We start from the raw sequence: 115,343 nt of genomic DNA, 5'->3' as shown, positions 1-115,343 counted from the left end.
GAACTTTATAAAATATGGGTGTAAAACATTCATATTAACCAAAAATACTCACGCTGGATTATGCTTTTTAATATTTCAGTTTTCAATTATAACTAACAACAATCAATATTAACTTAAACTTAAATTATTTATGAAGAGTACATTGCTAAAGGGGTTTTTGCTTGCTGGAGCATTTTTATGTTTCGGATTGGTAAAGGCCCAAACAGTAACCGGAACAGTTTCTGACGCAACAGGACCGCTTCCTGGGGCATCAGTTCTTGTTAAAGGGACTACGAATGGAACCCAAACGGATTTTGACGGAAATTATGCAATTAACGTTGCAGATAATAATTCGGTGTTAGTATTTAGTTACATTGGATTCAAAACCGTAGAAGTGCCTGTTAACGGGCAAACAACCATTAATTTGACAATGGAAGAAGATGCAGCTGCCTTAGATGAGGTTGTTGTAACTGGTTATGGAGCTCAAAGTAAGCGAGACGTAACCGGATCTGTTTCCACTGTAGATGTAGATGAATTAACCGCAGTACCTGCAACAACTTTTGCCCAACAATTACAAGGTAGGGCAGCAGGTATTGGTATTGTCAACGATGCAACACCAGGGGGTGAGGCAACGGTACGAATTCGGGGTTTTGGTACTATTGGTAACAATGACCCATTATATATTATAGATGGGGTGCCTTCAAGATCACAAGCTAACTTGAATCCTGGTGATATAGAATCTTTACAAGTGTTGAAAGATGCTTCTGCAGCCTCTATATACGGTTCACGTGCTGCAAATGGTGTTATAATTATAACTACCAAAAAAGGTAAGTTAGGCAAGCCAGTGATTAGTTATGAGACTTATTATGGTATGCAGAATGCGGCAAATGATGTAGAAGCCCTTAATGCTGCAGAATTAGGCGAGTACTTGTATTTGGCCGATTTATATGCTGGTAAAACACCAAGTCACGGTCAATATACCTTTGGACCAAATGGAGAAGTGACAATACCTGATTATGTTTTTCCTAGTGGAGCAAATGAAGGGGATGCTGGAACAGATCCTAGTCTATATGCTTTGGAGCCGGGTAATATTTACGCTATTACCCGTTCTGCTGATACGAACTGGTGGAAAGAATCTATTAGGTCTGCACCTATTCTTAATCATCAAGTATCTGCTTCTGGAGCAACAGAAAATGCACGATATGCTTTTATTTTAAGTTATTTTGACCAAAAGGCGATTACTAGGGATGTAAGCTATAATAGAACATCCATACGTGCAAATACTGAGTTTAAGGCGTTAAATAACAAATTGACCATTGGAGAAAACTTAACGGTAAGTTTTGATAACCGTAAAGGAGGATTTGTGAATGATGAAGAACAAAATACAGTCTCTGGGGCATACAAGCATCACCCATTGTTACCTATTTACGATATTGCTGGTAATTTTGCTGGTAGTAGGGGTGCGAATCTTGGAAACAATTTTAACCCGGTAGCCGTGTTAATTAGAGATGCAGATGACAGAACGTACAGAACTAGGGTCTTTGGAAATGTTTTTGCAGGTTTGGATCTCACGGACAATCTAGAACTTAAATCCAGTTTTGGTGTAGATGCAACTAACAATAGGGGAATTAACCTAAGAAGGCCTCAGCCAGAATATGTAGAAGGTAATTTTATTAACGGATCAACTTCTTCTAATGCTTATGAGTACCAATGGCAGTGGAATACTGTACTAACGTATAATAAGACGTTTAATGAAGTTCACAACGTAAATGCCTTTGTTGGTATAGAAGGAATACAGGCCTTTGGTGAATTTTTTGAAGCAGGTAGAAACCAATTTGCATTTGAAACAACTGATATTCTTAGGTATTTAAGGTTGGGTGATGCCACAACATCTTTTAACGATGGTGCCGCGTTTATAGATTATAGCTTATTCTCTCAGTTTGGTAAATTTAATTATGATTATGATGGTAAATATTTAGCTCAAGTTATCTTAAGAAATGACTCCTCTTCAAGATTTCAGTCGGCCTCTAGAAGTGCATTCTTTCCAGCTTTTAGTTTAGGTTGGAGGGTTTCAGATGAATCTTTTATGGATAATATAGATTGGATTGATGAGATGAAATTGAGATATGGTTGGGGTAAAACAGGAAATCAAGAAATTGGTGACTATAATGCTTTTACTACCTACAGATCAAATATCTTCAATGCAGGATATCCCATAGATGGATCTACAAGTGCACCAACTATTGGTTTTGATGCTGCAGGTTTTGGAAATCCAGATGCAAAATGGGAAACTACAACCTCCAATAACTTTGGTTTGGATTTATCTATGTTAGGTAGCAGGTTAAATGTTAACTTGGATGTTTGGGATAGGGTAACCTCAGATATGTTATTTAGATCTCCAATTACGTATAGTGCTGGGGATGCAAGTGCGCCTTTTTTCAATGTAGGGGAAATGACCAATAAAGGGGTTGATTTTGCCATAAATTGGGATGAGAAAAAAGGAGACTGGGGCTATGGCATTGGTTTTAATTTCTCCCAATACAAAAATGAAGTTAAAAGGTTAAGTGAAAGTGCTGATACAAGATTATTTGGTGATGCATCGAGGGTTCCTTCACTTACTGTTACACAAGCAGGATCTCCAATATCATCATTCTTTGGATTTAAAACCGAAGGCATATTCCAATCCCAGGCAGAAGCTGATGCATGGCCAACCTATGGTGATTATAATGCACCTGGTAAGTTAAAAGTTTCTGATATTAATGGTGATGGTGAAATTAATGATGATGACCGGACTATAATTGGAAGTCCGCATCCAGATTTCACATATGGTATTAATTTGGACTTTAGTTATAAAAACTTAGCCTTGAACATTTTTGGTAATGGTTCCCAAGGAAATGACATTTACAACTATGTACGATACTTTGCTGACTTCAATACCTTCCAAGGAAATAGGTCTCAAAGAGCTTTGTATGATGCTTGGCAACCTTCTAACCCAACTGCACCACGCAGTCAATGGGTAGCGGCGAATCCAAATGCATCAGTACCTATTATGGATGCAAATGATCAGGTAAGTAGCCGTCCTTCATCATACTTTATAGAAGATGGTAGCTATTTTAGGTTAAAGAATGTTCAATTAACCTATAGTTTCCCTCAAGAATTAATGGATGATATTGGTTTGTCAAATGCTCAAATTTATGTTCAGGGACAAAATTTGGCTACTTGGACAAAGTATACAGGATTAAACCCAGAGATACAAGCAGCCAATAGAGATGACGCTACCTTAGGTTTTGATGGTGGTTTTATGCCAGTCGCTAAAACCTACACTCTAGGATTAAGAGTTAGTTTTGATTAAATAAAAAGATTGTATTGTGAAAACATTCAAAACAAATAAATTTTAAAAAATGAAAAAGATTAATCTAATTATTACAGCCTTGCTAGGATTCATGGGTTTGATTACTGGCTGTAGCGATGAATTTTTAACCCGAGAGCCAGAGGGGCAATTTGGACAACCAAGTTTACTCACGCCAGATGGTGTTGAGGGGATTTTGTATGGGGCATATGCAATGATAGACGGTGCAGGCTTGGACGGTACGGCAGATTGGAACGTTACCGTTGAGAATTGGGCTTTTAATTTGGCGTCAGATGATGCTCTTAAAGGAACAGATGCTGGTGACCAACCTGAGCAATCCTTTATAGAGGCATACGATTTTCAAGCTTTCAATGGCCATATTACCAATCGTTGGAGATCGTTATACAAGGGTATAGCAAGAACTAATGATGCCATAGTTTCAGCTAAGGCAGTGGAGGAAATTGATGAGGCTAGAAGGGCTCAGATTATTGCAGAAGCCACCTTTTTGAGGGCGGTTTTTCATATGGAAGCAAGGAAAATGTGGAGAATGCCACCTTATATAGGAGATGATGTTTTTGATATTAATGATGTAAACAGTACGTTGGTACCAAATGATCGGGAGATTTGGCCTTTGATAGAGGCAGATTTTGAGGCAGCTGTAGCGGTATTGCCTGTTTCACAATCTCAGGTTGGTAGACCTACAAAATGGGCTGCCAAAGCATTTTTGGCAAAAGCCAAGGTATATCAAGGTTTTAATACTGACGGTTCAGCCAATATCGCTAAATTGCAAGAGGCTAAGCCTATTTTGGAGGATATCCTTAATAATGGCCCATTTAGTTTGGTAGATAATTTTGAGGACAACTTCTTGGTATCGACCCGTAATAATTCTGAATCTATTTTTGAAATACAATATGCGGTTAGTAGTGCAGCTGATCAAGCTTCGTCAAGAGGTATGGGTTTAGCACATCCATATACTGATCCATGGGGCTGTTGTGGGTTTTATCAAGTTTCCCAGAACTTGGTCAATGCTTATCAAACCGAGGGTGGTCTTCCGTTGTTGGATGCTTTTGATGCCACAGATGTATCTTCAGATACTAATGATGATGGTTCTTCTGTTGTTACAACCACTCTAGATCCAAGGCTAGACCATACTGTAGGTAGACCAGGAATTTTATATAAAGGATTTAAGATCTATCAAACGGATTTTGTCCGTGACTTATCCTATGCAGGACCATTTTTCTCCAAGAAACATGTAGCCGAACCTGAAGGTTTTGGTATTGGAGGATGGGGTAACCTTACTGCGAATAATTATCGATATATGAGATTGGACATGATCATTCTTTGGTTGGCAGAGGTAGAGGTAGAACTTGGAAACCTAGAAGCCGCTAGAGGATTGGTAAACCAAATAAGGACCAGGGCGGCTAATCCAGCTGGGTTTGTGCCTAATGCTGTACAAGGAGAAAGCAGAAATGATTTTACAGTTGAAGAAGGAGTACCAGCTGCAAACTACAATATTGCAACTTATGATAGTCCATGGACTGATCCAATTGAAGCTCGGAAAGCAGTTCGTTTTGAGACCAGATTGGAGTTTGCAATGGAAGGCCATCGTTTTTGGGATTTGGTAAGATGGGGAATAGCGGCAGAAACACTAAACGCTTATATTGCCAGTGAATCTAATCATAGGACCTATTTAAGTGGAAGGTCATTTACTGCTAATAAAAATGAATACTTCCCAATACCTTCACAAGCGATAGATAGATCATTTAAAGAAGGAACTGCTACATTAACACAAGACCCAGCCTATTAAATTGAACAAGTATTAATAATACTATCGTAAAACAAAAAAGGCCATGAAGAAATTTACTTTTCATGGTCTTTTTGTATTTTGTAAATAAACAGATTTACGATTTAGTCAAAAATAAAAAAATGATAACACTTAAAAACAGGTAAGAATGGGTAAAGGATTCTGGATAGTTTTTCTAAGCATTCTTTTAATAGCATGTGATGTAAAGGACGAAACTCTTTTCACAAAAATGTTAGTAACTGATACGGGTATAGCATTTAATAACAAGATTGTGGAAACAGATAGTTTTAATATTCTAACAGAAGAATATATTTTCAATGGAGGCGGGGTTGCTGTAGCCGACTTTGATAACGATGGGCGGCAAGACTTATTTTTCACAGGTAATCAAGTTGCAAATAAATTATATTTAAATAAGGGTGGATTTAAATTTATGGACGTGTCTTCCGAAGCTAAAATAAGTGCACGTGATAGGTGGTGCACGGGAGTGGCCATAGTGGATATAAACAATGATGGTTTGTCCGATGTTTATGTAGCTTCTGCCATGTCCGATTCTGATAGTCTAAGGGCTAATATGTTGTTTGTTAATCAAGGAAAAAATGTGAATAACATTCCCTATTTTAAGGAAATGGCTTCTGAATATGGAATAGCGGAAACAGGTAATAGTATGGGGGCTGCTTTTTTTGACTATGACAAAGACGGTCACTTGGATCTATATGTATTGAATAATGAGCAGATTCACGCACTACCTACTAATTACAGGCCAAAGGTAGTAGATGGTAGTGCAGTTAGTAATGATCGGTTATATCACAATGATGGCAATGGAACATTTACCGATGTGACCAAGGAAGCTGGAATCCTGATAGAAGGTTTTGGACTTGGTGTTGCAGTAGCTGATATCAATAGTGATGGTTGGCCAGATATTCATATTTCCAATGATTATATTACAAATGATATTTTATATATAAATAATGGGAACGGGACTTTTTCAAATAAAATAGGGAGTTATATACGTCATCAAAGCAAGTTTTCCATGGGTTGTGATATTTCAGATTATGATAATGATGGTAATCTGGATATAATAACCTTGGATATGTTGGGAGAGACTAATTACAGGATGAAAACCACTATTGGCCATAACAATTATATCAACTATGTTTTAGATAAGAGATATGATTACGAGCGTCAGTATAGTAGAAATATGCTTCATAAAGGAAATGGGGCAGATGTACCTTTTAGCGAGGTTGGTCAAATGGCTGGAATAGCAAAAACTGATTGGAGTTGGTCTCCATTGTTTATGGACGTTGATAATGACGGATATAAGGATTTACTTATTACCAATGGTTTTCCAAGAGATATTACGGATAAGGATTTTGGAGATTTTCGTATAGGAATGGCTCCTTTTTTAGCTCCAAAAAAGATTTTGGATTCTATGCCAATAGTTAAGATTCCCAATTACGCTTTTAAAAACAAAGGCAATGGCGAATTTGAAAATGTAGGACACCTTTGGGGCTTGAATATTCCTTCTTTTTCCAATGGATCTGTATTTGTTGATCTAGATCAAGACGGTGATTTAGATTATGTCGTCAATAATATTAATGATAATGCATTTGTATTTAAGAACAATCAAATAGGAGAAAAAAATAACAATAGATATCTTAAAATAAGGTTAGAAGGGCCAAAAAGCAATAATAAGGGGATAGGAGCAAAAATAACCTTAAGATTTCCAAACGAAGAGCTTCAGTATTATGAACATTACCTAACTAGGGGATATATGTCGTCAGTTGATGAAATTGCGCATTTTGGGTTAGGATCAAATGGAAGATTAAAATCAATTGAAGTGGTTTGGCCTGATGGTAATTATCAAAAAATCAACAACGTTACAAGTAATAAAATAGTCTATTTAAAACATGAGGAGGCAAAACCAATAGAAGATTCAGCCCTTGCTTTTCCTTTTACCGATAGGAGTATCACCCAACCTTTCTTTGTTGAGGTTTCTAAACAAATAGGAATAGAAACAATTCATAAAGAAAAAGATATTGTGGATTATAATGTGCAAAGGGTTTTACCACATAAGCTTTCTCAAAATGGTCCCTGCCTGGCTGTTGGTGATTTAAATGGTGATCAATTGGAAGATTTTATTTTGGGTAGCTCATCAACATATTCACCTATGTTATATTTACAGGATATCAATGGAAAATTTTCAAAAATACCACTTTTTAGTGACAAGGAAAATATGAAATATGAGGAGGAAAGTATGGTGTTGTTTGATTTAGATAATGATGGGGATCTTGATTTGTATTTAGTATCCGGTAGTAATGAGTTTTCTAAAGGTCAAAAGTACTACGAAGACCGTCTTATGTTAAATGATGGGTTAGGAAATTTTACCTTTGGAAACAATAGAATGCCCAATGTTTATGCCAGTGGTTCCGTGGTAAAAACAGCAGATTTTAATAACGATGGATATTTGGATTTATTTGTAGGGGGTAGAACACCGATAGGTGAATATCCGATGCCGGACAAGAGTTACCTACTTAAAAATAATAATGGCTATTTGGAAGATGTTACCGATGAAATTGCTCCAGGACTAAGAACAATAGGGATGGTAACGGATGCTACATGGACAGACATAAATAATGATGGCAGCCAAGATTTAATTATAGTAGGCGAACTTATGCCGATGACAATATTTATAAATTATGGCCAAAATTTTGAGCACCTGCATAGCCCTGAATTAAATTCTCATAGAGGTTGGTGGGAAAGTATTGTGTCAGAAGATTTCGATAATGACGGAGATAAGGATTTTGTAATCGGTAATATTGGAGCTAATAATTTCTTTCAGGTTTCAAAAGAGAAACCTTTAACAATTATCGCAAAAGATTTTGATAATAATGGTAGTATAGACCCGATAAGCTTTGCATATTTTAAAAATTCAAATGACGAATTTGATTCGTTCCCAGTCAATTTTTGGGGTGATCTATTTGGTCAAAGCCCTATTTTTAGGTCTAAATTCAGATATTATAAGGAATATGCCTTAACGACTCAAGATATGCTATTTACCAATGAGGAGTTAAAGGGTACGACAAAAATCATAGGGAATTATGATAAGACCAGTTTTATAGAAAATTTGGGGGATAACAATTTTAAAGTTCATGCTTTGCCATCAAATGCACAAATAGCGCCAGTTAATGGAATACAAGTTATTGATTATAACAATGATAATAGAAAGGACTTATTACTCATTGGGAATGATTTTGGAAATGAGACCTTTATTGGTCAATACGACGCATTTAATGGATTATTGATGGAAGGAGAAGGCAATGGCAAGTTTAAACCAGTTTCAATTAAAAAAAGTGGTTTCTTGGTCCCAGGTGATGCCAAATCAATAATGGGTATAAAAGGTAAATACGACAGTTTATATATTGTGACGCAAAATAGAGGTAAATTATTGGTTTTTAAGAAAAGCCAAATCTAGTTTAAATTCACTTATTCTGAGTTAAGTGCATTATGCATATCAAAAAAAGAATACAGATTTTTATTTGTGGATTGTTAATAATATTTGTTTCAAATCTTTTACGGTATTAAAATTCATGAATTTAAGTCATGTATTCCTTTTTGATAAGGTAAATGCTTGATTATTAGTGTAAATTGTTCTTGTGTAGAGAGTGGCTACAGACAATCTTTAGAGTTAGTTTGTTTAATTTCATGAAAAGGTAGCACTGTTGAGAGCGCTACCTTTTTTAGTTGTTTCAATCGCTATTGATGTTAGATTATTTCATAGTTATAAATCAACAATCTTCGTTTAACTGTTTTATAAAATAGGAAGGTAATATCCCTTGTCGTTTCTTAAAAGCAGCATTAAATGTATTCAAATTGTTGTAACCAACAGAAGCGGCGATATAACTTAATTTGCTATCTCTAAATTCCTTGTCTTTTATCAGTTTTGTCAATAGGTAGTCAATACGAAGGTCGTTGATATAATTATTGAAATTGGATTCTTTTTCAATATTAATCACATGGGACAGGTATTTGGGGTTGGTCTTAAGTTTATCTGATAACTGGTGTAGATTACAGTTGGGATCTATAAAAAATTTTTCTTGTTCTAGTTTTTCCAACTTGTTCAAAATAATGTCTATAACATTATCATCCATTTTAAGAAGTGTCTTTTCCCGGTTTTCTGTTGACGTTTGTTTTTTAGTAATTTCTTTTTCCTCTGTCTTAAGCTGGGTCCGCAGATTTTCAATTGTTTTTCTATATAATAATTTATTTTTTTCCTTGATTTCAATGTAAGAATAGAATACAAACAAACTTATAATTATTACAAAACAGAAGATTGCGATAATTCCTTTGTATTTATTTTTTTGAGCTAGGTTCTCTAATTCAAGTTTTTGTTGTTTTTGGGTTACCTCTTTTATTTTTCTTCTAGTTTCTAGAATAATAATTCGTTGCTCTTTCTCATTATTAAACAATGAATCCCTAATTGCCTCATGTAGGGATTTATACTCAAAGACCTTTTTTGTATTATTAGCCCTTTTATAAAGATCCATTAAGATTAGGCTATTAGACTTTATTACATCAAATGCATTGATATTTTCAGCAGCTTCAATACTTTTTTCGTATGCAGAAATAGCACTAATAGTATCTTGAGTTTTTAGATAAAGTTCTGCTTGGATCATCAATGCCCTTGGAATTCTAAACCTATAGTTATTTTCATTATTAAGGCTCATTGCAAGTTCTATATAGTCCTTTGCATTTGTATACTCGCCCGAATTCATGTAAATATCAGCCATATTCATATAAACTATACTTTGAATATAGCTTCCCGGGGAGTATAACCTTTTTTCTAGTTTTAAATAGTAATTGTACGCATTTAATGCTCCCTTGACATCGCCCAGTTTTGCGGACATTCTAGCTATTTCATCTACTTTCTGAAATAGGAGATGGGTTTCCTTTAGAGCAATGATATAATCTAAGCCATTTAAACAGTGTTCTAGAGCCTTTTGATAATTTTCTAATCGCAAATAATAATGGGACAAAGCAGCATGGGCTTTCATTATAAGATATGAATTAGCAGTGTTTTCAGCTAAATCTAATAGTTGCAACCCAGTTTCCAAGGCTAAATCATATTCACCTTTTTCTGTATGAATATCCGACTTTAGTGTTTGCAGGTCTGCATATATATGAGGGTAATTCCTATAGCTAATTTCTCTTAATATTTCTTGGATGGATTTCATGGATGAATTGAAATCCCCTTGAATGAATAAGATGTACGCTTGGTTTTGTCTAGATTTATATATTCCGTGTTTATAATTTAGGTTGTATGATAGTTGAAGTGCCTCTTGATTATATTCATTAGCAACTTGAACATTTTTGTATATATTAAACAGGAATAGTTTATGCAGAATATTTACTTTCTTAATTCCGTATGATGTTTCCTTTTCAGATAGTAAAGTATTAATTTGATTAGACCTGTCTCTAGGTTTAGTTTCTGAAATTAGTTGATCTATTCCTTTAAAATAAATGTTTAAACTATCAATATCATTGTTTTGTGAAAATATGGAATGATTTATAAAAAATAGTATAAGACAAAACAGTATGTTATGTTGTAGGTTCAAATCTTTATGTTGGTTTTATTGCCTTTAAAAGTAACAAAATTTACTGGTATTAGCAGGTGTAATTTATTATCAAATATCTTGTTAGTGCTGCATTTTATTATGACTCAAATAATACCTAGTATGATAGTGATAATCGATTGTTAAAAAATCAATCCTTGATTGTAATGCGTATAATAGTTTGGAACATTTTAAAACGAAGGGTGTGTCCGTATCTCTGCCAATTTAAATTATACCGTACTGAGGAAATAAAGGGCTATTATTTGCGGACTATTAAAAGTTTTTGGCTTTATAGGTAAGTGAAATTTACGATATTATAGATTTTAAAATGAAAATGAATATTAGAAAAATCAAAACCACCCCTCATCTGAAGGGTGGTCTGTGTAGTTTTTTGATCTATAAGCTTTGGGTTTTAAAGTAATTTATAGTATTCCAATTAAGGAGAGTATGCTTCCAACCACAACAATTGCTAAAAATGCGTTCATTGCGATAATAAGTACCGATAGATATGTATCTACCCCAGATTTAAATGATAATTTGTTCATAATATGACCTACTTTATGTTTATTCACAATAAGTTATGAACATAAATGGTAGCATACTATTTAATGTTGTAAAGTCCGGAGTCAGTGTGGTGAGTATATCGTTGTTTGTGGTTTTAGCATCTAAAAAGCGCACTTTATCGGCAAAAAAGACAATTACATCGATGTTCGGCTATATGTTGGTATATGGGGTATAAAAAAGCAGGTTTGTATTAAACCTGCATAGTTATTTTTTATCTTGTTTTGTTATTCTAAATTTAGAAAACCCCCAACCAATCTAAGATAAGTGCCACCGGTATGGCTATTAAAATACCTACTAGACAAGTAATCATTAGCTTTAAAAATCCATTAAGAAGTTTAACGCCAGGTGTAAGTTCCTGTTCCATAATCATATAGTGTTGTTTCCTCTAATATATGAATTATGAAATAAAGTTTTAACAAATAAGTATTTGAATCGATTAAAAGGCTAAAACAATCTTTTAATAGTATAAAAAAGTTAGGTATTCAATTTTTGCGAAATCGTAGCTTTAATTTATTTTTTCAATTATAATGCTGCAATTTTTGGTTTTAATGTGTCAAGACCTTTTGTTTTTGGAACTTGTTTTTTAGGAGGCAAATTTCTTAAATCGGTACTATCTATATACTCAGGTGTTTTTGTTTTGTCAATTTTCGGTGAAGAAGAATCTTTTGTATTTAAGGAAGTGTCCTTACAGGATAAAACACTCACCAATAAAAAAACCGTACAAGCGATTTGGGACAATTTCATAGATAATACCTTTCATGCTATACTATACTATTGTACGTATATCTTTTAGTATTTGGACGCTGGCACCTTTGTTATTTAAGATATATTTAGAATTTATACTGCCAATATGTTTTGCTTCCGATGTATTGGAAATAAGTTTTAAAAGCACATTTTCTAGTTGGTCTTTATTGGCTACCGAAATAATTCCACCTTGGCGAACCAAGTTTTCTGCTTCTAAAAAACCTTGATATAATGGGCCAATAATCACCGGTATCCCAAAAACAGCAGGTTCCATGGTGTTGTGAAGACCAGTGGCAAATGCTCCCCCCACATAAGCTATATCCGCATAACTGTATATTTTTGTAAGCAATCCAATAGTGTCTACAATAAGTACATCGTATTTTTTGTTAGTACCTTTTATAATTTCAGAATACAGACAAGTTGGTTTGTTAATGGAATTTTTCAATTCTTCAAGATGCACTTCATTTATATTATGGGGGGCAATCACAACTTGTATATCGCATGTTTTGTTGATAAACGCTACTAGTAATTTTTCATCTTCTGGCCATGTGCTTCCAGCTACTATGCAACTATTCCCATTGATAAAATGCTCCATGAAATCTAAGGAGTTGTCTTGTTCCAAAATTTCAGAAACCCTGTCTAATCGGGTATCACCAGTTACAGTAACATTTGTTTGTCCAATCGAATCCAATAACTTTTTTGATTGGTCATTCTGCACATAAATATGTTTGAAGGAGGACAATGCATTTCGCATAAAATTACCATAGCCTTTAAAATAAATTTGGTTTTTTTTAAATAATGCTGAGATTAAAAGAGTTGGGATGTTTCTTCGGTGTAACTCGTTCAGATAGTTTGGCCATATTTCATATTTAATGAATATCACTAGGCCTGGGTTTGCTGCATTCAAAAAAGCCTTTACCTTTTTTTTTGTGTCAATAGGAAGGTAGGTTACAACATCAGCGACTGCTGTATTCTTTTTAATCTCATATCCAGATGGGGAGAAAAAAGTAAGTACTAGTTTATACGAAGGGTATTCTTTTCTAACCCCCTCCATTATTGGGAGCCCCTGTTCATATTCTCCCAAAGATGCTGCATGAAACCATATGACCTTATCGTTTTCTGTGAGATTTTGGGTAAGCAACGGTACGGTTTCTTTTCTTCCTTTGGTAAAAAGAGCAAGTTTTGTATTGAATAAAGCTGCAATTTTTAGGAATTGCCAGGCTGTAGCTACTATGAAATTGTATAAGGCGTGCAAACTTTTAATTTAAGGCTAATTTACATTTCTTTCCATAATATCATTGATAGGGGTTTTGTATTTTTGCTATGCTTCAAGAAAACCCAAGAGATGAAAAAAATCCAAATGGTAGACCTAGGTGGTCAATACCAAGAAATTAAAGAGCAGGTTAACAATTCTATTGAAAAGATTTTAGAATCGTCGGCATTTATAAATGGTCCAGAAGTACATGGGTTTCAAAAGGAGCTTGAAGAATATTTAGATATAAAGTATGTTATTCCCTGTGCCAATGGAACTGATGCCCTGCAAATTGCAATGATGGGGTTGGGCCTTAAACCGGGTGATGAAGTGATTACTGCAGATTTCACTTTCGCAGCAACAGTTGAGGTAATTGCACTGCTGCAATTAACACCAGTTTTGGTCGATGTTGATAGAGAAACGTTCAATATTGATATTGAAGCGGTCAAAAAAGCCATAACGCCCAAAACAAAGGCGATTGTTCCGGTACATCTATTTGGTCAGTGTGCAGATATGGATGCAATCATGGACTTGGCTAAGGAACATAACCTTTACGTAATTGAAGATAATGCGCAGGCCATTGGTGCCAAATATTTGTCCAAGTCAGGGAAAAAACAAATGGCCGGAACAATAGGTCATATAGGGGCAACGTCTTTCTTTCCTTCAAAAAATTTAGGATGTTATGGCGATGGAGGTGCAATATTTACTAATGATGATAAGCTTGCGCATACCATTAGAGGTATTGTAAACCATGGTATGTATGAGCGTTACCATCATGATGTTGTTGGGGTGAATTCGCGGTTAGACTCTATACAGGCGGCAGTCCTAAGGGCAAAACTTCCCAAATTAGATGGGTATTGTGAAGCTAGGAGAACGGCTGCTAGAAAGTATTCCAATGCGTTTGCTGGTCAGCAACATATCATAGTCCCTAAAACTGTAAATAATTGTGATGGAATTTGTGATACTTGTGATTGCCATGTATTCCATCAATATACATTACGCATCACTAATGGAAAAAGAGATGATCTGGTTACGTTTTTAAATGATGCCGGTATTCCCTGTGGTGTTTATTATCCAATACCGTTACACAAGCAAAAAGCGTATTTGGATGAAAGGTATGATGATAATGATTTTCCAGTAACTAATTTGTTGGTAAAGGAAGTTGTCTCGCTTCCAATGCACACAGAGCTAGATGATGAACAGATAGACTATATTACCAAGAAAGTTATCGAATTTGTAAACGCTAAATAGGTTTCTTAGTGTAGGTTTGGGTTTTAAATAAAGTAAACTATGAAAATATTAGTAACAGGAGGTCTTGGTTTTATAGGTTCGCACACGGTTGTAGAGCTACAAAACAAAGGATTTGATGTTGTCATTATAGATGATTGTTCTAATTCCGATGAAAAAGTTCTTGAGGGTATTGAACGAATTACAGGTATAAAACCAATTTTTGAGAAACTGGACTTAAAGGAAAAGGATAAGGTTGAGGACTTTTTTCATAGATATAAAGATATAGAGGGCGTTATACATTTTGCGGCATCCAAAGCAGTTGGTGAAAGTGTAGAAAACCCTTTATTATATTATGAAAACAATATTGGAACTTTGGTGTACATACTAAAAGAACTTTGTAAAAAGAATAAGGCAAGTTTTATATTTAGTTCTTCCTGTACTGTCTATGGACAGGCGGATAAAATGCCCATTACAGAAAATGCGCCCGTTAAGCAAGCGGAATCTCCCTATGGGAATACAAAACAAATGGGTGAGGAGATTATAAGGGATACATGTAAGGTTACGCCAAATTTAAATGCAATCGCATTACGATATTTTAATCCTATGGGGGCTCATCCTAGTGCGGAAATTGGTGAATTGCCAATTGGTGTTCCTCAGAATTTAGTACCATTTATTACTCAGACGGGTGCTGGGTTAAGAGAACAATTATCCGTTTTTGGCGATGATTATCCAACTCCAGATGGTACCTGTATTCGGGATTATATTTATGTCGTTGATTTGGCAAAGGCCCACGTAGTTGCCTTAGAACGCTTATTGGGAAATAAAAATAAAGACAATTATGAAGTTTTCAACGTTGGTACTGGAACAGGGAGTTCTGTTTTAGAGGCGATACAAAGTTTTGAAAAGGTTTCCGGAAAGAAACTGAACTATAAAATTGTAGAGCGAAGGCCTGGGGATATTACTACGGCTTATGCAGATACCACTAAAGCTAATGAGGTTTTAGGTTGGAAAGCTGAATATACATTAGATGAGGCAATGGAATCTGCTTGGGTTTGGGAACAGAAAATAAGAAGTTGTTAATCGTATTTTGCTTAAACTAAGAAAAAAAGAGGCCAAAATTAGCCTCTTTTTTTGTGGTATATTACAGTATACTATTGCTTGGCAAACTAAAATAGGTTTTATTTCGTAAATAGGATATGGAGATTGAATTTGGAAATAGTGACGAACTTCTTAATCGCATAGGGCAACTAAAATTGACAGATTCCTTTTTATTTCAGATTGAAAAAGATTTTGCTTTGGCAAATGTGGCATTTCAATTGCCAAAAGATATTGGGGATAATGACTTATTGACTATGATAAAGGAAAAAGTATATTATTTGATTATGGAGTGGTTTGATCAATATTTAAACCTTCTATATATTGTAGACGTTCCTGAAAACGAATTTAGAAAAATAGAAGCTAACGATGCTGTTGATGTAGCTGAGCAAGTTACTTTTTTGATAATAAAAAGAGAATTTCAAAAGGTATGGTTCAAAAAGAAATACAATTAGGATTTTTAAAATTATCACACGTAATCAATCTGACTTTATGCTTTGTGAATTTCTTAATAAATACCTTACTAATATCTTTTTTTAGTCTGTTTTGCACAATTTTGTTTTAAACATTTATTTTTTTCAATAATACGGTTCATCTTTCTCTTAGATATAGTAAATGTTGTATTTTTGTTCAAATTTATTCTTAAGATACAGAAAGTAATTCATGGATAAATATTCCTTTTTGAATACCGCTCATACGTCGTTTTTTTCGGAGTTGTATGATAAGTATTTAGTGAATCCAGATAGTGTAGAGCCAAGTTGGCGTGCCTTTTTTCAAGGTTTTGATTTTGGTGTAGAAAGTTCAGATGGTGCTTATATAGCAGAAGATGAACTTAGGACTACGGCAATAGTCAATGGCAGTAAAATAGAAATGCCGGAATCTTTGCAAAAAGAATTTCAGGTAATTCGTTTGATTGATGGTTATCGTAGCAGAGGTCACCTCTTTACCCAAACCAATCCGGTTAGGGAAAGAAGACAGTATGAGCCTACATTGGAAATTGAAAATTTCGGATTGGAACAGTCCGATTTGGAGACGGTTTTTAATGCCGGTGATATCATTGGTATCGGGCCTAGTACATTGAAGGAGATTATTCGGCACCTAACTAGCATTTATTGTGATGCTATAGGTGTGGAATACATGTATATTCGAAAGCCAGAACTTATAAAATGGATACAGAACTGGATAAATAAAAACGATAACCACCCCAATTTTAATGAGGATCGTAAAAAACATATCCTTAAAAAATTAAACCAAGCAATTTCCTTTGAGAGTTTCTTGCATACTAAATATGTGGGTCAAAAAAGATTCTCTTTGGAGGGCAATGAGTCATTGATTCCTGCTCTGGATGTTATTGTAGAGCATGCCGCTGAGATGGGTGTAAAGCAGTTTGTTATGGGTATGGCCCATAGGGGAAGGCTAAATGTGCTAACTAACATATTCGGAAAATCCGCCAAAGATATTTTTAGTGAATTTGATGGCAAGGATTATGAACAGGAGATATTTGATGGCGATGTTAAATACCATTTAGGTTGGACATCGGATAGAATGTCAGATAATGGTAATAAGATAAAAATGAACATTGCTCCAAATCCATCTCACTTAGAGACGGTTGGTGCAGTTGTTGAAGGTATCGCTAGGGCGAAACAGGATGCGCATTATGCTGATGATTTTTCCAAGGTATTGCCTATAGTTGTACATGGAGATGCGGCAATAGCTGGCCAAGGCTTGGTGTACGAAGTTGTTCAAATGGCTGGATTGGACGGTTATAGAACCGGTGGGACTATTCATATTGTAGTAAATAACCAAATTGGTTTTACCACCAATTATTTAGACGCAAGAACATCTACCTATTGTACAGATGTAGGTAAGGTAACCCTTAGTCCTGTCTTACATGTAAATGCTGATGATGTTGAGGCGGTTGTACACGCTTCTTTATTTGCACTGGAGTATCGTATGAAATTTTCAAGGGATGTTTTTATAGATCTTTTGGGATATAGGAAATATGGGCATAATGAAGGAGATGAGCCAAGATTTACCCAACCTAAATTGTACAAGGCAATTGCCAAGCATAAGAACCCAAGGGATATTTATGCTGAAAGATTAATCAGTGAAGGTATTATTGACGAGGGCTATGTTGCGGAATTAGAAAAGCAATACAAAGACTCGTTAGAGGTTAATTTGGAGGATTCCAGAAAAGAGGACAAAACGGAAATTACCCCTTTCATGGCAGATGAATGGAAAGGTTTCGTTAATGTTAGGGAGTGGGAAATGATGGATCCTATAGACACTACCTATGATGAAAAGAAACTTACCGCTATCGCCAAGGTGATAACAGAATTGCCGAAAGGGAAGAAGTTTTTGCGTAAAGTAGAAAAACTTATCGGGGACCGTAAAAAAATGTACTTTGAAACAGATACTCTGGATTGGGCAATGGGAGAGTTATTGGCCTACGGCTCTCTGCTTCAGGAAGGTTTTGGGGTTAGGATGTCTGGACAAGATGTAGAAAGAGGTACTTTTTCTCACAGACATGCGGTAATGAAGGTTGAAGAGAGCGAGGAAGAGGTATTGTTGTTAAACAATTTATCGGATAATCAAGGTAAATTCCAAATCTATAATTCGCTCTTGTCAGAATATGGTGTCGTAGGATTTGATTATGGGTATGCCATGGCTAGTCCAAATACATTAACAATTTGGGAAGCACAATTTGGGGATTTTAGTAATGGTGCCCAAATAATGATCGATCAGTACATATCTGCTGCAGAGGATAAATGGAAATTGCAGAATGGTCTGGTGATGTTGTTGCCCCATGGTTATGAAGGGCAGGGAGCGGAACACTCATCGGCAAGAATGGAGCGTTATTTACAGCTTTGTGCAAGGGACAATATGTATATCGCAGATGTCACTACTCCGGCGCAAATGTTTCATATTCTTCGTCGTCAAATGAAGGCCAATTTTAGAAAACCTTTAATAATATTTACCCCAAAAAGTTTACTAAGGCATCCAAAAGCGGTTTCCTCTGTAGCAGATTTGGCAAATGGTTCTTTCCAAGAAGTATTGGACGATACTTCTGCAGATGTTAAAAATGTAAAAAGTTTGGTTTTCTGTACGGGTAAGTTTTATTATGATCTTTTAGCGGTCAAAGAAGAATTAAATCGTGAAGATGTTGCCTTGGTTCGTGTAGAACAATTGTTTCCGGTTCCGGAGAAGACCATGAAGGAAATCATTGCGAAGTATAAAAATGTGGATGATATTGTTTGGGCTCAAGAAGAACCAAGGAATATGGGGGCTTGGAGTCATATGATGATGCATTTTAGTGAGGCTCATAAATTTAGGGTAGCTTCAAGAAGGTTTTATGCCGCACCTGCTGCTGGTAGTGCCGTTAGGTCTAAGGCAAGGCATCAACAAGTAATAGATTTTGTCTTTGACAAGACAAAGGATAATATGACAAGACCAAAAAGTTAAAAAATAATATATCAAATTATAGAAAGGATGATTCTAGAAATGAAAGTTCCCTCTCCTGGGGAGTCCATTACAGAAGTTGAAATTGCAGAATGGTTGGTGCAAGATGGTGATTATGTTGAAAAGGACCAAGCAATTGCAGAAGTTGATTCAGATAAGGCAACGTTGGAACTTCCGGCGGAAATGAGCGGCGTAATTACGTTAAAGGCCGAAGTTGGAGATGCAGTTGAGGTGGGGTCTGTTGTATGTTTGATTGATACAAGTGCGGTCAAACCAGATGGGGCTAGCAAAGCTGAGAAGGATTTATCTGCCCAGAAAGAGGATGCAAGCAAAAAGGTGGATAGTGAAAAAGTACCAGAGTCCTCTCAGGCTAAGGAAACCTATGCATCTGGAGTTGCATCACCAGCTGCAAAGAAAATTTTAAGTGAAAAGGGAATTGATACTGCTGTAATTTCCGGAACGGGAAAAGATGGTAGAATAACTAAAGAGGATGCTATTAAGGCCAAGCCATCCTTGGGGTCGCCTGTAACCGGTGGCAATAGGGGTGAAAGCCGTTCTAAACTGTCCATGTTGCGCAGAAAAGTGGCGGAACGTTTGGTCGCTGCAAAAAATGAAACCGCAATGTTGACCACTTTTAATGAAGTGGATATGAGCCCTATTTTCAAATTAAGGAATCAATATAAAGAGGAATTTAAGAATAAGCACGGTGTTGGTCTTGGATTTATGTCTTTTTTCACCAAAGCGGTTGTACGTGCCTTAGAAATGTATCCGGCCGTGAATTCAATGATCGATGGTAAAGAAATGGTATCCTATGACTTTTGCGATATAAGTATCGCTGTATCGGGTCCTAAAGGGCTTATGGTGCCAGTAATCAGGAATGCGGAAAATTTATCATTTAGAGGGGTTGAGGCAGAAGTGAAAAGATTGGCGATCAGGGCTAGAGAAGGTGAAATTACTGTTGATGAAATGACTGGTGGTACTTTTACTATTACCAATGGTGGTGTATTTGGTTCAATGTTGTCAACACCAATTATTAACCCGCCACAGAGTGCTATTCTTGGCATGCACAATATAGTGGAGCGTCCAATAGTTAGGGATGGTGCCATAGCCATTGCCCCAATCATGTATGTGGCTTTGTCTTATGATCACCGAATTATTGATGGTAAGGAGTCGGTTGGATTTTTAGTGGCCGTTAAAGAAGCTTTGGAAAGTCCTGAGGAATTGCTGATGGATGGCAATATTAAGAAATCGCTGGAATTATAGAAGTAAAATTATGAGCATAAAAAAGCCTTTGACTTGTCAAAGGCTTTTTTATTTTTTTTGATTAATTTAATTACAGCCCATATCTTCCTTGGATTGGAAGTCCGCATTTGGTAAACAATTGCCCATTGGCAAAATTTCTGGAACATATCTTATAAGATTTGGGTCATAAAGGGCATTCTCTACGAAGGCCGTTAATTGCAAAATTTCAATTCGTTTTCTAGGGGCATTCGTAATGCCTCCAAAGTGCCAAAAATCTTTACAAGTGGGTCTTTAAAAATTTAACTGTCTGGGATTTTTGTAAGTTCCAAATGGTTATTTTTTCACAGCTAACAATGCTAGCGGTTAGAATAAAAAGTAATATTAATTTAATTTTGGTCATGCCTGGGGGTAACGGGTTATTGTAATATAGATTTGCGGCTGTTTTTTTATACAGTTGAAAATATACGATTACTATCTGTATCTATTTTAGGTAAATACACTTATTTCGGTAATCAATAATAGCCTTAGTTTTTTTAAGTACATCGGCACCTATAATACCATCAACCGATGTTGCACTGTGGGATGTTAGTGCTTCATTAACATGGCTCAGGTCAAACAAAACAATTTGTAATTTTTTACTCTTCCATTTACCAATTTTAATGATGTTTTTATTAGAAGTCAATGTTTCCATATTGCTGGCGCCAGCCCCTGCTGCTTTAATATCAGATGCTTCGGAAATGAGTTTAAAGAAATCAATTTTATCAAGTCCTATACAAGTATTGGATGCTCCGGTATCTAGGATAAAACATCCCATAATCCCGTTTATTTCAGCTTTAATTTCCAAGTGATTGGTTGCTGTAATTTGTAATGGAATCTTTTGGTAATTTTTCTTTTTAAGGATTTTATAGAGTGTGGACATTTTATTTTTAAGATAGTTAAGATGTGCCTTAATTAGTATATTTTAAAATAGCGGAAAGTCTTTGCGGTTAGTATCAGTCCAAAGATAAGTCTATTTTTGTGCTATGATAATTACAGATACGCATACACATTTATATAGTGAGGCATTTGATGAGGATAGGGACAAGGCAATACAAAGGGCGCTTCAAAAAGGTGTTAGGCGTTTTTTTATACCAGCCATTGATTCTACTTATACCCAACGGATGCTGGACTTGGAAGCTAGGTATCCTAAGAATATTTTTTTAATGATGGGGCTTCATCCCACTCATGTTAAAGAAAATTTTAGGGAAGAGTTAGAGCATGTTGAAGACATGTTAAGTAGTAGAAAGTTTTATGCTGTAGGTGAAATAGGGATTGATCTGTACTGGGAAAAAAAGTTTTTGTGTCAACAGCAAGAGGCATTCGCAGCACAAATACAACTGGCTAAACAGTATGATTTGCCTATTGTAATTCATTGCAGAGATGCTTTTGATGAGGTGTTTGAGGTATTGGAAAGTGAAAAAGGGGATGGCTTAAGAGGTATATTCCACTGTTTTACTGGCGATTTACAACAAGCGGAAAAAGCATTGTCTTACAATATGAAACTGGGTATAGGTGGCGTAGTTACCTTTAAGAATGGTAAAATAGATAGGTTTTTGTCTGAAATTGGCTTAGAACACATTGTTTTAGAAACAGATGCACCTTATTTGGCCCCTGCGCCTTATCGTGGCAAGAGAAATGAAAGTCTGTATATTACCAATGTTTTAGATAAAGTTGCGGAAATATATAAAAAAGATGTTTCGGAGGTTGCTAAAATTACAACGAACAATTCCATAACAGTTTTTGGGTGTTGAATGGAAACTTGGATAAAATGAATTCAAAAAGCAGAAGGATTTTACTTATTTATACTGGCGGCACTATTGGTATGGTCAAGGATTATGTTACGTCTGCGCTAAAAGCTTTTGATTTTAATGAACTTTTAAAAAATATACCTGAGCTTAAACAATTGGATTGTTCCATTGATACGGTTTCCTTTGATGTGCCCATTGATTCATCTAACATGAGCCCAAAGGATTGGATAAGTATAGTGGAAATAATAGAGAGGCATTATGAATCTCATGATGGTTTTGTGGTGCTACATGGTAGTGATACCATGAGTTATACGGCCTCCGGACTAAGTTTTTTGCTTGAAAATCTTAATAAGCCTGTAATTTTAACGGGTTCACAATTGCCCATTGGGGATTTGAGGACAGATGCCAAAGAAAACCTCATTACCTCAATTCAGATTGCTGCCTTACATGAAAAGGGAGAGGCGATTGTTAAGGAAGTTGGGCTATATTTTGAGTATAAATTGTATAGGGGCAATAGAACAACCAAGATAAATGCAGAAAATTTTCAAGCGTTTACGTCCCTAAACTATCCGCACTTAATTGAATCTGGAGTGCATCTAAATGTATTTAAAGAATACTTGTTGCCTATCAAACGCGGTAAAAAATTTATCACTCATAAAAAAATGGACGAAAATATTGCTGTTTTGAAGATATTTCCTGGAATTACTCAAAATGTTTTGGATGGTATGTTAAATATCCAAGGATTAAAAGCGCTCATTTTAGAAACTTATGGCTCAGGAAATGCTCCAACCTCGGAGTGGTTTTTAAAAAGTTTAGAAAGTTTTATAAAAAAAGGAATACATATTATTAATGTGACACAATGTTCTGGCGGGAGTGTTATTTTGGGTCACTATGAAACTAGTATGCGGTTAAAGCAGATGCAAGTTGTTAGTGGTAAGGACATTACCACCGAGGCTGCAATATCCAAGGCAATGTATATGCTAGGTAGTGGTGTGGGGGATGAACTTTTTAAAACTGTTTTTGAGACACCACTACGTGGAGAAATGCATTAAAATTAACCACTATAATTTCATCGTCTTAGTTTTTTTTTGTTATTTGCCGCACCTTAAAAAAGGCTAAATTTAGAGAGGTGGCCGAGTGGTCGAAGGCGCACGCCTGGAAAGTGTGTATACACCAAAAGTGTATCGAGGGTTCGAATCCCTTCCTCTCTGCAAGTAAGTTTTACTTTTTTTATATTGTTTTTTTTTTATCTTTAACCCTATTAACTAACTAATTTAAGTTTGAAAAAATGAAAAAATTATTCCCAAGCCTAGCAGTAGCTGGGGCATTTGTAGCAGGTACAAATATGGTAAGTGCAAAAGCAGCTGCAGTAGCAATGCTAGTGCAAGATGCAGCACCTGAGGCTGAGAAAGGATTTACGCAAGTGTTAAAAGAAATGTTTATAACAGGTGGTGCCGGGTTTATGGGTATCGTTCTTTTGTGTTTGATTCTTGGTTTGGCGGTTGCTATTGAAAGAATTATTTATTTGAACATGGCTAGTACCAACAGCTCAAAATTAAAACAACAAGTAGAAGATGCATTAGCTTCAGGTGGCGTTGAGGCCGCTAAAGAGGTTTGTAGAAATACAAAAGGGCCTGTTGCTTCCATTTACTATCAAGGTTTGGATAGGGCCGGTGAAAGTGTAGAGTCTGCTGAGAAAGCTGTAGTGGCTTACGGAGGTGTTCAAATGGGGCAATTGGAGAAAAATGTTTCTTGGTTGTCTTTATTTATTGCTATTGCACCAATGCTTGGTTTCATGGGTACGGTAATTGGTATGATTCAAGCCTTCCAAAAGATTGCTGCTGTTGGTAACTTAAGTGCCTCTTTGATTGCAGGTGACATTCAGGTTGCATTGTTAACAACGGTATTTGGTCTTATTACGGCTATTATACTTCAAATTTTCTACAACTACATTATCGCAAAAATTGACAGTATTGTTAATGATATGGAGGACTCTTCGATTACTTTAATCGATATGTTGGTAGATCACAAAAAATAAGTAGCACTATTAATAATACCGAAAATTATGCAAAAAATTATAAAAATAGCATTAATTGTAATAGGTGTGATAAGTGCGTTGTTATGGTATTTATTACCTAGTTCTGATATGCCAGCAGCAGAAGCTGCCCAAAGTGGTGCAATGAACGCAATGTTTATCATAACTTATTTACTACTTGGCATTGCAGTTGTCGTGAGTTTGGTTTTCACACTTAAGAATTTATTCGCTAACCCTCAGGGATTAAAAAAGACTCTATTTGTAATAGGTGGATTTTTACTGGTAGTGGGTATATCTTATGTTTTAGCTAGTGGAACAGATGTTGCACCTGAGTTTATGGCAATGTCGGATGAGAGCACGATTAAAAAAATTGGTATGGGTTTAAATGTATTTTTTATCCTTACGATTATCGCAGTTGCGGCATTAATAGTGCCAGCAGTTAAAAATATGTTTAGTAAATAAAAAAAACCGATAACTATGGCTAGAAGAGCAGGAGCACCAGAAGTAAGTGCGGGTTCCATGGCAGACATAGCATTTCTTTTACTTATCTTTTTCTTGGTAACAACTACCATTGAAACGGATGCTGGATTGGATCGTATGTTGCCACCAATAGAACCGCCCGATACGGATGTTGTCATTAAGCAGAAGAATATCTTTCAAGTGAATATTAACAAAAATGGTCAGTTATTGGCCGATGATGAGTTAATCGAGCTTAAAGATCTTAGGGAAAAGGCAATGGCCTTTTTAGATAATGGAGGAGCGCCATCAGGTACGCCAGATTATTGTAACTATTGTAAGGGTAAGAGAGATGCTTCTTCTTCCGATAGTCCTGCTAAGGCAATTATATCTTTAAAGAATGATAGGGAGACAAAGTATAGTACTTACATAACAGTTCAGAATGAATTGGTAGGTGCTTATAATGATCTTAGGAATAGAGAGGCGCAACGTCTTTATAAAAAGAACTTTGTTGATATGGAAGCGGAATACCTTAATCCTGAAACATCGGATGATGTTAAGGAGGAATTAAAAGAAAAGGTACAAAGGATTCAGGATTTATTCCCTCAGAAATTGTCTGAAGCTGAAACAACATCTAATTAACAATTCGTAAATAAAAAACTATGTCAAAATTTGCAAAGAAAAAAGATGGAGAGGTACCAGCGGTTTCAACTGCTTCACTTCCTGACATTGTATTTATGCTTTTGTTTTTCTTTATGACGGTAACTGTTATGAAGGATAGTTCTTTGAAAGTAGAGAATGTATTACCCAACGCGAGTGAGGTGAAGAAATTGGAGAAGAAGGATCGAGTTATCTATATTTATGTTGGTAAGCCTACAAGGGAATACGAAAAAACATTTGGTACGGAACCAAAGATACAATTGAACGATAAATTCGCAAATCCTTCTGATGTTGGCGATTATATTTTGATGGAACGAGCTAAAAAACCTCAAGAACTTCAAAATGTATTGACTACAGCACTAAAGGTGGATAAAAACGCCAGTATGGGTCTTATATCCGATATTAAACAGGAATTAAGAAAAGTAAATGCTTTAAAGGTTAATTATACAACGTACGAGGGAGACGCATTTAGAAACCTTCAATAGTTTTTGTTAACCATTTTCAAACTTTATTAAACGCTTCAAATTTATTTGGAGCGTTTTTTATTTCTTTACCTTTATACAACTATGAAGTATTGGTATTTAATAATTGGTTTTGGCATATCTTTTTTTACTTTCTCCCAAAATGATTCGGTTAACAATATAGGCTACAAACGTTATTTTGAAGACCAGTTTTATATGGGAATCACTTATAATTTTGTTAGAAATACGCCAGAGGGTTTGTTACAACGCAATTTATCTTATGGTTTACAGGCTGGTATAATAAAGGATATTCCATTAAATAAAATGGGAACCCGTGCAATTGGTATTGGTTTAGGACTTGGTTTGAATACGTATTATACCAATTTAGCCGTTTCAGAGACTTCTAACGGGTTTAATTATGAATTGGATGATGGTAGACTTAATTTTAAAAGAAGCAAGTTAGAAACGCATTTATTAGAAGTGCCCTTAGAGTTTAGATGGAGAAACTCTACACCATATGAGTATAGGTTCTGGCGGGTTTATGCTGGATTTAAGGCCGCGTATGTGATTGGAGCAAGATCAAAATTGGTTACTAACGATTATAAAGATGGTTTTTACAATACAGATGTAAACAACTTTCAATACGGATTAACATTTAATTTTGGGTATAATACGTTTAATATACATACCTATTATTCCTTAAGTGATTTATTTAATAATAATGCACTTTTAGATGGTGCGCCGATAGCTATTAGACCTTTGAGGATTGGTTTTATTTTTTATATTTTATAGCCAAAACCTAACGGTAAGCAATTGCGAAAGCAAACCTATACATAATCCTACAAAAAGCTCGGATTTGGAATGTGCCTTAAGATAACTTCTCGATGAGGCAACCAATCCCAGTGATAAAGTGAACAAACTAATTGCTATAATTACATTTATTTCAAAATGTATGCTAAGGTTTATTAAAAACATTAAAAGTCCACCAACCCCTACTACATGTAAACTGGCTTTAAACTTAAAATATAGTAATATTAAACTGGCAAAAGCCGCACCTAAAAGTCCAACGAAATAAAAGTACAGTTCAGAAATATAATTGTTGGGTATCACTTTTATCAAAACTAATAACAGGAGTAATATGTGAATGTATAATGGGTATTTGCGTTCCGAAAGAGTTGGCATAAAAACAGTGCTAGCCAATCCTAAATTTTTAAGTATAAGAAATGTAATAATAGGAATAATTACCGTAAGTATAAATATGGGAAGAATGTTTCCACTTTGTGTTTCTAGTGGGTTATATTTTGGGGTTATAATGAAATATGCCAGAGTACCACCAATAGGCATGAATATAGGGTGAAAGATATATGAAACTATAGTGAAGAAAAGCTTCATTAGATTTGCTTTCTTAATCTGGCAACCGGAATTCCTAGTTGTTCTCTATATTTTGCAACGGTACGTCTGGCAATAGGATAGCCCTTATCTTTAAGGATAGAAGCTAACTTATCATCTGTTAGAGGTTTTTTCTTTGCCTCTTCAATAATTACCGTTTCAAGGATTTTTTTTATTTCCTTGGTAGAAACATCTTCTCCTTGCTCATTTTTCATGGATTCGGAGAAATATTCCTTTATTAGTTTTGTTCCGTACGGTGTGTCAACATATTTACTGTTCGCTACCCTTGAAACGGTTGAAACATCCATGTCTATCTCATCTGCAATATCCTTTAAAATCATGGGGCGCAGATTTCGCTCGTCTCCAGTTAGAAAATACTCCTTTTGATATTGCATTATAGCGTTCATGGTAATGAACAAGGTTTGCTGCCGCTGTCGGATGGCATCGATAAACCATTTAGCGGCATCCAATTTTTGTTTGATGAACAACACCGTGTCTTTTTGGGACTTGGACTTATCCTTGGATTCTTTGTAGCCTTTTAACATGTTATTGTACTCCTTTGAAACATGCAATTCTGGGGCATTTCTACTATTAAGGTTTAATTCCAATTCTCCTTCAACAATCCTAATAAAAAAATCAGGAACTACATGTTCAACAATTCTATTGTTGCCAGAATACGAACCTCCTGGTTTTGGGTTTAATTTCTCTATTTCTGAAATCGCATCCTTTAATTCATCTTCCGTTACATTATGTTTTTGAATTAACTTATTGTAATGTTTTTTAGTAAAATGATCAAACGATTTAGTGAGTATTGCAATGGCCAATTCTATACTTGGGGATACCTCTTTGCGCTTTAATTGAATTATCAAACATTCCTCTAAGGAACGCGCTCCTACTCCAGGGGGGTCTAGCTCTTGTACAATGGCTAGTACACGCTGAATTGTCTTTTCGTCTGTATATACATTTTGTGTGAATGCCAAATCATCCAAGATATCTGTAATCGGTCTTCTTATATAGCCACTTTCATCTATACTACCTACCAAAAATTCGGCAATAGCCCATTCTTCATCATTCAGATAAACTGTGTTTAATTGATTGATGAGATATTGATTGAACGTTGTCCCAGAGGCATAAGGCACACTTTTTTCTTCATCATCTGCACTGTAATTGTTCGCTTGTGTCCTATAATCTGGAATTTCATCATCACTTAAATAGTCATCTATATTGATGTCTTCTGCGGTAATAGTCTCACTATCAGACTCATTATCATATATGTCCTCAAACTCATCGTTTATATTTTCGCTATCTTCTTTGCCACTTTCTAAAGCAGGATTTTCTTCTAATTCTTGTTTAAGACGTTGTTCAAAGGCCTGGGTAGGCAATTGAATCAACTTCATCAACTGAATCTGCTGAGGAGATAATTTCTGCGATAACTTAAATTGTAAGTGCTGTTTTAACATCTGTTTTTGGGCTATTTATAAAAATAACGAAATCACATTAAAATTCAGCATTTTGCGGTGTTCTCGGAAATGGGATTACATCCCTGATATTGCCCATACCAGTAGCAAAAAGAACCAGACGTTCAAACCCAAGTCCAAATCCACTATGAACGGCAGTGCCAAATTTTCTTAAATCCAAATACCACCATAATTCTTCTTCTGGAATATTTAGCGCGGCCATTTTTTCTTTTAAAACATCCAATCGTTCCTCCCTTTGTGATCCACCTACAATCTCTCCTATGCCAGGAAACAATATATCCATTGCCCTAACAGTTTTGCCGTCTTCATTTAAACGCATATAGAATGCTTTTATTTTTGCAGGATAATCAAATAATATAACGGGACATTTAAAATGCTTCTCCACTAAATAACGTTCGTGCTCACTTTGTAAATCTGCGCCCCATTCATCAATTGGATATTGAAATTTCTTCTTTTTATTGGGCGTGCTATTTCTAAGGATTTCTATAGCTTCAGTATAGGTGACCCTCATAAAGTTGTTTTCCGTAATGAACTTTAATTTTTCAATTAAAGGCATATCACTGCGTTCTGTTTGTGGTTTAGACTTTTCTTCGTCTATAAGTCGTTGTTCTAAAAATTCTAAATCTTCTTTGCAGTTTTCAAGGATATACCCTAACACATTTTTTATAAAATCTTCTGCCAAATCCATGTTGGCATCTAAATCATAGAACGCCATCTCTGGCTCTATCATCCAAAATTCTGCAAGATGTCTAGATGTATTAGAGTTTTCTGCCCTAAATGTAGGTCCAAATGTATAAACCTTTCCTAATGCCATGGCATAGGCCTCAGCTTCCAATTGACCAGAAACGGTAAGGTTAGTCTCTTTGCCAAAGAAATCTTCTTTATAATCAACATTACCGTCCTCAGTTATTGGGGGATTTTTATCATCTAGGGTGGTTACGCGAAACATTTCTCCAGCACCTTCAGCATCAGAACCAGTAATAATAGGGGCATGAAAATAATAGAAACCATTTTGCCTAAAATATTGATGTATGGCAAATGAGAGCGCCGAACGAACACGCATTACCGCAGAAAAAGTATTTGTCCTAACTCTTAAGTGTGCCTTTTCCCTTAAAAACTCCAATGAATGTTTTTTGGGCTGTATGGGATAAGTTTCTGGGTCAGCTGCACCGTGAACATAAATATCTTTTACTTGTATCTCTACATTTTGGCCACGACCTTGACTTTCAACCAATGTTCCGCTGATCCTTAGGGCCGCACCTGTATTTATTTGTTTTAATAAGGATTCATCAAACTGCTCAAAATCAACAACACATTGGATATTGTTTATGGTAGAACCATCATTAAGGGCAATAAACCTATTACTTCTAAAGGTTCTCACCCACCCATTTATGGTTATTTCTTGAAGTAAATCTTTTCCTTTTAGGACTTCTTTTATACTTACTGAGCGCATTTTTAATGAATTGAAAATTAAAAGCCAAAGATAGCTTTTTGGTAAAAAATATTGATTGAATGCCAAGGTTAAATAACCCTTTGAGTCTAAATAAGGTCCTAGTCGTTTACTTCTTCTTTTGGGAGAATGTTTATCTGTGGTTTTTTAAGTACCTCTTTATTGGCTATGCTTTTTTCTAAGGACAATAATAGTGATGGCAGTAATATAAGATTGGCCAACATCGCAAATAACAAGGTTGCAGAAACCAAGGCTCCAAGTGCAACAGTTCCACCAAAATTTGAGATTACAAAAACCGAAAATCCAAAAAATAATACAATTGATGTGTAGAACATGCTTACTCCAGTTTCCCGTAATGCAGCATAGACCGATTTCTCTATTTTCCATTTGCTGGCAGTAAGCTCTTGGCGGTACTTGGCCAGAAAGTGAATAGTGTCATCTACCGAAATGCCAAAGGCTATACTGAAAACAAGTATTGTGGAAGGTTTTATAGGAACACCAACAAAACCCATAATGCCTGCCGTGAGTATAAGTGGCAATAGATTTGGAATTAGGGATATAACAATCATTCTAAATGATCGAAATAGATAGGCCATGAATAACGCGATAAGGCCAATGGCAAGTGCAAGTGAAAGAATCAAGTTTTTGACCAAATATTTGGTCCCTTTCAGGAATAACAATGCGCTACCGGTCATGTATACAGAATAACGTTCAACTGGAAATATTTTTGTAATATTTTCCATAAGTCTTTCCTCGATTTGTTCCATACGGTCTGTCTTCACATCGCGCATAAAAGTGGTCATTCTTGCGGTCTGGCCAGTACTATCTACAAAGCTTTTCAGAAGGTTTCCATTGTCTGATGATTTTCGGGCAACATCCATTATGAAATTATTTTCCTGACTGGTTGGCAATTGGTAGTATTTTGGAATGCCATTATAGAATGCCTGTTTGGAATACTTAACCAGATTAACCACCGAAACAGGTTTGGATAATTCTGGAATTTCTTCAATCACATCACCTAAACGGTCCATTCGTTTTAAAGTAGCTGGTTTAAGTACACCTTTTGGTTGTTTGGTGTCAACTACAATTTCCAATGGCATGATACCGTCAAATTCTTCTTCGAAAAATCTAATATCCTTAAAAAAATCTGCATTTTTTGGCATGTCCTCTATGGGGCTTCCAGATATTTCTATCTGATAAATACCAATAATACTTACCACTAATAAGCCTATGGATGCAATGTAAACAGCAATCCTATTATGGCGTACAATACGTTCCATCCAACTTACAAAAGCATCTATCCATTTTTTGTTCAAATGTTTTAAGTGCCTGGTTTTTGGAAGTGACAGGAAGCTGTAGATAATAGGAATTATCAGAAGGGATAAAACAAATATGCCTATGATATTAATAGAGGCTACAATCCCAAACTCTTTTAATAATTTGCTATCCGTAATAATAAAAGTAGCAAATCCGGAAGCGGTAGTCATATTGGTCATTAACGTCGCGTTACCGATTTTTGAAATTACCCTTTGTAAGGAGAGGGCCTGGTTGCCATGTTTTTTGACTTCTTGTTGATATTTATTAATTAGGAAAATGCAATTTGGTATGCCAATCACGATAATAAGTGGCGGTATCAGAGCAGTGAGTACAGTTATTTCATACTGTAAAAGACCAAGTATGCCAAATGCCCACATAACTCCTATAATAACAACACACATAGAAATTAAGGTAGCTCTGAAGCTTCTGAAAAAGAAAAAGAATATTAATGAGGTTACACCTAATGCCGCCAAGATGAACTTTCCAATTTCATCTATGATGTTTTGGGAATTCATGGTGCGCACGTAGGGCATGCCCGATATTCGAATATTAAGTCCGGTTTCTTCTTCAAAATTTTCCACAAGATGGGTCATATCCTTTAAGATAAAATCCTTTCTAACACTTGTGTTTACAATATCCTTGTCAAGATACATTACCGTTCTTATCGTACTGCTCTGCTTGTTATAAATGAGATTATCATAAAAAGGCAGATTATTGAATAAATGGTTAACAATGCTATCTAATTCCTTTGCGTCTTTGGGTTGTTTTTTAAACAAAGGCTTCATTACAAACTCCTGCTTATCGTTGTCCTTGACTAGTTCTTGAAGATTATCTGTTGAGAGTACAAAATCGACCTCAGGAAAGGCTACTAACTGTTTGCTCAACTTATTCCAACGATTAAAATTTTTCGGGTTAAAAAGGCTAGAGTCCCTGATGGCAAAAACAACCGCATTGCCTTCTTCCCCAAACTGATTTAAGAATGCTTGGTACTCTATATTTACGGGGTGGCCATCTGGTAGAAGATTGGCTTGCGAGCTGGAAAATCGCATATTTTTCCATTGTAAGCCTAGAAATATTGTGAAAGCAACAACTAGAACTAAAATTAAAATTCTATTTCTAAGAATTATTCTTGCAGTTTTTGCCCAAAAGCCTTTTGTAAGTTTAGCTACCATACTTGTTTTTACTGAATGCAAAGGTAACCAATGTGGTTAAGTATGCCTAAGTGGATAGGTTGAAAATGTATTTGATTTAGAATAAAAAAAGCAGCGCTAAGGGCTGCTTTTTAAATATATTAATTATGGTGCTTTGTTTTAAACTTTCATGATTTCTGCCTCTTTAACAACTAGAAAATCATCAATTTTTTTAACGTATTTGTCGGTCAGAACCTGTATGTCTGCCGTAGCATTTTTTTGTAAATCCTCTGAAACATCCAAATCCTTAATTTCCTTGTTTGCTTCTTGTCTAGCACTACGTACGCCAACTTTGGCATGTTCTGCTTCAGCTTTGGCTTGTTTGGTTAATTGAATTCTTCTTTCCTCTGTAAGTGGCGGAACATTGATTATAATAAAATCGCCGTTATTCATTGGATTAAAGCCTAAATTGGAGTTCATGATGGCTTTTTCAATTTCATGAAGCATATTTTTCTCCCAAGGTTGTACAGATATTGTACGCCCATCTGGTGTGTTTATATTGGCTACTTGTGAAAGTGGAGTTAATGATCCGTAATATTCGACCATAACGGAAGATAGCATTGCTGGGCTAGCTTTTCCTGCGCGAATTTTAACAAATTCTCTTTCTAAATGCGCAATGGCAGCATCCATATTTTCTTTGGCCGAGTCTAAAACAAATTCTATTTCTTCGTTCATTTTAAAATATTTCTATTATAAAAGCATAAAGTATGCCAATACTAAATGTTTACTGTTGTTCCTATGTTCTCCCCGTCAACGATTTTTAATAAATTGCCTTTTTTGTTCATATCAAAAACAACTATTGGCAATTCATTTTCTTGACTAAGGGTAAATGCGGTGGTGTCCATTACTTTAAGTCCTTTGGTCAAGACATCTTGGAAGGATATATTGTCAAACTTTGTGGCATTTTTATCTTTTTCAGGATCTGAGGTGTAAATTCCATCTACCCTTGTTCCTTTTAGGATAACATCTGCCTCTATTTCAATAGCTCTTAATACAGCTGCGGAATCCGTTGTGAAATAAGGGTTCCCAGTTCCTCCCCCAAAAATCACTACTCTACCTTTTTCTAAATGTCTCATAGCTCTTCTTCTGATAAAAGGCTCTGCCACCTCATTAATTTTAATGGCGGATTGCAATCGTGTTTGCACATTGATCATTTCCAAAGCACTTTGCAGTGCCAAACCATTTATTACGGTAGCTAACATTCCCATATGATCCCCTTGAACCCTGTCCATTCCGGTGGCAGCACCTGCAAGTCCACGAAAAATATTTCCGCCGCCTATTACAATGGCTACTTGAATACCTTTATCTACAACTTGTTTAATTTCCTGTGCGTATTCTCCAAGTCTTTTGGGGTCTATACCGTACTGCTTTTCGCCCATTAAGGCTTCGCCACTAAGTTTTAAGAGTATCCTTTTATATTGCATCTTAATTTTTATTTCGAAACAAAAATAATGAAAAAAACCGATGCTAATGGAAGCTATTTTAATGGTGCTTGCTAGTCCTATTATATGGGCGTAACTAACCTTTAAATTATATGGTAATAAAAAACGCCACTAAAATATAGTGGCGTTCTTAAATATGAATATAAATCTAAGTATTATCCTAAAGCAATTCTTTTAAATCCAATAACTTCTAAATTGGAATCAACTGATTTAATGTATTGGGCAACACTTTGTTTGCTGTCTTTAATGAAATCTTGGTTTACCAAGGTGTTATCTTTGAAGAAACGTTTCAGTTTTCCTTTGGCAATGTTGTCTAACATAGCCTCTGGCTTACCTTCTTGACGCAATTGGTCTTTAGCAATCTCAATTTCTTTATCAATAACAGATTGGTCTACACCATCTTCGTTTAAGGCAACTGGATTCATAGCAGCTGCTTGCATCGCAACATCTTTGGCCGCTTCTTCAGCGCCATCTACTGATGCGGAAAGACCAGTAAGAACAGCTATTTTGTTACCTGCATGAATATAAGACCCAACAAATGGCGCCTCTAATCTTTCAAAACCACCTATTTCAATTTTCTCACCAATAACACCTGTCTGCTCAGTTAATTTATCCTGAACTGTCATGCCTTTATATTCAGCATTTAAAAATGCTTCTTTGCTATCATAACCCAAAGCTAGTTCGGCCAAATCATTTGCCAATGTTACAAAAGTATCATTCTTAGCCACGAAATCTGTCTCACAGTTCAATGAGATAATTACGCCACTCGTTTTGTCGCTACTTACCTTAGCAATAGCCGCACCTTCAGAAGAATCCCTATCTGCTCTCTTTGCAGCAACTTTTTGTCCTTTTTTACGAAGAATTTCAATTGCTTTTTCAAAATCGCCTTCAGCTTCAACCAAAGCTTTTTTACAATCCATCATGCCGGCACCGGTAGTTTTTCTTAACTTATTTACTTCTGCAGCAGTTATTTTTGCCATTTTATTATTTATTTGAGTTCCTTTAAAAAGGAATTATATTTAAATTTTTTACTATTAAAAAAGGTGGGTTATTCTACCCCTCCTTTAACATTGTCTTGCCACTCTTTTAGCTCATCCCATTTACCCTTTGCGGCCATTTTGGCTTGTTTTGGCCATGAGGTAGGATCTAAATGTGCCATTCTTGAATTAGCCTCAGTTAAGATTTCCTTCATGTCTTCAACATCGGCCTTTGCAATTTTGGAAAAAGTATCCAATCCAGCATTTATCAACGCTTCAGCAGCTTTTGGTCCTACACCTTCTATTTTGGTTAGGTCGTCTTGTTCTTCTACTTCTTCTTCTGAATCTTTAGAAACAGCTACTTTGGTCGTTTCTTTTTTAGGAGCCTTTTCTTTTTTAGATTCGGTAGCTTCTGACTTTTCTGACTTTCTTTCCGCTAGTCCTTCTGCAATAGCATTAGAAACTTGAGTCATTATAATGTCTATTGATTTAGAAGCATCATCATTAGATGGTATTAAGTAATCTACATCCCTGGGATCAGAGTTGGTATCAACCATTGCAAAAATTGGAATGTTCAATTTCTGGGCTTCCTTAACAGCAATGTGTTCACGCATGGTGTCAACAATAAACAACGCACCAGGTAATCTTGTCATTTCAGAAATAGAACCTAAGTTTTTCTCTAATTTGGCACGTAAACGATCTACTTGAAGACGTTCTTTTTTAGATAAAGTAAGAAAAGTACCATCTTTTTTCATCCTATCGATAGAAGCCATTTTCTTTACAGCTTTTCTGATAGTAACAAAGTTGGTCAACATACCACCAGGCCACCTTTCGGTAATATATGGCATATTTACGTTTGAAGCTTTTTCGGCAACAATGTCCTTTGCTTGTTTTTTTGTAGCAACAAAAAGAATTTTTCTTCCAGATGCAGCAATTTTGCTTAAAGCCTCATTGGCTTCGTCTAATTTTGCAACTGTTTTGTAAAGATTGATTACGTGTATACCATTACGCTCCATGTAGATGTAAGGAGCCATGTTCGGATTCCACTTTCTTGTAAGGTGTCCAAAATGTACACCCGCTTCTAATAATTGTTTTACTTCGACTTTCGCCATTTTAAATTTAGTTTACGTTCTTTTGAATTAGCAATGATCAAGTGGTATTTCTTTCGAAAAGCCTTTATCATTTAGATGCTAAACTAATTTACCTTTTGCCACTGTAGAAGTTGGTTAAAAGGATTTTTAATTATCCTGTAAAAGGATTTTCAATGAACTAGTTAAATACCGAACTCGTTTCGGTATCGATGAAAATATAAATGGGCATCTGTCTTTCGACAGATGCCATAAATTTTTTGTGATTAACGTTTAGAGAATTGGAATTTCTTACGCGCTTTCTTCTGACCGAATTTCTTGCGCTCTACCATTCTTGGGTCTCTTGTCAATAAACCTTCAGGTTTAAGGGTAGCCCTGTTTTCTGAATCTACCTCACACATAGCTCTAGAAAGTGCTAAACGGATAGCTTCAGCTTGTCCTGTAATACCGCCACCGTAAACATTAACCTTAACATCATAGTTGTCCTCGGTTCCTGTTAGGGTAAAAGGTTGTTTTACTTTATACTGTAAAGTCGCAGTTGGGAAATAATCGTTTAAATCTTTGTTGTTAATGGTGATAGTACCATTACCTTGAGAAAGATAGATTCTTGCAACAGCGGTTTTTCTTCTACCTATTTTGTGAATTATCTCCATTATTTAATATCTTTTAAATTTACTACAGTTGGTTTTTGAGCTTCTTGTCCGTGTTCGGCACCAACATACACTTTTAGGTTTCTAAAAAGATCGGCACCTAATCTATTTTTAGGAAGCATACCTTTTACAGCTATCTCAACAATACTGGCTGGGTTTTTTACCAACAACTCTTTGGCCGTGGTCGAACGTTGACCACCTGGATATCCTGTATATCTTAGATACGTTTTGTCAGACCATTTGTTTCCGCTAAGTGTTACCTTTTCGGCGTTGATGATAACTACATTGTCACCACAATCAACGTGTGGAGTAAAACTTGGCTTATGCTTTCCTCGCAATAAATTAGCCACTTTAGAGGATAAACGTCCTAGTGTTTCTCCTTCGGCATCAACCAATAACCACTCCTTGTTTACAGTAGCTTTATTGGCAGATATGGTTTTGTAACTTAATGTATCCACTATATACTTTTTTTACTATTATTCTTGTCAATCCCGTCAAAGGGGCTGCAAATGTACAATTATAAACTTGAATTGCAAATAGTTGTTTCTTAATATTTGTAATTTTTTTAGAATGAAGATTTTATCCTTCATAACCAAAATAGGATAATACAAAATTGTAATTATAAAATGGCATAAATATAGTTTTATCGAAAGGACTCATTTGTTTTTAGGTATACCATAAAATCCTAATACAATTAATTTCTTAGGCAATGTCTGTAATATATCTTTTGCGAAATTAGTTTTCGCAAAATGATTATGGTAAAAAGCAATAAAATTTTACGATTGTATAATCAACAATTTAAGGTTTATGGATGATTACATTTTTTTTGGAACAAGAATTTAGTGCCCATTTGAAATAATATGATTGCTTTTTCGTTTAACTTGGTCAGCAACCAAACGAAAAAATTATGAAATACAATTTAGTCATCCTGTTTATAGCAACTTTTTTGGTAATCTCTTGCAGTTCAGATAAAGAGGGTGGTCAACAGGTAACCAAAACCAATGCTTCTGCAATTATTGGTACTTGGGATGCAACAGAATTAAGAATTAATAACGATACGGCAAGTGATGATGCTAAATTTGGCAAACAAATTTTGGATTTCCTAACGGATAAGGAATGTTACGTAGTCACCTTAGAATTTAATGAGGATCTCACGGCAACGGCATCCAATTCAACGAGTTATATAGAAGTGAATGCTACTTCCTCGGGTTTAGATATACCTTGTCCTACACAAGCAGATACTGAATCCAGTACGTATACATTTGATGGCAGTGTTGTGAGTATAGTTGATACCACTGGAGAAACAATATATGTTGATGTTAGTATTGATGGTGATATAATGATTGTTGATGCAACTGATTTACAAATACCGAATTTTACAGATAGTGGGGAGTTGATTTTTATAAAGAGGTAGATTTGATATATTACTTATAAAACACCCTTTCAATTCATTGAAAGGGTGTTTTATTTTTATATGGTAATTGATGTTAAAAAATTAGAATATATTTATCATCGCCAAACCTAGTAATAAAAACCAATGCTAAAATTGTCAATTCTTCGATTCTTGACGTTCCTTTCGTTCCCACTCCTTTTTTTAGCTTGTATTGATCCTGTAGAACCAGAATTTCAATATGAAGAAGATTTACTATTCATAGATGCCTTTGCCTCAACATTGCCAGGTGCTTCAAACGTTACTATCAGTGAAACCGCCGTGGAATTTGGAGTAAGGGTTGTGAACCCTGTAGCTGGAGCTAGGGTTGTTTTTGAAAATACGATTAACGGTGAAGAAGTAGTTTTAACAGAAGCTATGAACTCATACATCGTGGATGAAGATTTTGCCATAATTCCTGGTGAGATATGGAGATTGGTAGTTGTTTTGGAGAATGGTAAAAGAATTGAATCGGTTGAGGAATTGGTATTAGACCCTGTTCCTATAGATGATATGCAGGTGAATTACGTTCCAGAATTGGCATTTAGAGAAATCGGTGGAGGAAAATTTGTACCTGGACATAGGGTCACGGTTAATTTTAATGATCCTCAACAAGAGGATAATTATTATTACTGGTCATATCGGTCTTTTGAGAATTTGGATTATTGTAAAATATGTATAGAAGGATTGTTTAGGGATGGTGATTGTATCGCATATGATCTAAGGGGAAGATTAAGGCGATACTTTAACTATATCTGTGAAACGGATTGTTGGCAAATTCGCTACCCTGATAATATAAATATTTTTAATGATCAGTTTACAAATGGTAATGCAGTTACGAATCTTCCCGTTGGGGATATTTTATTAAATACAAAAGAGAATATGGTTGTTGAATTACAACAATTTTCTTTAACACCAAGTGCTTTTGAATATTATAAGGTTTTAAAAGATATTGTAGATAATTCCTCTGGTTTAAATGCACCACCACCAGCTGCTTTAATCGGTAACCTATTCAATCCTGAAGATCTGGATGAAGTGGTTCTTGGTAGGTTTACCGCTGCAGCATCATCAGTTTCTAGTGTTTTTGTTGAGAGGGAGTCCATAACACAAGCTCCACTTGAAACAAGCGACCCTATAGTTTTGGAACCGCTAATTGGATCACCTTATCCTCCTCCTGCAACTAATTTTGCTCCTTGTGAAGAATCTAAATTTAGGACCGCTATTGAACCTAATGGATGGATGGATAATTAATTGTGCAAGTATGACTGTAAAAAAAGTGTTTTGTATTTTTTGTGTTCTGTTTTTCAACGTAAGTATCTTGTTTGCACAAGAAGTGACACTTTCATTTGTAATTTTAAATTATGACACAGACCTACCTTTGGATAACGCGCAAATTGCAATAACCCCATGTGCATGTGGAGGAGTTTCTAATCAAGCTGGCAGGTTTTCTATTAACCTGCCACCAGATAATTATCAGGTAACGGTTAGTTATATTGGATTTTCAACAAGAAATCTCACAATTGATTTATCGGAAGGGAAAATTATCACTGTAAAATTAATACCACAGGAAGAGCAGCTTTCCGAGGTTATCGTTAGGGCAAAAAGGGTCTTGGATAATGTTGAAAGTCCGCAGATGGGGGCTCTTCAGTTAAATGCACAGGATTTGAAAAAAATTCCTGCTGCCATCGGCGAATTTGATGTTTTACGTGGTATGACCCTGGTGGCCGGTGTTAACAATGCTGGGGAGGTCAGTAACGGACTTTCTGTGCGGGGAGGGTCATTAGATCAAAATTTATTGTTGTATGATTATGCGCCGGTATTTAATCCAACGCATTTATTTGGATTGTTTTCAGTTTTCACACCTGAGTCAGTATCTTCTGTGGATTTGTATAGGGCAAATATTCCAGCAAGATATGGCGGGAGAACTACATCCGTCTTAGATGTTAAGGTTAAAAATCCATATGTAGATAAATTAAAGCTAAGTGGCGGTATAGGAATTGTTTCCAGTCGACTTTCATTAGAAACACCGCTTATTAAGGACAAGCTGATGTTGAGTGTTGGTGGTAGAGCCGGCTTCACGGATTTTTTATTGCCTCTTTTTTCAGAACGATTAAAAAATACAAAAGCAAATTTCTATGACAGTACTCTTAAATTACTGTATTTGCCTACCGAAAATGATCAAGTCTCCTTTACTGGATTTTATTCAAAAGACTTTTATCAGTTAGATTTAATATCTAAAGTGCAGAACATAAATGCGGAAAACAATCAATATGATTTTCGCACTTTAAACGGTACTCTAAATTGGACACATACTTTTATTAATAATTCCACTTTGCGAACTCTGTTTGTAGCTAGTGATTATGCCCCTAAAACCATTTTTCCTGAACAGGGTTCAGAAAATCAAATAGATTTTACAACTAGAATTAATTATCTAAGTTTTATTTCAGAGTTCTCTAATAGAATCAATGACAATTTAGAATATTATAGCGGTGTACAAATAAACAAATATGCAATTGAGCCTGGTGAACTAGATCCAGGAAATGGGAATAGCATTATTCCAGTTACTCTAGAAAAGGAAAATAGCTATGTATTTGCGGGATTTGGCAATGTTAATTGGAATTTGAATGAAAATTTAAGCATATCCACAGGTTTACGATTTAATCATTTCGTATTTGTTGGCCCGTATAAACAGGGTTTCTTTAATGAAATTACAGGTGAATTGGCAAGTACCAATGTTTTTGAAAAAGGAGCGGGGGTAAAGACATATAATAACCTAGAGCCAAGATTAGGAATAAATTATTTGGTATCAGAAAATACTTCTATCAAAGCTAGCTATGCAAGATTAAATCAGTATTTGCAAAATGTTTATAATTCAACAACGCCATTGCCCACATCAAGATGGAAGACTTCTGATCCCAATATAGAACCACAAAGTAGTGATGCATTTGGCTTGGGGATATATACCGGATTGGTAGATAATTCTATGGAATTTGGTTTGGAAGGATATTACAGGTTATCGGAAAATAATATTACTTATAAGCCCGGTGCTGATTTTTTCCTAGCAGAGTACTTGGAACGGGATATTGTGCAAGCCGAAGGGAGAGCTTATGGAATTGAATTAAGTTTAAAAAAGCCTAAAGGTAAAGTCAATGGCTGGTTAAACTATACCTGGTCAAGAAGTTTTTTAAGGTCGCAGAATGAAAGGTTGGCAGATAGGGTAAACAATAACCAATGGTATCCTTCTGATTTTGATAGGCCCCACGTAATAAATGGAACTTTAAATTTTGAAGGCGATGCGTACAATACTTGGAGTTTTAACTTTACGGCCCAAACCGGTAGACCTTACTCAGTAGCAAATGGGACATTTAAATTAGATAACGTCGATGTCCCTATTTTTTTAGAGCGAAATAACGCTAGATTAAGACCTTATCACAGGTTAGACTTTTCTTGGAAAGTACGTTATGGAAAAAATCCTAACCGAAGATGGAAGGGTGACTGGATTTTCACAATTTATAATGTATATGGTCGTAGAAATCCTTTTAACTTGTATTATGCACAAAGACAAGGTGCGGCTGATTCTGAAGTATTTTTAGATAGTCCTTTGGGTTCCTATGAACTATCAATACTAAATAGTCCTTTATTTGCCATTACTTATAACTTTGTTTTTGACTAAAGATTTATTTTTTATAAAACTTCTTTTGAATAACCTCTTCTTCAGACTTAATGGATAGTAAGTATATGCCTTGATTAAGATTGGCGATAGGTATGTTTAGGGCATTTTTTTTGATTTCCCATTTATAGTTTATCACAGTAGATCCATATATATCCGTAATGATAATGGAAGCTTGGGACGTATTTTTAAGCCCTAAAATATTTATTACGGAAGTTGCTGGATTGGGGAATATGGTAACTTTTTCTGCACTTTGAGAAAAGCCCGTATTGTTAAGGGTGATAACCAACAGTGCAAATAAAATCAGTTTCTTGTTCATGGAAGTTAGCCATCAATTCTCTCTTAAAAAAACGGTGTAAATATCTAATTTAGTATCACATTGGGAATGAATTAACAAAAAGGGGTATTAATTGTCAAGTTTAAATCTTAATCATTAACTGTTATCACTTTAGAAATTCCATATTAATAAGGTGGTGTGTAATATTAACAAATTTTAATACAAAACACTTATCTAAAGTTAAAATAGCATATAAATTTGAAAATTTAGATGTTTTTGATGTTGGTCAATTGCTAGAACTTTGTAGTGTATAATTTAATATACATAGTTATGAAAGAATTAAAATTTTATCCAACAATATGGCAGACAGTCCCTTTTTCATTAGATATGATGGATCAATGGGATGTGGACGGTAAGCGAATCAAAGACTTGATTTTAAAGAATAAGTATGCCTCTGAAAAGGGTGTCTCTCAAATGAATGTAAATGTTATCAAGTTTTCCGCTATTGATAAAAAAGGGAATGAGCATATAATTACGGACTTTTCAGGTAACGAAAGCATGCAACTCAAAGGAATGCATACGGGGCTTTTTATCAAGACGAAAAGTGTACTTAAGTTAGATTCAGGTTCTTATTCAACATTTCGCTTTTACCTTAGTAGTAAAGGTAATGAGTTTATTTATGATGATAGGTCTAAGGAACCATTATACCGTTTTGATCATTTAGATTTTGAAATTGTAAATGGTCTTGAGTTAAGCGGTGATGAGTCCAAACAAGTGTTATTACGCTTTGATTTTGAACCGTTTTCTCTACTAAGTTATTTAAAACCTTTTCAAAAGTTTCTGCAAGGAATCAAATTTAAAAAAATGAAATGGGCTAGTAGCTATAGTCACTAAATAAGATAGTATCCTTAAAGTAAAAAGGCACCGTAATTGGTGCCTTTTTAAGTTTATAAAATTTGCTCTTAATGTGCTTCAAGCCAGTTTTGGCCTATCCCTATTTCTACATCCAAAGGCACTGCCAGTTTATAGGCATTTTCCATTTCTGATTTGATTATGGATTTAAGTTCTTCCAACTCTGGTTTGTAAATATCAAAAACCAATTCATCATGTACCTGTAACAGCATCTTAGATTTATAAGCACCTTTCACTAGTTTTTTGTGAATATTGATCATGGCTAATTTAATAATATCAGCCGCGCTTCCTTGTATAGGGGCGTTCACTGCGTTTCTTTCTGCTGCACCACGCACAATGGCATTACTCCCATTAATATCTTTTAAATACCGGCGTCTTCCTAAAACAGTTTGTACGTAGCCGTTTTCCCTTGCAAAATCTACCAACTCGCTCATGTAATTTCTAAGCTTTGGATAGGTTTTGTAATACATATCTATAAGTTCCTTGGATTCTGCCCTGGATAAATCTGTTTGGTTGCTTAACCCAAATGCAGAAACTCCATAAATAATACCAAAGTTCACTGTCTTTGCATTGCTTCGTTGCTCTCTAGTTACTTCCTCCAGCGGAATATTAAATACCTTGGACGCGGTAGAAGTGTGAATGTCTTCTCCATTTTTAAAAGCTTCTATCATAGTATCTTCTTCACTTAATGCAGCAATAATACGAAGTTCAATTTGGGAATAATCCGCCGCCAGTAAAACGTGGTTTTCATCCTTGGGCACAAAGGCTTTTCGTACTTGTCTTCCTCTTTCTGTCCTAATGGGAATATTTTGTAAATTGGGATTGTTGCTGCTGAGACGACCAGTTGCCGCAACGGTTTGCATGTAATCTGTATGCACTCTTCCGGTAGATGGCTCTACTTGCTCTGGTAGGGCATCAACATAGGTGCTTTTAAGTTTGGTTAGCCCCCTATAGTCTAAAACATTTTGAACAATCTCATGGTCCTTAGCTAAATAGGATAGTACATCTTCTGCCGTAGAATACTGTCCTGTTTTGGTTTTTTTAGGCTTGTCTACCAATTTCATTTTGTTAAAAAGGATTTCTCCTAATTGTTTTGGTGAACCAATATTAAATTCCTCTCCGGCAGCTTCATAAATTTTTTGTTCCAGATCGGCGATATCTTTATTCAGGTCAGAGGACAAGGATTTTAAGAAATCTATATCTAGATTAATGCCTTCCAACTCCATATCTGCCAATACTCTCAATAAAGGTATTTCTATATCCTTAAAAAGTTTGTCTGTTTTAGCCTCAGTTAGTTCTGGTTTAAAGTGTTGGGCCAATTGAAATGTAATATCCGCGTCCTCAACAGCGTATTCTGTTTGTTGTTCAAGGGGAATATCCCTCATGGAGAGTTGGTTCTTGCCTTTTTTACCTATTAGTTCCGTTATGGATACTGGGGTATAATTCAGATAGGTTTCCGCTAAAACATCCATGCTATGACGCATGTCTGGATTTATTAGGTAATGTGCTAACATCGTGTCGAACAATGGTCCATTGACAGGAATATTATATTTTTTAAGAACCTTAATATCATATTTTAAGTTCTGACCCATTTTTTCAATATGTTCAGACTCAAAGAAAGGGCGTAATTGTTCTAGTATTTCTTGTGCATCATTTTTGTTTTCAGGTATTGGCACGTAAAAACCCTTTGTAGCTTCCCATGAAAATGCGATACCTACCAATTCTGCGGTTATTGGATTAAGCCCAGTTGTTTCCGTATCAAAACAAACCGATTTTTGCTTCATCAGATTTTGAAGAAACAATTTCATTGCCATTCCCGGTGCAATACTTTGGTAAGCATGGGGAATGTCTTTTATGGTATTTCTACTAGAGCTATCTTTTATGGTTGCCGGGGCAATGCCATCGCCACCAAATAGGCTAAACTGTCCGCTTCCTGCGGAAGAAGTGGCTACTTTTTTGGCAGTTTCAGTACTGGTTACCTGTGTTTGGGTTTCTTCTGTTTCACCTGAAAAGATTTTGATGAACTGATCTTTTAGTCTTCTGAACTCCAGTTCCTCAAATATTTCTTGCACTTTCTCATTGTCAGGAACAGACATTTCATAGTCTTTGGCATCAAAGGTGACATCACAATCTATACAAATAGTAGCAAGTTTTTTAGATAACATCCCGAGTTCTGCGTTTTCTTCTATCTTCTCTTTCATCTTACCTTTTAGCTGATCTGTATTTGCCAACAGGTTTTCCATAGACCCAAAATCTGCAATGAATTTTTTGGCAGTTTTGTCACCAACACCAGGAAGTCCGGGGATGTTGTCACTTGCATCGCCCATCATCCCTAAATAGTCTATTACTTGTTCCGGACGTTCCACACCAAATCGTTTTTGGACTTCGGGAATGCCCCAAATTTCAATACCATTACCCATTCTTGCTGGTCTGTACATGAAAATATTCTCTGAGACCAATTGCCCAAAATCCTTATCTGGTGTAACCATAAAAACTTTGTATTCTTCCTTTTCTGCTTGTTTGGCCAAGGTTCCAATGATGTCGTCTGCTTCCCAACCTTCCAAAACAACAGAAGGTATATGCATTGCCTTTAGGATTTCCTGTATGTAGGGAACGGCAATTCTAATAGCGTCTGGGGTTTCATCCCTATTGGCCTTGTATTCCGGAAATAATTCCGTGCGTTCTGCACTTCCACCCTTATCAAAACAAACAGCAAGGTGGTCTGGTTTTTCACGTTTAATAACATCGAACAAGGAGTTCATGAACCCCATTATGGCAGAGGTATCCATACCCTTAGAATTAATTCTTGGGTTCTTTATCAAGGCATAGTAGCCACGAAATATGAGTGCGTATGCATCTAAAAGAAAAAGTCTTTTTTGATCTGCCATTTTTGGAATTTAATGTAAGAGGTTAAAAATACAAATAGAAAGTGAAAAAAAGTCCACTAAAAAAATTGGGTCTTCAATTATATTGAAACCAATATTTTATTTCATGGGAATGATATTAAGATTTTAAATAACTACCAGCTAGATTGTTTACATGACCTTCTTTGCTAAAACTTCTATAAGAAAAGCCTGGATGAATGCAATAACCACCAGTTTCCCCTTTTTTGTTTATGGCGATGAAGCCAATTTGAAAGTCGAGTTTTCCTTTATTTTTTTCAATAATTCTACGAACACCTTCTTCACAAGCTTCTTGAGGAGATTTTCCTTGTCGCATGAGTTCTACAATTAAAAAACTGCCTACGGTGCGTACTACTTCTTCCCCAACCCCTGTGGCAGTTGCACCGCCAATCTCGTTATCTACAAATAACCCTGCACCAATAATTGGGGAATCTCCCACACGTCCTGCCATTTTAAATGCCATTCCACTTGTTGTACATGCCCCAGCTATATCTCCTTTGGCATCAATGGCCAGCATGCCAATGGTATCATGGTTTTCAATATTTATTATGGGCTTATATTTTGAGGTTACTTTCCAATCTTCCCAATCTTTTTTGGATTTTTCAGTTAACAGATTTGTCTTTTTAAAACCTTGCTCATAGGCGAATTGTTCTGCGCCTTTGCCAACCAACATTACATGTGGCGTTTCTTCCATTACCTTTCTGGCAACAGAAATTGGATTAGCTATATTTTGTAAGGCCAAAACAGCACCACAATTAGCATCTTTGTCCATGATACACGCGTCAAGTGTTACATTACCATCCCTATCAGGCCTGCCACCATTTCCAACTGTCTGGTTGTTTAGATTGTTTTCCTCTATCATTACGCCTTCATGTACGGCGTCTAAAGAATTACCTCCTGCATTTAAAACTTCCCAAGCCTTGGCTGTGGCATTGCCGAAATCCCATGTGCATAGGGCAATAGGGTAAGAGGTTTTTATTTTGTCAACAGTATCATTTTGATTTTTATTTTCACTGTATGATGCCAATAGTGGTGCGGATAACATGCCAGCGGTTACCGTTCCAGAATTTTTAAGAAACTTTCTTCTTTTCATGCGTTTGGTTCTTTACTTTAGTTCCCTAAATATAGGGATATGCTTGTAGAAGTTTGTGCCAATTCTTTGGAATCTGCCTTAAATGCCCAAAAAGCTGGTGCAGATAGGATAGAGCTCTGTTCTGAGTTGGCTGTTGGTGGGATTACCCCATCCTATGGCCTTTTGCAGAAGGTAAAGGAGTTGATTACTATTCCTGTGCACGTGCTTATACGACCGAGAAGTGGAGATTTTTCATATTCCAATTTCGAGTTTGAAATCATGAAGCGAAATATTCAACTTTGTAGTGATTTGGGTTTTGATGGTGTTGTTTCGGGTATATTGAAGACAGATTTTACCTTGGACATTGATAGGACAGAAGCATTAATGCATTTGGCAAGAGGATTACATTTTACATTTCATAGGGCATTTGATTGGGTTAAAGATCCTTTAAGGGCATTACATGAACTTGAAGGTTTGGGTGTGGATACCATTTTATCTTCTGGACAACAAAAATCTGCCATTTTAGGGATTGATTTACTCACTGAGCTCAGCGAAAAATCTTCTTCATGTACGCTAATGCCGGGTTCTGGTATTACTAGTGATAATGTATGTCTTTTTAAGGAAAAAGGGTTTAGGGCAGTTCATTTGTCCGGTACCCAATTTCATAAAACATTAAGTGAGGCGCCAAAAGTTTCTATGAATTCCGGTTCCCTTCTTAAGGATGATAGTTTGGCTGTAACCCAGGTTCAATCAATTAGGACTGTTGTTGAGAAGGTTAAATAAAACGCAAAAGAGCATCTTAATAGAATATCAAAAAATATCTTTGTAAAAAAGACACTATGTTGCGCTGGATAATTTTTGTCATTATTTATACAGGTTTAAGTTTTTATGTATTACAAGCCTTGAAAACCGTTTGGCGCCAGCCTATTTGGTATTATGTATATATGCTTTTGGCTTTTTTGGTAATGGCCAATTTTATCTATCAATTTACAGTAGGAGAAGAAGCAGGTAGGGTTTTGAGTAGGCCCAAAAGTTTTGCATTTGGTTTTTTGCTTACTATTTTAACTTTTAAGATTATTACCATATTCTTTCTTTTTTCTGAAGATATATTTAGGGTTTTATCTGGGGGTTATGAGAAGGTTTTTGGAACTACAAAGGTTTTTAGCTTACCCGAACGAAGACGCTTTTTAAGTTTATTGGCCCTTGGTATAGCTGCGGTACCTTTTGGGGCTTTACTTTATGGGATGTATAGAGGGAAATATAATTTTAAGGTGTTGAAATATAAATTGGAGTTTGAGGACCTTCCAGAGGCATTTGATGGTTATCAAATAACACAGATTTCAGACATACATAGTGGGAGTTTTGATAACAAGGAGAAAATAGCCTATGCGGTGGACTTAGTTAATAAACAAAAAAGTAACGCTATTTTGTTTACTGGGGATATGGTAAACAATAAGACGGAAGAGATGTTGCCTTGGGCTGACCTTTTTGGCACTTTAAAAGCATCGGATGGTAAATATTCTGTGCTTGGAAACCATGATTATGGGGATTATATTGAATGGGAGACCGAGGAATTAAAAAGTCAAAATTTAGAGGATTTAAAAGCTTTACAAAAACAAATGGGATTTGACCTTTTGTTAAACGAGCACCGGTATTTACAAAAGGGTGATAGTAAAATAGCTTTGGTTGGTGTGGAGAACTGGGGTAGAGGAGGTTTTAAAAAAGCAGGTGACCTTAAAAAAGCAATCTCTAAAATTTCTATGGACGATTTCACTATCCTTATGAGTCATGACCCGTCTCATTGGGAGGATGAGGTGTTACAGGATGACAAACATTTTCATCTTACCCTAAGTGGACATACGCATGGTATGCAATTTGGTATTGAGATACCGGGTTGGATTAAATGGAGCCCCGTAAAATGGCGTTATAAATATTGGGCAGGAGTCTACAAAGAACTTGGTCAATACATTAATGTAAACAGGGGTTTTGGTTTTTTAGGTTATCCTGGTAGGGTTGGTATTTGGCCAGAAATTACCGTCATCACCTTAAAAAAGAAATCATTAACATGATTTTAACCTGTTGATGGACTACAAAAATGACGGGAACCGTTGTTTTTTAACATTTTTTACTACATTTGGCTTATAAAGAAAAGCCGATTATATGTCAAAATTTGGTGAACTTATAGATTTAAATGTTCCAGTATTGCTAGATTTTTATGCAGAATGGAACGAACAGTCTACCTCTATGCATCCGGTATTAAGGGATGTTGCTGCTGCACTTGGTGACAAGGGCAAGGTTATAAAAATAGATGTGGATAAAAACAAGGAACTTTCCCAGGCACTACGCGTTAAAGGTTTGCCTACCTTAATGATATATAAGAAAGGTGAAATGGTTTGGCGCCAAAGCGGGGAACAAGATGCCAATACCTTGATTGGTATATTAAACGAATACGTTTAACCTATCTTTTTTTATATAGTCTCCAAAAACGTGAAGCCTTAGTCTTGGATGTGGCTTGTGAAGAGTATCCTATTTATTGCTCAATAGTGGTATTATCTGTTCTAATAGTGTCTGACATAGGCATAGTATCAATCATATCCGGATCACTTTGTGGGCCAGATTCCATGATTTCCATATCATCTTCATCTTTATAGAAATGTTGGAACTTATCTATGTATTCGTTGAATATCAAAGTTTCTTTTTCAGCGATCTCACGATCATCATTAGATATTAATGTATCTATATTTCTTCTGTAAGCTTCCATGTCAGCAATAATATCATCTATATTGCTATATTGCTCATCTAAACTAGTGGAAGCGTAGTATTCCAAACGCTCTTGGTATTTGGTTTTGAGAAGGTTAAACAACTCCCTCGCTTTTTGTGTCTCGCCAACCTTATAATAGCCATCCACAAAGGGCTCAACCAAGGTGTAGTAACCAAAACTCTCCACTGGCATGTTGGTTAAAGAAATTTCTATAATTTCTTTAGCTTTGTCTGTTTTGTTTTCTTTGATCAAAGCCTCCATTAATCGCGCTAAGTTGCCTCGATAGGATACACTTTGAATTCGGGTTTGCGTATCGTGATAAATATTTTTATCTCCAGAATTTCCCCAATCCCATTTTTTAACAATAGCAAACATGAGATCGGTATCAATTCTTCCCATTTCAAAAGAGTTAGGTCGCTCGGTACGTATAGGGACTAATTTATATGCTAAACCATCAAGCTGTAAATAGTCTTTCATCCATAGGTATTCTGCGTCATCAAAACTACCACCGGAGAAATAAAGGGGCCTTTCCCAATTATTGTTGGCAAGAATGTCCAACATCATCATGCTTTTCTTGGTGATTACCCCTGGAAGGTCAATGTCAATAAAGTCAACAATCAAAGCAGAATCTTTTGCTTTCACCAAGCCACTTTCCAATACATTTTTCTTGTTCACGGGCACCCTTATTTTGTTGGTAGGGTAATACACCATATTTAGTGTGTTTTCGGAATATTGGCTTAAATCGGCACCGTTTTGTTCGAAAAGATATTTTAATTTGGTTCTAGGTTTGTCACTATCTATCCAATTGATAAAATCATTTATGGACCACCTATTTTCTGTGATGCCTTGGTGATATAAAACATCCCTATTTCCCCAACGGTATTTTTCATGTGTTAATTGGGAAGGTATAGGGTCACTTTCATAGGCCTTCTTCTTCATTTGATCTACATACCAATCTGTTTCGAATAGACTTGTACAAACAATTCTTACATCGGTACGATAGTGTTCAATTTCTTGGGCATACCAAAGTGGAAATGTATCGTTATCTCCGATGGTGAAAAGTATTGCGCCAGCATCTTCTTGGGTAGAATCTAAATAGGCTTTAGCAGATGCGTTGGCAGTAAAACGATTAGAACGATCATGGTCATCCCAGTTTTGAACTGCCATAACGGTAGGGACTGCCAAAAGACATACAACTACAACGGCTGGGGCTAATATTTTAGGGGTGATCCAATCTTTAAATCCATCGTAAAGGCCATACACGCCAAGACCGATCCAAATAGCAAAAATGTAAAACGAACCCACTAGGGAATAGTCACGTTCCCTTGGTTGGAATATGGATGGATTGGTGTAAAACTGTATGGCAAGACCAGTAAATAAAAAAAATATCATAAGTACCCAGAATTGCTTCGGGTTTTTTGAAATTTGAAATACTAAACCAATAATGCCTAAAAGGAGTGGTAAGAAGAAATAGGTGTTACGACCTTTATTATTTTCAATATCACTTGGTAGGTTGTCTTGGCTACCGAGCCTCCAGCTGTCAAAAAATGATATGCCGCTCAGCCAGTTGCCATTGTCATTATATCTGCCTTGAACATCATTTTGTTTGCCTACAAAATTCCACATAAAATAGCGTAAGTACATATAGTTAAATTGGAATTCTATCATATATTTAATATTATCCCAAACGGTTGGTGGTTCCACCTCTATATAATCACTAAAGCGTTTTAAGAAACTTATGTACTGATCGGCATCTATTTCGCCATTGGCAAATCCGGCTTTAACTTGATTTACAGCTTCACGTAATTCTGCATTGGATTGTGTCATCCTAAAATTTAAGGGTCCAAAATATTGCATGTAGTTAGATGCATTCTGGGAGCTCCACATTCTGGGTAATAATCCTTGGTGTTTTGGATTTGGACCTTGTTCAGAATCCTTATACTTGTTTACTATAATATATTTTCCGAGCGTATAGTCCTTTTCGTATTTGGGTTTTCCATCCCTGTCTTCGCCTGCTGGGGCAAACATGTCGGAGTAGTACGTTCCATAAACAGGACTGTCAACACCAGGATATTGTTCCCTATTGTAATAGGCTAAAAGAGCTCTGGCGTCTTCAGGGTTGTTCTCATTAATGACCACATTTGCATTGGCGCGAATGGGAAGCATCAACCAAGAAGAAAATCCTAAGAATAGAAACATAAGGCATAAAACCACTGTGTTGGCAATCTTATAATTATTCTTTCTTGTATAGCGAAGTCCAAAATAAAAAGAGGCGATGAAAAATAGACCTACTATAATAGAGCCAGAATTAAATGGTAACCCTATGCTGTTTATAAAGAACACCTCTCCCCAGCCAAATAATTGTAGCACATAGGTTAATGAGAATTTATAGACTAACATTAATAGGGCAATAACTATGATATTAGCTAGTAGGAAGTTTTTGACCGTAGTTTTCTTATAGGTCTTAAAATAGTATAATAACCCAATTGATGGTATAGCCAAGAATCCCATAAATTGAATTCCGAATGTTAGTCCTACCACAAATGAAATAAGTATAATCCAACGATTTCCTCTCGGATCTTCCAAACTATCTGTCCATTTTAGGCCTAGCCATAATAAAAGGGCCATAATCAAACTGGCCATTGCATATACTTCTGTTTCCACAGCATTAAACCAAAAACTATCAGAATAAGTAAATGCCAAGGACCCAATGAGTCCGCTTCCTAGAACGGCAATTGCTTTACTATTGGTAAATTGCTCTTCTATATCAATAAGCTTTCTGGTGATGTTGGTAATCGTCCAGAACATAAATAGAATAGTGAAGGCGCTGGAAACTCCAGATACAAGGTTTACCATCATGGCTACCTGACTGGGTTCAAAGGCAAACATGGCAAAAAAGGCCCCGAACATTTGTAATAATGGTGCTCCTGGAGGGTGTCCTACTTGTAGTTTGGCTGCTGTGGCAATATATTCACCTGCATCCCAAAAGCTGTTGGTGGGTTCAACGGTGATGAAATATGTAATAAGTGCTATAAAAAAAACGGACCACCCTAAAAGTGTATCCCATTTTTGGAAGTTCTTTGAAAACATGTAACCTTCGTTAAAGCTATGGGGCGAATTTACTAATTATAATACATAACGGACTACATTTTTTATAAACCTTTAACAGGTGAAAATCATGAATTTTTCAATTATTGATTTAAAAATGTTTGTGCAAACCAAACTTTGTTTTAAATTTGCACGCTCTTAAAGGTATTGGCCCATGGTGTAATGGTAACACTCCGGTTTTTGGTACCGTCATTCTAGGTTCGAGTCCTAGTGGGCCAACTTTATTAAATGAAATCCCGAAATCATAATGATTTCGGGATTTTTGTTTTTGTAAAGCGAAGACTTCTTTTGAAATTGAAAAACAAGTCAAAATACCTGATTTGTTATTGGGCTTTATTTTTTGCGCTTTGTCGCATCATTGCAATTTTCGTATTTGATATTTTGTATATTGCTGCTTGATTTAGCAAAGAAAAGCATGAATTAAGGGCGCGATTCTTGCTGGTCTCAGTTGGTTTTACCCCCATTCTTAAAGCTAATATTATGAAGTTAACCGCTAAAAATCTTAAAATTATATTGCTGCTTGTTTTGGTTGGGTTCGGCATAGGCATCTACCTTCAAGATAAAGAACACCAAAAAAGCACGGCACATGCCTGGAAAGCAAATAGGTATAATCTGGCTAGATTTAATAAAATAACGGAATATACGAAACAAATGAATGCTGCAAATTGGAAGGTAATGCAGGATAGTATCAATAGTCAGTTGGATACAGTAATGATTCTAAGATTTAGGAGAGAGGTTGATAGTATAAAAACTTCCAAAAGTCAAAATACAGCAGAATTAGCAGGTGATGTAGTGAATAAATAATCTGCTTTTTTAAATAGCTAATAAGTTTTCTACAGTATTTTTAAATTTCAATTCCCTGTTATTAATCTTTTAATGGGTTTTCGCTATTGTGTTTTTCTTGTGTTTTAACCCTAAACTGGTCTTCCGCTTCATTTCTTTCCAAATATTCCTCATCTATTTCATCCAAAATAGTGTTCATTTTCCTTTTGTCCTTTATCATGGCCCATGTCATAACTAGGCTAGTTGCTATGATAACAAACAACAATATCCCGGACTCAAAATTAGCAACCACGGCTTCAGTGGGAATCGCATAAAACAATAATACTGTTATTAATCCCCTTGGGGCAATATATAGTTGTGGTAATATATCCTTTCCTATAAATACACGCAGAATTAAAAACCTTATTCCGTAAATAGTGGCTATAATAAGAATGCTAATTAGAGCAACGCGAAAATTGAATAAAGAAGTAATGGCAATACTTAATCCAAAAACAACAAAGAAAAATGTTCTAACTACAAAAGCAGTCTCAAGCGTGATAATATGAAGCTCGTGATAGATTTGTTTTAATTTATCATTTTCTAAAAAAACCGACATTTTGCCAGGAAAAAATAATTTTACATTGGCAATTACCAGCCCAAAAATTAATATGATAACAAGGGATGAAAGGTGAAATTTTTTTCCAATTGCATATAGTAGGAGTAAAACAGCAATCAATAAAAATAGCTTGGCCTGACTCTTTATTTGTTGAAATATGAGAATAATGGCATAGCTGGCAACTAGCCCTATGATTATGGTCAAAAGAATATTGCCTGCAAATCCTACCGCACCATGGTCCGCAGATGGGTCTAAGCCTCCAATAAGATAATAGAACATCATGATGCCCATAATGTCCGAAAATGTACTCTCATATATGTGAAATTCCCTTTTGGTATCGGAAAGTCCACTAACACTTGGAATGATTATGGCGCTAGATAATATGGATAATGGTGTTGCATATAACCATGCCGACTGCATCGGCATGTTAGGCACAAATTGATATAAGATTAAGGCGGCAGCCCATGCAGAGCCAATAAGGCCAAGTAAGGCAATGGACATTGATTTTAAAATAGGAATTAATTTCTCTCTTTTTAGCTCAAGTTCTAGGGCAGCTTCTAAAACGATCATAATGAGCCCTACAATTCCCAGAATTTCTAATCCCCCAGAAAAATCAAGCTCTTCAGGCACAAAATATTTCAGGACATATTGCAATATTATACCTAGCACAATCAACATCAATACTGATGGTATATTGGTTTTTTTCGAAATACCGTTAAACCAGAAAGAAAGAATTATGATAATTGATGCTTCAATAATTAGGTTGTAGGAAGAAAGTAAGTCCATTTTAATAGGATTGATGAATCTGTTCATACTAAAAATAGGTATTATTTGATAAGAAATGATTGAGCGAAAAGAGTTATTTGTTAAATCATTTATTTGTGTGTGAGATGGTTATTGCAGAAAACAAAGATTATTGTATATTTGCACCACTGAAAGGATATAAAGTATTCATGAGGGGACATTTTGTCCCCTCTTTTATTACTTGGTTTTTATGTTAAAGGGAAAAGTAAAAGAGCTGTTAGAGGCGGGATTACAAGAAGATGAGTCGCTTTTTTTGATTGATTTTACTATAACACCCGATAACAAGATTAAGGTAATAATCGATGGTGACCATGGTGTTACGGTCAATGATTGTATCAAGATCAGTAGGGCAATAGAGCATAATTTAGATAGGGAAGAGGAAGATTTTTCCTTAGAAGTGGCTTCGGCAGGTGCTACTAATCCATTGGTCTTGCCAAGGCAGTTTGGTAAGAATGTTGGAAGAAAATTGGAGGTGATTACGGAGGAAGGTACTTTTGAGGGTAATCTTGTCCAGGCGAACGAAAATAGTATTGTTTTAGAGTGGAAGGCCAGGGAGTCCAAACCTGTTGGTAAGGGAAAGGTAACCGTACAGAAAAGAAAGGAGATTAATTTTTCCGATATTAAGAAAGCAAAGGTTGTTTTAAAATTTTAATAAGATTTATAGATGGAAAATATTGCGTTGATAGAATCGTTCTCGGAATTTAAGGATGATAAATTTATTGATCGTGTAACCCTTATGGCAATTTTGGAAGATGTTTTCAGAAATGCCCTAAAGAAGAAGTTTGGTTCTGATGATAACTTTGATATCATTATCAATCCAGATAAAGGCGATTTGGAGATTTGGCGTAATCGTGTTGTAGTTGAAGATGGCGAGGTAGAGGAGCCAAATGAAGAAATATCCTTAACTGAAGCCCGAAAGATCGAGCCAGATTTTGAAGTTGGTGAAGATGTATCCGAAGAAGTGAAATTGATTGATTTGGGAAGAAGGGCTATTTTGGCTTTACGCCAAAACTTGATTTCTAAAATTCATGAGCACGATAACACTACCATTTACAAGCAATTTAAAGATTTAGAAGGCGAGATATATACTGCTGAGGTTCATCATATACGCCATAAAGCAGTTATTTTGTTGGATGACGAAGGAAACGAAATCATCCTTCCTAAAGATAGGCAGATTCCTTCCGATTTCTTCCGTAAGGGTGATAACGTAAGAGGTGTTATAGAAAGTGTTGAGTTAAAAGGTGCCAAACCAACCATTATCATGTCCAGAAGCTCACCTAAGTTTTTGGAACAATTGTTTTTCCAAGAGATACCAGAGGTTTTTGATGGTTTGATTACGATTAAAAAAGCGGTTCGTATTCCTGGTGAAAAGGCAAAAGTAGCGGTAGACTCTTATGATGACCGTATAGACCCTGTTGGTGCCTGTGTTGGCATGAAAGGTTCTCGTATTCATGGAATTGTTAGGGAATTAGGTAACGAAAACATTGATGTTATTAATTGGACATCAAACCCACAATTGTTAGTGACCAGGGCATTGAGCCCCGCAAGAGTGTCATCTGTTAAGCTTAATGATGAAAAGATGACAGCTCAAGTGTATCTAAAACCAGAAGAGGTTTCCAAAGCAATTGGTCGTGGTGGTCATAATATACGATTGGCAGGTCAATTAACTGGTTATGAGATAGATGTGTTTAGGGAAGGTGTTGAGGAAGATGTAGAATTGACAGAGTTCTCTGATGAAATTGATGCTTGGATTATAGATGAGTTCAAGAAGATTGGTATGGACACCGCTAGAAGTGTATTGGAGCAAGATGTTGATGATCTTGTAAAACGTACCGACTTGGAGGAGGAAACAATTCTGGAAGTTGTACGTATACTAAAAGAAGAATTAGAAGATTAGCTATATATTAGCAGTTGAATAAAGAACGGCAATCAGTATTTATGGCAGATAATGCAAGAATAAGACTTAATAAGGTTCTTCGTGAGCTTAATATTTCCTTGGATAGGGCAGTAGACTATCTAAACAGCAAAGGACATGATGTGGAGGCAAGACCTACCACTAAAATTTCCGAAGAGGTTTATCAGGTTTTACTGGACGAGTTCCAAACGGATAAAAGCAAAAAAGTTGCCTCCAAGGAAGTAGGTGAAGAAAAAAGAAAGGAAAAGGAAGCTATTAGGATTCAGTTAGAGCAAGAACAGGAGGAGCGTCGTTTAGCTCGTGAAAAAAGAAATGCTGTAACCGAAGAGAAAAAGTTAGTTGGTAAAGTTGAACTTGCTGGACTTAAAACAGTTGGAAAGATTGATCTTAATCCTAAGAAAAAGGAGGAGGAGAAACCTGTTCAAAAAGAAGTAGAGAAACCGGTAGTTGAACCCGTGGCCGAGGAAAAAGTGGTAGAAAAAGTAGACGTTGTCAAAGATGTTGAACCTGAAAAACCAAAGGTTGAAGTTCCTATTGTTGAGAAAAAGGTTGATGTAGAAGTTAAGGAAGAAGTTAAGGAAGAAGTTAAGGAGGATAAGATAGGAGAGCCTGCAACTTTAGAAACGCAATATAAAAAATTGTCAGGCCCAAAGATTACTGGTGACAAGATAGATTTGTCAAAGTTTCAGAAGCCCAAAAAGAAAAAAGAAGAAATCAAACCTACGGATGCTATAGACCGTAAAAAGCGTAGAAAGCGTATTGTCAGCAAAAATGCACCTGCTCCAGGTCAGGCAGCTGCCCGTACCAGTAAACCTGGAGATAGAAAAGGAAGTAGTAGACGTTTTGCACAAGTAAGCAAAGTTGAGCCTACTGAAGAGGATGTTCAAAAGCAGGTAAGGGAGACCTTGGAAAAATTACAAGGTAAATCCAAAAAAGGCAAAGGTGCTAAATATAGGAGAGATAAAAGGGATCAGCACCGTCAACAGACCGAAAAAGATCTTGAACAGCAAGAATTAGAGAGTAAAATCTTAAAAGTTACCGAGTTTGTTACAGCTAGTGAGGTAGCAACTATGATGGAGGTATCTACAACTGAAATTATTTCGGCTTGTATGTCCTTGGGTATCATGGTTACCATGAACCAGCGTCTTGATGCAGAAACATTATCTATAGTTGCAGATGAATTTGGCTATGAGGTAGAGTTTGTAACCGCTGATATTGAGGAAAGTATTATAGAAGAGGAAGATGCGCCGGAAGATTTAAAGCCGAGAGCCCCTATTGTTACCGTAATGGGTCATGTGGATCACGGTAAAACCTCATTACTTGATTATATTAGGGAAGAGAATGTAATTGCTGGTGAAAGCGGTGGAATAACACAGCATATTGGTGCTTATGGTGTTACCTTGGATAACGGGGAAAAAATCTCCTTTTTGGATACTCCGGGCCACGAGGCCTTTACGGCCATGCGTGCAAGAGGTGCACAGGTTACTGATATTGCAATCATTGTAATAGCCGCAGATGATGATATAATGCCCCAAACAAAAGAGGCTATTAGTCATGCACAGGCTGCCGGCGTGCCAATTATATTTGCTATCAATAAAATAGATAGACCTACAGCAAATCCAGATAAGATTAAGGAAGGTCTTGCCCAGATGAACTTATTGGTAGAAGATTGGGGAGGTAAAATACAATCCCATGATATTTCCGCCAAAACAGGTGCTGGAGTAAAAGAGTTATTGGAAAAAGTATTGTTAGAGGCTGAGTTACTTGAGTTAAAGGCTAATCCATCCAAATTAGCATCAGGAACTGTTGTTGAAGCTTTCTTGGATAAAGGTAAAGGCTATGTTTCTACTATTTTGGTGCAATCAGGTACTTTGAAGATTGGGGATTATGTTTTAGCGGGTACAACTAGCGGTAAGGTGAAGGCAATGCAAGATGAACGTGGTAAAACCGTTGAGCAGGTAGGTCCATCACAGCCAATATCCATCCTTGGTTTGGATGGGGCGCCACAGGCTGGTGATAAGTTCCATGTTCTTGAGGATGAACGCGAAGCAAAACAGATTGCAGCAAGAAGATCTCAGTTGCAACGTGAGCAATCTGTTAGGACACAACGTCATATTACACTTGACGAAATAGGTAGAAGAATCGCCTTAGGGGAATTCAAGGAATTGAATATAATCCTTAAGGGTGATGTGGATGGTTCTGTAGAGGCTTTAACCGATTCTTTCCAGAAGCTTTCTACAGATGAAATTCAGGTAAATATTATATATAAGGCAGTAGGGCCTATCACAGAATCTGACGTATTGTTGGCCTCTGCTTCTGATGCGGTAATTATTGGGTTTAATGTAAGGCCAATGGGTAACGCTAAGAGTATGGCAGAAAATGAGGAGATAGATATTCGTATGTACTCTATTATATATGACGCCATAAACGATCTTAAGGATGCCATGGAAGGTATGCTTTCTCCAGAAATGAAGGAGGAGATTACGGGTACTGCAGAAATTCGTGAAACATTCAAGATTTCTAAGATTGGTACCATTGCAGGATGTATGGTGACAAGTGGTAAGATATTTAGAAACTCTAGGATTCGTTTAATCAGGGATGGTGTGGTATTCTATACAGGAGAATTGTCCTCATTAAAAAGATTCAAGGATGATGTTAAGGAGGTTGCTAAAGGATATGATTGTGGACTTCAGGTTAAGAACTATAACGACATAAATATTGGTGATGTGGTTGAGGCGTTCCAAGAAGTTGCCGTTAAGAAGAAGTTGAAATCTAAATAATAACTAAGCCTTAACTGGCTTAGGATTAAGGCAAAAAAAATCGACCTATATGGTCGATTTTTTTGGTTTTAATAACATGGCGTCCGGATACTTTTTTCGAACCTCATTGAATTTTCGTTCCGCCTCTAGTTTTGATTTAAAACGACCAACGCGAACTCTATAAGTAGGCGAGTCGAAATCTATCTTTGAGGGAAGGTCAGGGAAATCTATCTCAATATTGCTCTTTATTTCTTGTGCTTTTGCGTAGTCACCAAAGCCAACTTGAATCCTATAATATTCGGAATTATGCTTGCTAGATTTGTAAATATCCAGTAATTCAGTGATCTTATTGTCTTGTTCAATATTTATTTTCCCTTCTTGAGCTATGCTGAAATTAACCACAAATGCCATGGAAAATAAATAAAATAAATTTTTCATCAGTAATTATTTTTAAGGATTTAGCCGCTTGTGCAAATGTAATTTTTTAAGGTCTAATTGATTAGCCTTATAGGTTATTTAGAACAGCTATAAATTATAAATTATAAATACATTAACATTTTTTCAAATAAAGTCTATGTCGTATTTTTGCCTTCGATTTAGGCATTTGTTCAGTACAATAATAATTGCTGAATACTAAAATCATGCCAAGATTCCGATTGAAATATATTATATATGAAAAAGGTTCCATACCGCAATCAATTTTCTAAAGTCTTAGGTTTCAGCTTAGTAGTTTGTCTACTTTTTTCGGTTATGTCATCGGCTCAAGATGAGGGCGGTGCTGCTTCTAGTGGTGATGCTACTGCTGGCAAGGCATTGTTCAATCAGAACTGTGCCGCATGTCATGCTCTTAACAGAAAAATGACCGGTCCTGCATTGGCCAATGTTGAGGCGAGATTGGCCGAGGACGAAGGATTGGATAAAGAGTGGCTTTATGCTTGGATCAAAAATAGTCCAGGTGTAATAAAGTCTGGGGATGCATATGCCAATAAAGTGTATGCTGAGTATAACCAGGCTGCAATGACTGCTTTTCCAACATTGTCAAATTCCGATATTGATAATATTTTAGCTTATACGGCGGCTACGCCTCCAGCGCCTGCTGTGGCTGCTGTTGGTGCCTCTGTAGGAGATTCGGCAGGGTCAGGTTCTTCGTCGGGTATTTCCAATGAAATTATTTTGGGTGCTCTGGCTTTGGTATTTGGGTTGTTGGTTGTGATGTTGTTTTTGGTAAACAATACCTTGCGTAGGATAGCTGAAGCTAACGGTGTAACATTAGAAAAGGAAAAGGCTGAAAAAAGAAAACCGATTTGGAAAGCTTTTGTTCAGAATCAATTTTTAGTATTGGTGACGTCTATATTTTTGCTATTAGGTAGTGCTTATTTTGCTTACGGCTGGATGATGCAGGTAGGTGTTGATCAAGGGTATGCGCCAATACAACCTATTCACTATTCGCACAAGATACATGCTGGTGATAATAAGATAGAGTGTAAGTATTGTCATTCTTCTGCTAGGGTTTCAAAGCATTCTGGTATTCCTTCGCTTAATGTATGTATGAATTGTCATAAGTCTATTTATGAGTATAAGGGCAATCCTGAAGGGCCTTCTCAAGAGGATTTGGCCAATGGTTATACCAATGAGTTTTATACTAAGGAAATCAAGAAATTATATAAGGCAGTGGGTTGGGATGAAGAGAACCAAAAGTATACTGGTGATAGTCAACCTGTAGAATGGGTTCGAATCCATAATTTGCCTGATTTTGCTTATTTCAACCATTCACAGCATGTTTCTGTTGCCGGTGTTGAGTGTCAGACTTGTCATGGTCCTGTTGAGGAGATGGAAATTATGTATCAATATTCTCCATTGACTATGGGATGGTGTGTTAACTGCCACCGAGAGACCAATGTAAAGGTTGAAGGCAATGAGTATTACGAGAAAATACATGCTGAACTTTCCAAAAAATATGGTGTGGAGAATTTAACGGCTGCCCAAATGGGTGGTTTGGAATGTGGAAAGTGTCACTATTAATAAATAATTAAAGAAGCTAATTACAGATATTACGTATGGCATCAAACAAAAAGTATTGGAAAAACGAAGCGGAGTTAAATCCTAACGATTCCATTGTTGAGGCGCTAAAGCAAAACGAATTTGTAGAGCAGATTCCTGTGGATGATTTTTTAGGGGATAAGGAGACTTTATCTTCAACTAACACCAATAGAAGGGATTTTCTTAAATATGTTGGTTTTAGTACGGCGGCAGCTTCTTTGGCGGCATGTGAAGGACCGGTTGTTAAATCTATCCCCTATGTTGTTCAGCCGGAAAATATTGTTCCCGGTGTGGCTAATTTTTATGCTACATCAATTGCTAATGGGAACGACTTTGCTAGTATATTGATTAAAACTAGGGAGGGAAGGCCTATCAAAGTTGAGAATAATACTTTAGCTAAAGTTGGCGGGAATGCAAATGCGAGAATTCAAGCATCTGTTCTTTCCTTGTATGACAGTACTAGGTTGCAGGGTCCTTTGGCTAATGGTGAACCAGCAGAGTGGTCTGCTTTAAATGCAGCTGTAAAAGCTAAAATGGATGGTCTTAAGGGGTCTTCCAGGCAAGTTGCTTTATTGACACAAACCTATGCAAGTCCATCTACAAGAAGATTGATCAATGAGTTGATTGCCTCTAATGAAAATGTGATGCACGTTACTTATGACGCCATAACTGAAGATGCTGCGTTAACGGCCTTTGAGAATGCATATGGTGAACGGGCTTTTGCGGATTATGATTTTGAAAAAGCAGGCTTGATAGTTTCTATAGGAGCGGATTTCTTGTCTGATTGGCAAGGTGGAGGCTTTGATAGTGGATATTCGAAAGGGCGTGTTCCTAAGAATGGTAAAATGTCTAGGCATATACAGGTCGAGGCAAATATGTCTTTAACCGGTGCCAACGCTGATAAAAGAATTCCGTTAACACCAACAGCGCAGAAAGTGGTACTTGCTAAATTGTATGGTGCGTTAAATGGTACTTCTGTTGGCGGTAATACTTCTGAGTATGATGGAATTGTAGATCAGATAAGTGCTGAAATAAAAAAGGCCGGCGCAAACGCTGTTGTGGTAACTGGTTTGGATGACCTAAATGCACAAACAGTTGTTTTGGCAATAAATAAAATGTTGGGTAGTAAGGCTTTTGATCCAAGTGCTCCCAGATATGTAAGGCAAGGAAGTGTTAAAGCTGTAAATGCCCTTATTGCTGGTATGAAGTCTGGAAAGATTGGCGCCTTGATTATGGATGGTGTAAACCCATTGTATTCACTGCCTAATGCTGCGGATTTTAAGGAAGGTTTGGGGAAAGTAGATTTGACTGTCGCCTTTTCAACCAATTGGAACGAGACTGCAGAGGCTGTTCAATATGTTGCGGCATCTAATCATTACTTAGAGTCTTGGGGTGACGTTGAGATTAAAAAAGGTCATTTTAGTTTGATGCAGCCTACCATAAAAGAGTTGTTTGATACAAAACAGTTTCAGTCCGCTATTTTAAGTTGGATGGGAAGTGAACAAACATATTATGATTATATAAAGGATACTTGGACTTCGTCTATTTTAAGTGGGGCAAGTTGGAGTCAAGCATTGCAGGATGGTGTTTTTAGCGCAGAGACAATGCTTGTTTCTGATGAAAGTGTTGCTGTTGAGGAAGTTAGGGCGGATGAAGTTGAGAATTCCTTGCCTTTATCAGCTGCAATTCGATCATTGGCGAATGCGACTAGTGACGGTATGGAACTAACGCTGTATTCTAAAGTAGGTATGGGCGACGGCCAACAGGCTAATAATCCTTGGTTACAGGAATTTCCAGACCCAATAACAAGAGTATCTTGGGATAATTATGTTACTATTTCAAAGGCGGATGCTGAAAACATAGGTGTAAGCAATGTGAATGTTGCAAATGGTGGTATGGATGGAAATTATGTTTCCCTTACCGTTAATGGTGTGACAATAAATAAAATTCCTGCTGTAGTTCAGCCAGGTCAAGCTAGGGGGACTGTAGGTCTTGCGTTTGGTTATGGTAAAACGGTGGGTATGAAAGAGGAGATGCAAACTGGTGTAAACGCTTTTGCTTTATACGATGGGTTTTCATCAAATCAATCGGTAAGTGTTGCCAAGGAAGGTGGCAATCATGAGTTTGCCTGTATTCAATTGCATAAAACATTGATGGGAAGGGGTGATATCATTAAAGAAACCTCATTGGAGATATTTAACACTAAAGATCATGCAGAGTGGAACCATGTTCCCCAAGTTTCCTTGAATCATCAGGAAGTACCTGCAACATCTGTAGATTTATGGGATAGTTTTGATCGTTCTATAGGGCATCATTTCAATATGTCTATTGATCTTAATGCTTGTACAGGTTGTGGGGCATGTGTTATAGCTTGTCATGCTGAAAACAATGTTCCTGTAGTAGGTAAGCAAGAAGTTAGAAAATCAAGGGATATGCACTGGTTGCGTATCGATAGGTATTATTCCTCGGAAGAAACTTTTGAAGGTGATAATACTAAGAAGGAAGAATTTGATGGTCTTTCTGGAGAAAAAGGTTCTTTAGGAGGTTTTGGGGAATTGGAAGATCCTTCAGAGAATCCTCAAGTAGCTTTTCAGCCAGTGATGTGTCAACACTGTAACCATGCTCCTTGTGAAACGGTTTGTCCTGTTGCTGCAACGTCTCACGGTAGGCAAGGTCAAAACCAAATGGCTTACAATAGATGTGTGGGTACAAGATATTGTGCAAATAACTGTCCTTATAAAGTTAGAAGATTTAATTGGTTCTTGTATAACAACAATGACGAGTTTGATTTCCATATGAACAATGATTTGGGGAAAATGGTATTGAACCCAGATGTTAATGTTCGTTCAAGAGGTGTTATTGAAAAATGTTCCATGTGTATCCAGAAAACACAATTAACAATCCTTGATGCTAAAAGGGATGGTAGGGTAATTGAAGATGGAGAATTCCAAACAGCTTGTTCTTCTGCTTGTGGCAATGGGGCAATTGTATTTGGAGATGTGAACGATGGGAAGAGCAAGGTCTCTGAACTCAAAGAAAGTGACCGTATGTACCATTTATTGGAGCATGTAGGAACAAAACCAAATGTATTCTATCACGTCAAAGTTAGGAATACCAACGAAGCTTAAACAATACTAGAAAGTAATTATAATAGAAGTCTATGGCGTCGCATTACGAAGCACCTATACGAAAACCCCTAGTAACCGGAGATAAAGGTTATCACGATGTTACCGTGGATATTGCCGCTCCTGTGGAAGGCAGGGCCAATAAACATTGGTGGATTGTTTTCTCTATTGCCTTAGTGGCATTTCTTTGGGGGGTAGGTTGTATTATTTATACGGTATCAACTGGTATTGGTACTTGGGGTCTTAATAAAACTGTAAACTGGGCATGGGATATTACCAACTTTGTATGGTGGGTAGGTATTGGTCATGCAGGAACATTAATTTCCGCAGTATTATTGTTATTCCGTCAAAAATGGAGAATGGCAATTAACCGTTCTGCGGAGGCAATGACTATTTTCTCTGTAGTTCAGGCTGGTTTGTTTCCAATCATTCATATGGGTCGGCCATGGTTGGCTTATTGGGTATTGCCTATACCAAATCAATTTGGTTCTTTGTGGGTGAACTTCAACTCACCACTTTTGTGGGATGTATTCGCAATTTCAACATACCTATCTGTTTCATTAGTGTTTTGGTGGACAGGTTTGTTGCCAGATTTTGCTATGATTCGCGATAGGGCTGTACTTCCGTTTCAAAAGAAAATCTATAGTTTGTTAAGTTTTGGATGGAGTGGTCGTGCTAAGGATTGGCAGCGATTTGAAGAGGTGTCTTTAGTTCTTGCCGGATTGGCAACGCCACTGGTACTCTCTGTGCATACTATTGTATCCTTTGACTTTGCCACTTCTGTAATACCAGGTTGGCATACGACGATATTTCCACCATATTTTGTTGCTGGGGCCATCTTCTCTGGTTTTGCAATGGTGAATACGTTGTTGATTATCATGCGTAAAGTATGTAATCTAGAGTCTTATATTACTGTACAACATATAGAGCTAATGAATATTGTAATTATGATTACAGGTTCTATAGTTGGTTGTGCCTATATCACCGAGTTGTTCATGGCATGGTATTCCGGTGTTGAGTATGAGCAATATGCTTTCTTAAATAGGGCCACTGGACCTTATTGGTGGGCATATTGGGCAATGATGACCTGTAACGTGTTCTCTCCGCAGTTTATGTGGTTCAAAAAATTAAGGACTAGTATCATGTTTTCTTTCTTTATTTCAATTGTTGTAAATATTGGAATGTGGTTTGAAAGATTCGTTATTATTGTAACCTCTTTGCATAGGGATTATCTTCCTTCTTCTTGGACCATGTTCTCACCAACATTTGTAGATATAGGAATTTTTATTGGAACAATAGGTTTCTTCTTTGTGCTGTTCTTATTGTATTCTAGAACGTTCCCTGTAATTGCACAGGCAGAGGTTAAATCTATTTTGAAATCTTCTGGTGAACGATTTAAAAATTTAAGGGACGCTGGTAAACCTCTTTATGAAATTTCTACCGCTAAAGTAATGGTTAAGGAATCAATAACTGATGATGTTATAATGGGAGAGGTGGTTCCTTCAGAAGGTGATAAAGTTGGTGTTAATGAGCTTTTAAGTTCTATTGGGACTTTTGACCCAACCAAAGAAACTGCTGATGACCTTAAGAAGGTAAAAGGAATAGGTCCACAAATGGAAGCAACCCTAAACCAAATTGGAATATTTTCATTTGCCCAGGTTGCTAGGATGACAGAAAGAGAGTATAACTTGTTGGATTCTATCACAGGTTCGTTCCCAGGAAGGGCACAACGTGACGATTGGGCAGGACAGGCTAAAGTATTAAATAACAAAAAGTAGATATGGCATCTAAAGTTATTCAGGCATTTTACAACGACGATGACGTGCTTATGCATGCTGTGAAAAAGGTAAAGGCCGCTAAACATCACATTGAGGAAGTATATTGTCCTTTTCCAGTTCATGGTTTAGATAAGGCAATGGGATTGGCACCGACACGTATTGCAATTACAGCGTTTATGTATGGCTGCGTTGGTCTTGCGGTTGCCGTATTGATGATGAATTATATAATGATTGAGGATTGGCCTCAGGATATTGGTGGTAAGCCTAGCTTTAGTTACTTGGAAAACATGCCAGCTTTTGTGCCAATTATGTTTGAGCTAACTGTTTTCTTTGCTGCGCACTTAATGGTTATCACATTTTACCTAAGAAGTAGATTATGGCCATTTAAAGAAGCAGAGAATCCGGATGTTAGGACTACCGATGATCATTTTCTTATGGAAATAGAGATTCATAATAATGAGCAGGAGTTAAAAGATTTATTGGCAGATACAGGTGCCGTTGAAATTAGTATATCAGAAAAAAGCAGTCATTAAATATGAACAGTTTTACAAAAATAGTAGCAGTATTATGTTTGGTCATACTTTTTGCGGCTTGTCAGGATAATAGCAAGCCAAACTATCAGTATATGCCTAATATGTACGAATCGGTAGGATATGAAACTTATGGTAAAGTTGGTTTTCTACCATCTGAATCTGAGGCTCTTTTACCACCTGCCAATACAATCAACAGAGGTTGGTTGCCTTATGAGATAGAAAATACACCTGAGGGAAAGGAGTTGGCAAGATTGAATAGTAGTGTGTTAGATTCAACGGCATCTGAAACGAATTTGGCCATAGGAGGACAATTGTATTCAATATATTGTGCCATTTGTCACGGGGATAAAGGTAAAGGTCAAGGAACTTTGGTGAAAAGGGAGAAAATCTTAGGTGTGCCAAGTTATGATGATCCTGCACGTAATATTACCGTGGGAACTACTTTTCATACGATTCAATACGGATTAAACTCTATGGGTTCTTATGCCTCTCAAATGAATACAACTGAAATGTGGCAGGTCTCAGAATATGTAATGAAGTTGAAACAAGATTTAACCAAATAACAGGTAAAGAATACTATGTATACGTTATCAAATAGACTTAAGATAGGATCCATTATTTTAATGGCTGTAGGACTTCTTGGCATAATAGGAGGTTTTGTTATGGCACCTGGAACTGTAGAGGAAGCAAAGGCATTGGTTGCTAGTCATGAAGATGGTCATGGTGAAAGTCATTCCTCTGCTGATGCACACGATATGGGAGCAAATGACCATGGGGTAGAGGCGGCACACGGAGAATCCCATGATGCGTCACATGATGAGCATTTACTTCATCAATTACAGAATAAACCATGGGCTGCGCTTTATGTTGCTGCATTTTTCTTTATGATGATTGCTTTAGGTGTTTTGGCTTTTTACGCAATACAACGTGCTGCGCAAGCTGGTTGGTCACCATTGTTGTTTAGGGTAATGGAAGGAATTACGTCTTACTTGGTTCCAGGTGGGATTATAGTTTTTGTGATCTTAGTGCTATCCGTATTGCACATGAACCACTTATTCGTGTGGATGGATGCGGATGTTGTAGCGCATGATGAACTGCTTCAAGGTAAAGCGGGATATTTAAACCCAACATTCTTTTTAATACGAGCAGCTATCTTTTTGGGTGGTTGGATCGCTTATAGGGAATATTCAAGAAAATTATCACTTCAACAAGATGAATCAGATGATAATTCTAATTTTAAATTAAACTTTAGAATCTCAGCAGCATTTCTAGTATTCTATCTTATATCTGAATCTATAATGTCATGGGATTGGATAATGAGTGTAGACCCACATTGGTTTAGTACTTTGTTTGGTTGGTACATTTTTGCAAGTATGTTTGTGTCTGGAATTACTGTTATTGCAATGGTTACCATTTATTTGAAATCTAAAGGTCTATTACAGGATGTAAACGATAGTCATATACACGATTTAGCAAAATTTATGTTCGGCATAAGTATTTTCTGGACTTATTTATGGTTTTCTCAATTCATGTTAATTTGGTATTCAAACATACCGGAGGAAGTGACGTACTATGTTACAAGAATACAAGATTATAAATTGCCATTCTTTGGTATGGTGGCAATGAACTTTTTGTTTCCTGTTCTTTTATTGATGAATAGTGATTACAAACGTATTAATTGGTTCGTGATTATGGCTGGTATAGTAATTCTTGCTGGTCATTATATGGATATTTTTAATGCAATAATGCCTTCAACGGTTGGAGACCAATGGTATATTGGTTTATCTGAAATTAGTTCGGTATTGTTTTTTGCGGGTTTATTTATTTTCTGGGTGTTCAGGGCACTTTCAACAGTACCGCTACAACCTAAGAGAAATCCATTTATTGAAGAAAGTAGACACTTTCATTATTAGTAGTTTTAAAGTATAATATTAAAGCATACAATGACGACATTATTAACTTTAGCTGTTTTAGTTCTTGTGGCAATTGCTATTTGGCAAATGACCAAAATATTTGAATTGTCTCAGCTTAGAACGGAACATTCTGAAATAGCATCAGATAAAGACAACAAGAACAACGGGTATCTAATGTTCGCGTTTTTGATTTTTATCTATGGAATAACAATTTTCAGCTTTTGGAAATATACTAAATTTTTATTGCCTGATGCTGCATCTGAACATGGTGCGGAGTATGACAGCTTAATGCTGATGTCTTTTGTGATTATTTTTATCGTTCAGACACTTACGCAGGCCTTATTACATTATTTCAGTTTTAAATATAAAGGTGAAACGGGCAGAAAGGCCTTATTCTATGCCGATAATGATAAGTTGGAGTTCATTTGGACCATTATACCAGTGGTGGTATTGGCAGGTTTAATTCTTTGGGGATTATATACATGGACTAATATTATGGATATTAATGATGAGGACGATCCATTGGTAGTAGAACTTTATGCGCAGCAATTTAACTGGACAGCTAGATACGCTGGTGATGATAATGTTTTGGGTGGAGCCAATGTGAGGATGATTGATATTGATCGTGCAAACGTATTAGGTTTGGATGAGTCTGATACTTATGCCGAGGATGATATTATAGTAAAAGAACTTCATTTGCCTGTTGGTAGAAAAGTGAATTTTAAAATGCGTTCACAAGATGTATTACATTCTGCTTATATGCCCCATTTTAGAGCTCAGATGAACTGTGTGCCTGGTATGATTACAGAATTTTCTTTTACCCCAATTTACACTACCGAGGAAATGCGACAAAACCCGGATGTTGTTGACAAGGTAAAAAGGACGAATAAAATTAGGGCTGAAAAGTCTGCTGGTGGAGAGGATATTTTAGATCCATGGGAGTTTGATTATATTTTACTTTGTAATAAAATTTGTGGAAAATCCCACTATAATATGCAAATGAAGATTATTGTAGAGTCTGAAGAGGATTTCAATAAATGGGTTGACAGTCAGTCGACATTTAAGGAGACTGTCTTAAAGGATGAAACAGCACCTGCTTTTAATACTGTTGAAGGAATTTCGTCAGCGCATTAAATAAAGTATTTTAAAATTAGGCTAGAAAAAGAATATTTAAATAAAAAAACCGATTATGTCAGCAGTAACAGCACATGTAGATGGTCACGCACACGAAGATCATGGGCATCATCATAAGGAGACATTTGTAACTAAATATATATTTAGTCAAGATCATAAAATGATCGCAAAACAGTATTTAATTACTGGATTGATTATGGGCTTTATAGGTATTGCGATGTCTCTATTGTTTAGAATGCAATTAGCATGGCCAGGAGAGTCTTTTCCAATATTTGAGGCCGTTCTTGGTAAATGGGCACCAGATGGTGTCATGGATGCCGATATTTATTTAGCGTTAGTTACCATTCACGGTACTATCATGGTCTTTTTTGTTCTAACGGCTGGTCTTAGTGGTACGTTTAGTAACCTTTTAATTCCATTACAGATTGGTGCTAGGGATATGGCATCAGGATTTTTGAATATGGTTTCATATTGGTTGTTTTTTACATCAAGTGTTATCATGCTTATTTCATTGTTTGTCGAGGCTGGTCCTGCAGCTGCAGGTTGGACAATTTATCCTCCATTGAGTGCACTGCCAATGGCGCAACCAGGTTCTGGAATGGGAATGACCTTATGGTTGGTATCTATGGCTATTTTCATCGCTTCTTCCTTACTTGGTTCATTAAACTATGTAGTTACAGTAATAAACCTTAGGACTAAAGGCATGTCCATGACTAGGTTGCCGCTTACTATTTGGGCATTTTTTGTAACTGCTATTATTGGAATTATATCATTTCCAGTGTTATTATCGGCAGCTTTGTTGTTGATAATGGACAGAAGTTTTGGTACTTCGTTTTTCTTATCGGATATATTCATTCAAGGAGAGGTATTGCATTATCAAGGAGGTTCACCAGTTCTTTACGAGCACTTGTTCTGGTTCTTGGGTCACCCTGAGGTTTACATCGTATTATTGCCTGCTTTAGGTATTACATCTGAAGTAATGTCTACAAATGCCCGTAAGCCTATATTTGGATATCGTGCTATGGTTGCTTCTATTTTGGCTATCGCATTCTTGTCCACAATAGTATGGGGACATCATATGTTTATTTCTGGTATGAACCCTTTCTTGGGATCAGTATTTACATTTACAACCTTATTAATTGCAATTCCATCTGCGGTTAAAGCTTTTAACTATATAACTACATTGTGGAAGGGTAACTTACAGTTAAACCCTGCTATGTTGTTCTCTATTGGTTTGGTATCTACATTTATCACAGGTGGTTTAACGGGTATTATATTAGGTGATAGTACATTGGATATTAATGTGCACGATACCTATTTTGTAGTAGCACATTTCCATTTGGTAATGGGTATCTCCGCACTTTATGGTCTTTTTGCCGGTGTTTATCATTGGTTCCCTAAAATGTTCGAGGGTAAGATGATGAACAAGAACTTGGGTTATGTGCATTTTTGGATTACCGCAATATGCGCTTATGGGGTATTCTTCCCAATGCACTTTGTGGGTATGGCCGGTGTTCCTAGAAGATATTATGAAAATACCGCGTTTCCTATGTTTGATGAACTTACGGATGTTCAGGTATTAATGACAGTATTTGCAATTATTGCAGGTGCTGCACAATTAGTGTTCATTGCTAATTTTATATATAGTATTTTCTACGGTAAAGTAGGTCCTAAGAACCCATGGAAGTCTAATACCCTTGAGTGGACAGCTGAACAAAAGCATATCCATGGAAACTGGGAAGGCGCCATTCCAGAAGTTCATCGATGGGCTTATGATTATAGTAAGGTTGATGAAAATGGTGAGTATATTATTCCAGGTCAGGATTTTGTACCTCAAAATATACCTTTACAGGTTGATGAAGAGGAATTGAATCATTAAAATTCAGATAGAAGTTTAGAAAAATGCCCAATTGATTCAATTGGGCATTTTTTTTGATACAATAGATCAGAAATAGTTTCCGTATTTTTATTCTAACATTACACTAAACGACATTTTAATATATGAATAGGCAACTGGTTATATTGTTTTTAATATTAGTAGGTTTTCAATCTTTTGGTCAGCGAAAGCCAAAGATTAAGGGAAATAGAAACGTTGTGGAAGTCCGTGAGGATCTACCACCTTTTAGTGCCATTGAATTAGAAGATGACTTAGAAGTTGTGTTACAAAAATCTTCTAATGAAGGTTATATGGTTGAGGCTGATGATAATTTGTTAGATGTGCTCAAATTTAAGGTTGCGGATAGTACTTTGATAATTTCCTCATTCTACAATATCACAACAAAAAAACGATTAAATATAACAATCTATTATACCGAATTAGATAGGCTATCTATGAACAATGGGGAAATTAGTATGAACGATGTGATCACTTCTGATAAATTAGATATACAAACTAGTGGTACTGCGAGGTTGGAATTGAATGCAACTGCTAGCATTATTAATATAGAAATGGAGGGTATTAGTTCTGGTGATTTTAATGTTGCAAGTGATTCACTAAATCTAACGCTAAAGGATCGTATAGACGTTAAGGTGTATGCTACAGGAGAGAGCAATACCATTTACATGTATAAAAATGCCTCTGCTAAGTTAGAAGGTAATGTAGAAAGGGTAATGGCTAAACTATATGGTAATAGTAACTTAAAGGCAGAAAAGTTAGAAACAAATGCTACAGTTCTAGTATCGGAGGATTCACCAAGTGCCTATGTTTTTGTAACTACTGATTTTCAATTATCATCCAGAGGTTCTTCGAAAACTAGTTTGTATGGAAATCCAAAAATTACAATATTGGATTTCTTGGATACCTCACAGTTACATAAGGAAAACTAATTTGCAATAGGGGCGGTTAAGCAGTGCTCTGGAATCCCAAAACCATCAATAAGTTCATGGATATGAGGACGCAGTTCTGTACACAAACGTTCTACTCGTTGTCTTAACGCTTTCGATTTTGAACTTCCAATATATCCTTGTTCTAAATACCAAGAGGCATCTTTTCTGATTTCAAACAAGGCATATAGCGTAGCTAATTTTTGGAATAGTTCTTTGTGTTCTTGGCTGTTAATAGTATCTGTAAAGTCAGTAAAAGTAGAATAAGCAAGTTCTATACTATAGGCCTTGCCTAATGCTATTAAATGGGTCTGTACTTTTAAGAAGGCCTGGTAAGAAGGAACCCCCTTTTTAATGTAATCCCTTATGCGCATGGCCAAGGTATATGTTAATCTTCTTGTCCTGTACTCAAAGGCGTGTTTGTGAAATTTAGGGTTGTACAGGTGGTCTTTATCCACCTTATTGGCATATAATGGATTTACAGTTGCAAGTTTATCACTTAGCTGCTGGCTGAGTAACTTTAGAACCGATGAGAATCCTGCACTATTAAATTCAGCCTTAAAGTCGGATAGTACACCTTTGGCAGCAAGTTGTAGCAACACATTATTATCGCCTTCAAATGTTGTAAAAATATCAACATCGCCTTTTAGGTCCGCAATTCGGTTTTCTATTAAATACCCTTTTCCACCACAGGCTTCACGACATTCTTGGAGCGTATTATTGGCATACCAAGTGATAACAGATTTTAACCCTGCAACTTGGGTTTCCACTTTTCGTTTGTCAGGTTGTGTTTCATCACAATAAACAGACATCATTTTATCCAATGTTATGTGATATATATACGCACTGGCTACTAGGGGTATCAATCTCAGTTGATGGGTAGGGTAATCCATCAATAAATCCTCTTGTATTTTTTTATTGTCATTAAACTGCCGTCTTTTTAAGGCGTGTTTTATGGCAATGGCCAAGCCCATTTTCGCACCTCCTAATCCTGCACGAGCTACACATATTCTGCCGCCCACCAAGGTGCCCAACATAGTGAAAAATCGTTTGTTTGGGTTTTTTATCTCTGAATAATATGTGCCATTTTCTGTAATAGTGCCAAAATTGTTCAAAAGATTGGCTCGAGGTACCTGAACCTGATTAAACCAAATTTTACCATTGTCCACACCGTTTAATCCCAATTTATAACCATTGTCCTCAATGGTTATGCCCGGTAAAATTTTGTGTTTGTCATCTCTTAAGGGAACAAGAATAGCATGTACGCCTTCATTTTTTCCATTGACTATTAATTGTGCAAAAACTGAGGCTATTTTAGAATGTAAGGCATTTCCAATGTATTCTTTATTGTCGTTTTTGCCTGGGGTGTGCATAACTATACTGTCAGTTTTATTATCATATGTGGCAGTGGTCTTAATGCCACGTACATTGGATCCATGCCCAGTTTCGGTCATAGCGAAACACCCTAATAGTTCAGCTGTCCCAGCTCTCTTTAAATATTTATCATGCTGTTCTTTACTACCTAATTTTTGGATGCTCCCTCCAAAAAGCCCAAATTGTACCCCAAATTTAATTGCCATGCTTCCATCAACATACATCATTTGTTCAAAGATTTTGGAATAACCTTCCATATTGTTCGTACCGCCATAAGCTTCAGGATAAGCCATTGCACCATATCCTTTTAATGCCAGGTTTTTTATCTGCTTTAAAACAATTTCTCGAAACGCATCCTTATTTCTATGTATACCCCAATTAAATATTGGCTCGTTAAGAATTGTTCTAAATTGATTTATAGTTTCCGCGTGATCTCCATTTAAAATAGCATCAATCAATGTACTATCGTATAAATTAGAAATACCATGATGTTCTACCGCAACGTTGAACAAATGATTATAATGATTGGGTTGTATGCCTAAATTAATTTCTATGTCCTTTAGATGATTGTTAAAGGGGTATGACACTAGATGTGCGGAAGCTACTTTTTGACTAAAAGTAGCTAACGGATAATTCACGCTTTCTATTAACTTCACATTAGAAGATGAAATCACATATTTCCAATTCTTAAATACATTTTCTGCTGGTGGATTATCGGTATGTAACCATGATTTAAGCTGTTCTTTTTCATCTTTATTCAAACTGTCATCCTTCTGTATGGCATTTTGAACTACATTAGTTTCCGAAGCGGATACTAAATCATCTGACCAAATCACATAAAAAAAAGGAATGTATTGAAGTATTCCTTGTGGGTAAGCTATCTTTTCCATGATATGAATTTACGATTTATCTGTTAATATTGAAGTGAATAAACCATTCTTGCCATAGAACTATTTGACTATCTTTGTTAGTGTATGAACGAGTTTTTAGATCCATCCGGAGCGCATTTTTCAGATGCAGAAGTAGATATAGAAAGAGCATTAAGACCTGTCTCCTTCGATGATTTCACCGGTCAGGAACAGGTGCTTGAAAATTTAAAAGTTTTTGTAGAGGCAGCTAACCAGAGAGGAGAGGCTTTAGATCATACTTTGTTTCATGGCCCTCCAGGGTTAGGAAAAACTACATTGGCCAATATATTGGCAAACGAGTTGGGTGTTGGCATAAAGATCACTTCTGGCCCTGTCTTGGATAAACCTGGGGATTTGGCAGGTTTGTTAACCAACCTTGAGGAACGAGATGTCTTATTCATTGATGAAATACATAGGTTAAGCCCTATTGTAGAGGAGTACCTATATTCTGCAATGGAAGACTATAAAATTGATATCATGATAGAGACGGGTCCAAATGCCCGTACGGTTCAAATTAACCTTAATCCATTTACTCTAATTGGAGCCACAACACGCTCTGGTTTGCTTACGGCACCTATGAGAGCACGATTTGGCATACAAAGTAGGTTACAATATTACGATACAGAATTACTTTCCACTATTGTTCAGCGAAGTGCTGAAATTCTAAAGGTCCCTATTACCAATGATGCATCTATAGAAATAGCGGGTAGAAGCAGGGGAACACCACGTATTTGTAATGCCCTGTTAAGAAGAGTCCGGGATTTTGCCCAGATTAAGGGTAATGGTAATATTGATATGGAAATTTCAAAATTTGGGTTGAAAGCATTAAATGTGGATGCGCATGGTCTTGATGAAATGGACAATAAAATTTTAGTAACCATAATTGACAAATTTAAAGGTGGCCCAGTTGGTATTACTACCTTAGCAACGGCAGTTTCTGAAAGTGCAGAAACTATTGAAGAGGTTTATGAGCCTTTCCTAATTCAACAAGGGTTTATTATGAGAACGCCTAGAGGTAGGGAGGTAACGGAGTTGGCATACAAACATTTGGGAAGAATTAAGGGGGGAATACAACCGGGGTTGTTCTAAACTTTCGTTTTTCTTTTTATCTTGTAGCAAACCTCGTTAATCGGTTTGCCATAAATGCGTTTCTTTCATTATATACTTTTTCTTTGTCTTTTGAAGACTTTCGTGGGTCTTTCACAAGAAAATATATATGTATTGGACACCTTCTACCCGGTACATTCCTTGGACCATATCCTAAAAGTATATCCAGATTCAAACAATACATTAACTCCAGAAAAATTACTTAAAGACCCTGCTTCTTATTTTTTAAAAGGTGATAAACTACCGCGTTTTTTGGAAGTGGGCACCACTTATTGGGGTAAACTCAATGTAAAAACAAAGGAACCACTGGTTGGTTGGACCTTACATTTTGAGGATAAAATGATCGGTCCGCCGGCATGGACCAAAAGTAATGGAACCGTTGATGTCTATGGGTATGTGGATAATGCACTAATATTTCATCAAAGAACCGGAGCTGAATACCCAAAAGGAGAAAAAGCGTACAAGGGACATTGGATTATGAATGCCATTTTGCTTGATTCATTACCCGCCAATAAGGTAGTTGAACTGGTTATTAAGGTCAAAGGAAACGCTATGGGATATCCAGCCTATTTCAATTTGACTGCCAGAAGTCCTGATCAACCGTATTACCATCAGTTTGATCAATTTCACAGTGGTTTCAATATATTTTTATTTGGGATAACCTTTATCATTCTGGTATATCATCTCCTACAATACATTTACTTACGTGAATCTATCTTTCTATGGTTTTGTATTTGGTTAGCTTTCTGCACCTTAACCCAAGCGATGACTGTTGGTTTTATCATTGGGGGTTTGGGTAAGTTCCGTTACATAACTTGGATGTTAATCGCCAATGGGATTTTTTATTCTTTTTGGTTTTTTGGTAGAGAATTTGTTAACTCGAGAACAAAGTTTCCAAAACTAGATAGGATAATGCTCATTTTGGCACTGTTCATATTGGTGGAAATTTTAGTAGTGACAGTCTTTGTACTAATTGAGAACCCTCAAACATATTTTACTGGTGTTGGTTTTCATTACATCATACTTAATATTTATGCCATTGCCAGCTTCATGCTTTCCATTTTTCTTTTTACAAAAAAGGATTTGTTTGCTAGGTATTTTGGAATTGGATCTATAGTTGGGAGTCTTGCCTTGATAATAGGTACCCTTTGGTCCATGGGAATCCTGACTCCTCCTTTTAGGCTCGATCCGTTTGCAACTGGAGTTTTCCTCCAAATAATTATCTATTCCTTTGGAATAGCATATCGCAGGCAGACTATTGCCAAACAAAACGAACAAGAAAAGTTGGAAGCGGAACGTTCACGGGTAGAAATACTTCGGATGAAGGACTTGGATGAAGTAAAATCAAGGTTCTTTACAAATATCAGCCATGAGTTCAGGACGCCGCTTACGTTAATTCATGCTCCTTTATCCAAAGCCAAAAGTTTGCAGAATCAAAGTGACCGAGAAGTTATAACCCTGAGTAAAAGGGATTTCGATATTGTGGAACGAAACTCCTTTCGGCTACAAACCTTGGTAGACGAGCTATTGGAGCTTTCTAAATTGGAAAGTGGAAAGACAGTACTTTCTGTTACCCAAAATGATATTGTCCCAGTTATAAAGTGGATGATATTTTCTTTTGAAAGCATGGCAGAGCGCTCTCAGATTAAATATGATATCAGTATTAATGCGGAATCTAAAATAGGGTATTTTGATTCAGATAAGTTGCAGAAAATAGTACAAAATGTATTGTCCAATGCATTAAAGTATACTTCCAAAGGCGGAAAGGTGACGGTTTCCGTTGATTTTGTTGATGAATATCTTCATTTGTCGGTATCTGATACCGGTAATGGAATATCAGAAGAAGATCTTCCCAATGTCTTTGATCGTTTTTATAGAGTGGAAGGTTCGGAAAGTAAGGGTTCGGGAATTGGATTGGCATTGACCAAGGAGTTGGTCGATTTGCATGAAGGAGAGATAAAAGTAGAAAGTACATTAGGAAAAGGGACTACATTTCACGTAAAACTTCCCATATCATTGAAAGCTCTCCCAAAATCTGTCCTTATTGTAGATAGTAAAGAACCCCTTACTTTCAGTCAAGGACGGGTAGAAACCACTAACAAGGCAATGGAAAATGGTAGTAGTCCGTCAACAACGGATTTCCCAATCGCATTGATTGTGGAAGATAATGAGGACCTAAGGACCTACATGGGAAGTATTTTACAAGGCCAATATCAAGTCTTAACGGCCAAAGATGGAGAGGAAGGTGAAAGGATTGCCATGGCAGAAATTCCAGATGTAATCATAAGCGATGTTATGATGCCCAAAAAGAACGGTTTTGAATTGTGCAATACAGTGAAGACCGATAGTAAGACCAGTCATATTCCCATCATATTATTAACGGCAAAGGCAGGACAGGACAATAAGATGGAGGGTCTTTATCAAGGTGCCGATGCTTATTTGACCAAACCATTCGCCCCAGATGAGCTATTGGTACGCATAAAAAACCTGATTGGTTTAAGGCAAAAACTTTGGGAGAAGGTAAAGGAGACAGATGGTTTGCTGGTGGATGAACTCCAATTAAATTCCATGGAGGATGAATTTCTTCGAAAAGTGTTTAAGGTCATCAATGAGAATTTGGAAGATGCCTCCTTTTCCGTGGAACTTCTTGCTAGCACTGTGGGATTCAGTCGGGCACAGTTGCATCGAAAGTTGAAGGCCTTGATCAATAAATCTCCCAACCAACTTATTTCTGAAATTCGCTTGAATACCGCCTACCAACTTCTTCAGAACAAAACGGGCAATGTTTCTGAAATTGCCTATACCGTTGGGTTTTCAAATCTCTCCTATTTTGCCAAAACTTTCAAGGAAAAATTTGGTACCTCTCCAAGTGAAGTAGCAACCCTTTAAATTTATATGACAATAAGTTACTTGTATTCAGTTCTTTAAATTAGAATGCAACAAATTTGTTAAGATATGCGACATCATTGTCAGCCACTTTTATTGCTTCTTTTGACCTTAGCGATACGGTTCCCCAAAGGACAAATAACATTTCATTTAAATCGTATCGTTATGAAGACATTAAAAAGCACAATTACAAGTTTCGGAAGTCTGTTATTACTCCTGGTAGTCACTTCCTGTTCAAAAGAGGAGGCTACAGCAGATACCGAGCTTGAAATGGTATCGGTAAAAGCAAAGAAGGAAACATTGGAATCCCAATTGAAAAAAGTTAAAAAGGCAACCATGCGCTTTCACAGCTTTGAACAGGCGAAAAAGGCAGGCTATGCCGATCCTTATCCATTTAATCCATCTATCTATGTTCCCAACATGGGCTTCCATTATATCAATGTAGGACTGATTGATGGAGAATTTGATATGGAGAAACCAGAAATTCTCCTGTACGTGCCCAATGAGCAAGGAAAATTGAAACTTGTAGGCGTGGAATATGCCGTACCTTTTGTATTGTCGCCAGATGGTCCACCGGAAGGTTTTATCGGTGACAGTGATCAATGGGATAAGAATTATAATTTACCCGGTGGAGCGTGGACCTTGCATGCGTGGGTAGTTATTGAGAATCCTGATGGGGTATTTACGGACTTGAATCCTGTTGTTCCTAAAAATGACCCTTCAGGTAAATAACCCTCAATTAAATAATAAACCAAAAAAAGAAAGAAGATGAAAAATAAAGCAATTGCGATTATGACCTTTTCGGTATTGATATTGGCCTCTTGCAACCAGCCTAAGGAAAAGAAGGTCGAAGTGGTAGAGGAAGCAAACGTTAAAACGGTGAATTTAGAAGAGCGAGGTGAGTATTTGGTAAGTATTATTGGCTGCGCAGATTGCCATACGCCCAAGAAAATGACCGAAATGGGGCCTGTACCGGATATGGACCGTTACATGATGGGATTTGACAGTTCTGGAGCTTTACCGCCAATTCCTGAAAATGTTCCTTTAGGCCCTTGGGCTTTGTTTGCAGGGGATTTAACGGCTGCGGTCGGACCTTGGGGAACCAGCTATGCAGGAAATCTTACACCGGATAAAACCGGCATTGGCAATTGGACCTTGAACCAGTTCAAAAAGGCCATTAAAGAAGGTAAGTACAAAGGTTTGGACAATTCACGTCCCATTTTGCCACCCATGCCCGTAGAGGCGTACAGGCACTTGGAAGATGATGATGTTGAAGCCATTTTTACGTATCTTAAATCCTTAAAGCCAATAGAAAACATAGTTCCGGCCTATACACCGCCCGCCTCCTAAATAGGTACTGAATTAAAATTAATGTACCTTCGGAGTATGAACCGAAGTATGTTGTCACAGCAAATAAAAACCGAAGCCAAACGCCTCGGTTTTTTGTCTTGTGGTATTTCCAAGGCAGAATTTCTTGAGGAAGAAGCGCCCAGATTAGAACATTGGCTTAATAAAAATATGCATGGTGAAATGGGGTATATGGAAAACCATTTTGACAAACGTTTAGATCCTAGGTTGCTCGTCGACGGTGCAAAATCAGTTATTTCATTACTTCTTAATTACTATCCTGAAAACGTACAAATAGAAGGTACCTATAAAGTTTCCAAATATGCTTATGGCAACGATTACCATCATGTCATAAAATCGAAATTACGGGAGCTTCAAGAATTTATTTCGGCTGAGATTGGGGAGGTCAACGGCCGTGCATTTGTAGATTCGGCACCCGTTTTGGATAAAGCTTGGGCCTCAAAAAGTGGATTGGGTTGGATTGGTAAAAACTCAAATTTACTAACCCAACAAGTAGGCTCTTTCTATTTTATTGCAGAGCTTATTGTGGATTTGGAACTGGTATATGATACTCCAGTCACCGATCACTGTGGTACGTGCACCGCCTGTATAGACGCTTGCCCAACCAACGCCATTGTAGAACCTTATGTTGTTGATGGTAGTAAATGCATTTCATATTTTACTATAGAATTAAAAAATGAAATCCCATCATCGGTTAAAGGTATGTTAGATGATTGGATATTTGGATGCGATGTCTGCCAAGATGTGTGCCCATGGAACAGATTTTCTAAACCACATCAAGAACCACTCTTTGATCCTAATCCAAAGTTACTCTCCATGTCCAAAAAAGACTGGGAAGAAATAACAGATGATGTTTTTAAAATAATATTTAAAAAATCAGCAGTAAAAAGGACAAAGCTGACAGGTCTTAAGCGCAATATTGACTTTGTCAAGAACACGAAATAGTGGCTATTTATTTAGTTTTACAGAGATGGTAACTTCCTTTTATGGGCTTAGGACTTTTATTCCCCACCCTTTTTATAAACGCAAACGTTTGAGTTTTTTCTTAGCATACTAATTGTAAAAAGTAGCCCATAATTTGTGTTAATTAATATTATATTGAACTACTATTTGTGGAAAAGCTACTTTGAGAATTTTCTTTTTCTCCTATAAAATTTTCTAATAATACAAATTATATAAAGTCCCAATGGAAAATAAGGTACAACTTATAACTTATGTTGATAGACTTGGATGTGAAAATATCCAAGGATTGAACACATTGCTTCAAAACCAACTTAAAGGTCTGTTTGGTGGTGTACACATTTTGCCTTTTTATTATCCCATTGATGGTGAGGATGCAGGCTTTGATCCCATAGATCACAAAAAAATAGATGAACGCTTGGGTAATTGGAATGACTTAAGGACCCTTAGTGATAATGTAGATGTCATGGCAGATCTGATTGTAAATCATATGTCTGCCCAATCGGTTGAATTTCAAGATTTTTTAGAAAATGGTGAAGATTCCGAGTATGCAGCACTTTTTTTAACATTTGATAAAGTCTTTCCTAATGGTGCTACAGAAAAGGAGCTAGTCAAAATTTATCGGCCTAGGCCAGGATTCCCATTTGCAAAAATGAAATTGAAAAGTGGTGAAGAACGACTTATTTGGACAACCTTTACCACTAACCAAATAGATATTGATGTACATTCTACGAAAGGGAAGGCCTATTTGGAAGGAATTTTGAATAAGTTACAAAAATCTGGTGTAAACATGATTCGTTTAGATGCTGCTGGTTATGCCATTAAGAAGGCAGGTACAAGTTGTTTTATGATTGATGAAACCTTTAATTTTATTGATCAACTCACCTTAAAGTGTAAAGAAATGGGTATTTCTGTATTGGTTGAAATCCATTCCTTTTACAAGACACAAATAGAAATTGCTAAAAAAGTAGATTTTGTATATGATTTTGCGTTACCTGTTTTGGTTCTCGATACTCTATTTAATGCAAATGCCAAGAATCTTAAAAACTGGCTCGCGGTAAGCCCTCGGAATGCAATTACGGTTTTAGATACGCATGATGGTATTGGTATCATAGATGTAGCTTCTGAAAAAGGGCAGAATGGACTTATTGATGATGAGGCCTTGGATACCATTGTTGAGCGTATGCATACCAATAGCAGGGATACTAGCAGAAAGGCAACCGGTGAAGCTGCATCTAACTTAGACTTATATCAAGTTAATTGCACCTATTTTGAAGCGCTTGGTAGAGATGAAAATGCATATTTGATAGCTAGGGCCATTCAGTTTTTTGTGCCAGGAATTCCACAGGTATACTATGTTGGACTTTTTGCTGGTGAAAATGATATGGGGCTATTGTCCAAAACAAATGTTGGCAGGGATATAAACCGACATTATTATTCTTTAGAAGAAATAGGGAACCAAATGGTAACACCCTTCTTTGATAAGTTTAAGAAATTAATGGTTTTTAGGAATACCCATGTAGCTTTTAATGGCAATTTTAATTTGTTGGAATCATCTGAAGAAATATTAAAAATAAGATGGGAAAAAGAAAGTGATTGGGCAGAATTGGTTCTAGATCTACATTCAATGGATCTTAAAATTTCCTTTTCCACAGAAAATGGATATAATAGTTTATTTTAAGATGAATATGTTATAAAACTACAACGTTATAGTTAGTGAAAATTAGAAATTCTTAACTTCTATTGCCTGCACTATTTATTTAAAATGCTATATTGTTACACAAGATTTTTTAATGGTCATATTGCGTAATTATGAAAATAGGTAAACCAAGCTTAAGTTTTTGGCAAATATTTAATATGAATGTTGGGTTTTTGGGAATCCAATACAGTTTTGGTCTTCAGCAAACTGCCATAAATCCAATTTTTCTTTATTTAGGCGCTACCGAAGAAATGTTACCTATTTTAAATATTGCAGGACCGGTTACTGGACTTGTCATTCAACCAATTATTGGGGCAATGTCAGATAAGACTTGGTCTCCAAAGTGGGGTAGACGGAAGCCTTATTTTTTAATCGGGGCGATAATAGGAAGCTTATGTTTGTTTGCGTTCCCTACTAGTCCAGCTTTATGGTTTGCGGTGGGTCTTTTATGGATATTGGATGTGGGCAACAATATGGCCATGGAGCCTTACAGGGCATTTGTTGGGGATAAACTACCTGAAAAGCAATTAAGCCTTGGGTATCAAATGCAAAGTTTGTTTGTTGGCGCAGGTATCTTATTGGCAATGGGCTCAATAGTGTTGTTCCAGTATTTGTTTGGAGCTGATTCAGTAGAAGAAGCCGGTAAAATACCTAAATGGATTTATTATTCATTCTACATTGGTGGCATGCTATCTATAAGCACTATTTTATGGTCAGTTTTAAAAACACCCGAAATACCACCTACAGATGAGGAACTGGCCGAGATTAATGAAGCTAGAACAAAGCCTTTAGGGGAACGTATAGCCAAACCTTTCTTAGAAATTTCAAAAGCAATTAAAGAGATGCCCAAGTTTATGTGGAAACTTGGCGCTGTATATCTTTTTCAGTGGTATGCTTTGTTTGTTTATTGGCAATATATAACTCCATTGTTTATGAGTACTATGGGCTATGGTATTTCTGAAGCTGCATCCCTATCTGCGCAGATGAGCTTAACATATAATATTGTTACCATGGTCGTTGCATTAGCTTTGGTTCCCTTAACATTGCGATTTGGTGGGAAAAAAGTATATGCATTAAGTTTGGTGGGAACAGGTGTTGCACTATTTGCAATCCCCTTTATTCACGACCCATGGTTCGTGTTGGCGCCTATGGTATTATTTGGTGTAGGTTGGGCTGCCATGATGGGAGTGCCTTATACTATGGTTTCAAAAGTAGTGCCCCAAGAACGAAGAGGCGTGTATATGGGAATTCTAAATATGATGATCGTTATTCCTATGGGAATTGAGACCTTGTCATTTGGACCTATATATAAATATCTATTAGGAGGCAATGCCATAAATGCAATACTTTTTGCTGGTATATTCCTTATACTCGCGGCTATTTTGGCTATGCGCCTAAACATTAAGAAAGATATAGCAGCAATTTCTTAATTATCAAAATCAATCGCTTTTAATTCTTTTTAGTGCATTATTTTAGGGTTATTGTTTACTTCTGCATAAATCAGGGATCTTTATAATGATTTCCAAAGAATAGGATTAAATTTGTTTTTCAAACCTTGTCCATATGAGCAAAGAAAAACAAAGGAGGGAAGCGCTTGTTTACCACGCAAAACCCCAACCGGGAAAAATTAAAATTGTACCAACAAAGCCTTATTCTACACAACGAGACTTGGCTTTGGCGTATTCACCTGGGGTTGCCGAGCCTTGTTTGGAAATTGAAAAAGACAAGGAAAATGCTTATAAATATACCTCTAAAGGTAATTTAGTAGCTATTATTTCTAATGGAACGGCAGTTTTGGGATTAGGTAATATTGGCCCAGAAGCATCAAAACCGGTAATGGAAGGTAAAGGCTTGTTGTTCAAGATTTTTGCAGATATTGATGGTATTGATATTGAGGTAGATACTGAAGATGTAGACAAATTTGTAGAGACTGTAAAAATGATTGCACCTACTTTTGGTGGGATAAATTTAGAGGATATAAAGGCTCCTGAAGCATTTGAGATAGAACGAAGATTAAAGGAAGAGCTAGATATTCCCGTAATGCATGATGATCAGCATGGTACCGCCATAATTTCTGCGGCGGCACTATTAAATGCATTGGAACTTACCGGAAAAAAGATTGGAGATGTAAGAATAGTGGTAAGTGGTGCAGGCGCAGCTGCTGTTTCATGCACAAGATTATACAAGGCTTTTGGAGCTAGTGACAAGAATATAATAATGTTGGATAGCAAAGGCGTTATCCGTAAAGACCGCGAAAACCTATCAAAGGAAAAGCTGGAATTTGCTTCAGATAGAAAGATAGATACCCTGGTGGAGGCTATGGAAAATGCCGATGTATTCATTGGCTTGTCCATTGCAGATATCGTTACACCAGAAATGCTTATTTCAATGGCAGATAACCCAATCGTATTTGCCATGGCGAACCCAGATCCTGAAATAGCCTATGATTTGGCCTGTAAGACCAGAAAGGATATTATAATGGCTACTGGAAGATCGGATCATCCTAACCAAGTGAACAATGTTCTTGGATTTCCGTTCATTTTTAGGGGAGCATTGGATGTTAGGGCAACCGGTATTAATGAGGCTATGAAAATGGCCGCAGTTAAGGCGTTGGCCAACCTTACCAAACAACCTGTGCCAGAACAGGTAAATATTGCCTATGGCGAAACAAGGCTCACCTTTGGTAAAGAATATATCATACCAAAACCTTTTGATCAACGTCTCATCTATGAGATTCCACCGGCAGTTGCCAAGGCAGCAATGGAAAGTGGCATTGCAAAAGCACCAATTGAGGACTGGGACAAGTATAGGGAAGAGCTCATGTTACGCTCGGGTAATGATAATAAGGTTGTTCGATTATTACATGGTAGGGCGCGATCCAATAAAAAGAAAATCGTATTTGCGGAAGCCGATCATTTAGATGTGCTCAAGGCAGCACAGATAGTACATGAAGAAGGTATTGCAGAACCAATACTTCTAGGTAGAAAAGAAATTATCTTGGAGCTTAAAAAGGAATTGGAGTTTGATGCTGACTTAAGTATTATAGACCCTATGTCCGATGAGTTTGATGAGCGCCACATAAGATACGCCACCAAATATTGGGAGAGTCGCAAGCGTAGTGGTGTTACCTTTTATAGTGCAAAAATAAAAATGCGGGAACGTAATTATTTTGGTGCCATGATGGTTTTGGAGGGCGATGCAGATGGTATGGTGTCTGGATATTCGAGAGCTTATCCAACCGTAGTTAAACCTATTTTGGAAGTGATCGGTAGGGCAACTGGTGTTAAAAGAGTGGCTACCGTGAATATAATGATTACCGATAGGGGTCCACTGTTTTTGGCAGATACCTCCATAAACATAGAGCCAAATGCGGAAGAGATAGCTGAGATTGCGCAAATGACCGCAAATGTGGCATCTACTTTTGGTTTTGACCCTGTTTTAGCCTTGTTGAGTTATGCTAATTTTGGTTCTTCTACACATCCTAATGCAAGAAAAGTACGTGAGGCAGTCCGTATTTTACATGAAACAAAGCCAGATTTACTTGTTGATGGTGAAATTCAGATGGACTTTGCCTTAAATAAGGAACTTCACGAAAGTAAGTTTCCGTTTTCAAAATTGGCAGGTAGAAAAGTGAATACGCTAATATTCCCAAATTTGGAATCTGCTAACATTACATACAAATTATTAAAGGAGCTGAATCAGTCTGATTCGATAGGGCCAATAATGATGGGCTTAAGAAAATCGGTCCATATTGTGCAATTAGGTGCTAGTGTAGACGAAATTGTAAATATGTCCGCTATTGCTGTAATAGATGCCCAAGAAAGGGAAAAACGCAAAAAAGCCAAGTCTGCTAATTAAATAAATAAACGCTGGCGGAATATCTAGTAATATAAACGTATTATACTGTCGTAATTTAGTCATATGATCCATCACTTAAAGGGAAAATTAATTGAGAAAAACCCAACCAATATTGTAGTTGAATGTGGGGGTGTTGGTTATTTTGTAAACATTTCATTGAATACTTTCTCAAAGTTACCTGAGGTTGAATTGGTTCATGTTTATACACATCTTCAGGTTAAGGAGGATTCACACACCCTATTTGGTTTTGCAGAAAAATCTGAGAGGGAAATTTTCAGGTTACTTTTATCGGTTTCAGGTATAGGTTCAAGCACCGCAAGGACCATGCTTTCATCTATGTCACCCCTGCAAATTAGAGATGCTATTGCTAATGGTGATGTCCCCACTATTCAGGCCATTAAAGGTATTGGGGCCAAGACAGCACAGCGGGTGATTTTAGATTTAAGGGACAAGGTTTTAAAAGTGTATGACCTAGATGAAGTTTCCTACACTTCAAACAATACAAATAAAGATGAAGCGTTATCTGCATTAGAGGTTCTTGGTTTTGCCAAAAAACAAGCCGAAAAGGTTGTGGATAAGGTAATTTCCCAAGACGCCTCCTTAAGCGTGGAAAATATAATAAAACTCGCGCTCAAAAATTTGTAGCAAGTTTGAAACAAGGGGCAACTAAATTTCTTAAATCCAATTTTAAGTACGTATCGTTATTTATTCTGTTTTTTGGATCTATGGGTCTTTCCATGGCACAGGAAGTAGAGGAACAGGAAGTTGATTCCGTAAAAACAGGATATGACTTAGGGCGTATTGTTTTGGAAAATCCCGATAGTATTGTTGCCAAGTATATTTATGACCCAAAATTAGATAGGTATATATATAATGAAAGTGTTGGTGATTTCAATATTGGCTATCCCATTATTCTTACTCCAGAACAATACTACGAACTCATAAGAAAAGAAGGGATTAAGGATTATTTTAAGGAAAAGTCCGATGCGTATTCCGGTAAAAAAGAAGGTAGCGAAGAGGCTAGAAAAAATTTACTTCCCAATTTTTATATAAATAACGATTTTTTTCAATCAGTTTTTGGGGGTAACACCATAGAGGTTATTCCACAAGGTTCAGTAGCAATGGACCTAGGTGTCATTTGGCAAAAAAATGACAATCCCTCACTATCACCAAGAAATAGATCCAATCTCTCTTTTGATTTTGATCAGCGTATTAGTTTAAGTATGTTGGGCAAAATTGGAGAAAGATTACAGGTGACTGCCAATTATGATACGGAGGCAACTTTCGATTTTCAAAATATTGTAAAGTTAGATTATACGCCAACGGAAGATGATATTCTTAGGAAAATAGAAGTTGGTAACGTGAATATGCCTTTGAACAGTTCTTTGATTCAAGGAGCCCAGAGTTTATTTGGTGTTAAGACACAGTTACAGTTTGGCAAAACTACGGTTACCGCAGTCTTTTCTGAACAGCGTTCACAAAACAATACAGTAGTAGCACAAGGCGGTGGTACTTTAAATGAATTTTCGATTACCGCATTGGACTATGATGAGGACAAGCACTTCTTTTTGTCCCAATATTTCCGTGATAACTATGACCAAGCATTGGCTAATTATCCATACATACAAAGTCAAATACAGATTACAAGACTTGAGGTATGGGTAACCAATAGAAGCCAGCAAACCCTTAACGTACGTAATGTAGTCGCATTACAGGATTTGGGTGAGGCTAATATTAATAAAACCAGGGTAGGGCAGAATGGTGGTTCAGGTGTTGGTTTTTTTAATAATCCGTCAGATGTAAGACCTCGCAATAATGCGAACGATTTTGACCCAACCTTAATAAATTCTGGTGGGGCATTAACCGAAAGTATAAGGGATATCGCTACTGTAGAGAATGGATTTAATCCAGCAAGTTTTAGTGCTGGCTATAGTCCTAATCAAGGTTTTGATTATGCGATTTTGGAAAATGCAAGAAAGCTGGAACAAGGCCGTGACTATGATTTCAATACGCAATTGGGTTATGTTTCATTGAACCAACGTTTAAGTAACGATGAAGTGTTGGCAGTTGCCTACCAATATACTTTTCAAGGTGAAGTTTTTCAAGTAGGGGAGTTTGCCAATGGTGGACTTGATGCTACAACAGTTTCACAAGGAGCTAATCCTATTATTGAGAATAATACACTGATCCTTAAATTATTAAAGAGTAACATTACCAACATCAGTGATCCTATTTGGGACTTGATGATGAAAAATATTTATGCCACAGGTGCTTTTAGATTGAGTCAAGATGATTTTAAGTTGAATATCCTATACTCCGATCCAACACCACGTAACTACATTACTCCAGTTGTGGAGGGTCCTGGAACTGGCTGGCCAGAAGGTCTTGAAGAGCGGATACTTCTGGACGTGTTTAATCTAGATAGGTTAAATGTGTATAATGACCTGCAACCAGGAGGGGATGGTTTTTTTGATTTTTATCCCGGAATAACTGTGGATACCCAAGGTGGCCGAATCATTTTTACAAAGGTGGAACCTTTTGGGGAATACCTTTTTGAGACTTTGGAAAATGGAAATTCAGGAGGGTATGCTAATGAATCAGGGTATAATGAGAACCAAGAACAATATGTGTTTAGGGACATGTATGAACTCACCAAAGCGGCCGCCTTACAAGACCCCGAAAAGAACAAATTTCTTCTAAAAGGTAGGTATAAGGCCGAGGGAAGCAATGGTATTCCTATTGGTGCTTTTAATGTACCTCGTGGTTCGGTTCGTGTTACAGCTGGTGGTAGACAATTGCAAGAAGGTATTGACTATACGGTTAACTATCAGGCGGGGACGGTACAAATTTTAGACCCAAGTTTGGAAGCCTCCAATACGCCAATAAATATTTCAGTAGAAAATAATGCAGTATTTGGTCAGCAAACTAGACGTTTTACAGGGGTTAATGTAGAGCATCAATTCAATAAGAACTTTGTATTGGGCGGTACATTGTTAAATCTTAACGAACGTCCATTAACACAAAAATCCAATTTTGGTGTTGAACCGGTAAATAATACCATTTTTGGCTTAAACGGTAATTTTTCTACGGAAGTACCTTGGTTGACCAGAATGGTCAACAAGCTTCCAAATATTGATACGGACGTACCATCCAATGTATCCGTTCGTGCAGAGGTGGCTTGGTTAAAGCCTAATTCGCCTAAAAATGCCGATTTTCAAGGCGAGACAACCACATATCTAGATGATTTTGAAGGGGCACAGGCACTAATAGATATTAGGGCATCTTTGGGCTGGTCATTGGCCAGTACACCTTTGGAGTTTGCTACAGGAGGTCAATTGGCCGGTAGTTCACCGGAAGATCCCGCGAACTTGGAAAATGGTTTTGGTAGGGCAAAAATGGCATGGTATACCATTGATCCAATTTTCTATACCAATCAAAGGCCATCTACTATCAGTGATAATGATATTTCTATAAATCCTACGAGAAGAGTTTTTATAGATGAGGTTTTTCCCCAAACGGACATTGCCCAAGGGCAAACCACAGTTCAAGGGACTTTGGATATGGCGTATTATCCAAATTTAAAAGGGCCATATAATAACAATTCGAATTTTGAGAACTCGCAGCCGCAACAAAAGTGGGCGGGCATTATGCGCTCTTTGAGCAGTACTAATTTTGAACAGTCCAATGTAGAGTTTGTACAGTTTTGGGTATTAGACCCTTATGTAGATGGTGAAGCCACAAGCCCAGGTGAACTCGTGTTGAATCTAGGTAATATTTCAGAGGATATTTTACGGGATGGTAAAAAACAGTACGAAAATGGTTTGCCAGGTGTTGAGAGTAATGATTTTGTTGCCCCAACTTCTTGGGGGGAAGTGCCTGCTACCCAATCTTTGGTGTATGCTTTTGATGCCAGTGAGGCGAATAGAACTTTGCAGGATTTAGGGTTTGATGGATTAAACGATGAAGCTGAGGCAGCTGTTTATGATAGTAACCCTAGTACAGACCCTGCTTTGGACAACTACCAGTATTATTTGAATAGGGAAGGTGGCATTTTAGAGCGTTATTTGGATTTTAATAACCCTGATGGTAATTCCCCTGTACAAGTAACGAACACCAACAGGGGTTCAACTACATTGCCAGATGTTGAGGATGTAGATAGGGATTTGACCATGAATACCGTTAATAGTTATTATGAGTATCGTATAGAGATAAAGCCCAACACAACCATAAATGACAAGTATGTAACGGATATAAAGGAGGGTCTTGCCAGTGGTACTAGAATTCCTAATGGAGGTGAAGTTAATTATAGATGGATTCAGTATAAAATTCCGTTGAGTGATTTTACAGATGCTGTTGGTGGTATTACAGATTTTAGGTCAATTAGTTTTATGCGTATGTATATGACTGGTTTTGCAGATCCTACGGTACTTCGCTTTGCTACACTGGATTTGGTGCGTGGTGATTGGCGTACGTATACCAAAACATTGCAAGATAAAGATGTGGATGATAATCCGGCCGACGATGGAACAACGCTTGATGTTAATACGGTTAATATTGAAGAGAATAGTGGTAGAATTCCAATTCCTTATGTGTTGCCTCCTGGGGTTGCTAGGGAACAGTTGAATAACAATAACACCATAATTCGCCAAAATGAACAATCACTTTCTTTGTTGGTAGAAGGTTTGGAGGCGCAAGATGCTAGAGGTGTTTTTAAGAACTTGAATATAGATATCCGTCAGTATAAAAAACTGAAAATGTTCATGCATGCCGAGAAAATTGTGGATAGCGACTATGCTGATAGTTCTACACCATTAGTTGGTTTCTTACGTATTGGAACCGATTTTTCCCAAAATTATTATCAAATGGAGCTTCCCTTGCAGTTTACGCCCTTCAATGCAGCATCGGAGAGTGAAATATGGCCTGAGGATAATGAGATGGAAATTGCCCTTAGCGATCTAAACAAGGTGAAGTCTTTATGGATCCAAGGCGATGATTTAAGTGAGGTGCGATTTTTTGAAGTTGAAAATGGGGAAGTATTCCCGGTAAGCGAGTTTGATATTAGAACCCCTGGAAGGATACGTATAGGAATAAAAGGAAATCCGTCCTTAGGAAGTATAAGAAGTGTGATGGTGGGTATTAAAAACCAAGATAACTTACCTGCAAGGGGAGAGGTTTGGTTCAATGAACTTCGTCTGGCAGGTTTGGACAATAATGGTGGTTGGGCAGCGGTTGCTGCGCTTGATGCCAATGTTGCTGATTTTGCCAATGTTACGGCTACGGGTAGTACTAGTACTTCCGGATTTGGGTCTATAGATCAAATGCCCAACGAGAGGGCTAGGGAAGATGCAGTTTCTTATGATGTGGTGACCAATGTAAACGTAGGTCAATTATTGCCTAAACAATGGGGAATACAATTGCCTTTTAACTACGGAATTTCCGAACAGGTAATAACACCTGAATTTGACCCTGTTTATGACGATTTAAAGTTAGATGATTTAATTGATGCTGCTCCAGATCAACAGGCAGCAGATGAAATACAGGAACAAGCAGAAGATTATACCAAGAGGACGAGTATTAACTTAATAGGGGTTAGAAAGGATAGGGGTGAAGAAGCAGATGCCAATTTCTATGATATTGAGAATTTTACTTTTAACTACTCTTATAATGAAACAGAGCATCGCGATTTTGAAATTGCAAACCTAAGGGATCAGACTGTAAACACCGGCTTTGTATATAACCATAGTTTTAAACCAGTTGAAGTAGCTCCATTTGTAAAAAAGGATTCCCTATTTACCGGTAAATATTGGCAATGGTTAAAAGAATTAAATATAAACTTATTGCCAGCCAGTGTTTCTGTAAATTCTAATATTAATAGGCAGTTTAATTCTCAACGATTTAGGGATGTTCGTGAAGAAGGTGTTGATCGTTTGGAACTTCCAGAATTGCAACAACGTAATTATCTGTTTAACTGGCAATATGCTGTAAATTATAATTTGACGAAATCGTTGCGTTTAAATTTAACGGCATCCAACAATAATATTGTTCGCAATTATTTTAATGAAGACGAACCTATAAACTCAGCTGATAGAATTAATAAAGCACTTGATCTTTGGGACGGTTTCTTTGATATTGGCGAGCCCAATAGGCATTCCCAACAATTGCATTTGAACTATGAAATTCCGTTTGCAAAAATTCCAGCATTGGATTTTATTAATGCGCAATATAGCTATACCAGTAATTTTGATTGGCAACGCGGGGGTGATGCCTTGGCTGAGGTTGCCCAAATTTCATTGAATGATCCCAATGCGCAAATTAATACCATACAGAATGCAAATACGCATGCGCTAACAGCTTCATTAACTATGCAAAAATTCTATGATTTAATAGGATTGAAAAAACGGGAAACATCAAGTAAGGCCAGTACTGCTCCTGTTCGAAGGGATAAGGCCGGTGTTGCCGCTGGTGGCGAGGAGAAAGTAAAACAAAAGACAAGTGGTCTGTTTAATACTTTTGTAGATGTGGTTACCATGGTAAAACGACTTAATTTGAATTACAATGAAAATAACGGGACCGTACTTCCTGGCTATACACAATCGGTAGGGTTTATTGGAACCGCAAGACCTTCTGTAGGATTCATTTTTGGTAGCCAAGCCGATGTTCGTTTTGAGGCGGCTAAAAATGGATGGTTGACCCCATTTACAGATTTTAATGAGCAGTTCGTTAAAAGAACTAACAAACAACTAAATATTACGGCAACCGCGCAACCTACAAAAGACATTACCATAGATTTGGTGGCAGACAGGCAATATTCTAGCAGTATTCAGGAAAATTATAATTTAGAGGCATTGTTGGATAATAGAAATGGACTCCAAAACGAATTTGGAAACTTTAGTATTTCTACCATGATGATTGGTACTGCTTTTGGTAAAAGTGACGAATTTGATTCAGAAACTTTTGCCCAGTTCAAGCAAAATAGAATTACAGTGGCTAATAGGTTGGAGTCAGATAGGGGTAACCAGTCTGCCGGGGCAGTAGATGATGAGGGTTTCCCACTACAGTATGGGAAAACGCAACCTGAAGTTCTATTGCCAGCCTTCTTTGCCGCATATACGGGTCAAGATGTAAATCGTGTGAATTTAGATGCCTTTAGGGAGATTCCCATTCCTAATTGGAATATTAAGTATACGGGTCTCATGAAAAATAAATGGTTTAAAAAGAAATTTAAACGTTTCTCATTAAGTCATGGGTATAGGGCTTCGTACAGCATTAATTCTTTTCAGACCAATTTGGAAAAGGAAAATGGTCAATTTGATGAAGATGGAAATATACTGCCAGATTTAATTTTAAACAATGTGGTTTTGACCGATCAGTTTAATCCTTTGATGCGTGTGGATTTTGAAATGGAAAATTCTATTAGTGTTTTGGCAGAAGTTAGGACGGATAGGACTTTATCCCTTAGTTTTGATAATAATTTAATGACCGAAATAAGCGGTAAGGAATATACGGTTGGTCTAGGTTATCGTATTAAGGACGTGAAATTTGTGACCAATATTGGTGGAAATAAGACCCGTTTGAAAGGTGATTTGAATTTAAAGGCTGATGTGAGTTTACGTGATAATATTACCATTATCAGAAATTTAGACATTGATAACAATCAAATAACTTCGGGTCAAAACCTTATGTCCATAAAATTCACCGCAGATTATGCGTTAAGCAAACAGTTGAATTGTTTGTTTTTTTATGACCATTCTTTTTCCCAATTTGCTGTTTCTACCGCATTTCCCCAGACTACGGTCAATGCCGGATTTACATTGCGCTACAACTTCGGGAATTAACCATTTCAAAGTTCCTGGTGTTTAGTTCTATTTATTTTTTGAATTCCTTTCAAGAATAATTTACATTTGCCCAACATCAAAACTATTATAATGAATATACCATCAGAATTAAAATATACTAAAGACCACGAGTGGGTTAGGATAGAAGGTGATACGGCTACGGTTGGTATTACCGATTTTGCGCAAGGTGAATTGGGCGATATTGTTTATGTTGAGGTCGATACATTAGATGAAACTTTAGATAGGGAAGAGGTATTTGGTACTGTTGAAGCCGTAAAGACGGTTTCTGATTTGTTTTTGCCTTTAACAGGGGAGATAGTCGCTTTTAATGAAACCTTGGAAGATGAGCCGGAAAAAGTGAACACCGATCCATATGGCGAAGGTTGGATGGTAAAGATAAAATTCAGTAATTCAGATGAATTGGACGATTTATTAAGTGATGGGGATTACAAGGAATTGATAGGTGCTTAAAAACATAATTTTTAGAATACTATTTATAGGCTGGTTGGTGTTTGTGACATTTTCCAGCTTATTTTCTTTTTCTGGGGTAGATGCCACCGAATTAAATGTCCCTAATCTAGACAAATTGGTGCATTTTACCTTTTATTTTGGTATGGTGTTTCTTGGGACTTTGGCAATAAAGGAACATTTGGGTAAGCAATTCAAGTTGGCAAAAACGCTTTTTACAATGGTTCTTTTGTCTATTTTATATGGCATAATTATTGAGCTTGTACAATATAGTTTTACAGAGAATAGACAAGGCGATTTTTTTGATGCAATTGCGAATACAGTAGGTGCCTTAGTAGGAATGTTTGTTGCTAAGTACTTGATTTCCCGTAGTTGGCCGTTAAAATGAAAATTTTAATTGCATAGTAATGAATTTATTAATTAAATTAGCAATCACTAAATTGAATAGATATGGAACCTAAAAAGAATCCAAAGGCGGATTTGACCAAGAATAGCAGTTTATACTTCGTTGTTGGTTTGGCCGCTGTAATGCTACTTACCTATGTGGCGTTTGAATGGAAAACGTATGATGAAACAAATGATTATGATATCTCCATGAATGTGGATGATTTGTTGGATGAAGAAGTTCCTATGACGGAGCAAATTAAAACTCCACCACCACCACCACCACCTGCGGCACCTGAAATTATTGAGGTTGTTGAGGATGAGGAGGAAGTTGAGGAAACGGTGATCGAATCTACAGAAACTAGTCAAGAGGAAGAAATTATAGAAGTTGATGATGTGGAAGTAGAAGAGGTAGAGGAAGATGTAGATGTTCCTTTCGCGGTAATTGAGGATGTTCCTGTTTTTCCTGGTTGTGAGCGGGAAAGTGATAAACGTGCCTGTTTTAACTCTATGATGCAAAAACACATTAGCAAAAACTTCCGTTATCCTGAAATTGCCCAAGAAATGGGTGTTCAAGGTAGGGTGAGCGTTATGTTTGTTATCCAAAAAGATGGAAGCATTGGTAATGTTAGAATGCGTGGACCAGATAAAAACTTGGAGAAAGAAGCAGAAAGGATTATAAGTAAACTGCCTAAAATGACTCCTGGAAAACAAAGGGGTAGAGCAGTAAGGGTTCCATTTAGTATCCCAATAACATTTAAGTTGCAATAAAACTTTATTGTAATATATAGTATATGAAAATCCCGAACTAAATAGTTCGGGATTTTTTATTATAGGAAAATAGAAATTCTTTAGTTACTCAAATTTAATAGAAATACACTCCTTTGGTTGCAGATCCATTGCTTTGGCGTTATCTTTGCACACCTATTTTTAAGTACTAATGAAGACTGCTGTTAGCGCCGCAAAAAACAATACCATAGCTTTGATTTTTGCAGATTTTAAGGAGATTACTAAGGCAAGGCTGGCAATAAGCGTGGTTTTTTCATCAATTGCGGGTTATTTTCTAGGAGCATATGAATTAAGTGCAGTTTCTATTCTTTTATTGGCATTTGGTGGCTACTGTATGGTCGGAGCCAGTAATGCATATAATCAGGTTATTGAGAAAGATTTGGATGCGTTGATGCAACGTACCAAAAATAGACCAATACCTTCTGGAAGAATGTCTGTTAAAATGGCCATGCTCATTGCCATTGTTCTTACTGTCTTAGGTGTGGTTTCGTTGTATTTCCTTAACCCAAAAACAGCCATGTTTGGCGCTATTTCTATATTTCTTTATACAAGTGTATATACGCCCTTAAAAACAAAAACACCGCTTTCTGTATTTGTTGGAGCTTTTCCTGGGGCAATACCTTTTATGCTTGGCTGGGTAGCAGCAACAAACGAATTTGGTATTGAACCTGGAACGTTGTTTATGATCCAGTTTTTTTGGCAATTTCCTCATTTTTGGGCTTTAGGTTGGATGTTGGATGATGATTATCGTAAAGGTGGTTTTAAAATGTTGCCCACTGGTAAAAAAGACAAGGGAACTGTTGTTCAGATAATAATGTATACCATTTGGATGATACTTATTTCGGTAATACCTGTATTTGGAATAACAGGAAGGTTGCAGCTATCTGAATTTTCTGCAATTCTTGTAGGTTTAATGGGTCTGGGAATGCTCCTTTTTGCTTTAAGGTTGTTTATTGGGATGGATAATGTTTCCGCTAGAAAATTAATGTTGGCAAGCGTAAGTTATATTACGTTGATGCAAATAGTTTATGTAATTGATAAATATATCAGAGTAGGATGGATTTAACACAAGGTACAGCTAAAGATAAGAATGCCAGGGCAAAAAAAATGATGCTTTGGTTTGGGATTGTTAGCTTATTAATGGGCTTTGCTGGTTGGACCAGTGCCTATATAGTAAGTAGTTCAAGGGAAGATTGGGTAAGTGGTATCGTTTTGCCTAATTCGTTCTATTTCAGTATGGCAGTCATAATCATAAGTAGTCTAACCTATATCCTTGCCAAAAAGGCCGTAAAGGAAAATAATCAAAAACTGGGCACTACTTATTTATTATTAACATTAGTATTTGGTATAGTATTCATTATACTACAATTCAACGGGTTTTCACAAATGGTAGCAGAAGGGTATTATTTTACTGGGCCAACCAGTACTATAAAAATGTCCTATATTTTTTTGATCGCCATGGTTCACATAGTGCACGTAGTTGCTGGAATTATTTCGCTCTTAGTAGTGTTATATAATCAAAATAAAGGTAAATATTCACCAACAGAAAATTTGGGGATTACATTAGGAGCCACTTTTTGGCATTTTTTAGACCTTTTATGGGTGTACCTAGTGGTGTTTATGACCTTTGTAAAGTGATAATTTGCAACAAAAAAAGTTTTGATTGTAATTCAGCTTTTATATAGTTGAAAAAAATGTAAATTTGCTAAAGTTTTATTAAAACGATAAATCAGTTTATGGATACGACGGTTACAACGGGAACGGAAGGAAGCGTTTGGGGAGGCGGTAATAGACCTCTTGGTGCTAGTTATGGTAAATTAATGATGTGGTTTTTCCTAGTTTCGGATGCCCTTACTTTTTCAGGATTTTTGGCAGCTTATGGCTTTTCAAGATTTAAATTTATTGAAACTTGGCCAATTGCCGATGAGGTATTTACCCATGTACCCTTCTTCCATGGAAATTATCCTATGATTTATGTGGCATTTATGACGTTTATATTGATTATGTCTTCTGTAACCATGGTATTAGCTGTAGACGCTGGTCATAAAATGAAACAAACAGCAGTTATTTGGTATATGTTTGCCACAATAATTGGAGGTGCCATATTCGTTGGCTCCCAAGCTTGGGAATGGGCTACGTTTATTGGTGGTGATTATGGTGCTGTAGAGACCAAAGGAGGTAGAATTTTACAGTTTGTCAAAGCGGATACAGGTGAAAGGGCAGCTTTAGCTGATTTTTCCAAAACGATAGCAGATGATCGAGAGGCACATGAAAGAAAAAATGGTATCTGGTTTTATGACGAAGGTTCATTACCCTCATATTCGTTAAATGAGGTAATCACTGGTTTTAAGGCTAATCCTAATATTCTTGTTCGAACAGAAACTATTGGAGAAGATGGGGAGAAAACACTATTATCACGTCAAGAGTCATTGAGTATTTTAAACAATGCAACACAGGTAGTAGAAGGTGCTAATCTTATTCATAATGAATATGGTAGCAGGTTATTCGCGGATTTCTTCTTCTTTATAACCGGATTTCACGGATTTCACGTATTCTCTGGGGTTGTAATAAACCTTATCATATTTTTCAACGTTGTAATTGGTACATACGAAAGAAGAGGTCATTATGAAATGGTGGAGAAAGTAGGGCTCTATTGGCACTTCGTAGATTTAGTTTGGGTATTTGTATTCACCTTTTTCTATTTGGTATAACTTAAATATTATTCAAGAATATATTGTATTATGGCACACGATCATAAATTGGAAATTTTTAGAGGCTTGTTGAAATTCAAGTCTAACACACAGAAAATATGGGGTGTTTTAACTTTTTTAACTTTTGTTACGGCAATAGAAGTTGTTTTAGGTATACTTAAACCAGCAGCATTGACAGACTCCTATTTTCTTGGAATGAAGTTATTGAACTGGATATTCATAATCCTTACTTTAGTAAAGGCCTATTATATTGCTTGGGACTTTATGCACTTAAGAGATGAGAAAACTGCTTTGCGAAGAGCTATAGTTTGGACACCAATATTTTTAGTAATTTATTTGGTTTTTATCTTATTAGTGGAAGCAGATTATATTTATAATGTTTATAAAGATGGTTTCGTTTCTTGGAACTTCTAAGATATTATTAACAGTATACAAAGACGGTTTTATGACCGTCTTTTTTTATTTTTGTAGGGTTCGTACAATCCGATGTGTCTCGGTTTTATATAATATCACTGTGCTCCCATACTTATTTATCTTGGTTTAAATGAAGAAAACTATTGTTCTTGTTATATTGTTTGTCCTCCCAATAGTGGCATATCTTTTCTTTGCGTCTGGTGTAAATAATTTTGGAAAGTTACCTGTACTAACTGAAAAGATTAATGAAGATGTCTTATTGGAAACCTCGGTCGAATTAAAAAATAATATTACCGTTCTTGGTTTTTTGGGAGATGATATACATCTAAAAAAAGGGAATGCCTTTAATCTCAATCAGAAGATATACAAGAGATTTTACGAGTTTAAGGATTTTCAATTTGTCATGATACTGCCCGTTGGTAACGAAGAAAAGGTGGTGGAACTTAAACAAGAACTTTCCAGTCTTGTTGATATAGTTAAATGGAACTTTGTTTTTTTAGAGCCTACAAAAATTAAAATCTTGTTCAATTCCCTAGAAACAGATTTAACCTTAGATGATAAATTGGGGACACCATATGTTTTTATTATAGATAAGGATAACAATTTACGTGGTAGGACTTCTGATAAAGATGAAGGCACCAAATATGGTTTTAACACCAATTCTGTGGCTGATTTGAATAATAAAATGGAAGACGATGTTAAAATAATTCTTGCGGAATATAGATTGGCGCTAAAGAAGAACAATGCAAACCGCACTAACAAATGAATAAAAAATACACCTACGTTTGGGTTTCCTTGGTTATTTTAATTTTTGGAATTATAGTGGTTCCCAAAATTGTAGACAGGCTAAAACAGGGTACGATGGTAGAAAATGACCGTATGAATGTAGGAAAGCCATCTTCAGGATTATCCTATGTTATATTGAATAACAAAAAAAGAAAAGTACCTGCATTTCAATTTATTGACCAAGATAGTTTGCTGGTAACAGATAAGGATTATTTTGGCAAGGTGTATTTGGTAGAATTCTTTTTTACATCATGTCCAAGTATTTGTCCGGTAATGACCAAGAATTTGGTAGCGCTACAGGACTATTTTATAGATCAAGATGAATTTGGGGTTGCCTCGTTTACAATTACACCAAAATATGATACTCCCGAGGTATTAAAAGGATATGCAGAAAAGTATGGTATAACGGATTTAGATTGGCATTTGTTAACCGGTGATAAGGATGAAATTTATCAACTGGCGAATAGCGGATTCAATATATTTGCTGCAGAAATGCCTGATGCCCCAGGTGGATTTGAACATTCAGGTCTTTTTGCCCTAGTGGATAAACAAGGATATATTCGTTCAAGAAAAGATGAATTTGGCAACCCGATAGTGTATTACCGTGGTGCCATAACAGAGGAAATGGGTGAGAACGATCAGGGAGAAAAGGAGCAAATAAGTGCGTTGAAAGAGGATATTAAAAAATTGTTGGAAGAATAAAATGGAAAGTACAGCTTTGAAGAAGAAGAGATTTAATCTTTTAATTACCATAACATCTGTGGTAATACCTATAGTAGTGGCCTTATTGTTTGCGATAAAAATTCCGAATGTAGAACCACTTTCCTTTCTGCCACCGATTTACGCCGCAATCAATGGCTTAACGGCGGTTTTATTGTTGACAGCAGTTTGGGCTGTTAAAAAAGGGAATCAGTCATTGCATCAAAAATTAATGACAACCAACATTATATTGTCCTTAGTATTTTTGGTAATGTATATTGCGTATCACATGACTTCAGATTCTACTGCTTTTGGCGGAGAGGGTGTTGTGGGTTATGTTTACTATTTTATTTTAATTACACATATTGTATTGTCCATTGCACTTATACCTCTGGTGTTACGCACGTATTCCCATGCTTATCTTAAGGATTATATAAGCCATAAGGCCTTAGCTAGATATACATTTCCAATTTGGTTGTACGTTGCGGTTACAGGTGTTATAGTATATCTAATGATTTCGCCGTATTATGTCCACTAGTACTAAAACTGTTGTATTGCAAAGTGATTCAAAAGCTATGGGATTTTTAAGGCTTTCACATATTTCTTCGCTGTTGATCATTATCTTTTTAATGGTTCCTTCATTGTCAGAAGCTCAGTGCGCAATGTGTCGTGCAGTACTGGAAAGTGAGGAATCTGGCAATGCGGCAGAAGGCATCAATAATGGCATTGTTTATTTAATGGCAATTCCCTATGTATTGGTAGCTGGTCTCTTCTATTTTATTTATCGCAGGATGCGCACTTAACATAATTTTATAATTTTAACATTTTTTTTCTTTCGATTGTGTAACATTGTGTGGATTAGGTAGTCATACCTATGTACAATACTTGTATTGTGCTCATCAATCAATCAAAATCAATCAACATGTTCGATCTAGAACGATGGCAAGAAATTTTCGATACTATTCGGAAAAATAAATTGCGAACTTTCCTAACAGGCTTATCTGTTGCATCTGGTATTTTCATACTTGTTATTTTATTAGGATTTGGTCAAGGCATGCAGAACGGCATAGCCTTAGAATTTGAGGAGGATGCCGCAACCAGTGTCTGGGTTTGGCCGGGTGTCACATCTAAAGGGTATAAAGGATTAAATCCAGGTAGGCGTATTCAGTTGCGAAATGAGAATTATGATTTTGCCGCAAACCTACTTGACGATAAGATTGAAAACAAATCACCTAGACTTTTCGTGCGTGATGCCTTTGTGAATTATGGTAAAGAATCCTTGGCATATGGCATACAAGGCATATCACATCAATTTCAGTTTATAGAGAACGAGTTTATATCAAACGGTAGATTTCTTAACTACACCGATGAAGCCACAAAGGCCAAGGTTGCCGTAATAGGCAATAAGATAAAAAGAGAGGTTTTTAAGGATACTTTAAATCCCATTGGTGAGTATTTGGATATTTCTGGTATACCTTTTAAAATTATTGGGGTATATGGGGATGTTGGTGGTGAAAGGGAAGAGGAACGAATTTTTATTCCAATTAGCACCGCGCAACAGGTTTTTAACGGGGCGGATCATATCAACAATATGGCCTATACCCTACCACCAGCCGAGAATTTTGAGGCCGCGGTGCAACAATCCATTAAATTTAAAAACGAATTGCAGACTTATTTACAACAGGCCCATACGGTTGCGCCAGATGATACAAGTGCGATACATGTCTGGAACCCAATGGAGGAAGCAAAGCGATTTTATAGCCTAATGGGTGGTATTAAGTTCTTCTTTTGGTTTGTAGGGGTTTGCACTATTATAGCTGGGGTTGTAGGGGTAAGTAATATTATGCTAATCGTTGTAAAAGAGCGTACCAGGGAAATAGGTATTAGAAAAGCACTGGGAGCCAAACCATGGTCTATTGTTGGAATGATTTTACATGAATCCATATTTGTGACAGCCATAGCAGGGTTTACGGGTCTTATTGTAAGTATGGGCTTATTGGAGATTGTAGGTCCTCATGTGGAAGTGGACTATGTGGTTAATCCATCGGTAAATTTCAATGTAGCGTTAACCACTGTTTTTGTGCTCATTTTTGCTGGAGCAATAGCAGGTTTTTTTCCGGCGTGGCGAGCGGCGAAAGTTCATGTGATAGAAGCTTTAAGGGATGAATAGTTATAGGTCATCATTACTGAATTTCTATTTGGAAGTTAAATTATCAACCAATAAAATTTGTCATGTTCAATAAAGATCGTTGGAAAGAAATTATAGAAGTACTCTCTAGCAATGTTTTTAGAACACTGGCAACGGCCTTTGGTGTGGGGTGGGGGATATTTATACTAATCATCCTTTTGGCTGCCGGTAAAGGTTTGGAAAATGGAATACGGGCAGATTTTGGCGACATTGCGACCAATACCATGTTTATGTGGTCCCGAAATACTACTAAGCCCTACAAGGGTTTGCCAAAGGGTAGACGCTATAGTTTTAAACTGGAGGACGTAACAGCAATCAATGATAAAGTGCCTAATCTTAGGTTTATTTCACCACGTAATCAATTAGGAGGTTTTGGAGGGGGCAATAATGTGGTGAGGGGACTGAAAACGGGTGCGTATAACGTATATGGAGATTATCCGGAAATAATTAAGCAGGAGCCTATGACCATTACCGCAGGGCGATTTATAAATCAGAATGATATCAATGATAAACGTAAAATAGCGATTATTGGAGAGGGTGTTAAAAATGAATTATATGATAAAGGAGAAGAAGTGTTGGGAACCTATGTCAAAATTCAGGGGGTCAATTTCATGGTGGTTGGAAGCTATAAGAAGAAAAACAATAATGGTGATGGTGAGGAAGGTCAAAAAGAAATATTTGTTCCTTTTACGGCTTTTTCACAAGCCTTTAATACAGGAAATGATGTTGGATGGATGGCTATTACAGCAAATGACGGTAGTTCAATTTCCAATTTAAAGGAAACGATTGTTAACGTAGTAAAGGAGAATAGAAAAATACACCCAGATGATGAAAGGGCCGTTGGGTATTTTGATTTGTATGAGCAGTTTAACCGAGTAGAGAGTTTATTCGGTGCACTACGGTGGGTGGCATATTTTGTAGGGGTTTTGGTATTACTGTCGGGAATTATTGGGGTAAGTAATATTATGCTAATTGTAATTAAGGAACGTACCAAAGAAATTGGGATACGAAGAGCTCTTGGAGAAGACCCTTGGTCTATTAAAAAGCAAATATTAATGGAATCTATTTTTTTGACGATTATGTCAGGTATGGCTGGAATTATTTTTGGGGCAGCGTTTATCTATGGCATCAATGCCGTTTTAGATGCAATTGGGCCTGTAGATATGTTCATAAACCCAAGTGTTAGTCTAGGTGTAGTTGTGGTAGCATTGTTCATATTGGTCGTATCAGGATTATTGGCAGGTTTCATCCCAGCACAAAGTGCCATAAAAGTTAGGCCCATAGAAGCTTTAAGAACAGAATAATAATATCAATCATAAACAGTAAACCAATCAAAAAATGAAAAAATCATTAACAATAGCCATACTTCTTATAATCTTCATAGCCTTTGGTGGGTCTATGTACTATTTGTATCAAAAGAATGCAGAAGACCCTGTTGTCTATAAAACAGAACAACCTTCTAAACAAACCATTATTAAAAAGACCATGGCTACCGGAAGTATATTGCCGTTAGAAGAGGTTTTGATCAAGCCAAATATATCTGGTGTGATAGAAGAGATATATGTAGAAGGTGGTGATTTTGTGAAATCTGGCGATTTACTGTGCAAGATAAAAGTGGTGCCCAACTTAAACGCGTTAAATGATGCTAGAAATAGTATTGATGAGGCTAAAATTGCATTGGATGATCAAAAACGAAATCTGCAAAGACAAACCTTACTTTTTGATAAGGGAGTTGTTTCAAAAGTAGATTTAGAAAGGGCTCAAGTAAGTTACGACCAAGCTAAACAATCTTATGCTGCCGCTAATAAAAGGTATGATATTGTTAAAACGGGTACCACTTCGGGTTATGGCAATGCAGCCAATACCCTAATCAGGGCAACCGTAAGTGGGATGGTATTGGAAGTGCCGGTGGAAGTGGGGAATCAAGTTATTGAGAGTAATAATTTTAATGAAGGTACTACCATTGCTGCTATTGCAGATGTAGAGAAAATGATATTTGAAGGAAAGGTTGATGAGTCTGAAGTGGGAAAAATAAAGGAAGACTTGCCATTGGAAATTACGGTAGGCGCAATTGAGGATTTGGTGTTTGATGCGGTTCTGGATTACATTGCGCCAAAAGGTAAAGAAGAGAATGGTGCTATCCAATTTGAGATCAAAGGAACATTAAAGCGTCAAGATAGTGTATTTATAAGAGCAGGTCTAAGTGCCAATGCATCCATTATCTTGGCCCGCGCCGATAGCGTTTTGTCAATTAAGGAAGCATTAGTGCAGTTTGATGATAAAACCAAAAAACCATTTGTGGAAATAGAAACAGGCGACCAACAGTTTGAGCGTAGGGATGTTGAGTTGGGTATTGGTGATGGAATTCATGTTGAAATAAAATCAGGTATAGTGGCCAATGAAAAAATCAAGGTGTGGAATGAGGTTAAGCCTGATGAATTTGCACAGAATTAAATTAATTAAAAATAATACAATATTCATGTAACAATTTAAACCATGTTAAGTCTAATGCACAGACGTTACTTCGTTAATTGTTCAAAATAATAACCAACATGATTGAAATTAAAAATCTTCATAAGTCCTATAAAATGGGCAAAAATTCACTCCATGTATTAAAAGGCATCAATTTTAATGTAGAGGAAGGAGAGCTGGTAGCTATAATGGGGTCATCTGGATCTGGTAAATCTACCTTACTTAATATTCTTGGAATGTTGGATAGCTCAGATTCTGGAGAATATATTTTGGATGGCGTACCGATCAAGGATTTAAATGAAACTAAAGCAGCTAGATATCGAAATAAGTTTTTGGGTTTTGTATTTCAGTCCTTTAATCTAATCAATTATAAAAGTGCTGCGGAAAATGTGGCACTACCGTTGTATTATCAAAAAGTAAACAGAAAGGAAAGACAGGAAAAGGCGCTAAAGTATCTAGAACAAGTGGGTTTAAAGGAGTGGGCTACACATTTGCCCAGTGAACTTTCTGGTGGTCAAAAACAGCGTGTTGCCATTGCCCGTGCCATGGCTGCGGAGCCCAAGGTATTGTTGGCAGATGAACCTACAGGTGCTTTGGATAGCAAAACATCCTATGAGGTAATGGACTTGATCCAGAAAATAAACGATCAAGGCAACACCATACTAATTGTAACCCATGAACCGGATATAGCCGATATGTGCAAGCGTATTGTGCATTTAAAGGATGGAGTTATAATTGAGGACAAAAAAATAGAACAGGTTAGGGCTGAGCAATATGTTTGATACGGATATTTGGCAGGAGATATTTCACAGTATCAAGAACAACAAATTAAGGACATTCTTGACCGGATTTTCCGTGGGTTGGGGTATTTTTATTTTAGTGCTCTTACTGGCTTCTGTAAATGGTATGCAAAACGGATTTACTGGACAATTTAGTGATGATGCTACTAATTCTATTTTTATCCGTACCGGAACAACATCTATTGCCTACGGCGGGTTTGAAGCTGGTAGAAGAATCCAGTTGACCAATGAAGATGTTGATTATATTAAAAAAAGTTTTCCTAAAGATGTTGAATACATCAGTCCTAGGATATATCAAAATATTTCGGCAAGATATAAAAGTGAAACAGGTAGCTATAATGTGCAAGCCGTATATCCTGAGCATCAGATTATTGAAAAGACCATAGTTAATAAAGGACGTTTTATCAATACCAATGATCAATTAAATAAATCAAAGGTTGCGGTAATTGGAAGAAAAGTAGCGGAGGATTTATTTAAAAAGGAAGATCCCATTGGGAAATTTGTAGAGTTTAATGGCTTGCCTTTTAGGGTTATTGGAACATTTACTGATGATGGCGATGATAATGCCGAGCGGAATATTTATGCTCCCACCAGTACGTTTCAACGAATTTATGGACAGACTGATGAGATTAATCAAATCGCACTGACCTATAACCCCAATTACGACCTCACCAAGGCCTTGGAGTTTTCAGGACGATTGGAAAGTGTATTCAAAAGAAGGTTTAAGGTTGCTCCTCAAGATCAAGCTGGGATTAGGGTTTTTAATTACGCCGAGATTTTTGAGAATATTAGCAATTTTACTGGCGGTCTAGATATTGCCGCCATCATTGTTGGTCTACTTATTTTATTGGCAGGTATCGTGGGTATTGGGAATATTATGGTGTTTATAATCAAAGAGAGAACTAAAGAAATTGGCGTAAGAAAGGCTTTGGGCGCAGAACCGTGGCAAATAATTAAGTTAGTACTTTTTGAATCAGTTTTTATTACCACGTTATCTGGTTTTATTGGTTTAACAATAGCTACGGGCCTCTTGGCTTTGGTTGGTCCAAGTATTAAATCTGATGCATTCGCAAACCCTTCTGTTAGTATGTCTACTGTGGTAACTGCTACAATTATATTGGTAGTTGCTGGGGTAATGGCAGGGTTGATTCCAGCAATGAAAGCCGCAAAAGTTAAACCTATAGTAGCACTAAGCGATAAATAATATGTGGTTATTCGATAAAGATTTATGGTCAGAGATTTTTGCCACATTGGGCAAGAATATGTTTCGCACATTTTTAACCATGTTAGGGGTGATTATTGCCATGATTATTTTGGTGCTTTTATTGGGAGGGGCGAATGGTATGAGCAATGGTTTTAATAGAATTTTTGCCGGTACAGCATCAAACAGTTTGTTTATTTGGAGTCAAAGTACTTCGGAACCATATAAAGGATTTGAAAGAGGTCGTAGAATCCAATTTAAATTAGAGGATGCAGAAATTATAAAGGAACAAATTAAGGAAATAGAGGTATTGGCGCCCAGAATAGAATTAGGAAGCCATAATGGTATTTCTACTGTATACAGAAATGGTAGAACTAGTGGTTCTGGAGTTTATGGTGATTATCCAAATATCGATGACATCATGAAAAAGAAACTGGTAGAAGGCAGGTTTCTTAATATAAGTGATATGCAAGATTCTAAAAAGGTATGTGTTATAGGGGAGGAAACTTATAAGCTGCTTTTTGATAAGGGAGAAAATGCCATAGGGGAAGATGTACGTATTAATGGGGTGTTTTTTAATATAGTGGGTATTTATAGACCAAATGATAATATTCGGATCGATGGTGAAAATTCTGTTTACATTCCCTTTAGTACTTTTCAAAAAGCTTTTGGTTCTGGTGATAGAATGGGATGGATGGCCATTTCTGTTCAACCTGATACAAAGGTCCCCCTTATAGAAAGAAAAATTAAAAGCTTATTAAAGACCAAATATGACATCAATCCAATTGATGAAAGGGCGATAGGAAGTTTTGATTTATCAGAGGTCTTTAACAATGTACAGGCATTTACGGGCGTATTAAAAGGCATTTCTTTCTTTGTTGGTATTCTTACCCTCTTAGCAGGTGTTATTGCCATTAGTAACATCTTATTGATAACCGTAAAAGAGCGTACCAAGGAAATAGGAATTCGTAGGGCTTTGGGAGCAACACCTAAAGTAGTGAAACGTCAAATTGTATTGGAATCTATTGTTATTACTGTTTTTGCAGGATTCGTAGGTTTCGCGATCGCTGTAGGATTTTTGGCAATAGTCAATACTATGATAGGTGAGGATAGTAATATACCATTCTATAATTTAATGGTAAATATTCCCCAATTTTTTGTCTCGTTTGTTTTAATGATAGGCCTAAGTGTTTTAATTGGGCTTATACCGGCAAATAGGGCCATACGAATTAAGCCAATAGATGCATTACGAGAAGAATAAAACAAGAACCAAAATAGAATAAATAACAATCAAATAGTTGAGCATGAACAAGTATGTAAAATACGTATTACTGGGAATTACGGTAATTGGAATACTAGCGGCAGTAGCCTATTTTCTTAAAAAGAACAGTACTCCTTTAAAGACATATGATACGGAAGAAGTAGTCAAAAAAAATATAGTGAATAAAGTAGTGGTGACCGGCAAGGTTATTCCTGAGGATGAAATTGAAATTAAGCCACAAATCTCTGGAATTATTGAGAAAATCTATCTTGAAGAAGGTGCTAAGGTTAATGCAGGGGATTTAATTGCCGTAATTAAAGTTGTGCCTAATGAACAATCTTTAAATCAAGCTGCCGGTAGGGTTCGTAATGCGGAATTAGCTTTGAACAATGCAAAAATTGAGTTTGAAAGGAATAAGTCACTTTTTGATAAAGGAGTAATTTCTAGCCAAGATTTTAATAATCTTCAACTAACCTACAATCAAGCTGAGCAAGAACTTAAAAATTCAAGAGCTGATTATCAGATTATTAGACTAGGTTCAGCTGGGGGTTCTACAAGTGCCAACACCAATATTAGAGCTACGGTTACTGGTACTTTATTAGAAATTCCTGTTGAAGAAGGAGATCAGGTAATCCAAAGTAACAATTTTAATGATGGTACTACCATTGCCACCATTGCAGATATGTCTAAGATGATTTTTGAAGGTGAGGTAGATGAAGCCGAGGTAGGAAAGTTACAAGTAGGAATGCCTTTGGAAATTAGTATGGGTGCTTTGGAAAACGAAAAATTTAATGCAGAGCTAAAATTTATTGCACCAAAGGGCGTAGAGGAAGAAGGTGCCGTGCAGTTTAAGATAGAAGGGGATCTAGTTGTCACGGATAGCACCAATGTACGCGCGGGATATAGTGCAAATGCATCTATAGTATTAGAGGAGAAAAAGGATGTTCTTTCTATAAAGGAAGCGTTGCTGCAGTTTGATAAAGAAACGGATAAACCTTATGTAGAGGTAGAGACCGGTGAGAATGAATTTGAGAAGAAGGAACTTGTCTTAGGGGTTAGTGACGGTATTGATGTGGAAATCGTATCCGGTATAGATGAGAATGCGAAAATTAAAGTATGGAATAAGTTAGAGGCCAAAAGTGAAGATAATGGTCCAAATAGAAACTAGTATCAATCAAAATCAAATCAAAAAACGAATCATAAAACCAATAATAAATCTTTGGTTTTAAAAACACTAAAATCATGAAAGTAAAAATTACCACACTTCTTGTTTTATTCTCGGTTATGACTAGTATGGCCCAAAATAGGAAATGGACATTGCAGGAATGTGTAGCTTATGCCGTTGAAAATAATTTGACCATTGAACAGTTTGAGTTGGACTTGGAGAATGTGAAAATTGACGAAAAAGACGCTTTCGGAGATTTACTTCCAAACTTAAATGCTAGCACGTCAATGTCAAGTAATACTGGATTTTCCATTAATCCAACGAACAACCTGCCTACGAATAGTACAGCATTTAATATTAACGCAGGATTTAGTTCAAATGTAACTTTATTCGATGGTCTACGTAATATAAAGCGTGTAAATAGGGCCAAATTAGCGGCAATCTCAAGTCAGTACAGATTGGATAACTTGAAAGATGACATTCGTTTAAACGTTGCAAATGCATACTTGCAGATTTTATCAAACAAGGAGGCGCTTAAAGTATCACAAGCTCAATATGCAGTTACAGAACAGGATTTAAAACGAACTAAGGAGTTGGTGGATTCCGGTGTAGTGCCTAAAGGTGATTTATTGGACATAGAGGCTACCGCAGCCAATCAAGAACAACAAATTGTAAATAATGGGAGTTTGGTATTAATTTCAAGAATTAACCTTGCGCAGTTATTGCAGATTACGGATTATGAAAATTTTGATATCGCAGATGAATCATTTGAAATTCCACCGTCCGATATTTTAAACAATTCTGCAAAGACAATTTTTGCGAAAGCCCTGGAATTTAGAAATGATATTAAATTTTCAAAATCTAATGTGGACATTGCGGAAAAGGATTTAGAAATCGCCAAAGGTGCTTATGCTCCTACCTTATCTGGTTTTTTTCAATATGGAACAAGATATTCAGATGTTACACAAATACCAGATGCTAATGGAGTGCCATTCACACCAGATTTTTCGGACCAATTGTGGATATTTGATGGTATATCTTATGGTGCCCAATTGAATGTACCCATATTTAATGGGTGGAGCACAAGGAATAATGTAAGTCGTTCAAAAATTAACTTGGAGAAAACTAAATTACAATTTGAACAAGATAAGTTGGATTTGGAGAATACTGTTAATCAGGTATATGTAGATGTAACAACATTTTTTAAAGCGTATGAAGCGGCCGTAAAAACTTTGGAAGCAAGACGCTTGGCTTATGAATATTCTAAAGAACGTTTTGATGTTGGTTTGATGAATTCTTTCGATTTTAGTCAGGCACAAGCAAGAGTGGATAATGCCGAAGCTGATGTGGTACGAACTAAATATGCCTATATTTTCAGACTTAAAATCTTGGAGTTCTATTTTGGGATTCCCATATCACTGGACTAATTTTGTTTAGTGCTAATTAGATATTAAAAAACCTGTAAGTTCTTCACTTGCAGGTTTTTTATTTAGGGCTATTCTATATCTTTGATGTATGGGACTTTTATTAAACTTAGAAACTGCCACTACCAACTGCTCCGTTTGCCTAGCTAAAGATGGACAGATATTGACGGTTAGGGAAAACAACACACCAAACTACTCGCATGCGGAGCAACTGCATGTATTTATTAAAGAGTGTATGGAAGAGGCAGGTTATGAGCTTTCGGCACTTGACGCTATCGCAATAAGTAAAGGCCCTGGTTCCTATACGGGACTCAGAATAGGGGTGTCTGCTGCCAAAGGCTTATGTTATGCTTTGGACAAACCATTGATTTCCATTGCTACTTTAAAAAGTATGGCTTCCCAGATTGATGTAATGGAAAACGAAATCATTATACCCGTTTTGGATGCCAGAAGAATGGAAGTGTATGCGGCAATTTTTGATTCTGAATTAAATCAAATTAGGGAAACCAAGGCTGAAATTATCGAGCCTGATTCCTTTAGTGATTATTTGGAGTATCAAAAAGTCCATTTTGTAGGTAGCGGGGCAGAAAAGATTAAATCTGTGCTTAATAAAGATAATCTGGTCTATCATTCAGAAATAGTTCCATCAGCAAATGATATGGCAATCCTATCCAATGAAAAATTGAATAATAGGGATTTTGAAGATGTAGCTTATTTTGAGCCCTATTACCTAAAGGATTTTATATTGACTACCAAAAAAAAATAATTTAAAAGCTATTTTTAGCTCTGTTGTTCCTCGGTTGGTGATGCTATCATAGCATTATAAAACTCGATTAAACTAATGACATCGCCTTCTTTTTTTAGATTAAGATGGTTTGTTGTAATATATTTATATAAAGGTTTTTCATATTTTTCACCTAAGTGTTTTATGATATCCATTTGGTTCAAAGCTACCATTACTGCTGGTAAGCCTTGTTTTTTAATAAAATAAGAAGAAGTATTTACATAGTAAGCAGATTTTCTTTCTTGAAAGGAATATGAGCTTAGCTTCATCTTCTTTTCAGGCTTATAAAGCAACTGTATGTTGCCTTTGTTTAGGGGGTTGAAATAACCCATTTTTTGAATACCATTATTGGCGACTATATAATCAAAAATCATGTATGTATTCCCGTCAAATTCAGCAGAAAAACCAGGTCTTCTTAATAACTCCCTAACGGTTTCATTGTCATCTAAAAACTCTATCACTTCTTTACTTGCATTGTATCTCATCCTAGCAGTAAACCCGGATTTGTTATGAATAGTTGTTTTCCCCAATTTAAAATCGTCATCAAGAAATGGGGAGTCTTTTATTTCAATGGCAACATCACGATTATTATTCAATCCACGTATATTGAACCCAGTTACATAATCTGATCCAGCTATACTGAACCCAGCTACAAAATTGGAAGCAAAACTAAAGTCGCTATAACCTGGCGAAGGACCTAAATTAGATGCTTGGCCAAATGATAGGGAAGAACAAAGGATGGCTAAAAAAAATAATTTTCTTATGATTTCACATTTTTGGTTATATAAAATAATTATACCATTAATACAAAGATAATCAGCTATCTTCATGTGTGATTTTAGTTTCTTTATCAAAAGTATTGTGATATTCAATTAAACGAATTATGTCCTCTACTTTCTTCAAATTTAAATTGTAGTCTATTATAAACTGTTTTAAACTTTCATTCCCGTCTCCAATAATTTTAAGAATTGACCGCATGTTTAATTTAACCTCTTGTGCGGGGCTTTCCCCAGTTTTTACATAATATGCAGATATATCTTTATAATGTGGAGGGGTATAGGTATCATAGCCATTGTCTGGCTTTTCTGCTTGAATGAATGTTTTTTTAGGCTTAAAGTAGAGTTGTGTACGCCCTTCGTTTAAGGGGTTGAAATACCCTAATTTAGTTTTTTCACCTGTTTGGTATTCAACAACCTCGTATGTTTTACCATCAAATATAGCTTTGATCTGCTTTCTTCTTAGAAGTTTTCTAGCTGTCCCATTTTCGTCTAAGATTTCCACAGCATCATGAAATGCATCATATCTCATTAGAGCATCTGTCTTAGAAATGTCATTGATAAGTGTTGTCCCTTTTTTATAAAGATCATTGATATATACACTGCCATTGATAGGAACTTCTTTGATGACTATACCGGCTTGTGTATCAGTAGTAATACCATCACCGTTACCAATAGTTTGACCCTGAATAAAACCCGAAGCAAATAAGAACAAATAAATTATCTTTTTCATAACCATTGAATTTATTCAAAAAAATATAAAATAATTATCTGAATTACAAGTATTTGTGAAAAAATTAACCCTAATACTAAAATGTAGTTTGAGGTTATCCTTATAGTTAAAGAGCTTTACTTATGTCTTGACTTGATGCATCACAGTCTGCGGGAATGGTATTTCAATATCATTTTCATCAAATCTGTATTTTATTTCCTCCAAAACATAGAAGTGTGCTTTCCAAAATACATCATTATTTGCCCAAAACCTTAAAGTTAAATTTACCGAGCTATCTGCTAGTTCACCCACATATACCTCTGGTATGGGTTCTTTGAGAATGTTCTCATGGTCAGCACAGATCTGTAGTAATATGTTTTTTGCTGTTTTAATATTGGAGCCATATCCAATACCAACATCAATTTTATCCCTTCTCGTGTTTTCAGCATTATAGTTTATAATGTTGTTGTTTGATAATTGTCCGTTTGGTATTATGGCGACTTGATTTCCGAATGTATTTAGTTTGGTAGTGAAAATTGAAATCTCCTTTACTGTGCCATCCACTCCTTGGGCAGAAATAAAATCCCCAACTTTGAATGGTTTAAAAAGTAGTATGAGTACACCACCGGCAAAATTGGCAAGGGAACCTTGTAATGCCAGGCCAATTGCCAAACCTGCTGCACCAATAATAGCAACTAAGGATGAAGATTGTACGCCTAATTGTGTAATAACCAGAACAAATAATAATATTTTAAGACCAATGGATATTAGGCTTTGTAGAAAGGTTTCCAAGGATGGGTCATAATCTTTTTTTATAAAAAATTTTCGAACCATTCTATTGATAAATCGTATGATATAGGTACCTACTAAAAGAAGTACAATGGCCATAACCAGATTTGGAAGTGCATCCCAAAACCATTTTATGGCATTGTCTATATGTTCTTGATAATCTGTAAATCTTTGCATGATAACTTTTTTCTAATTTGAAGCCAACTTAGATAAACATAAGGGTTAAATCAAGAAAATTTAATTAAACAATTGTTAATGCCTAAGGTAAATTAGTATTTGAATCAAAGCTTCTTTTATTATGTGTTCATCCAAGCTCTTTTTTTAGATGGATTTGAGTGTCATAAATAGATTGTTGTTCCAAAACTATAATGTCTTATAATTGTTTAAGCACCGCTTTTGTATCTGTCACCGGAAGTCTGCAAGAACCTTCAATGCAAAGATAAATTAAGCTCTTTTCCTTTACAAAGCGGTTTTGTAACAAACC

At 36.5% G+C, this 115,343-nt stretch carries 92 protein-coding genes and 2 tRNA genes (1 of these 94 cut by a window edge); 67 read left to right on the top strand and 27 right to left on the bottom strand.

The annotated features are described in order from the left end of the window. Positions 1–130: 130 nt before the first annotated feature. From ACOCEA_RS01960 to ACOCEA_RS01950, 3 genes are all read left to right on the top strand, one after another. Entirely contained in the window at positions 131–3,331 is a 3,201-nt protein-coding gene (locus ACOCEA_RS01960) for a SusC/RagA family TonB-linked outer membrane protein (protein WP_420754510.1), read from the top strand. 49 nt (positions 3,332–3,380) lie between these two features. Next, complete coding sequence (locus ACOCEA_RS01955) at positions 3,381–5,135, top strand: RagB/SusD family nutrient uptake outer membrane protein (RefSeq protein WP_420754509.1); 1,755 nt, start codon at positions 3,381–3,383, stop codon at positions 5,133–5,135. Positions 5,136–5,280: 145 nt separating this feature from the next. Next, on the top strand, positions 5,281–8,604 hold the full coding sequence (locus ACOCEA_RS01950) for a VCBS repeat-containing protein (RefSeq protein ID WP_420754508.1): 3,324 nt from the start codon (positions 5,281–5,283) through the stop codon (positions 8,602–8,604). 313 nt (positions 8,605–8,917) lie between these two features. Here the strand turns inward: ACOCEA_RS01950 and ACOCEA_RS01945 are convergent, their stop codons facing one another. The 5 genes from ACOCEA_RS01945 to ACOCEA_RS01925 form a co-directional block, all read right to left on the bottom strand. Continuing rightward, complete coding sequence (locus tag ACOCEA_RS01945) at positions 8,918–10,744, bottom strand: helix-turn-helix domain-containing protein (RefSeq protein WP_420754507.1); 1,827 nt, start codon at positions 10,742–10,744, stop codon at positions 8,918–8,920. Positions 10,745–11,163: 419 nt separating this feature from the next. Next, positions 11,164–11,286: a hypothetical protein gene (locus ACOCEA_RS01940; protein ID WP_420754506.1), complete on the bottom strand. Its 123-nt coding sequence runs from the start codon at positions 11,284–11,286 to the stop codon at positions 11,164–11,166. 254 nt (positions 11,287–11,540) lie between these two features. Then, positions 11,541–11,669 (bottom strand): hypothetical protein, encoded by a 129-nt coding sequence (locus ACOCEA_RS01935; protein ID WP_420754505.1) that lies wholly within the window; start codon positions 11,667–11,669, stop codon positions 11,541–11,543. A 158-nt stretch (positions 11,670–11,827) separates the two neighbouring features. Continuing rightward, positions 11,828–12,049, bottom strand: a complete 222-nt coding sequence (locus tag ACOCEA_RS01930) for a hypothetical protein (protein WP_420754504.1) — start codon at positions 12,047–12,049, stop codon at positions 11,828–11,830. Positions 12,050–12,071: 22 nt separating this feature from the next. After that, the gene (locus ACOCEA_RS01925; RefSeq protein ID WP_420754503.1) at positions 12,072–13,304 is read right to left on the bottom strand and encodes a 3-deoxy-D-manno-octulosonic acid transferase; all 1,233 of its coding nucleotides are present in this window, start codon (positions 13,302–13,304) and stop codon (positions 12,072–12,074) included. A gap of 90 nt (positions 13,305–13,394) precedes the next feature. On the opposite strand from ACOCEA_RS01925, the gene ACOCEA_RS01920 reads away from it, so the two are divergent. From ACOCEA_RS01920 to odhB, 5 genes are all read left to right on the top strand, one after another. Continuing rightward, a complete protein-coding gene (locus ACOCEA_RS01920) occupies positions 13,395–14,552 on the top strand; it encodes a DegT/DnrJ/EryC1/StrS family aminotransferase (RefSeq protein WP_420754502.1) in 1,158 nt (385 codons plus the stop codon). A 39-nt stretch (positions 14,553–14,591) separates the two neighbouring features. Beyond that, entirely contained in the window at positions 14,592–15,611 is a 1,020-nt protein-coding gene (gene galE / locus ACOCEA_RS01915; protein WP_420754501.1) for a UDP-glucose 4-epimerase GalE, read from the top strand. Between the two features lie 116 nt (positions 15,612–15,727). Further along, the gene (locus ACOCEA_RS01910) at positions 15,728–16,081 is read left to right on the top strand and encodes a hypothetical protein (RefSeq protein WP_420754500.1); all 354 of its coding nucleotides are present in this window, start codon (positions 15,728–15,730) and stop codon (positions 16,079–16,081) included. Positions 16,082–16,289: 208 nt separating this feature from the next. Next, positions 16,290–19,088 (top strand): 2-oxoglutarate dehydrogenase E1 component, encoded by a 2,799-nt coding sequence (locus ACOCEA_RS01905; protein ID WP_420754499.1) that lies wholly within the window; start codon positions 16,290–16,292, stop codon positions 19,086–19,088. A gap of 27 nt (positions 19,089–19,115) precedes the next feature. After that, the gene (gene odhB / locus ACOCEA_RS01900) at positions 19,116–20,348 is read left to right on the top strand and encodes a 2-oxoglutarate dehydrogenase complex dihydrolipoyllysine-residue succinyltransferase (RefSeq protein WP_420754498.1); all 1,233 of its coding nucleotides are present in this window, start codon (positions 19,116–19,118) and stop codon (positions 20,346–20,348) included. Positions 20,349–20,808: 460 nt separating this feature from the next. Here the strand turns inward: odhB and ACOCEA_RS01895 are convergent, their stop codons facing one another. Beyond that, positions 20,809–21,246: a retropepsin-like aspartic protease gene (locus ACOCEA_RS01895; protein WP_420754497.1), complete on the bottom strand. Its 438-nt coding sequence runs from the start codon at positions 21,244–21,246 to the stop codon at positions 20,809–20,811. A gap of 103 nt (positions 21,247–21,349) precedes the next feature. On the opposite strand from ACOCEA_RS01895, the gene ACOCEA_RS01890 reads away from it, so the two are divergent. From ACOCEA_RS01890 to ACOCEA_RS01855, 8 genes are all read left to right on the top strand, one after another. Continuing rightward, positions 21,350–22,117: a TatD family hydrolase gene (locus ACOCEA_RS01890; protein ID WP_420754496.1), complete on the top strand. Its 768-nt coding sequence runs from the start codon at positions 21,350–21,352 to the stop codon at positions 22,115–22,117. Between the two features lie 17 nt (positions 22,118–22,134). Next, positions 22,135–23,166, top strand: coding sequence for an asparaginase (locus ACOCEA_RS01885; protein WP_420754495.1), 1,032 nt, complete (start codon positions 22,135–22,137; stop codon positions 23,164–23,166). Between the two features lie 71 nt (positions 23,167–23,237). After that, positions 23,238–23,325: transfer RNA gene (locus ACOCEA_RS01880), tRNA-Ser, on the top strand. A gap of 77 nt (positions 23,326–23,402) precedes the next feature. Then, positions 23,403–24,152 carry a MotA/TolQ/ExbB proton channel family protein gene (locus tag ACOCEA_RS01875; RefSeq protein WP_420754494.1) on the top strand — a complete coding sequence of 250 codons (750 nt, stop codon included), beginning with the start codon at positions 23,403–23,405 and terminating at the stop codon, positions 24,150–24,152. Between the two features lie 27 nt (positions 24,153–24,179). Then, the gene (locus ACOCEA_RS01870; RefSeq protein WP_420754493.1) at positions 24,180–24,611 is read left to right on the top strand and encodes a hypothetical protein; all 432 of its coding nucleotides are present in this window, start codon (positions 24,180–24,182) and stop codon (positions 24,609–24,611) included. Positions 24,612–24,626: 15 nt separating this feature from the next. Further along, on the top strand, positions 24,627–25,247 hold the full coding sequence (locus ACOCEA_RS01865; protein ID WP_420754492.1) for an ExbD/TolR family protein: 621 nt from the start codon (positions 24,627–24,629) through the stop codon (positions 25,245–25,247). A gap of 20 nt (positions 25,248–25,267) precedes the next feature. Beyond that, positions 25,268–25,750: an ExbD/TolR family protein gene (locus ACOCEA_RS01860; RefSeq protein WP_420754491.1), complete on the top strand. Its 483-nt coding sequence runs from the start codon at positions 25,268–25,270 to the stop codon at positions 25,748–25,750. 81 nt (positions 25,751–25,831) lie between these two features. Beyond that, entirely contained in the window at positions 25,832–26,518 is a 687-nt protein-coding gene (locus tag ACOCEA_RS01855) for a porin family protein (protein WP_420754490.1), read from the top strand. Here the strand turns inward: ACOCEA_RS01855 and ACOCEA_RS01850 are convergent. The 10 genes from ACOCEA_RS01850 to rplM all read right to left on the bottom strand — a co-directional run bounded on the left by ACOCEA_RS01850 (position 26,513) and on the right by rplM (position 37,165). Beyond that, complete coding sequence (locus ACOCEA_RS01850; RefSeq protein ID WP_420754489.1) at positions 26,513–27,118, bottom strand: hypothetical protein; 606 nt, start codon at positions 27,116–27,118, stop codon at positions 26,513–26,515. The two genes, ACOCEA_RS01855 and ACOCEA_RS01850, sit on opposite strands and share 6 nt — an antisense overlap. After that, positions 27,118–28,575: an RNA polymerase factor sigma-54 gene (gene rpoN, locus ACOCEA_RS01845; protein ID WP_420754488.1), complete on the bottom strand. Its 1,458-nt coding sequence runs from the start codon at positions 28,573–28,575 to the stop codon at positions 27,118–27,120. Before rpoN ends, ACOCEA_RS01850 begins: the two co-directional genes overlap by 1 nt. 37 nt (positions 28,576–28,612) lie before the next feature. Beyond that, the gene (gene asnS, locus ACOCEA_RS01840; RefSeq protein ID WP_420754487.1) at positions 28,613–30,046 is read right to left on the bottom strand and encodes an asparagine--tRNA ligase; all 1,434 of its coding nucleotides are present in this window, start codon (positions 30,044–30,046) and stop codon (positions 28,613–28,615) included. A 98-nt stretch (positions 30,047–30,144) separates the two neighbouring features. Next, on the bottom strand, positions 30,145–32,532 hold the full coding sequence (locus tag ACOCEA_RS01835) for an efflux RND transporter permease subunit (protein ID WP_420754486.1): 2,388 nt from the start codon (positions 32,530–32,532) through the stop codon (positions 30,145–30,147). Between the two features lie 138 nt (positions 32,533–32,670). After that, positions 32,671–33,225 carry a ribosome recycling factor gene (gene frr / locus ACOCEA_RS01830; protein ID WP_420754485.1) on the bottom strand — a complete coding sequence of 185 codons (555 nt, stop codon included), beginning with the start codon at positions 33,223–33,225 and terminating at the stop codon, positions 32,671–32,673. Between the two features lie 41 nt (positions 33,226–33,266). Then, on the bottom strand, positions 33,267–33,974 hold the full coding sequence (gene pyrH, locus ACOCEA_RS01825; protein WP_420754484.1) for a UMP kinase: 708 nt from the start codon (positions 33,972–33,974) through the stop codon (positions 33,267–33,269). Between the two features lie 173 nt (positions 33,975–34,147). Then, a complete protein-coding gene (gene tsf, locus ACOCEA_RS01820; RefSeq protein WP_420754483.1) occupies positions 34,148–34,972 on the bottom strand; it encodes a translation elongation factor Ts in 825 nt (274 codons plus the stop codon). Between the two features lie 68 nt (positions 34,973–35,040). Continuing rightward, positions 35,041–36,081: a 30S ribosomal protein S2 gene (gene rpsB, locus ACOCEA_RS01815; RefSeq protein WP_420754482.1), complete on the bottom strand. Its 1,041-nt coding sequence runs from the start codon at positions 36,079–36,081 to the stop codon at positions 35,041–35,043. Between the two features lie 242 nt (positions 36,082–36,323). After that, positions 36,324–36,710 (bottom strand): 30S ribosomal protein S9, encoded by a 387-nt coding sequence (gene rpsI / locus ACOCEA_RS01810; protein WP_420754481.1) that lies wholly within the window; start codon positions 36,708–36,710, stop codon positions 36,324–36,326. After that, on the bottom strand, positions 36,710–37,165 hold the full coding sequence (rplM, locus tag ACOCEA_RS01805) for a 50S ribosomal protein L13 (RefSeq protein ID WP_420754480.1): 456 nt from the start codon (positions 37,163–37,165) through the stop codon (positions 36,710–36,712). The genes rpsI and rplM overlap by 1 nt, the downstream gene beginning before the upstream one ends. A gap of 449 nt (positions 37,166–37,614) precedes the next feature. On the opposite strand from rplM, the gene ACOCEA_RS01800 reads away from it, so the two are divergent. The 3 genes from ACOCEA_RS01800 to ACOCEA_RS01790 all read left to right on the top strand — a co-directional run bounded on the left by ACOCEA_RS01800 (position 37,615) and on the right by ACOCEA_RS01790 (position 41,809). Then, positions 37,615–38,121, top strand: a complete 507-nt coding sequence (locus ACOCEA_RS01800; RefSeq protein ID WP_420754479.1) for a hypothetical protein — start codon at positions 37,615–37,617, stop codon at positions 38,119–38,121. A 123-nt stretch (positions 38,122–38,244) separates the two neighbouring features. Continuing rightward, positions 38,245–39,387 carry a DUF4249 domain-containing protein gene (locus tag ACOCEA_RS01795; protein WP_420754478.1) on the top strand — a complete coding sequence of 381 codons (1,143 nt, stop codon included), beginning with the start codon at positions 38,245–38,247 and terminating at the stop codon, positions 39,385–39,387. A gap of 10 nt (positions 39,388–39,397) precedes the next feature. Continuing rightward, a complete protein-coding gene (locus tag ACOCEA_RS01790; protein WP_420754477.1) occupies positions 39,398–41,809 on the top strand; it encodes a TonB-dependent receptor in 2,412 nt (803 codons plus the stop codon). A gap of 4 nt (positions 41,810–41,813) precedes the next feature. Here ACOCEA_RS01790 and ACOCEA_RS01785 read toward each other — a convergent pair whose 3' ends face one another. Then, the gene (locus ACOCEA_RS01785) at positions 41,814–42,125 is read right to left on the bottom strand and encodes a T9SS type A sorting domain-containing protein (protein ID WP_420754476.1); all 312 of its coding nucleotides are present in this window, start codon (positions 42,123–42,125) and stop codon (positions 41,814–41,816) included. 288 nt (positions 42,126–42,413) lie between these two features. Here ACOCEA_RS01785 and ACOCEA_RS01780 point away from each other — a divergent pair, with 288 nt between their 5' ends. Beyond that, positions 42,414–42,977: a hypothetical protein gene (locus ACOCEA_RS01780; protein WP_420754475.1), complete on the top strand. Its 564-nt coding sequence runs from the start codon at positions 42,414–42,416 to the stop codon at positions 42,975–42,977. A gap of 68 nt (positions 42,978–43,045) precedes the next feature. Here the strand turns inward: ACOCEA_RS01780 and polA are convergent, their stop codons facing one another. Then, entirely contained in the window at positions 43,046–45,883 is a 2,838-nt protein-coding gene (gene polA / locus ACOCEA_RS01775; protein ID WP_420754474.1) for a DNA polymerase I, read from the bottom strand. A 115-nt stretch (positions 45,884–45,998) separates the two neighbouring features. After that, the gene (locus tag ACOCEA_RS01770) at positions 45,999–46,991 is read right to left on the bottom strand and encodes an isoaspartyl peptidase/L-asparaginase family protein (protein ID WP_420754473.1); all 993 of its coding nucleotides are present in this window, start codon (positions 46,989–46,991) and stop codon (positions 45,999–46,001) included. A gap of 39 nt (positions 46,992–47,030) precedes the next feature. On the opposite strand from ACOCEA_RS01770, the gene ACOCEA_RS01765 reads away from it, so the two are divergent. The 3 genes from ACOCEA_RS01765 to ACOCEA_RS01755 all read left to right on the top strand — a co-directional run bounded on the left by ACOCEA_RS01765 (position 47,031) and on the right by ACOCEA_RS01755 (position 49,427). Beyond that, entirely contained in the window at positions 47,031–47,753 is a 723-nt protein-coding gene (locus ACOCEA_RS01765) for a copper homeostasis protein CutC (protein ID WP_420754472.1), read from the top strand. A gap of 56 nt (positions 47,754–47,809) precedes the next feature. Further along, on the top strand, positions 47,810–49,039 hold the full coding sequence (locus ACOCEA_RS01760) for a metallophosphoesterase (RefSeq protein WP_420754471.1): 1,230 nt from the start codon (positions 47,810–47,812) through the stop codon (positions 49,037–49,039). A gap of 91 nt (positions 49,040–49,130) precedes the next feature. After that, a complete protein-coding gene (locus tag ACOCEA_RS01755) occupies positions 49,131–49,427 on the top strand; it encodes a thioredoxin family protein (protein ID WP_413967306.1) in 297 nt (98 codons plus the stop codon). A 73-nt stretch (positions 49,428–49,500) separates the two neighbouring features. Here the strand turns inward: ACOCEA_RS01755 and ACOCEA_RS01750 are convergent, their stop codons facing one another. After that, positions 49,501–52,821: a glycosyltransferase family 117 protein gene (locus ACOCEA_RS01750; protein WP_420754470.1), complete on the bottom strand. Its 3,321-nt coding sequence runs from the start codon at positions 52,819–52,821 to the stop codon at positions 49,501–49,503. 166 nt (positions 52,822–52,987) lie between these two features. Here ACOCEA_RS01750 and ACOCEA_RS01745 point away from each other — a divergent pair. Then, positions 52,988–53,058, top strand: a tRNA-Gln gene (locus ACOCEA_RS01745). Between the two features lie 261 nt (positions 53,059–53,319). Beyond that, the gene (locus ACOCEA_RS01740) at positions 53,320–53,643 is read left to right on the top strand and encodes a hypothetical protein (RefSeq protein ID WP_420754469.1); all 324 of its coding nucleotides are present in this window, start codon (positions 53,320–53,322) and stop codon (positions 53,641–53,643) included. A gap of 61 nt (positions 53,644–53,704) precedes the next feature. Here the strand turns inward: ACOCEA_RS01740 and ACOCEA_RS01735 are convergent, their stop codons facing one another. Beyond that, complete coding sequence (locus ACOCEA_RS01735) at positions 53,705–55,003, bottom strand: cation:proton antiporter domain-containing protein (protein ID WP_420755027.1); 1,299 nt, start codon at positions 55,001–55,003, stop codon at positions 53,705–53,707. A gap of 208 nt (positions 55,004–55,211) precedes the next feature. Here ACOCEA_RS01735 and rimP point away from each other — a divergent pair, with 208 nt between their 5' ends. From rimP to infB, 3 genes are read left to right on the top strand one after another with little or no spacing between them, the layout of a single operon-like run. Continuing rightward, positions 55,212–55,673: a ribosome assembly cofactor RimP gene (gene rimP, locus ACOCEA_RS01730; protein WP_420754468.1), complete on the top strand. Its 462-nt coding sequence runs from the start codon at positions 55,212–55,214 to the stop codon at positions 55,671–55,673. Between the two features lie 12 nt (positions 55,674–55,685). Continuing rightward, positions 55,686–56,918, top strand: coding sequence for a transcription termination factor NusA (gene nusA / locus ACOCEA_RS01725; protein ID WP_420754467.1), 1,233 nt, complete (start codon positions 55,686–55,688; stop codon positions 56,916–56,918). A gap of 41 nt (positions 56,919–56,959) precedes the next feature. Further along, on the top strand, positions 56,960–59,716 hold the full coding sequence (gene infB, locus ACOCEA_RS01720) for a translation initiation factor IF-2 (RefSeq protein ID WP_420755026.1): 2,757 nt from the start codon (positions 56,960–56,962) through the stop codon (positions 59,714–59,716). 45 nt (positions 59,717–59,761) lie between these two features. Here the strand turns inward: infB and ACOCEA_RS01715 are convergent, their stop codons facing one another. After that, positions 59,762–60,133 carry an SPOR domain-containing protein gene (locus ACOCEA_RS01715; RefSeq protein ID WP_420754466.1) on the bottom strand — a complete coding sequence of 124 codons (372 nt, stop codon included), beginning with the start codon at positions 60,131–60,133 and terminating at the stop codon, positions 59,762–59,764. A 234-nt stretch (positions 60,134–60,367) separates the two neighbouring features. Between ACOCEA_RS01715 and ACOCEA_RS01710 the strand changes: the two genes are divergently transcribed. The 9 genes from ACOCEA_RS01710 to ACOCEA_RS01670 all read left to right on the top strand — a co-directional run bounded on the left by ACOCEA_RS01710 (position 60,368) and on the right by ACOCEA_RS01670 (position 73,044). Further along, positions 60,368–61,717, top strand: coding sequence for a c-type cytochrome (locus ACOCEA_RS01710; protein WP_420754465.1), 1,350 nt, complete (start codon positions 60,368–60,370; stop codon positions 61,715–61,717). A gap of 35 nt (positions 61,718–61,752) precedes the next feature. Further along, entirely contained in the window at positions 61,753–64,863 is a 3,111-nt protein-coding gene (locus tag ACOCEA_RS01705) for a TAT-variant-translocated molybdopterin oxidoreductase (RefSeq protein ID WP_420754464.1), read from the top strand. Positions 64,864–64,895: 32 nt separating this feature from the next. Beyond that, complete coding sequence (gene nrfD, locus ACOCEA_RS01700; RefSeq protein WP_420754463.1) at positions 64,896–66,638, top strand: NrfD/PsrC family molybdoenzyme membrane anchor subunit; 1,743 nt, start codon at positions 64,896–64,898, stop codon at positions 66,636–66,638. 2 nt (positions 66,639–66,640) lie between these two features. Continuing rightward, positions 66,641–67,171, top strand: coding sequence for a DUF3341 domain-containing protein (locus ACOCEA_RS01695; protein ID WP_420754462.1), 531 nt, complete (start codon positions 66,641–66,643; stop codon positions 67,169–67,171). Positions 67,172–67,173: 2 nt separating this feature from the next. Further along, positions 67,174–67,734: a c-type cytochrome gene (locus ACOCEA_RS01690; RefSeq protein ID WP_420754461.1), complete on the top strand. Its 561-nt coding sequence runs from the start codon at positions 67,174–67,176 to the stop codon at positions 67,732–67,734. 15 nt (positions 67,735–67,749) lie between these two features. Beyond that, positions 67,750–69,084: a quinol:cytochrome C oxidoreductase gene (locus ACOCEA_RS01685; RefSeq protein WP_420754460.1), complete on the top strand. Its 1,335-nt coding sequence runs from the start codon at positions 67,750–67,752 to the stop codon at positions 69,082–69,084. 30 nt (positions 69,085–69,114) lie between these two features. Beyond that, positions 69,115–70,218, top strand: coding sequence for a cytochrome c oxidase subunit II (locus tag ACOCEA_RS01680; protein ID WP_420754459.1), 1,104 nt, complete (start codon positions 69,115–69,117; stop codon positions 70,216–70,218). A 55-nt stretch (positions 70,219–70,273) separates the two neighbouring features. Next, the gene (locus ACOCEA_RS01675) at positions 70,274–72,097 is read left to right on the top strand and encodes a cytochrome c oxidase subunit I (RefSeq protein ID WP_420754458.1); all 1,824 of its coding nucleotides are present in this window, start codon (positions 70,274–70,276) and stop codon (positions 72,095–72,097) included. A 122-nt stretch (positions 72,098–72,219) separates the two neighbouring features. After that, positions 72,220–73,044 carry a GIN domain-containing protein gene (locus ACOCEA_RS01670; RefSeq protein ID WP_420754457.1) on the top strand — a complete coding sequence of 275 codons (825 nt, stop codon included), beginning with the start codon at positions 72,220–72,222 and terminating at the stop codon, positions 73,042–73,044. On the opposite strand, the gene ACOCEA_RS01665 is transcribed toward ACOCEA_RS01670, so the two are convergent. After that, positions 73,041–75,305 (bottom strand): acyl-CoA dehydrogenase family protein, encoded by a 2,265-nt coding sequence (locus tag ACOCEA_RS01665; RefSeq protein ID WP_420754456.1) that lies wholly within the window; start codon positions 75,303–75,305, stop codon positions 73,041–73,043. The genes ACOCEA_RS01670 and ACOCEA_RS01665 overlap by 4 nt on opposite strands. Positions 75,306–75,389: 84 nt before the next feature. On the opposite strand from ACOCEA_RS01665, the gene ruvB reads away from it, so the two are divergent. The 30 genes from ruvB (at position 75,390) to tsaB (ending at position 112,564) form a co-directional block, all read left to right on the top strand. After that, positions 75,390–76,412: a Holliday junction branch migration DNA helicase RuvB gene (gene ruvB / locus ACOCEA_RS01660; RefSeq protein WP_420754455.1), complete on the top strand. Its 1,023-nt coding sequence runs from the start codon at positions 75,390–75,392 to the stop codon at positions 76,410–76,412. 90 nt (positions 76,413–76,502) lie between these two features. Beyond that, entirely contained in the window at positions 76,503–79,319 is a 2,817-nt protein-coding gene (locus tag ACOCEA_RS01655) for a hybrid sensor histidine kinase/response regulator transcription factor (protein WP_420754454.1), read from the top strand. A 162-nt stretch (positions 79,320–79,481) separates the two neighbouring features. After that, on the top strand, positions 79,482–80,048 hold the full coding sequence (locus tag ACOCEA_RS01650) for a hypothetical protein (RefSeq protein WP_420754453.1): 567 nt from the start codon (positions 79,482–79,484) through the stop codon (positions 80,046–80,048). 36 nt (positions 80,049–80,084) lie between these two features. Next, positions 80,085–80,666, top strand: a complete 582-nt coding sequence (locus ACOCEA_RS01645) for a diheme cytochrome c-553 (protein WP_420754452.1) — start codon at positions 80,085–80,087, stop codon at positions 80,664–80,666. 36 nt (positions 80,667–80,702) lie between these two features. Next, the gene (gene queG, locus ACOCEA_RS01640) at positions 80,703–81,629 is read left to right on the top strand and encodes a tRNA epoxyqueuosine(34) reductase QueG (protein ID WP_420754451.1); all 927 of its coding nucleotides are present in this window, start codon (positions 80,703–80,705) and stop codon (positions 81,627–81,629) included. A 241-nt stretch (positions 81,630–81,870) separates the two neighbouring features. Continuing rightward, positions 81,871–83,325, top strand: coding sequence for a sucrose phosphorylase (gtfA, locus tag ACOCEA_RS01635; protein WP_420754450.1), 1,455 nt, complete (start codon positions 81,871–81,873; stop codon positions 83,323–83,325). Positions 83,326–83,456: 131 nt separating this feature from the next. Further along, positions 83,457–84,773 (top strand): MFS transporter, encoded by a 1,317-nt coding sequence (locus ACOCEA_RS01630; RefSeq protein WP_420754449.1) that lies wholly within the window; start codon positions 83,457–83,459, stop codon positions 84,771–84,773. A 133-nt stretch (positions 84,774–84,906) separates the two neighbouring features. Continuing rightward, positions 84,907–87,201 carry an NADP-dependent malic enzyme gene (locus tag ACOCEA_RS01625; protein WP_420754448.1) on the top strand — a complete coding sequence of 765 codons (2,295 nt, stop codon included), beginning with the start codon at positions 84,907–84,909 and terminating at the stop codon, positions 87,199–87,201. A 63-nt stretch (positions 87,202–87,264) separates the two neighbouring features. Next, positions 87,265–87,846, top strand: a complete 582-nt coding sequence (gene ruvA / locus ACOCEA_RS01620) for a Holliday junction branch migration protein RuvA (RefSeq protein ID WP_420754447.1) — start codon at positions 87,265–87,267, stop codon at positions 87,844–87,846. A 5-nt stretch (positions 87,847–87,851) separates the two neighbouring features. After that, a complete protein-coding gene (gene sov / locus ACOCEA_RS01615; protein ID WP_420754446.1) occupies positions 87,852–95,036 on the top strand; it encodes a T9SS outer membrane translocon Sov/SprA in 7,185 nt (2,394 codons plus the stop codon). 90 nt (positions 95,037–95,126) lie between these two features. Next, complete coding sequence (gcvH, locus tag ACOCEA_RS01610) at positions 95,127–95,507, top strand: glycine cleavage system protein GcvH (protein ID WP_420754445.1); 381 nt, start codon at positions 95,127–95,129, stop codon at positions 95,505–95,507. Further along, a complete protein-coding gene (locus tag ACOCEA_RS01605; RefSeq protein ID WP_420754444.1) occupies positions 95,500–95,892 on the top strand; it encodes a VanZ family protein in 393 nt (130 codons plus the stop codon). Before gcvH ends, ACOCEA_RS01605 begins: the two co-directional genes overlap by 8 nt. A 62-nt stretch (positions 95,893–95,954) precedes the next feature. Continuing rightward, positions 95,955–96,659 carry an energy transducer TonB gene (locus ACOCEA_RS01600; RefSeq protein ID WP_420754443.1) on the top strand — a complete coding sequence of 235 codons (705 nt, stop codon included), beginning with the start codon at positions 95,955–95,957 and terminating at the stop codon, positions 96,657–96,659. 169 nt (positions 96,660–96,828) lie between these two features. Beyond that, positions 96,829–97,743: a heme o synthase gene (gene cyoE / locus ACOCEA_RS01595; protein ID WP_420754442.1), complete on the top strand. Its 915-nt coding sequence runs from the start codon at positions 96,829–96,831 to the stop codon at positions 97,741–97,743. After that, the gene (locus ACOCEA_RS01590) at positions 97,734–98,315 is read left to right on the top strand and encodes a cytochrome c oxidase subunit 3 (protein WP_420754441.1); all 582 of its coding nucleotides are present in this window, start codon (positions 97,734–97,736) and stop codon (positions 98,313–98,315) included. The genes cyoE and ACOCEA_RS01590 overlap by 10 nt, the downstream gene beginning before the upstream one ends. Positions 98,316–98,413: 98 nt before the next feature. After that, positions 98,414–99,388 (top strand): cytochrome c oxidase subunit 3, encoded by a 975-nt coding sequence (locus ACOCEA_RS01585; protein WP_420754440.1) that lies wholly within the window; start codon positions 98,414–98,416, stop codon positions 99,386–99,388. Positions 99,389–99,418: 30 nt separating this feature from the next. Continuing rightward, complete coding sequence (locus tag ACOCEA_RS01580; RefSeq protein ID WP_420754439.1) at positions 99,419–99,802, top strand: cytochrome C oxidase subunit IV family protein; 384 nt, start codon at positions 99,419–99,421, stop codon at positions 99,800–99,802. A gap of 130 nt (positions 99,803–99,932) precedes the next feature. Continuing rightward, positions 99,933–100,568, top strand: a complete 636-nt coding sequence (locus tag ACOCEA_RS01575) for a hypothetical protein (protein ID WP_420754438.1) — start codon at positions 99,933–99,935, stop codon at positions 100,566–100,568. Further along, positions 100,565–101,290, top strand: coding sequence for an SCO family protein (locus tag ACOCEA_RS01570; RefSeq protein ID WP_420754437.1), 726 nt, complete (start codon positions 100,565–100,567; stop codon positions 101,288–101,290). Before ACOCEA_RS01575 ends, ACOCEA_RS01570 begins: the two co-directional genes overlap by 4 nt. Before the next feature lies 1 nt (position 101,291). Beyond that, on the top strand, positions 101,292–101,825 hold the full coding sequence (locus ACOCEA_RS01565; protein WP_420754436.1) for a DUF420 domain-containing protein: 534 nt from the start codon (positions 101,292–101,294) through the stop codon (positions 101,823–101,825). Further along, positions 101,815–102,090, top strand: a complete 276-nt coding sequence (locus tag ACOCEA_RS01560) for a hypothetical protein (protein ID WP_420755036.1) — start codon at positions 101,815–101,817, stop codon at positions 102,088–102,090. Before ACOCEA_RS01565 ends, ACOCEA_RS01560 begins: the two co-directional genes overlap by 11 nt. Before the next feature lie 119 nt (positions 102,091–102,209). Further along, complete coding sequence (locus tag ACOCEA_RS01555; RefSeq protein WP_420754435.1) at positions 102,210–103,457, top strand: ABC transporter permease; 1,248 nt, start codon at positions 102,210–102,212, stop codon at positions 103,455–103,457. A gap of 62 nt (positions 103,458–103,519) precedes the next feature. Further along, complete coding sequence (locus tag ACOCEA_RS01550) at positions 103,520–104,779, top strand: ABC transporter permease (protein WP_420754434.1); 1,260 nt, start codon at positions 103,520–103,522, stop codon at positions 104,777–104,779. A gap of 34 nt (positions 104,780–104,813) precedes the next feature. Further along, positions 104,814–105,929, top strand: coding sequence for an efflux RND transporter periplasmic adaptor subunit (locus ACOCEA_RS01545; protein ID WP_420754433.1), 1,116 nt, complete (start codon positions 104,814–104,816; stop codon positions 105,927–105,929). A gap of 98 nt (positions 105,930–106,027) precedes the next feature. Further along, positions 106,028–106,729 (top strand): ABC transporter ATP-binding protein, encoded by a 702-nt coding sequence (locus tag ACOCEA_RS01540; protein WP_420754432.1) that lies wholly within the window; start codon positions 106,028–106,030, stop codon positions 106,727–106,729. Next, positions 106,722–107,951 carry an ABC transporter permease gene (locus ACOCEA_RS01535; protein WP_420754431.1) on the top strand — a complete coding sequence of 410 codons (1,230 nt, stop codon included), beginning with the start codon at positions 106,722–106,724 and terminating at the stop codon, positions 107,949–107,951. Before ACOCEA_RS01540 ends, ACOCEA_RS01535 begins: the two co-directional genes overlap by 8 nt. Position 107,952: 1 nt before the next feature. Continuing rightward, a complete protein-coding gene (locus ACOCEA_RS01530; protein WP_420754430.1) occupies positions 107,953–109,209 on the top strand; it encodes an ABC transporter permease in 1,257 nt (418 codons plus the stop codon). A 43-nt stretch (positions 109,210–109,252) separates the two neighbouring features. Next, positions 109,253–110,377 (top strand): efflux RND transporter periplasmic adaptor subunit, encoded by a 1,125-nt coding sequence (locus tag ACOCEA_RS01525; RefSeq protein ID WP_420754429.1) that lies wholly within the window; start codon positions 109,253–109,255, stop codon positions 110,375–110,377. Positions 110,378–110,451: 74 nt separating this feature from the next. Continuing rightward, complete coding sequence (locus ACOCEA_RS01520; RefSeq protein ID WP_420754428.1) at positions 110,452–111,801, top strand: TolC family protein; 1,350 nt, start codon at positions 110,452–110,454, stop codon at positions 111,799–111,801. 88 nt (positions 111,802–111,889) lie between these two features. Then, on the top strand, positions 111,890–112,564 hold the full coding sequence (gene tsaB, locus ACOCEA_RS01515) for a tRNA (adenosine(37)-N6)-threonylcarbamoyltransferase complex dimerization subunit type 1 TsaB (protein ID WP_420754427.1): 675 nt from the start codon (positions 111,890–111,892) through the stop codon (positions 112,562–112,564). Between the two features lie 14 nt (positions 112,565–112,578). On the opposite strand, the gene ACOCEA_RS01510 is transcribed toward tsaB, so the two are convergent. From ACOCEA_RS01510 to ACOCEA_RS01495, 4 genes are all read right to left on the bottom strand, one after another. Beyond that, a complete protein-coding gene (locus ACOCEA_RS01510) occupies positions 112,579–113,412 on the bottom strand; it encodes a hypothetical protein (protein WP_420754426.1) in 834 nt (277 codons plus the stop codon). Beyond that, a complete protein-coding gene (locus ACOCEA_RS01505; RefSeq protein WP_420754425.1) occupies positions 113,399–114,091 on the bottom strand; it encodes a hypothetical protein in 693 nt (230 codons plus the stop codon). The genes ACOCEA_RS01510 and ACOCEA_RS01505 overlap by 14 nt, the downstream gene beginning before the upstream one ends. A 120-nt stretch (positions 114,092–114,211) precedes the next feature. Beyond that, positions 114,212–115,036 (bottom strand): mechanosensitive ion channel family protein, encoded by an 825-nt coding sequence (locus ACOCEA_RS01500; RefSeq protein WP_420754424.1) that lies wholly within the window; start codon positions 115,034–115,036, stop codon positions 114,212–114,214. A 196-nt stretch (positions 115,037–115,232) separates the two neighbouring features. Continuing rightward, on the bottom strand, positions 115,233–115,343 hold the final stretch of the coding sequence (locus tag ACOCEA_RS01495) for a thioredoxin domain-containing protein (protein ID WP_420754423.1). 1,923 nt of this gene lie beyond the right edge of the window; the window shows 111 of its 2,034 coding nt (coding positions 1,924–2,034); its start codon lies beyond the right edge, outside the window; its stop codon occupies positions 115,233–115,235.

It is taken from the genome of Maribacter luteocoastalis (assembly GCF_048890225.1).
Lineage (GTDB): Bacteria > Bacteroidota > Bacteroidia > Flavobacteriales > Flavobacteriaceae > Maribacter > Maribacter luteocoastalis.
The sequence above is the reverse complement of the archived record's forward strand: the minus strand, read 5'-3'. Positions and strand labels throughout refer to the sequence as shown.

What these genes read in the sequence shown, in the direction of transcription:
- ACOCEA_RS01960 (WP_420754510.1), top strand. Translation starts at nt 131, where the DNA reads ATGAAGAGTACATTGCTAAAGGGGTTTTTGCTTGCTGGAGCATTTTTA.
- ACOCEA_RS01955 (WP_420754509.1), top strand. Translation starts at nt 3,381, where the DNA reads ATGAAAAAGATTAATCTAATTATTACAGCCTTGCTAGGATTCATGGGT.
- ACOCEA_RS01950 (WP_420754508.1), top strand. Translation starts at nt 5,281, where the DNA reads ATGGGTAAAGGATTCTGGATAGTTTTTCTAAGCATTCTTTTAATAGCA.
- ACOCEA_RS01940 (WP_420754506.1), bottom strand. Translation starts at nt 11,286, where the DNA reads ATGAACAAATTATCATTTAAATCTGGGGTAGATACATATCTATCGGTA.
- ACOCEA_RS01935 (WP_420754505.1), bottom strand. Translation starts at nt 11,669, where the DNA reads ATGGAACAGGAACTTACACCTGGCGTTAAACTTCTTAATGGATTTTTA.
- ACOCEA_RS01930 (WP_420754504.1), bottom strand. Translation starts at nt 12,049, where the DNA reads ATGAAATTGTCCCAAATCGCTTGTACGGTTTTTTTATTGGTGAGTGTT.
- ACOCEA_RS01920 (WP_420754502.1), top strand. Translation starts at nt 13,395, where the DNA reads ATGAAAAAAATCCAAATGGTAGACCTAGGTGGTCAATACCAAGAAATT.
- galE (WP_420754501.1), top strand. Translation starts at nt 14,592, where the DNA reads ATGAAAATATTAGTAACAGGAGGTCTTGGTTTTATAGGTTCGCACACG.
- ACOCEA_RS01910 (WP_420754500.1), top strand. Translation starts at nt 15,728, where the DNA reads ATGGAGATTGAATTTGGAAATAGTGACGAACTTCTTAATCGCATAGGG.
- ACOCEA_RS01905 (WP_420754499.1), top strand. Translation starts at nt 16,290, where the DNA reads ATGGATAAATATTCCTTTTTGAATACCGCTCATACGTCGTTTTTTTCG.
- odhB (WP_420754498.1), top strand. Translation starts at nt 19,116, where the DNA reads ATGATTCTAGAAATGAAAGTTCCCTCTCCTGGGGAGTCCATTACAGAA.
- ACOCEA_RS01895 (WP_420754497.1), bottom strand. Translation starts at nt 21,246, where the DNA reads ATGTCCACACTCTATAAAATCCTTAAAAAGAAAAATTACCAAAAGATT.
- ACOCEA_RS01890 (WP_420754496.1), top strand. Translation starts at nt 21,350, where the DNA reads ATGATAATTACAGATACGCATACACATTTATATAGTGAGGCATTTGAT.
- ACOCEA_RS01885 (WP_420754495.1), top strand. Translation starts at nt 22,135, where the DNA reads ATGAATTCAAAAAGCAGAAGGATTTTACTTATTTATACTGGCGGCACT.
- ACOCEA_RS01875 (WP_420754494.1), top strand. Translation starts at nt 23,403, where the DNA reads ATGAAAAAATTATTCCCAAGCCTAGCAGTAGCTGGGGCATTTGTAGCA.
- ACOCEA_RS01870 (WP_420754493.1), top strand. Translation starts at nt 24,180, where the DNA reads ATGCAAAAAATTATAAAAATAGCATTAATTGTAATAGGTGTGATAAGT.
- ACOCEA_RS01865 (WP_420754492.1), top strand. Translation starts at nt 24,627, where the DNA reads ATGGCTAGAAGAGCAGGAGCACCAGAAGTAAGTGCGGGTTCCATGGCA.
- ACOCEA_RS01860 (WP_420754491.1), top strand. Translation starts at nt 25,268, where the DNA reads ATGTCAAAATTTGCAAAGAAAAAAGATGGAGAGGTACCAGCGGTTTCA.
- ACOCEA_RS01855 (WP_420754490.1), top strand. Translation starts at nt 25,832, where the DNA reads ATGAAGTATTGGTATTTAATAATTGGTTTTGGCATATCTTTTTTTACT.
- ACOCEA_RS01850 (WP_420754489.1), bottom strand. Translation starts at nt 27,118, where the DNA reads ATGAAGCTTTTCTTCACTATAGTTTCATATATCTTTCACCCTATATTC.
- rpoN (WP_420754488.1), bottom strand. Translation starts at nt 28,575, where the DNA reads ATGTTAAAACAGCACTTACAATTTAAGTTATCGCAGAAATTATCTCCT.
- asnS (WP_420754487.1), bottom strand. Translation starts at nt 30,046, where the DNA reads ATGCGCTCAGTAAGTATAAAAGAAGTCCTAAAAGGAAAAGATTTACTT.
- ACOCEA_RS01835 (WP_420754486.1), bottom strand. Translation starts at nt 32,532, where the DNA reads ATGGTAGCTAAACTTACAAAAGGCTTTTGGGCAAAAACTGCAAGAATA.
- frr (WP_420754485.1), bottom strand. Translation starts at nt 33,225, where the DNA reads ATGAACGAAGAAATAGAATTTGTTTTAGACTCGGCCAAAGAAAATATG.
- pyrH (WP_420754484.1), bottom strand. Translation starts at nt 33,974, where the DNA reads ATGCAATATAAAAGGATACTCTTAAAACTTAGTGGCGAAGCCTTAATG.
- tsf (WP_420754483.1), bottom strand. Translation starts at nt 34,972, where the DNA reads ATGGCAAAAATAACTGCTGCAGAAGTAAATAAGTTAAGAAAAACTACC.
- rpsB (WP_420754482.1), bottom strand. Translation starts at nt 36,081, where the DNA reads ATGGCGAAAGTCGAAGTAAAACAATTATTAGAAGCGGGTGTACATTTT.
- rpsI (WP_420754481.1), bottom strand. Translation starts at nt 36,710, where the DNA reads ATGGAGATAATTCACAAAATAGGTAGAAGAAAAACCGCTGTTGCAAGA.
- ACOCEA_RS01800 (WP_420754479.1), top strand. Translation starts at nt 37,615, where the DNA reads ATGAAATACAATTTAGTCATCCTGTTTATAGCAACTTTTTTGGTAATC.
- ACOCEA_RS01795 (WP_420754478.1), top strand. Translation starts at nt 38,245, where the DNA reads ATGCTAAAATTGTCAATTCTTCGATTCTTGACGTTCCTTTCGTTCCCA.
- ACOCEA_RS01790 (WP_420754477.1), top strand. Translation starts at nt 39,398, where the DNA reads ATGACTGTAAAAAAAGTGTTTTGTATTTTTTGTGTTCTGTTTTTCAAC.
- ACOCEA_RS01785 (WP_420754476.1), bottom strand. Translation starts at nt 42,125, where the DNA reads ATGAACAAGAAACTGATTTTATTTGCACTGTTGGTTATCACCCTTAAC.
- ACOCEA_RS01780 (WP_420754475.1), top strand. Translation starts at nt 42,414, where the DNA reads ATGAAAGAATTAAAATTTTATCCAACAATATGGCAGACAGTCCCTTTT.
- polA (WP_420754474.1), bottom strand. Translation starts at nt 45,883, where the DNA reads ATGGCAGATCAAAAAAGACTTTTTCTTTTAGATGCATACGCACTCATA.
- ACOCEA_RS01770 (WP_420754473.1), bottom strand. Translation starts at nt 46,991, where the DNA reads ATGAAAAGAAGAAAGTTTCTTAAAAATTCTGGAACGGTAACCGCTGGC.
- ACOCEA_RS01765 (WP_420754472.1), top strand. Translation starts at nt 47,031, where the DNA reads ATGCTTGTAGAAGTTTGTGCCAATTCTTTGGAATCTGCCTTAAATGCC.
- ACOCEA_RS01760 (WP_420754471.1), top strand. Translation starts at nt 47,810, where the DNA reads ATGTTGCGCTGGATAATTTTTGTCATTATTTATACAGGTTTAAGTTTT.
- ACOCEA_RS01755 (WP_413967306.1), top strand. Translation starts at nt 49,131, where the DNA reads ATGTCAAAATTTGGTGAACTTATAGATTTAAATGTTCCAGTATTGCTA.
- ACOCEA_RS01750 (WP_420754470.1), bottom strand. Translation starts at nt 52,821, where the DNA reads ATGTTTTCAAAGAACTTCCAAAAATGGGATACACTTTTAGGGTGGTCC.
- ACOCEA_RS01740 (WP_420754469.1), top strand. Translation starts at nt 53,320, where the DNA reads ATGAAGTTAACCGCTAAAAATCTTAAAATTATATTGCTGCTTGTTTTG.
- ACOCEA_RS01735 (WP_420755027.1), bottom strand. Translation starts at nt 55,003, where the DNA reads ATGGACTTACTTTCTTCCTACAACCTAATTATTGAAGCATCAATTATC.
- rimP (WP_420754468.1), top strand. Translation starts at nt 55,212, where the DNA reads ATGTTAAAGGGAAAAGTAAAAGAGCTGTTAGAGGCGGGATTACAAGAA.
- nusA (WP_420754467.1), top strand. Translation starts at nt 55,686, where the DNA reads ATGGAAAATATTGCGTTGATAGAATCGTTCTCGGAATTTAAGGATGAT.
- infB (WP_420755026.1), top strand. Translation starts at nt 56,960, where the DNA reads ATGGCAGATAATGCAAGAATAAGACTTAATAAGGTTCTTCGTGAGCTT.
- ACOCEA_RS01715 (WP_420754466.1), bottom strand. Translation starts at nt 60,133, where the DNA reads ATGAAAAATTTATTTTATTTATTTTCCATGGCATTTGTGGTTAATTTC.
- ACOCEA_RS01710 (WP_420754465.1), top strand. Translation starts at nt 60,368, where the DNA reads ATGAAAAAGGTTCCATACCGCAATCAATTTTCTAAAGTCTTAGGTTTC.
- ACOCEA_RS01705 (WP_420754464.1), top strand. Translation starts at nt 61,753, where the DNA reads ATGGCATCAAACAAAAAGTATTGGAAAAACGAAGCGGAGTTAAATCCT.
- nrfD (WP_420754463.1), top strand. Translation starts at nt 64,896, where the DNA reads ATGGCGTCGCATTACGAAGCACCTATACGAAAACCCCTAGTAACCGGA.
- ACOCEA_RS01695 (WP_420754462.1), top strand. Translation starts at nt 66,641, where the DNA reads ATGGCATCTAAAGTTATTCAGGCATTTTACAACGACGATGACGTGCTT.
- ACOCEA_RS01690 (WP_420754461.1), top strand. Translation starts at nt 67,174, where the DNA reads ATGAACAGTTTTACAAAAATAGTAGCAGTATTATGTTTGGTCATACTT.
- ACOCEA_RS01685 (WP_420754460.1), top strand. Translation starts at nt 67,750, where the DNA reads ATGTATACGTTATCAAATAGACTTAAGATAGGATCCATTATTTTAATG.
- ACOCEA_RS01680 (WP_420754459.1), top strand. Translation starts at nt 69,115, where the DNA reads ATGACGACATTATTAACTTTAGCTGTTTTAGTTCTTGTGGCAATTGCT.
- ACOCEA_RS01675 (WP_420754458.1), top strand. Translation starts at nt 70,274, where the DNA reads ATGTCAGCAGTAACAGCACATGTAGATGGTCACGCACACGAAGATCAT.
- ACOCEA_RS01670 (WP_420754457.1), top strand. Translation starts at nt 72,220, where the DNA reads ATGAATAGGCAACTGGTTATATTGTTTTTAATATTAGTAGGTTTTCAA.
- ACOCEA_RS01665 (WP_420754456.1), bottom strand. Translation starts at nt 75,305, where the DNA reads ATGGAAAAGATAGCTTACCCACAAGGAATACTTCAATACATTCCTTTT.
- ruvB (WP_420754455.1), top strand. Translation starts at nt 75,390, where the DNA reads ATGAACGAGTTTTTAGATCCATCCGGAGCGCATTTTTCAGATGCAGAA.
- ACOCEA_RS01650 (WP_420754453.1), top strand. Translation starts at nt 79,482, where the DNA reads ATGAAGACATTAAAAAGCACAATTACAAGTTTCGGAAGTCTGTTATTA.
- ACOCEA_RS01645 (WP_420754452.1), top strand. Translation starts at nt 80,085, where the DNA reads ATGAAAAATAAAGCAATTGCGATTATGACCTTTTCGGTATTGATATTG.
- queG (WP_420754451.1), top strand. Translation starts at nt 80,703, where the DNA reads ATGAACCGAAGTATGTTGTCACAGCAAATAAAAACCGAAGCCAAACGC.
- gtfA (WP_420754450.1), top strand. Translation starts at nt 81,871, where the DNA reads ATGGAAAATAAGGTACAACTTATAACTTATGTTGATAGACTTGGATGT.
- ACOCEA_RS01630 (WP_420754449.1), top strand. Translation starts at nt 83,457, where the DNA reads ATGAAAATAGGTAAACCAAGCTTAAGTTTTTGGCAAATATTTAATATG.
- ACOCEA_RS01625 (WP_420754448.1), top strand. Translation starts at nt 84,907, where the DNA reads ATGAGCAAAGAAAAACAAAGGAGGGAAGCGCTTGTTTACCACGCAAAA.
- ruvA (WP_420754447.1), top strand. Translation starts at nt 87,265, where the DNA reads ATGATCCATCACTTAAAGGGAAAATTAATTGAGAAAAACCCAACCAAT.
- gcvH (WP_420754445.1), top strand. Translation starts at nt 95,127, where the DNA reads ATGAATATACCATCAGAATTAAAATATACTAAAGACCACGAGTGGGTT.
- ACOCEA_RS01600 (WP_420754443.1), top strand. Translation starts at nt 95,955, where the DNA reads ATGGAACCTAAAAAGAATCCAAAGGCGGATTTGACCAAGAATAGCAGT.
- cyoE (WP_420754442.1), top strand. Translation starts at nt 96,829, where the DNA reads ATGAAGACTGCTGTTAGCGCCGCAAAAAACAATACCATAGCTTTGATT.
- ACOCEA_RS01590 (WP_420754441.1), top strand. Translation starts at nt 97,734, where the DNA reads ATGGATTTAACACAAGGTACAGCTAAAGATAAGAATGCCAGGGCAAAA.
- ACOCEA_RS01585 (WP_420754440.1), top strand. Translation starts at nt 98,414, where the DNA reads ATGGATACGACGGTTACAACGGGAACGGAAGGAAGCGTTTGGGGAGGC.
- ACOCEA_RS01580 (WP_420754439.1), top strand. Translation starts at nt 99,419, where the DNA reads ATGGCACACGATCATAAATTGGAAATTTTTAGAGGCTTGTTGAAATTC.
- ACOCEA_RS01575 (WP_420754438.1), top strand. Translation starts at nt 99,933, where the DNA reads ATGAAGAAAACTATTGTTCTTGTTATATTGTTTGTCCTCCCAATAGTG.
- ACOCEA_RS01570 (WP_420754437.1), top strand. Translation starts at nt 100,565, where the DNA reads ATGAATAAAAAATACACCTACGTTTGGGTTTCCTTGGTTATTTTAATT.
- ACOCEA_RS01565 (WP_420754436.1), top strand. Translation starts at nt 101,292, where the DNA reads ATGGAAAGTACAGCTTTGAAGAAGAAGAGATTTAATCTTTTAATTACC.
- ACOCEA_RS01560 (WP_420755036.1), top strand. Translation starts at nt 101,815, where the DNA reads ATGTCCACTAGTACTAAAACTGTTGTATTGCAAAGTGATTCAAAAGCT.
- ACOCEA_RS01555 (WP_420754435.1), top strand. Translation starts at nt 102,210, where the DNA reads ATGTTCGATCTAGAACGATGGCAAGAAATTTTCGATACTATTCGGAAA.
- ACOCEA_RS01550 (WP_420754434.1), top strand. Translation starts at nt 103,520, where the DNA reads ATGTTCAATAAAGATCGTTGGAAAGAAATTATAGAAGTACTCTCTAGC.
- ACOCEA_RS01545 (WP_420754433.1), top strand. Translation starts at nt 104,814, where the DNA reads ATGAAAAAATCATTAACAATAGCCATACTTCTTATAATCTTCATAGCC.
- ACOCEA_RS01540 (WP_420754432.1), top strand. Translation starts at nt 106,028, where the DNA reads ATGATTGAAATTAAAAATCTTCATAAGTCCTATAAAATGGGCAAAAAT.
- ACOCEA_RS01535 (WP_420754431.1), top strand. Translation starts at nt 106,722, where the DNA reads ATGTTTGATACGGATATTTGGCAGGAGATATTTCACAGTATCAAGAAC.
- ACOCEA_RS01530 (WP_420754430.1), top strand. Translation starts at nt 107,953, where the DNA reads ATGTGGTTATTCGATAAAGATTTATGGTCAGAGATTTTTGCCACATTG.
- ACOCEA_RS01525 (WP_420754429.1), top strand. Translation starts at nt 109,253, where the DNA reads ATGAACAAGTATGTAAAATACGTATTACTGGGAATTACGGTAATTGGA.
- ACOCEA_RS01520 (WP_420754428.1), top strand. Translation starts at nt 110,452, where the DNA reads ATGAAAGTAAAAATTACCACACTTCTTGTTTTATTCTCGGTTATGACT.
- tsaB (WP_420754427.1), top strand. Translation starts at nt 111,890, where the DNA reads ATGGGACTTTTATTAAACTTAGAAACTGCCACTACCAACTGCTCCGTT.
- ACOCEA_RS01510 (WP_420754426.1), bottom strand. Translation starts at nt 113,412, where the DNA reads ATGAAGATAGCTGATTATCTTTGTATTAATGGTATAATTATTTTATAT.
- ACOCEA_RS01505 (WP_420754425.1), bottom strand. Translation starts at nt 114,091, where the DNA reads ATGAAAAAGATAATTTATTTGTTCTTATTTGCTTCGGGTTTTATTCAG.
- ACOCEA_RS01500 (WP_420754424.1), bottom strand. Translation starts at nt 115,036, where the DNA reads ATGCAAAGATTTACAGATTATCAAGAACATATAGACAATGCCATAAAA.